The organism is Myroides odoratimimus, assembly GCF_004337635.1.
GTDB lineage: Bacteria > Bacteroidota > Bacteroidia > Flavobacteriales > Flavobacteriaceae > Flavobacterium > Flavobacterium odoratimimum.
In genome coordinates, this window is record NZ_CP037427.1 from 818,528 (window position 1) to 933,870 (window position 115,343).

Annotated in this window: 94 protein-coding genes and 2 tRNA genes (2 of these 96 running past the window's edge); 39 read left to right on the plus strand and 57 right to left on the minus strand. The window is 35.1% G+C overall.

The window, feature by feature from the left end:
- On the minus strand, window positions 1-1,510 hold the 5' portion of the coding sequence (locus E0Z07_RS03860) for a BamA/TamA family outer membrane protein (protein WP_131540308.1). 2,231 nt of this gene lie to the left of the window's left edge; only the first 1,510 of its 3,741 coding nucleotides appear in the window; the start codon lies at window positions 1,508-1,510; the stop codon falls past the left edge of the window.
- Between the two features lie 27 nt (window positions 1,511-1,537).
- Between E0Z07_RS03860 and E0Z07_RS03865 the strand changes: the two genes are divergently transcribed.
- The gene (locus E0Z07_RS03865) at window positions 1,538-2,695 is read left to right on the plus strand and encodes a Pycsar system effector family protein (protein WP_006264577.1); all 1,158 of its coding nucleotides are present in this window, start codon (window positions 1,538-1,540) and stop codon (window positions 2,693-2,695) included.
- Here E0Z07_RS03865 and E0Z07_RS03870 read toward each other — a convergent pair.
- Window positions 2,676-5,042 (minus strand): hypothetical protein, encoded by a 2,367-nt coding sequence (locus E0Z07_RS03870; RefSeq protein WP_006264576.1) that lies wholly within the window; start codon window positions 5,040-5,042, stop codon window positions 2,676-2,678. The genes E0Z07_RS03865 and E0Z07_RS03870 overlap by 20 nt on opposite strands.
- A gap of 155 nt (window positions 5,043-5,197) precedes the next feature.
- Between E0Z07_RS03870 and dusB the strand changes: the two genes are divergently transcribed.
- Complete coding sequence (dusB, locus tag E0Z07_RS03875; RefSeq protein WP_006266762.1) at window positions 5,198-6,190, plus strand: tRNA dihydrouridine synthase DusB; 993 nt, start codon at window positions 5,198-5,200, stop codon at window positions 6,188-6,190.
- A 218-nt stretch (window positions 6,191-6,408) separates the two neighbouring features.
- On the opposite strand, the gene E0Z07_RS03880 is transcribed toward dusB, so the two are convergent.
- The 5 genes from E0Z07_RS03880 to E0Z07_RS03900 form a co-directional block, all read right to left on the minus strand.
- Window positions 6,409-6,996 (minus strand): type 1 glutamine amidotransferase family protein, encoded by a 588-nt coding sequence (locus tag E0Z07_RS03880; protein WP_006264575.1) that lies wholly within the window; start codon window positions 6,994-6,996, stop codon window positions 6,409-6,411.
- 116 nt (window positions 6,997-7,112) lie between these two features.
- Window positions 7,113-7,943 carry a mechanosensitive ion channel family protein gene (locus tag E0Z07_RS03885; protein WP_006259780.1) on the minus strand — a complete coding sequence of 277 codons (831 nt, stop codon included), beginning with the start codon at window positions 7,941-7,943 and terminating at the stop codon, window positions 7,113-7,115.
- 20 nt (window positions 7,944-7,963) lie between these two features.
- Complete coding sequence (locus E0Z07_RS03890) at window positions 7,964-9,163, minus strand: C1 family peptidase (protein ID WP_165868441.1); 1,200 nt, start codon at window positions 9,161-9,163, stop codon at window positions 7,964-7,966.
- A gap of 503 nt (window positions 9,164-9,666) precedes the next feature.
- Complete coding sequence (locus E0Z07_RS03895) at window positions 9,667-10,482, minus strand: hypothetical protein (protein WP_131540309.1); 816 nt, start codon at window positions 10,480-10,482, stop codon at window positions 9,667-9,669.
- A gap of 239 nt (window positions 10,483-10,721) precedes the next feature.
- Complete coding sequence (locus E0Z07_RS03900) at window positions 10,722-12,623, minus strand: S9 family peptidase (RefSeq protein ID WP_131540310.1); 1,902 nt, start codon at window positions 12,621-12,623, stop codon at window positions 10,722-10,724.
- Between the two features lie 304 nt (window positions 12,624-12,927).
- Between E0Z07_RS03900 and E0Z07_RS03905 the strand changes: the two genes are divergently transcribed.
- Both E0Z07_RS03905 and E0Z07_RS03910 read left to right on the plus strand, forming a co-directional pair.
- Window positions 12,928-14,172, plus strand: a complete 1,245-nt coding sequence (locus E0Z07_RS03905; RefSeq protein ID WP_036474497.1) for a dicarboxylate/amino acid:cation symporter — start codon at window positions 12,928-12,930, stop codon at window positions 14,170-14,172.
- Between the two features lie 21 nt (window positions 14,173-14,193).
- Window positions 14,194-14,892 (plus strand): DedA family protein, encoded by a 699-nt coding sequence (locus E0Z07_RS03910; RefSeq protein ID WP_006259785.1) that lies wholly within the window; start codon window positions 14,194-14,196, stop codon window positions 14,890-14,892.
- Between the two features lie 155 nt (window positions 14,893-15,047).
- Here the strand turns inward: E0Z07_RS03910 and E0Z07_RS03915 are convergent, their stop codons facing one another.
- The 16 genes from E0Z07_RS03915 to E0Z07_RS03990 all read right to left on the minus strand — a co-directional run bounded on the left by E0Z07_RS03915 (window position 15,048) and on the right by E0Z07_RS03990 (window position 39,970).
- Window positions 15,048-15,389: a 2Fe-2S iron-sulfur cluster-binding family protein gene (locus E0Z07_RS03915; protein ID WP_006259786.1), complete on the minus strand. Its 342-nt coding sequence runs from the start codon at window positions 15,387-15,389 to the stop codon at window positions 15,048-15,050.
- A 2-nt stretch (window positions 15,390-15,391) separates the two neighbouring features.
- Window positions 15,392-16,444, minus strand: a complete 1,053-nt coding sequence (locus E0Z07_RS03920) for an NAD(P)/FAD-dependent oxidoreductase (protein ID WP_006264571.1) — start codon at window positions 16,442-16,444, stop codon at window positions 15,392-15,394.
- Between the two features lie 118 nt (window positions 16,445-16,562).
- Window positions 16,563-16,802: a NifU family protein gene (locus tag E0Z07_RS03925; RefSeq protein WP_006259788.1), complete on the minus strand. Its 240-nt coding sequence runs from the start codon at window positions 16,800-16,802 to the stop codon at window positions 16,563-16,565.
- A 21-nt stretch (window positions 16,803-16,823) separates the two neighbouring features.
- Window positions 16,824-17,954, minus strand: coding sequence for an Mrp/NBP35 family ATP-binding protein (locus E0Z07_RS03930; protein ID WP_006259789.1), 1,131 nt, complete (start codon window positions 17,952-17,954; stop codon window positions 16,824-16,826).
- Window positions 17,955-18,071: 117 nt separating this feature from the next.
- Window positions 18,072-19,367, minus strand: a complete 1,296-nt coding sequence (locus E0Z07_RS03935; protein WP_006259790.1) for a TolC family protein — start codon at window positions 19,365-19,367, stop codon at window positions 18,072-18,074.
- On the minus strand, window positions 19,360-21,789 hold the full coding sequence (locus E0Z07_RS03940) for an ABC transporter permease (RefSeq protein ID WP_016650287.1): 2,430 nt from the start codon (window positions 21,787-21,789) through the stop codon (window positions 19,360-19,362). Before E0Z07_RS03940 ends, E0Z07_RS03935 begins: the two co-directional genes overlap by 8 nt.
- A gap of 15 nt (window positions 21,790-21,804) precedes the next feature.
- Window positions 21,805-22,635, minus strand: coding sequence for a GIN domain-containing protein (locus tag E0Z07_RS03945; protein ID WP_006259792.1), 831 nt, complete (start codon window positions 22,633-22,635; stop codon window positions 21,805-21,807).
- A gap of 19 nt (window positions 22,636-22,654) precedes the next feature.
- Entirely contained in the window at window positions 22,655-25,108 is a 2,454-nt protein-coding gene (locus tag E0Z07_RS03950) for an ABC transporter permease (RefSeq protein WP_016650286.1), read from the minus strand.
- Between the two features lie 155 nt (window positions 25,109-25,263).
- The gene (locus tag E0Z07_RS03955) at window positions 25,264-27,546 is read right to left on the minus strand and encodes an ABC transporter permease (protein WP_233446008.1); all 2,283 of its coding nucleotides are present in this window, start codon (window positions 27,544-27,546) and stop codon (window positions 25,264-25,266) included.
- A 1-nt stretch (window position 27,547) separates the two neighbouring features.
- On the minus strand, window positions 27,548-29,977 hold the full coding sequence (locus E0Z07_RS03960; protein WP_131540311.1) for an ABC transporter permease: 2,430 nt from the start codon (window positions 29,975-29,977) through the stop codon (window positions 27,548-27,550).
- A gap of 2 nt (window positions 29,978-29,979) precedes the next feature.
- A complete protein-coding gene (locus E0Z07_RS03965) occupies window positions 29,980-32,415 on the minus strand; it encodes an ABC transporter permease (RefSeq protein WP_131540312.1) in 2,436 nt (811 codons plus the stop codon).
- A gap of 2 nt (window positions 32,416-32,417) precedes the next feature.
- Window positions 32,418-34,868 carry an ABC transporter permease gene (locus E0Z07_RS03970; RefSeq protein ID WP_131540313.1) on the minus strand — a complete coding sequence of 817 codons (2,451 nt, stop codon included), beginning with the start codon at window positions 34,866-34,868 and terminating at the stop codon, window positions 32,418-32,420.
- A 2-nt stretch (window positions 34,869-34,870) separates the two neighbouring features.
- Complete coding sequence (locus E0Z07_RS03975) at window positions 34,871-37,249, minus strand: ABC transporter permease (RefSeq protein WP_131540314.1); 2,379 nt, start codon at window positions 37,247-37,249, stop codon at window positions 34,871-34,873.
- A 4-nt stretch (window positions 37,250-37,253) separates the two neighbouring features.
- Window positions 37,254-38,009: a GIN domain-containing protein gene (locus tag E0Z07_RS03980; protein WP_131540315.1), complete on the minus strand. Its 756-nt coding sequence runs from the start codon at window positions 38,007-38,009 to the stop codon at window positions 37,254-37,256.
- A 12-nt stretch (window positions 38,010-38,021) separates the two neighbouring features.
- The gene (locus E0Z07_RS03985) at window positions 38,022-38,705 is read right to left on the minus strand and encodes an ABC transporter ATP-binding protein (RefSeq protein WP_006262323.1); all 684 of its coding nucleotides are present in this window, start codon (window positions 38,703-38,705) and stop codon (window positions 38,022-38,024) included.
- A 23-nt stretch (window positions 38,706-38,728) separates the two neighbouring features.
- Window positions 38,729-39,970, minus strand: coding sequence for an efflux RND transporter periplasmic adaptor subunit (locus E0Z07_RS03990; RefSeq protein WP_156860084.1), 1,242 nt, complete (start codon window positions 39,968-39,970; stop codon window positions 38,729-38,731).
- Window positions 39,971-40,122: 152 nt separating this feature from the next.
- Here E0Z07_RS03990 and E0Z07_RS03995 point away from each other — a divergent pair, with 152 nt between their 5' ends.
- Together E0Z07_RS03995 and E0Z07_RS04000 are read left to right on the plus strand one after the other, a co-directional pair.
- Entirely contained in the window at window positions 40,123-41,469 is a 1,347-nt protein-coding gene (locus E0Z07_RS03995; protein WP_006262324.1) for a sigma-54-dependent transcriptional regulator, read from the plus strand.
- 10 nt (window positions 41,470-41,479) lie between these two features.
- Window positions 41,480-42,805, plus strand: coding sequence for a sensor histidine kinase (locus E0Z07_RS04000; protein WP_006264558.1), 1,326 nt, complete (start codon window positions 41,480-41,482; stop codon window positions 42,803-42,805).
- A 313-nt stretch (window positions 42,806-43,118) separates the two neighbouring features.
- Here the strand turns inward: E0Z07_RS04000 and E0Z07_RS04005 are convergent, their stop codons facing one another.
- The 7 genes from E0Z07_RS04005 to E0Z07_RS04035 form a co-directional block, all read right to left on the minus strand.
- On the minus strand, window positions 43,119-43,667 hold the full coding sequence (locus E0Z07_RS04005) for a hypothetical protein (protein ID WP_058699175.1): 549 nt from the start codon (window positions 43,665-43,667) through the stop codon (window positions 43,119-43,121).
- Complete coding sequence (locus tag E0Z07_RS04010; protein ID WP_058699176.1) at window positions 43,658-44,926, minus strand: ATP-binding protein; 1,269 nt, start codon at window positions 44,924-44,926, stop codon at window positions 43,658-43,660. Before E0Z07_RS04010 ends, E0Z07_RS04005 begins: the two co-directional genes overlap by 10 nt.
- A 628-nt stretch (window positions 44,927-45,554) precedes the next feature.
- Complete coding sequence (locus tag E0Z07_RS04015) at window positions 45,555-45,890, minus strand: MGMT family protein (protein WP_058699177.1); 336 nt, start codon at window positions 45,888-45,890, stop codon at window positions 45,555-45,557.
- Window positions 45,890-46,516 carry a hypothetical protein gene (locus E0Z07_RS04020; protein ID WP_006259807.1) on the minus strand — a complete coding sequence of 209 codons (627 nt, stop codon included), beginning with the start codon at window positions 46,514-46,516 and terminating at the stop codon, window positions 45,890-45,892. Before E0Z07_RS04020 ends, E0Z07_RS04015 begins: the two co-directional genes overlap by 1 nt.
- Window position 46,517: 1 nt before the next feature.
- Window positions 46,518-47,189 (minus strand): tRNA (guanosine(46)-N7)-methyltransferase TrmB, encoded by a 672-nt coding sequence (gene trmB, locus E0Z07_RS04025; protein ID WP_006259808.1) that lies wholly within the window; start codon window positions 47,187-47,189, stop codon window positions 46,518-46,520.
- Between the two features lie 102 nt (window positions 47,190-47,291).
- Window positions 47,292-48,353 (minus strand): sensor histidine kinase, encoded by a 1,062-nt coding sequence (locus E0Z07_RS04030; RefSeq protein WP_006259809.1) that lies wholly within the window; start codon window positions 48,351-48,353, stop codon window positions 47,292-47,294.
- Between the two features lie 3 nt (window positions 48,354-48,356).
- On the minus strand, window positions 48,357-49,049 hold the full coding sequence (locus tag E0Z07_RS04035) for a response regulator transcription factor (protein ID WP_006259810.1): 693 nt from the start codon (window positions 49,047-49,049) through the stop codon (window positions 48,357-48,359).
- Window positions 49,050-49,233: 184 nt separating this feature from the next.
- Here E0Z07_RS04035 and E0Z07_RS04040 point away from each other — a divergent pair, with 184 nt between their 5' ends.
- The 4 genes from E0Z07_RS04040 to E0Z07_RS04055 all read left to right on the plus strand — a co-directional run bounded on the left by E0Z07_RS04040 (window position 49,234) and on the right by E0Z07_RS04055 (window position 55,018).
- Window positions 49,234-51,987 carry a TonB-dependent receptor gene (locus E0Z07_RS04040; protein ID WP_071306950.1) on the plus strand — a complete coding sequence of 918 codons (2,754 nt, stop codon included), beginning with the start codon at window positions 49,234-49,236 and terminating at the stop codon, window positions 51,985-51,987.
- A gap of 334 nt (window positions 51,988-52,321) precedes the next feature.
- Complete coding sequence (locus E0Z07_RS04045; protein WP_006259812.1) at window positions 52,322-53,482, plus strand: hypothetical protein; 1,161 nt, start codon at window positions 52,322-52,324, stop codon at window positions 53,480-53,482.
- Between the two features lie 149 nt (window positions 53,483-53,631).
- Window positions 53,632-53,943, plus strand: a complete 312-nt coding sequence (locus E0Z07_RS04050; protein ID WP_006259813.1) for a T9SS type A sorting domain-containing protein — start codon at window positions 53,632-53,634, stop codon at window positions 53,941-53,943.
- A 94-nt stretch (window positions 53,944-54,037) separates the two neighbouring features.
- On the plus strand, window positions 54,038-55,018 hold the full coding sequence (locus tag E0Z07_RS04055) for a LuxE/PaaK family acyltransferase (protein ID WP_006259814.1): 981 nt from the start codon (window positions 54,038-54,040) through the stop codon (window positions 55,016-55,018).
- Window positions 55,019-55,063: 45 nt separating this feature from the next.
- Here the strand turns inward: E0Z07_RS04055 and gldC are convergent, their stop codons facing one another.
- Both gldC and gldB read right to left on the minus strand, forming a co-directional pair.
- Entirely contained in the window at window positions 55,064-55,402 is a 339-nt protein-coding gene (gldC, locus tag E0Z07_RS04060) for a gliding motility protein GldC (RefSeq protein ID WP_006262333.1), read from the minus strand.
- Window positions 55,402-56,388 carry a gliding motility lipoprotein GldB gene (gene gldB, locus E0Z07_RS04065; protein ID WP_131540316.1) on the minus strand — a complete coding sequence of 329 codons (987 nt, stop codon included), beginning with the start codon at window positions 56,386-56,388 and terminating at the stop codon, window positions 55,402-55,404. Before gldB ends, gldC begins: the two co-directional genes overlap by 1 nt.
- Before the next feature lie 73 nt (window positions 56,389-56,461).
- On the opposite strand from gldB, the gene nadE reads away from it, so the two are divergent.
- The 3 genes from nadE (at window position 56,462) to E0Z07_RS04080 (ending at window position 59,093) form a co-directional block, all read left to right on the plus strand.
- The gene (gene nadE / locus E0Z07_RS04070) at window positions 56,462-57,268 is read left to right on the plus strand and encodes an NAD(+) synthase (protein WP_006259817.1); all 807 of its coding nucleotides are present in this window, start codon (window positions 56,462-56,464) and stop codon (window positions 57,266-57,268) included.
- Between the two features lie 72 nt (window positions 57,269-57,340).
- Window positions 57,341-57,835, plus strand: coding sequence for a hypothetical protein (locus tag E0Z07_RS04075; RefSeq protein WP_131540317.1), 495 nt, complete (start codon window positions 57,341-57,343; stop codon window positions 57,833-57,835).
- A gap of 34 nt (window positions 57,836-57,869) precedes the next feature.
- Complete coding sequence (locus E0Z07_RS04080) at window positions 57,870-59,093, plus strand: IS256 family transposase (RefSeq protein ID WP_039851636.1); 1,224 nt, start codon at window positions 57,870-57,872, stop codon at window positions 59,091-59,093.
- A 128-nt stretch (window positions 59,094-59,221) separates the two neighbouring features.
- Here the strand turns inward: E0Z07_RS04080 and dnaG are convergent, their stop codons facing one another.
- The 7 genes from dnaG to E0Z07_RS04115 form a co-directional block, all read right to left on the minus strand.
- Window positions 59,222-61,204: a DNA primase gene (gene dnaG, locus E0Z07_RS04085; RefSeq protein WP_131540318.1), complete on the minus strand. Its 1,983-nt coding sequence runs from the start codon at window positions 61,202-61,204 to the stop codon at window positions 59,222-59,224.
- A gap of 155 nt (window positions 61,205-61,359) precedes the next feature.
- Window positions 61,360-62,430: a hypothetical protein gene (locus E0Z07_RS04090; protein WP_225581618.1), complete on the minus strand. Its 1,071-nt coding sequence runs from the start codon at window positions 62,428-62,430 to the stop codon at window positions 61,360-61,362.
- Window positions 62,431-62,436: 6 nt separating this feature from the next.
- A complete protein-coding gene (locus E0Z07_RS04095; protein WP_006262338.1) occupies window positions 62,437-63,054 on the minus strand; it encodes a hypothetical protein in 618 nt (205 codons plus the stop codon).
- Window positions 63,036-63,602: an RNA polymerase sigma factor gene (locus E0Z07_RS04100; protein ID WP_073144115.1), complete on the minus strand. Its 567-nt coding sequence runs from the start codon at window positions 63,600-63,602 to the stop codon at window positions 63,036-63,038. The genes E0Z07_RS04095 and E0Z07_RS04100 overlap by 19 nt, the downstream gene beginning before the upstream one ends.
- 189 nt (window positions 63,603-63,791) lie before the next feature.
- Window positions 63,792-64,769 (minus strand): polyprenyl synthetase family protein, encoded by a 978-nt coding sequence (locus E0Z07_RS04105; protein WP_036474490.1) that lies wholly within the window; start codon window positions 64,767-64,769, stop codon window positions 63,792-63,794.
- Window positions 64,770-64,875: 106 nt separating this feature from the next.
- A complete protein-coding gene (gene rlmN, locus E0Z07_RS04110; protein WP_006259821.1) occupies window positions 64,876-65,916 on the minus strand; it encodes a 23S rRNA (adenine(2503)-C(2))-methyltransferase RlmN in 1,041 nt (346 codons plus the stop codon).
- Between the two features lie 171 nt (window positions 65,917-66,087).
- Entirely contained in the window at window positions 66,088-67,437 is a 1,350-nt protein-coding gene (locus E0Z07_RS04115; protein WP_006262341.1) for an SWIM zinc finger family protein, read from the minus strand.
- Between the two features lie 257 nt (window positions 67,438-67,694).
- Between E0Z07_RS04115 and E0Z07_RS04120 the strand changes: the two genes are divergently transcribed.
- On the plus strand, window positions 67,695-68,900 hold the full coding sequence (locus E0Z07_RS04120) for a TCR/Tet family MFS transporter (RefSeq protein ID WP_006262342.1): 1,206 nt from the start codon (window positions 67,695-67,697) through the stop codon (window positions 68,898-68,900).
- 111 nt (window positions 68,901-69,011) lie between these two features.
- On the opposite strand, the gene E0Z07_RS18380 is transcribed toward E0Z07_RS04120, so the two are convergent.
- From E0Z07_RS18380 to hemA, 11 genes are all read right to left on the minus strand, one after another.
- Window positions 69,012-69,146 (minus strand): hypothetical protein, encoded by a 135-nt coding sequence (locus tag E0Z07_RS18380; RefSeq protein WP_006262343.1) that lies wholly within the window; start codon window positions 69,144-69,146, stop codon window positions 69,012-69,014.
- Between the two features lie 362 nt (window positions 69,147-69,508).
- Window positions 69,509-71,110 (minus strand): fumarate hydratase, encoded by a 1,602-nt coding sequence (locus E0Z07_RS04125; RefSeq protein WP_006262344.1) that lies wholly within the window; start codon window positions 71,108-71,110, stop codon window positions 69,509-69,511.
- Between the two features lie 564 nt (window positions 71,111-71,674).
- The gene (locus tag E0Z07_RS04130) at window positions 71,675-72,085 is read right to left on the minus strand and encodes a c-type cytochrome (RefSeq protein WP_006262345.1); all 411 of its coding nucleotides are present in this window, start codon (window positions 72,083-72,085) and stop codon (window positions 71,675-71,677) included.
- A 117-nt stretch (window positions 72,086-72,202) separates the two neighbouring features.
- Window positions 72,203-72,565, minus strand: coding sequence for a DUF7716 domain-containing protein (locus tag E0Z07_RS04135; RefSeq protein WP_006262346.1), 363 nt, complete (start codon window positions 72,563-72,565; stop codon window positions 72,203-72,205).
- 138 nt (window positions 72,566-72,703) lie between these two features.
- Window positions 72,704-73,696 (minus strand): porphobilinogen synthase, encoded by a 993-nt coding sequence (gene hemB, locus E0Z07_RS04140; RefSeq protein WP_006262347.1) that lies wholly within the window; start codon window positions 73,694-73,696, stop codon window positions 72,704-72,706.
- Window positions 73,697-73,873: 177 nt separating this feature from the next.
- Window positions 73,874-74,854 carry an oxygen-dependent coproporphyrinogen oxidase gene (gene hemF / locus E0Z07_RS04145; RefSeq protein WP_006262348.1) on the minus strand — a complete coding sequence of 327 codons (981 nt, stop codon included), beginning with the start codon at window positions 74,852-74,854 and terminating at the stop codon, window positions 73,874-73,876.
- Between the two features lie 127 nt (window positions 74,855-74,981).
- Window positions 74,982-75,341 (minus strand): hypothetical protein, encoded by a 360-nt coding sequence (locus tag E0Z07_RS04150; RefSeq protein ID WP_006262349.1) that lies wholly within the window; start codon window positions 75,339-75,341, stop codon window positions 74,982-74,984.
- A gap of 66 nt (window positions 75,342-75,407) precedes the next feature.
- Window positions 75,408-76,436: a uroporphyrinogen decarboxylase gene (hemE, locus tag E0Z07_RS04155; protein ID WP_006262350.1), complete on the minus strand. Its 1,029-nt coding sequence runs from the start codon at window positions 76,434-76,436 to the stop codon at window positions 75,408-75,410.
- A 37-nt stretch (window positions 76,437-76,473) separates the two neighbouring features.
- Window positions 76,474-77,139, minus strand: coding sequence for a uroporphyrinogen-III synthase (locus E0Z07_RS04160; protein WP_006262352.1), 666 nt, complete (start codon window positions 77,137-77,139; stop codon window positions 76,474-76,476).
- Window position 77,140: 1 nt separating this feature from the next.
- The gene (gene hemC / locus E0Z07_RS04165) at window positions 77,141-78,070 is read right to left on the minus strand and encodes a hydroxymethylbilane synthase (RefSeq protein ID WP_006262353.1); all 930 of its coding nucleotides are present in this window, start codon (window positions 78,068-78,070) and stop codon (window positions 77,141-77,143) included.
- A 1-nt stretch (window position 78,071) separates the two neighbouring features.
- A complete protein-coding gene (hemA, locus tag E0Z07_RS04170; protein ID WP_006259834.1) occupies window positions 78,072-79,322 on the minus strand; it encodes a glutamyl-tRNA reductase in 1,251 nt (416 codons plus the stop codon).
- Window positions 79,323-79,554: 232 nt separating this feature from the next.
- On the opposite strand from hemA, the gene E0Z07_RS04175 reads away from it, so the two are divergent.
- Genes E0Z07_RS04175 through E0Z07_RS04195 form a run of 5 tightly spaced genes read left to right on the plus strand, consistent with a single transcriptional unit; the run spans window position 79,555 to window position 84,266 of the window.
- Window positions 79,555-80,427, plus strand: coding sequence for a helix-turn-helix transcriptional regulator (locus E0Z07_RS04175; protein WP_006262354.1), 873 nt, complete (start codon window positions 79,555-79,557; stop codon window positions 80,425-80,427).
- A 4-nt stretch (window positions 80,428-80,431) separates the two neighbouring features.
- Window positions 80,432-81,448, plus strand: a complete 1,017-nt coding sequence (gene hemH, locus E0Z07_RS04180) for a ferrochelatase (RefSeq protein ID WP_006262355.1) — start codon at window positions 80,432-80,434, stop codon at window positions 81,446-81,448.
- 4 nt (window positions 81,449-81,452) lie between these two features.
- A complete protein-coding gene (locus E0Z07_RS04185) occupies window positions 81,453-81,992 on the plus strand; it encodes a CopD family protein (protein ID WP_006262356.1) in 540 nt (179 codons plus the stop codon).
- Window positions 81,992-83,464: a sensor histidine kinase gene (locus E0Z07_RS04190; protein WP_006262357.1), complete on the plus strand. Its 1,473-nt coding sequence runs from the start codon at window positions 81,992-81,994 to the stop codon at window positions 83,462-83,464. The genes E0Z07_RS04185 and E0Z07_RS04190 overlap by 1 nt, the downstream gene beginning before the upstream one ends.
- A gap of 16 nt (window positions 83,465-83,480) precedes the next feature.
- The gene (locus tag E0Z07_RS04195) at window positions 83,481-84,266 is read left to right on the plus strand and encodes an enoyl-CoA hydratase/isomerase family protein (RefSeq protein ID WP_006259839.1); all 786 of its coding nucleotides are present in this window, start codon (window positions 83,481-83,483) and stop codon (window positions 84,264-84,266) included.
- A 95-nt stretch (window positions 84,267-84,361) separates the two neighbouring features.
- On the opposite strand, the gene E0Z07_RS04200 is transcribed toward E0Z07_RS04195, so the two are convergent.
- Window positions 84,362-84,432, minus strand: a tRNA-Gln gene (locus E0Z07_RS04200).
- Between the two features lie 221 nt (window positions 84,433-84,653).
- Window positions 84,654-84,724 (minus strand) — tRNA-Gln (locus E0Z07_RS04205).
- Between the two features lie 183 nt (window positions 84,725-84,907).
- Between E0Z07_RS04205 and E0Z07_RS04210 the strand changes: the two genes are divergently transcribed.
- From E0Z07_RS04210 to E0Z07_RS04265, 12 genes are all read left to right on the plus strand, one after another.
- Complete coding sequence (locus tag E0Z07_RS04210) at window positions 84,908-88,111, plus strand: glycosyltransferase family 117 protein (protein ID WP_006262358.1); 3,204 nt, start codon at window positions 84,908-84,910, stop codon at window positions 88,109-88,111.
- 76 nt (window positions 88,112-88,187) lie between these two features.
- Window positions 88,188-89,246 (plus strand): thiamine-phosphate kinase, encoded by a 1,059-nt coding sequence (thiL, locus tag E0Z07_RS04215; protein ID WP_006262360.1) that lies wholly within the window; start codon window positions 88,188-88,190, stop codon window positions 89,244-89,246.
- A 480-nt stretch (window positions 89,247-89,726) separates the two neighbouring features.
- A complete protein-coding gene (locus E0Z07_RS04220) occupies window positions 89,727-90,212 on the plus strand; it encodes an acetyl-CoA carboxylase biotin carboxyl carrier protein subunit (RefSeq protein ID WP_006262361.1) in 486 nt (161 codons plus the stop codon).
- Between the two features lie 2 nt (window positions 90,213-90,214).
- Window positions 90,215-91,654, plus strand: a complete 1,440-nt coding sequence (gene accC, locus E0Z07_RS04225; protein ID WP_006262362.1) for an acetyl-CoA carboxylase biotin carboxylase subunit — start codon at window positions 90,215-90,217, stop codon at window positions 91,652-91,654.
- A gap of 7 nt (window positions 91,655-91,661) precedes the next feature.
- Complete coding sequence (locus E0Z07_RS04230) at window positions 91,662-93,203, plus strand: acyl-CoA carboxylase subunit beta (RefSeq protein WP_006262364.1); 1,542 nt, start codon at window positions 91,662-91,664, stop codon at window positions 93,201-93,203.
- Between the two features lie 284 nt (window positions 93,204-93,487).
- Window positions 93,488-94,063, plus strand: coding sequence for a hypothetical protein (locus E0Z07_RS04235; RefSeq protein WP_006262365.1), 576 nt, complete (start codon window positions 93,488-93,490; stop codon window positions 94,061-94,063).
- Between the two features lie 80 nt (window positions 94,064-94,143).
- Window positions 94,144-94,839, plus strand: a complete 696-nt coding sequence (locus E0Z07_RS04240) for a DUF2625 family protein (RefSeq protein ID WP_006262368.1) — start codon at window positions 94,144-94,146, stop codon at window positions 94,837-94,839.
- Complete coding sequence (locus tag E0Z07_RS04245; protein ID WP_006262369.1) at window positions 94,832-95,323, plus strand: SMI1/KNR4 family protein; 492 nt, start codon at window positions 94,832-94,834, stop codon at window positions 95,321-95,323. Before E0Z07_RS04240 ends, E0Z07_RS04245 begins: the two co-directional genes overlap by 8 nt.
- 149 nt (window positions 95,324-95,472) lie before the next feature.
- Window positions 95,473-95,958: a hypothetical protein gene (locus E0Z07_RS04250; RefSeq protein WP_006259848.1), complete on the plus strand. Its 486-nt coding sequence runs from the start codon at window positions 95,473-95,475 to the stop codon at window positions 95,956-95,958.
- 219 nt (window positions 95,959-96,177) lie between these two features.
- Window positions 96,178-96,531, plus strand: coding sequence for a hypothetical protein (locus E0Z07_RS04255; RefSeq protein ID WP_006259849.1), 354 nt, complete (start codon window positions 96,178-96,180; stop codon window positions 96,529-96,531).
- Window positions 96,532-96,630: 99 nt separating this feature from the next.
- A complete protein-coding gene (locus tag E0Z07_RS04260; protein ID WP_006262371.1) occupies window positions 96,631-100,980 on the plus strand; it encodes a CusA/CzcA family heavy metal efflux RND transporter in 4,350 nt (1,449 codons plus the stop codon).
- A gap of 5 nt (window positions 100,981-100,985) precedes the next feature.
- Window positions 100,986-102,149 (plus strand): efflux RND transporter periplasmic adaptor subunit, encoded by a 1,164-nt coding sequence (locus E0Z07_RS04265; protein WP_006262372.1) that lies wholly within the window; start codon window positions 100,986-100,988, stop codon window positions 102,147-102,149.
- Between the two features lie 284 nt (window positions 102,150-102,433).
- Here E0Z07_RS04265 and E0Z07_RS04270 read toward each other — a convergent pair whose 3' ends face one another.
- The gene (locus E0Z07_RS04270; protein WP_006259852.1) at window positions 102,434-102,811 is read right to left on the minus strand and encodes a DUF6591 domain-containing protein; all 378 of its coding nucleotides are present in this window, start codon (window positions 102,809-102,811) and stop codon (window positions 102,434-102,436) included.
- Between the two features lie 506 nt (window positions 102,812-103,317).
- On the opposite strand from E0Z07_RS04270, the gene E0Z07_RS04275 reads away from it, so the two are divergent.
- The 6 genes from E0Z07_RS04275 (at window position 103,318) to E0Z07_RS04300 (ending at window position 110,529) form a co-directional block, all read left to right on the plus strand.
- A complete protein-coding gene (locus tag E0Z07_RS04275; protein WP_006262373.1) occupies window positions 103,318-104,481 on the plus strand; it encodes a pyridoxal phosphate-dependent aminotransferase in 1,164 nt (387 codons plus the stop codon).
- A gap of 35 nt (window positions 104,482-104,516) precedes the next feature.
- Entirely contained in the window at window positions 104,517-105,257 is a 741-nt protein-coding gene (gene blaMUS, locus E0Z07_RS04280; protein WP_006262374.1) for an MUS family subclass B1 metallo-beta-lactamase, read from the plus strand.
- Window positions 105,258-105,349: 92 nt separating this feature from the next.
- The gene (locus tag E0Z07_RS04285; protein ID WP_006259856.1) at window positions 105,350-106,894 is read left to right on the plus strand and encodes a glycine--tRNA ligase; all 1,545 of its coding nucleotides are present in this window, start codon (window positions 105,350-105,352) and stop codon (window positions 106,892-106,894) included.
- Window positions 106,895-107,469: 575 nt separating this feature from the next.
- Window positions 107,470-108,717 (plus strand): lactate oxidase, encoded by a 1,248-nt coding sequence (locus E0Z07_RS04290; RefSeq protein WP_006259857.1) that lies wholly within the window; start codon window positions 107,470-107,472, stop codon window positions 108,715-108,717.
- A gap of 164 nt (window positions 108,718-108,881) precedes the next feature.
- Complete coding sequence (locus tag E0Z07_RS04295; RefSeq protein ID WP_006262375.1) at window positions 108,882-109,457, plus strand: YceI family protein; 576 nt, start codon at window positions 108,882-108,884, stop codon at window positions 109,455-109,457.
- A gap of 193 nt (window positions 109,458-109,650) precedes the next feature.
- Window positions 109,651-110,529 (plus strand): hypothetical protein, encoded by an 879-nt coding sequence (locus tag E0Z07_RS04300; protein ID WP_006262376.1) that lies wholly within the window; start codon window positions 109,651-109,653, stop codon window positions 110,527-110,529.
- Between the two features lie 50 nt (window positions 110,530-110,579).
- On the opposite strand, the gene E0Z07_RS04305 is transcribed toward E0Z07_RS04300, so the two are convergent.
- From E0Z07_RS04305 to E0Z07_RS04320, 4 genes are all read right to left on the minus strand, one after another.
- Window positions 110,580-111,209 carry an NAD(P)H-binding protein gene (locus E0Z07_RS04305; RefSeq protein ID WP_006259860.1) on the minus strand — a complete coding sequence of 210 codons (630 nt, stop codon included), beginning with the start codon at window positions 111,207-111,209 and terminating at the stop codon, window positions 110,580-110,582.
- Window positions 111,210-111,350: 141 nt separating this feature from the next.
- Entirely contained in the window at window positions 111,351-112,751 is a 1,401-nt protein-coding gene (gene aspA / locus E0Z07_RS04310; RefSeq protein WP_006262377.1) for an aspartate ammonia-lyase, read from the minus strand.
- Between the two features lie 69 nt (window positions 112,752-112,820).
- Window positions 112,821-113,207, minus strand: a complete 387-nt coding sequence (locus tag E0Z07_RS04315) for a YchJ family protein (protein ID WP_006262378.1) — start codon at window positions 113,205-113,207, stop codon at window positions 112,821-112,823.
- On the minus strand, window positions 113,207-113,410 hold the full coding sequence (locus E0Z07_RS04320) for a hypothetical protein (protein ID WP_006259864.1): 204 nt from the start codon (window positions 113,408-113,410) through the stop codon (window positions 113,207-113,209). The genes E0Z07_RS04315 and E0Z07_RS04320 overlap by 1 nt, the downstream gene beginning before the upstream one ends.
- 111 nt (window positions 113,411-113,521) lie before the next feature.
- Here E0Z07_RS04320 and E0Z07_RS04325 point away from each other — a divergent pair, with 111 nt between their 5' ends.
- Both E0Z07_RS04325 and E0Z07_RS04330 read left to right on the plus strand, forming a co-directional pair.
- Window positions 113,522-114,208, plus strand: coding sequence for a ComF family protein (locus tag E0Z07_RS04325; protein ID WP_286418754.1), 687 nt, complete (start codon window positions 113,522-113,524; stop codon window positions 114,206-114,208).
- 67 nt (window positions 114,209-114,275) lie between these two features.
- On the plus strand, window positions 114,276-115,343 hold the 5' portion of the coding sequence (locus E0Z07_RS04330; protein ID WP_006262380.1) for an Ig-like domain-containing protein. The gene runs 537 nt beyond the window's last position; the window shows 1,068 of its 1,605 coding nt (coding positions 1-1,068); it begins with the start codon at window positions 114,276-114,278; its stop codon lies beyond the right edge, outside the window.

The following is a 115,343-nucleotide window of genomic DNA, read 5'->3' on the forward strand; positions in this document are numbered from 1 at the left end:
AAGCATTCATCACATAGTGATCCTTAAACACAGCAGTCTGTGCAAAACGAGATACACTCTTACGCACACCACGCATCACATACTCTTTACCCTCTTTATCCACTAATCTTAAAGACATAGACTGATTACCTCCTCCAGATATAGTAGGTGTAAGTCCTCCTTTTAGAGTAGTCAAATCTGCTACAGACGCCGTTATCGGTGTACCGTATACATTGCGATAATGCTCCCCCCATAAGAATCGATAGAACTTACTCTTTTCTGTCCATTGTTTAGGATATACACTAGCTTGCGCTGTTTGTTGTTCAAGCTCTTTATTATCTATACTTCGGTTTTCTTTTCCACCTCCAAAGTTATCTAACATCACAGTGCTATATAAAGCTGTATATCCCCCATCTTTATAACCATAGAAAGAAAGCTTAGCACTCTTATCTTCTCTAATCTCTAGCTTAGAATACCCAAACACACCAGCAGAGAAATCTCCTTCTACAACCGCTCTAGCAGGCGTAAGATTGCTCATCGCTCCACTTATTATCTGCTTTACACCACCTCTATCTATATACTGTAGATTATGCTCATGACCTGATGCTATCACTACATTTGTATACATTTGCGCGATTGTTCTTATACGCTTATTTAGCTCATTGTATTTTTTGCTTTGAAGATCTTGAGGATTTATCCCAGACATCTGTCTAGTATAGTTATATATACTTCCTATAACTGGTAGAGGCACACTCCCTCCTAAAGGAAACAAATGATCTTGCACAGAGAACTTCCCTCCGTGATTACCATTGCTATATACAGGGTGATACATCGCTAATACCACCACCTTATTCTGATTCTTATTAATCTCACCTCTTACTTCTTCAAAGAAATCTTCTCTCGTCTTTATATCACAGTCTTCATTGATATTCGGATGATTATCCCAATTCTCAATATACCACTGACTATCAATCACGATTAGTACAGTCTCATCATTTATCTTAAGCCTTTCTAGTCCACAAACTTTACGAGGAAGTAGAGCTTTCTTATTCCCTGTTCTTTCGACTAAATATTTATCTAGATTCTTAATTCCTTCATAACTACCTTGCCAATCTGATTCACCGTTAATGAATACTGTCGTTCCCTTATTGCTTTCCACTAACCCCAATTGACTTGCTAAGCCATCTTCTGCTTTCTTTCTTTTTTTAGAAGAAGTACCTGGCATTCCTTTCTTGGTATTATTCCCTAATAATACTAATGTTGAGTTCTTATCACTCTCTTGACTCAACATCTGTTTAAAAGCTTCTAAATGTTCTTGTTCCTTCGTATTATTCGCTTGGTTTAAGTTTCCAGCCAAATAATAAGTATGCACAATTTTTTGATTGCTATTACGTTCTTGAGAAAACGCCCTGTTTTTAGTACCGTACTGAGGCTCTAATGTTGCACAAGATACTAGACCTAATAAAGAGGTTAAAGAAAGTACAACAGCTATTTTTGAAAGCTTTAACGGTGTTTCAAAAAATATTTTCATATTTTAGGGGTTATAAAGGTTATGACTATGACGATTCTACAAAAGATTGAAGAACACATCTTTCAGATACACAAAGATACACTATCACATCAATATACGTACCACAATTTTAACCATACAGTACGTGTTGTTAATGGTTTAGAAGAAATTTTAAATCATTTAACAGTAGATAGTCATAATGCTAATTTATTGAGATATGCAGCGTGGTTTCACGATATAGGTTATATTAATTCTTGGGAAGGACATGAAGAACGAGGTGCACAGATGGCACAAACTTACCTATTAGAGAACGGAGTACCTCATGATGACGTATTAACCGTTATGCAATTAATACGTGCTACTAAGCTAGACTATGTTCCAGATAATGACTTAGAGTGTATTATTAAAGATGCAGACTTCGCACACTTCTCAGACGAGAATTATGTAGAGACTAGTAATCTGCTAAAGAAAGAAATAGAAAACTTATGTTCTAAAACATTTACTAGACTAGAATGGTTAGAGCAGAATAGAGATGTGATGCTGTATAGACATCGCTATTACACCAACTATGCTCAACAAAATTGGCAACCTACTAAACAAAAGAATCTGCTAGATGTACTGTCTAAAATAGATAAAATAAACTCTAACAAAAAGAAAAAAGAGAAGATAGAATCTAATAGAACAATCGATACTCTATTCAGAACTACTTTGCGTAACCATACTCAACTTAGTGCCATAGCAGATAGAAAAGCAAATATCTTATTATCTGTCAACGCGATTATTATCTCTATCTGTCTATCGACATTAATACCTAAACTAGACAGTCCGAGCAATGCTCATTTGATTGTGCCTACATTTGTATTATTAATATTTAGTGTGGCGACTATCATCTTTGCAATACAATCTACTAGACCCAAATTAACGTCAGGTAAGTTTACAAAAGAAGAAGTTGAAAATAGACAAGTTAACTTACTGTTTTTCGGAACATTTCATCAGATGCCTTTTGAAGAATATGAAGAATCTCTAAGTGAAATCATGAAAGACAAACAATACCTACACCACGCCCTAACAAAGGACCTATATAGTTTAGGTATTGTCTTAAACAAGAAGTATAAGTTCTTGCGTATCACTTATGCTATTTTTACATTAGGTATTATTCTATCTGTTATCACCTTTACATTAGCATTTAGAGGTATTGGTTTTTAAGGTAATTATGCATCAGTGTATCATAATCTAATGATTCTATATCAAAGTCTAGATTCACACCTACGCGCAGTCCTATAAGACCAGACACACTCTGCATATCTTCGATTAGAAACTGCTCTAGATTGTGATCTAGAAGGCCTACCTTTTGTCCAAACTCAATGTACCCTAGATATTCTTCTAAATCATAAGTAGAAGCAAAGGCAATTGTAATCTTTTTGGGTTGTACGATGCGTTCAGTCGAGTCTTTTATATTCGCTTTATCTAATCTCTTTTTGATAATCTCATATCGGGTATTATATGCCCCATCGATATCGAAGCGCTTCTCGTCCATTCTGAACTGAATACCTAGAGAAGAATCATATACTAAGATTAGTACAGTCACATCCATCTTTAGTGGTTCATTCACATTATTGCGATAGTGTATACACATCTGTTCACACATTACCTGTAATTGCCACAAACGAAGATTGTGTAGATACGTAAAGTCAAAAGACTTCATTGGACTGATAGAACTACCTATATAAATATTGTGTTCTACCCCATCTGTCTTAAATCGTTCATAATAATGAGGAAAAACTTTCTGTACAGACTCTTGTCTCTGATCTAATAGATCAGTGAAAGTCTTATTCATCTTACCCACCTGAGTATCATATATCTTTCTATATCTATAATAGATACCTAGCTCTTCATCTATATAAGAAAAGTACTCGTCTAATCGAGGTCTGTAAAATAAGTGTTCATCCTTTAATAAATAAGGGTGTACCTCATTGGTCACATAGTTCTGAATGCGCTGTTCTAACCCTGTCACGAAGTCCTCTTCTAAGTGTCTTAAATAGGCTTTTAACTTTAGAATATGTCTTTCTAAGATTAACGCATTCTCGCTAAAAGTACAATTGCGAAACACAGCGATTAACTTCTCTAGCTGCTCTCTAAGGTCACCTAGAATAGCTTCGTTGCGGAGTGCTCCAGATCCTTTTATATCTATCTCTCCATATAAAGGATATACATTCTGAAATGCAATAGGATTAATAAAGTAATCTTTATCTGCTACACTATCGATATAGTTGCGTCGAGCTTCTTCTAAGAACTTCCAATAAACACTAGGGTGTATCGTTGTAAACTCTCGTTGGATAATAGCCTCTACCTGATTAAGCATATCTGACTTCACTCGTTGGAAAGTCTCTGATATAATCGGCATCAAAGCATTTAGCTTCTGTGCATTCACACTATTCAGCACTCTAGGCTCTTCTGAGACTATCTCGAAGACACCTTCTACACCACTAGACAGTACTACAGGGCTAAACAGTCCACTGCGCACCCCCTGTCTTTTAAGGTGTAGACACATCACGCACTCCTTATCATTAGCTAATACTACATCTACATCAGAGATACTATAATATCCTTTTTGATCAACCACAGTCGCATACGCCTTCTCTGATAGAATAATAGAAGAGTTCGCCTCATCTAGTAAAAAACTAGGCATAGCCATCATCTCATTAGTCTCCTTCTGTATCAATGTATCTACTACTAAGGGCGTGTACCCTATACGCAGATTAGGCACTCTGAATATAGAGCTGAATAGTTGCCCTAAGATAGCTCCTATTGGTTCGCGTTGTAACTCTGCTTTTAAGAAATTCTCTTTTAATAAAGACATCGCATTCTCTATTGTGGCATCTACTAGACTGATAATACCAAACCCTTTCAGCACCCAACTCTTCTGAGGAAACTTCTCTTTCCACAACTCTAGATTATCAAAATTATCTTCTAGTAGCTCGATATCTTCCTTAGTCAGCATGACCGCATCTTCTGTAGGCACTACCTCTACGAAGTCTGCATTATACAGTACTCTATAGTGATGGATAATCCCCTTAGCGTCTGGCAAGTCTACAAACAGAGGACGAGTTAAGTCAAATGTCGCCCTAAAATAATGATTCATGATAATACAACAGCACGCTATATAATACTGGTGTTGGTTAAAATCTCTGATCTCTATATTATAGTTACCACCACTCTCCTCGATAATCTTTCTAAACCTTCTACTGTGATTAAACATCAACTTCTGAAGAGGCATCCCCACTGCCTTAATCTCATTATCCGTCAAGGCTATCGGAAATAATATCTCTAGTAACTCCCCTATCAATGCCTCATGTTCTACTAATAGATTATAATCTTCTATAATCTCAAGCAAACATGGCACTTCATTGATACGACCTAATAAGTCTCTAAAATACGTCTTCTTCATTTCATTCTTCTCAGGATCATCGATAAAAGCTTGCATAGCTTCCACCAGACGGTGAAAAGAAAATTTGATATCAAACGGGGTATAATCAAAAGTGGCGAGTCTCATAATATGTTAGGTGCTTTAGGAGATAAAGATACGAAATTCTCACTTTTACATTACACTTATCACATCCTCTAATTTTCCTATTTCACAACAATATCAAAACTAAAAACCTGAAATCTAAAAAAATCGTACTTTTGCCTCAAATTTCTAGAACGAATATGATTAAAATAGGCAATATAGAACTACCAGATCATCCATTGTTATTAGCTCCAATGGAGGATGTTAGTGACCCACCTTTTCGCCGTCTGTGTAAGAAGCACGGTGCAGATCTAATGTACTCAGAGTTTATCTCTTCTGAAGGATTGATTAGAGATGCGATGAAAAGTAAAATGAAATTAGACATCTTCGACTATGAACGCCCTGTAGGGATACAAATATTCGGTGGTGATGAAGAAGCGATGGCAGAATCTGCTCGAATCGTAGAGACTGTACAGCCAGATTTAGTTGATATTAACTTTGGTTGTCCTGTAAAGAAAGTGGTATCTAAAGGAGCAGGTGCGGGGGTATTAAAAGATATTGACTTGATGATTCGCCTGACTAAAGCTGTAGTACAGAGTACTCACTTACCTGTGACAGTGAAGACACGTCTAGGATGGGATGAGGAATCTATCAATATTGACGAAGTAGCAGAGCGCTTACAAGATGTAGGGGTTCAGGCATTGACTATACATGCACGTACTAGAGCGCAGATGTATAAAGGTCATTCTGACTGGACACATATAGAGCGCATTAAGAACAACCCACGCATCCAGATTCCTATCTTCGGGAATGGAGATATAGACAGCCCACAAAAAGCCTTAGAGTACAAAGAGACTTTTGGGTTAGACGGTATGATGATCGGTCGTGCTGCTATTGGTTATCCGTGGATATTCGATGAGATCAAGCACTTTTTTAACACAGGAGAGATATTACCTCCTCCTACTATCAAGGATAGATTAGAAGCTGCTAAAAATCATTTGATCTGGTCTATGGAATGGAAAGGAGAGCGATTAGGTATCGTAGAGATGAGACGTCACTACACTAATTACTTTAAAGGAATACACGGTTTTAAACCACATCGTTTAAAATTAGTGACTACTGATGACCCTATCGAGTTATTATCCCTATTCGATAGAATAGCAGAAGAATATAAAGACTACGTAATAGAGTAAATCTTATACATAAAAAAACCACCTATTAATAGGTGGTTTTTTCTCTTTTTCAAAACAATTTCTATACTGTAATCTCTGATTCACAGACTTACTAAATGAAATTATTCACATAATTACTAGCGCATAATTATGTTATCACTAACTATACCAAAATGTCCTCTGAAGCGAACTATTTTTATTGGTTTCTGTTTATAAACGCATTTCTGGCTCCGTTAGTATTACGCTGCTGGAAAAATACCATATTTAAACAACTGAAACCATCTATCTACATATTCACTGTTAAAGTCTAGCACCTTCATCACTTCTCTACTAAACTCTGTAGCTCCTATACCACTAGCTGTTACTACATTTTGATCTCTTACCACGAGCTGATCTACATAGTTCTTCTCTCCGTGATAAGTAGGTACAAATCCTTTCATATAGAACAAGGCATTACTCGTATGCTTCACGTAGTCTAGCATACCTTTCTGAGCTAAATAAAGCGTAGCTCCACAAATAGCAGCTATTGGTAACTGGTATTTATAAATCCCATAAACTACCCTATCAATAGCATTAAAGTTATTTGTACTCTTTTCCCACATCTCTCCTCCTGGCAGTATTAAAAGTTTCAGTGTAGAGATGTCTATATCCTCTAGACTACAGTCTACCTTAACCTTTAACCCTCCTACCGAAGTAACATCAGCACCTGTATCAGAGACAGTTAATACCTGGTATCGACTATCTTGTATTAATTCAGGCATCAGATATCCAATCTCCCAATCTGAATATCCATCAAATAAGTAAATGTAAATATGATTTGCTTCCATCTTCTTCTTTTTCTCAAAGATATAGCAATATTGTATCAACTTAAATAAAACAGTCGCTACAAATCATAGCAAAAAAAACTCCTTTCGATTTGAAAGGAGTTTTCTACTATTCTTATTTATTTTATTTCTTTATCTGAGATAACATGTATATCTCTCTGTGGAAATGGAATCTCGATATTAGCATCATCTAAAGCATTCTTCACTATCTGCTGAATCGCGAATACTGTATCCCAGTAATTAGCTTTATCCATCCATACACGTACATTTAAGTTTACAGAGCTATCTGCTAAACTATTCACAAAAATGATTGGCTTCGGATCTTGCTTCACCTCTTTGTGCTTCGCTAATGCTTCTTGGATAACATTCTGTGCTGTCTTAATATTAGTATCATATGAGATACCTACTACGAAGTCATATCTACGTGAAGATATATCACTATAATTAGTAATCACAGAATTGGCTAAAGGTCCATTAGGACTAAAAATCTTTAATCCAGTAGGTCCTGTTAGAGTAGTATATAACAAATCTATCTTATCTATAGTACCTTCTGTACCACTAGTATTAGATACATAATCCCCAACCTTAAAAGGTTTAAACAATAAGATTAATACTCCTCCTGCAAAGTTAGATAAACTCCCCTGAAGCGCTAAACCAATAGCTAAACCAGCAGAGGCGAATATCGTTAAGAACGATGTCGTCTGAATACCCATAGTAGAAGCAGCAGTTAATATCAATAAGATATATAAAACCACTTTAATAATGCTCAATAAGAATCCCCTTAAAGACTTCTCCATATCACGCTTCTCAAAACGACGACCTAATCCTTTTAAAATAGCTTTAACAATAAAACTACCAATAACTAGTATTAATATTCCAACACCGATTTTAGGTAGAGCTCCCAAAGTATTAGTAATCATATTCTCTATTCCTCCAGCAAATTTTTCCATAACATTTTTTTTATTTTTATTTACAATTTCATTTTCTTAGCGATTCCCTTTGGGATACCATCTTTATGGATCATGATATCCGTTGTTTTATACTTCACGAACTCTTTACTCATATACATATATCCTTTATAGTCATTCGTAGTTCCCCAAGAGTTCTTGATGATATAGTACTCTCTACTTTTTTGATCTTTAGCGATACCTACGATGTGCATCCCGTGATCATCTGTAGTCGTATAGTTATCGAATGCCTCTTGACGCATCTCAGGAGTTACTTTTCTCTCTGGTTTTGGTCCGTTAAACATTTCTTCTTTCTCTTCAGCAGACATATCCTCCCAATCCTTCTCAGGAACGAAAGCTACACCATTTTTCCAGCTAAAGTATTTCTCACTCACATCACCAGCCCATGCTACAGTAAATCCGTTATTTACAGCGTGATCGATGATCTCAGTTAGCTCCTGCATTGGTACATTATACACTTGATTAAAAGCCCAGTTATCAGGCACTAATAATACAAACTTCTCGTACATAGGGTAGTTTAGGTCTGATCCTATCTCTACATAATCATCAGCGTTAATCCCTACTACCTCTTTCGCAAAGCTCTGTGGAGTATATTTTTTACCTTCCCATGTAAACTCCTTAGGAGCCTCTCCTAGATAGGCGTCTATAGCAGCAGTATATGCTTTCTCCCAGTTCGGAGTTAATTTTCTATTCGGGTTAGATACTACCGCCTTTAAGATACCTTCTTGTACCGCAGCCATCTCTCCAAATTTATTAATCGTCGTACCATAGTTCAGTCCATCATATACAGACTGAGGTACTGCTCCATACATTCTATACATATTCATCACATCGTGAAACGCACCACCATCACCTAGCGTTACCGCACCATGCATTCTTACATACATTTTTCCTTTTTCGATATATGCATTACGAGCAGAGAATATCTGAGAAATCTCTACAGGGCGTTTTCCCATTCTCATCATTTCTGACTCGATAAATGAGTTCGCTGAGTAAGACCAACATGTCCCTGAAGAACCTTGATTTTTCACAGAAGTGTTTTCAATATTCACTACATCTGTAAACGTGTAAAGCTCTTTACTCTTTGCACTTGCATTTAATTTTAATGAGTTTACTAAGTTATCTTGCGCTACTGTAGTAACAGAATATCCAGCCGACAACATAAGGGCTAAAACCCATGCTTTTAATTGATTTTTATACATATCGTTAGGTTTGTTAGAATCGTAAAGATAAAAAAAGTGATTTAAACAGCCTTACCTTCTACCACAAAACTACATTTCTTTAGCATATTCATACAAAATCGTCTGAATAACTACTTCATTAACACTCTTTCACTCCATCTCACTCCCCATTAACTCATTTTCGTTACATCCTACTATTACACTCCTCTAGATTTAGCTATAGTTACTATGATTACAATATGCTCACCATATGTTCGGGTAGTGATAGGCTATTTTTGGTACTTTTAAGCCGACCAAATGCCCATCACAAGCCGACCACAAGCCGACCACCCCTCAAAAAGTGGTAAAAAACACCCTATAATCATTCTTTGATTAACCTATATAAGAAAGGTAAATATCACTTTTATAAACGAAAAGTCGTATAATAAAAAAACAGTGTATCTATATTCTAGAATACACTGTCTTAACATACTAACTGAATAGTATAAAGTCTCTTTTCAATTAATAGAAAGAGTACATATATTTTATTTTGAATAACTATAAGTAGTTACAACTTCTATGTCATTAGACAACCAATCCGGAACATATTTACCATCAACATAATCACCAAAATCCATTTGTCTAGTTCCTTTTAAAACTGTTTTAGTAGGATAATTATTCTCGTCATAAGAGTAAGTTATTTTTAAGTCATCCAGTACAATTCCATCTTTATTCGTATAAGTATAAGCAATAGGATTATTATTAGGCAACAATTCTTTAGCCATTTTTAACTCTGCTGGTACGCTTGGACTAGCAAGATTTAATTCAACACCATCTAATAAATCAATAACTCCTGCAGCTCTTAATGTGTGGAATCCAAAGAAAGGTTTGTCGTCATACGTAATTTTAATTACATACTCTTCTATCTCCTTATTATAAGCAAGGATTTCAGATGGATTCTTTTTGTTGTCATACTTAAGTACTTTACCATATTTATAAGCCGAGTTTTGGTATACCAATAAATCTTTTATCAATATCACCTCTTTAGGAGTAGTGATTTTCTCTACTTTCTTATTACTTCCGTATGCTATATCTCCTTTACTATTTTCAAAGATACTACCACCCTTCTTACGTTTAATATATTCAATAGAAGTAAGTTTACCATCTGCTGCATAACTCAGGTTAAACGTTTTGTCTTCTTCCTTATCTCCATCTTCATAAACAACTACATCTATCTTCTCAATGTTCTTAATGACTTTATTAGGTTCTGTTGTCGTAGGTGTACTATTATCATCTGAACTACATGATGATACTCCAACAAATGCAAGTGCTGCTAAAGCACTAAAAATAATCTTTTTCATAGCTAATTTATTTTTATGCAAATTTAAGTTAACAAGCATATACTTTGTACAGATGAATTAATTATTCCATTTTTACTATCGAAATAACCACACTTTTATACTAATCACATATTTAAAAGTGGTTTTTAACATAAATCAAATAATTATACCGAAACGATAAAATAAAAATATTGACATAAAAAAACAGTGTACCTCTGATATCAGAGATACACTGTTCTTAACTATTAATATACTATATATTACAACGTTTCTTTCAACCAACGGAAGAATTCACCTTGCCATACTTGTGCGTTTTGTGGTCTTACTACCCAGTGATTTTCATCTGGTAAATATAAGAATCTACTTTTCACACCTCTTAATTGAGCAGCTTGGAATGCTTCTTGTCCTTGTCCAATAGGCACACGGTAGTCTTTACCACCTTGGATAATTAGGATAGGCGTATTCCACTTATCTACATTATTAATAGGGTTAAAGTTAGTGTATGCATTCTGAGCATCCTTATTATCTTTTTCCCAGTATGCTCCACCTGTATCAAAGTTAGGGAAGAATACCTCTTCTGTAGTACCATACATACTTACTAAATCAAATACTCCACAGTGTGAAATAAACGATTTGAAACGGTTCTCATGGATACCTGCTAAGTAGAATACTGAATATCCTCCATAACTAGCTCCTACAGCTCCTAATCTATCTCTATCTACATACTTCTCTTTGGCTACGTCATCAATAGCTGCTAAGTAGTCTTGCATTGGTTTTCCAGCCCAGTCTTTAGAGATTGCTTCATTCCACTCTACTCCATGTCCTGGCATTCCTCTACGGTTAGGAGCTACTATAATGTATCCCTCTGCTGCCATTAATTGGAAGTTCCAACGGAAAGAATAGAACTGAGACAATGCTGACTGTGGTCCTCCTTGTGCATATAACAATGTTGGATATTTTTTGTTTGGATCAAAGTTAGGTGGATATACTACCCAAGTAACCATATCTTTACCGTCTACAGTCTTCACGATTCTCTTCTCACTCTTGCTCAATGCAATCTTAGAATAAGCGTCATTATTCACTTTAGTCACTTGATTCCAAGTCTTCTTAGCCATATTATAAGCATATACCTCAGAAGCATGGTTAAAGTCTGTACGAGTCACTAGTGCTACATCTCCTGTCACATCTACGATACTCGTCACGTCAAAGTTACCATCAGTGATTTGTCTTACGTTGATAGCGATACGTGTTCTACCAGGGAAGTTCACTTCGAACAACTGCACAGTACCTCCTACAGCTGCGATAAAGTAAATCTTCTTACCATCTTTACTCCATCTGTAACTATCTACAGTACCATCCCATCCTGCAGTAAGGTTCATTTTGATTCCATTGTAGTCTACAATGATATCATTCTTATCAGCCTCATACCCATCACGCTTCATCTGTAACCAAGTTAGGTGTCCTTCTGGAGAGTAAGTAGGATGTGTATCATATCCTTTATTTTCTTCTGTTAAGTTCTTAGTCTGTTTAGTCGCTAAGTCGTATAAGTATAAGTCAGTATTCGTACTTGTAGCATACTCCGTACCGAATTTCTTCTTAGACACATACACAATACCTTTACCATCAGGAGTCCATACATAATCTTCGTCTCCACCGAATGGTTTCTGTGGTGCATCATAAGGTTCGTTACCTAAGATATCTATCTTCGCTTCTTTATTATCTGTAGGTGCATATAACACGTGGTTATGTGTACCATCATTCCACGTATCCCAATGTCTATAGTCTAATCCGTCATATACATATGCATCAGACTTCTCCATCGTAGGATATAGGTCTTTACCTAATACTTTATTGATTTTTACAGCCTCATCGAATAAAACTAATTTTCCATCAGGAGAAATGTTTTTATCATTAAGTAAGTATTTGTATTCCTTAATTTCAACAGGAGTACCTCCAGTTACAGGAATTTGATAAGTCTTAGAATCAAACTTATCTTCTGTCATATTAGCGTGGCTTACTTTGTAGATTAAGTTTTTACCATCTTTAGTAACTCCTACTGGACTTACTCTACCTAATTTCCACAGAAGCTCTTTAGTCATTACTTCTTGAGAAAAAGCAGATAAACTCGCTAAGCTTAAAGCAAATAAGAATATTTTTTTCATTGTTAGGGTTTTATTAAAGCGTAAAAATAGGCTTTTCTTTTGATTTTGCTCGAAAGTTAACTAATTCTCTTAGTCTAGACATTCTTTCTTATACAAACGACAACAAATAGTGTACTCTAATAAATAATGCACTTCTATAATACTGAGTGTATATTTAATTAATAGTATTATTGATAATAAAAAAGTAAAAAAACAACCTAAACGATAATAATTGAATTTCACACCATTATAGTACGTTATTTTTTTTTAAAATCGTCTTGATTTGAAAAAAAAAGAGGTATTTTCACGCTCAAATTTGATTTACATGAAAAACAATAAACTTTTTATAGCGATCATCATTGCGCTAGTACTTGGTGTAATCGTTGGAAGTATTTATCACTATTCATTCCCAGAATACAAATTAGGATTTGCAGAAAACATTAAATTATTAGGTACTATCTTCATCCGTTTAGTACAGATGATTATTGCTCCACTAGTATTTTGTACCCTAGTAGTAGGTATCGCCAAAATGGGAGATATGAGTATGGTAGGAAGAGTAGGTGCTAAAGCAATGGGATGGTTCATCACTGCTTCACTAGTCTCTCTAACGATAGGTTTAGTATTAGTGAACTGGTTCAAGCCAGGTGTCGGAGCTAACTTTGATTTAAACAATGTCTCAGGAGCTAGTGACTTACTAACTAAAACTGATTCATTAAGCTTACAATCATTCGTAGAACACTTAATTCCAAAAAGTATATTCGAAGCCTTTGCCCATAATGAAATTCTTCAGATAGTAGTGTTCTCAGTATTCTTTGGAATCGCGCTATCTACATTAGGTAAAAAAGGAAAATCAGTAATCAAATTATTTGACAAAATATCAGAGGTAGTCTTAAAGATGGTGACTTACATCATGTGGACTGCACCTCTAGGGGTATTAGGAGCTATCGCTAGTGCAGTGGCACTGTACGGTCTTTCTATTTTCTTAACATATGGTAAGTATCTACTAGCCTTCGCATCAGGATTGGCTGTTTTATGGGCAGTCTTAATCTTAGTTGGTTACTTGATCATCGGTAAAGATGTATGGAGACTGTTAAAAGCAATCAAAGAGCCTCTACTAATCGCCTTCTCTACAACTAGTAGCGAGGCAGTATTCCCAAAATTAGTAGAGCAATTAAAAGCTTACGGTTGTTCTCCAAAAATCGTATCATTTACCTTACCTTTGGGGTACTCATTTAATCTAGATGGAAGTATGATGTATCTAACATTCGCTTCTATCTTCATTGCTCAGATATATGATGTACATATGAGCCTAGCAGATCAAATCTTGATGCTGTTAGTCCTAATGGTAACAAGTAAAGGTGTAGCAGGAGTACCTCGTGCTTCACTAATCGTTATCGTAGCTACATGTGCTATGTTTAATATCCCACCAGAAGGAATTGCGTTTATTTTACCGATCGATCACTTCTGTGATATGGGAAGAAGTATGACTAATGTATTAGGAAATGCTTTATCAACTGCTGCGATAGATAAATTTGAAACAAACAATGAACAAACTAAACAATTAAGTTAGATTACAGAACATAAAAGCACTATGGACGAATTTTCAATAGCACAACTTATAAACCCTGAATTCTATATAAACTTACAGATAGCAGGACATTCAATAGGTATATATGTCGTATTATTTATTGTATTTGCAGAGACAGGCTTATTCGCAGGTTTCTTTTTACCAGGAGATAGTTTACTTTTCTTATCAGGGATATACAGTACAGCTCTAATGGCTGAAGTAGTACCGATAGAAAGTGACTTCTTAAATGTAGCCTTATTATCTACTCTAGTCGCCTTGGCAGGTATCCTCGGTAACAGTTTTGGGTATTGGTTCGGTAAAAAGAGTGGAAACTATCTCTACAATGTCAAAGACAACTTTATCTACAAGAAGAAATACTTATACGAATCTAAGGTATTCTTCGAAAGACATGGAGGAAGAGCAATTATATTCGCTCGTTTCTTACCAGTAGTAAGAACATTCGCTCCTATTATAGCAGGTATTGTACACATGGACATCAAGAGGTTCATGCTATACAATGTGATCAGTTCTTTCTTATGGGCTACTACATTAATCTTTGCAGGTCACTACCTACAAGTATGGTTATTAGACAGCTATGATATAGACTTAAAACACTACATCGAATACATTATCTTATTCTTAGTATTAGTGACTACATTACCTATCGTAATGAAAGTGATTAAAAGCAAGAAGAAGGATAAAGAAGAAAGCGAAGAGATATAATATATAAAGGAAGTAAAGTATGTTGTACTTTACTTCCTTTTTTTAATCCTTTACAGCTACTTTTAATAAGAAAAGGTCTCTTACATGAAACCATAAAATAAGGCTTGTATCGTACGATACAAGCCTTATTTTATTAAGATATATTAAATCTCTATTTATCCTATCGGTGCGATTTCGAAGACTAATCCTTCTACCTTCTCATCTACAGGTATCTGACAACTTAGTCTACTAGTAGGTTTAACATTACGAGCATCCGAATCTAACAATGCGTCTTCTTCATCACCCTTCTCTGGTAATTCCACTTCATCTCCATTAATCATATAGCATTGACAAGAAGCACACATCAACATACCTCCGCATATACCGAATGTACCGTCTTCTGCTAGTTCATAAGCACGAACAACTTCCATCATATTCATCCCCATATCCGTTGGGGCATCTATAACATGAGTCTCTCCTTCGCGATCGATAATGGTTACTTTTATATCCTCAGCCATAACTAGTCTATAGATTTCACTACTGCTTTTTCTGCTTCTTTACGTGTACCATCGAATCCGTTGATACCTGATACAGTAGTATATTTTAATACAAATTTCTTACCTGGATTCAACATATTGAATACACTCTGACACATCAAAGTAGCTTCGTGGAATCCACATAGAATTAATTTTAACTTACCAGGGTAAGTGTTAATATCACCAATCGCGTAAATACCAGGTATGTTCGTTTGATAATCTAATGCATTATTAACTTTAATAGCATTCTTCTCAATCTCTAATCCCCAATCTGCAATAGGTCCTAACTTAGGTGTTAAACCAAATAATGGAATAAAATAATCACAAGCTATTTCGCGTTTCTCTCCATCGATATCTACGACAACCGCTTCTAATTTATCTGTTCCTTTTAACTCAACAACTTCGCCTGGAGTTAACATATTAATCTTTCCTTGGTCTTTAAGAACCTGTACTTTCTCTACAGAGTCTAATGCTCCACGGAATTCATTACGTCTATGTACCAGACTTACTTCAGCAGCTACATCTGCTAAGAAAATACTCCAATCTAGAGCTGAGTCACCACCACCAGCGATAACTATTTTCTTACCAGCGAACATCTCCGGTTTTTTAACGAAGTATTCTACTCCTTTATCTTCATAGAATGCAAGATTCTCTATCTCTGGTTTACGAGGTTCGAAAGATCCTAAGCCACCAGCAATAGCAACTGCTTTACCATGATGTTTTGTCCCCTTGTTAGTTGTCACGATAAACGTACCATCTTCTAACTTCTCAATATTCTCCGCTACTTCATTTAATGTAAAGCCAGGTTGAAACTGCTTTATTTGTTCCATTAAATTATCTACTAGCTCACCAGCTCCAACGCTAGGATATCCAGGAATATCAAAGATTGGCTTCTTAGGATACAATTCTGTTAACTGTCCTCCTGGTTGTGGAAGTCCATCGATAAGATGGCATTTTAGTTTTAATAATCCTGCTTCGAATACAGCGAACAGACCAGTAGGGCCCGCTCCAATAATTATTATATCGGTCTCAATCATGATGTAGTTCTTTAGTGCAAAGGTATCCTTTGCGAAATTTATTAAAAATGATAAAAGTCAATCTTAAGTAACTAGTGCTAATAAAGCCTTAAATTACTCAAGATTGACTATGTTATTTTTATCCCACATTAACTACAGATTCGATCTCTGGTGCATACTTTTTAATCGTAGTCTCTACTCCAGCACTTAAGGTCATTTGATTAACACTACAAGCCGTGCAAGCACCTTCTAGGCGAACTTGTACAACCTTGTCATCTTGAATATCAATAAGAGTGATATCTCCACCATCTGCTTGTAAAAATGGACGGATCTCATCTAACGCCTTTTCTACATTCTGTTTTATAGTTTGTGATGCCATATATTTTTCTTGTATTAAGTCTTATTTTTTAGCAACTGATGAACATCCTGCCATAGTTGTAATTTTGATCGCTTCAGTAGCAGGTAATGACTCATTTCTCAACACTACTTGTTCTACTACATTTCTGCTTAAATCTTCAAATACCTTTGCGATGATAGTATCGTTTTGTAACGCTGCTGGACGACCATAATCACCAGCCTCACGGATACTCTGTACGATAGGCACTTCTCCTAAGAAAGGAACATCTAAGTCTGCTGCTAAGTTCTTAGCACCGTTTTCACCAAAGATATAGTATTTGTTATTTGGTAATTCTTCTGGAGTGAAATACGCCATATTCTCAACGATACCTAATACAGGAACATTGATACTCTCTGACATAAACATTGATACTCCTTTTTTAGCATCAGCTAGCGCTACTGCTTGTGGTGTAGATACCACTACAGCCCCTGTAATAGGAAGAGACTGCATAATAGATAAGTGAATATCTCCTGTACCAGGAGGTAAGTCTAATAATAAGAAGTCTAGTTCTCCCCAGTCTGCATCAAAAATCATTTGATTTAATGCTTTTGCAGCCATAGGTCCTCTCCAGATTATTGCTTGGTCTCCTTTTGTAAAGAATCCGATAGAAAGGATCTCTACTCCATACGATGATACAGGCTTCATCTTAGAACGTCCTTCTACTTCTACTGAAATAGGTTTAGCTCCTTCTACATCAAACATGATTGGCATAGATGGTCCATAGATATCTGCATCTAACACTCCTACTTTAAAGCCCATATTAGCTAAACTAGCAGCTAAATTAGCAGTAACTGTAGATTTACCTACTCCTCCTTTTCCAGAAGAGATAGCAACAATGTTTTTAATACCAGGAATAGCTTTTCCTTTAATCTCAGGCTTTTCAGGAGCCTCTACTTTTATATTTACTTTTACTTTCGCCTTGTCATATACTTGATCGTGAATTACTTTCATCACGTCAACTTCTGCTCTTTTCTTAATGTGTAAAGCTGGTGTACTAAGTACTAAGTCCACTACTACTTCGTCTCCGAAAGTCATTACATTACTTACAGCTCCACTCTCCACCATATTTTTTCCTTCTCCAGCTAGAGAAATGCTCTCTAAAGCCTTAAGGATTTCTTTTCTATCTAATTTCATTATATGCGATTCGTTTTCAACAATTTAATATAAATTCTGACTAACGCAAATATAGTGGGAATATTTGAACTTTTAATGTTAATATATTCTAAATACAAATAATGTTATAACTAATATTTATAGTGTATTTGTATTGAAAAGTTTAAGCTTGTTTTCCATAAAAGAACGATTATAAGCGTTCTTAATCAAAGCAAATTGAGAGTTCAATAATTGATTTTTTGAAGCATTAAATGAGAAAATATCAACCTTTCCATTCTCATACTTTGCTTGTGTTGTACTGAATGATTTCTCTGATAGCTCAATACTTTTTTGAAGCTGTTTTGCGATATTTTCTAACTGTGCAATTTCTGCTTTTAGCTCTGTAATTTGATTGTTTAGATTAACTTCACTCTCCTTTATTTGCAAGGTATTCAAACGTATTTCTTCATTTTTCACTCTTACTTGTCTACGTATATTTCCACCTTGAAAAACTGGTATACTCAATCCAAAACTAACGTACTGACTCTTGTTATCTCCCATCTGTTTTGAGAAAGAATTAGTGCGCAATTCTATATCACTATTAAACGGCTTAGAATAGAAAGAACCATATTGATAATTCCCAACTAATCGAGGTAAATTCTTAGACTTAATCAGTTTCTTCTCTTGTTCTAAAACTTGTTGTTTCAGTCTAGTTTTTTCTAGTGTTGGATTAAACTCATATCCTTCTATTTGTGCTATAGATTCCTCCTTTTGTACCACACTAAACTCATTCACTCCTAAATCTTCTATATTTAATAAATGAAGTAGCTTTAGTTTCTGATTCAATAAAGTATTCTCTGTCTGCTCTATACTAATAGTCTCACTGTGATAGATGTATTCTATATCATAGAAATCACTTTTAGGTTTGGCACCAGCTTCTACTTCTTTCTGTACACGCTCTAAGTTAGCCTTACTGTTAATTAATTGTTGTTGTTGTATTTCTAAAAAAGACTGTGAACCTATAATCTCATAAAATAACTCAAGAATAGCAGTCTGATATTGAAATAAGACTTCTTCATTCTCTAATTTAGCATAATCAATAGCTAGGTTATCTTTCTTGTATTGTATAAAATTACTAAAGTCAAATAATGTAACTCCAGCATCTAATGAAGCTCTTGTAGACTGAATATTAGAACTCACACGACTATTCGTAACAGGATCAATAGCAGATCCAAAATTATAAGACTGTGCCCCGTTCACCCCTATATCGGGCAAATAATAAGAAGCCACACTTTGCTTTCTACTTTCAGCAACTTTAGTCTCTAAAGCAGACACCATCAATCTTAAACTATTCTCTTTTCCTTTTTCTACACAGTCCTCCAAAGTCCACTGCTCTTGAGCTACTCCTGCAATACTAAACAAAATAGTCAATACTAAACACCAACTCTTACTCATACTTTATATATTTTAAAACATCAATACGTGTCGCTTTATAAGCCTTCCATATAACTAGTAGTATCGATAAAATAAACAAACTACTAAACGCTACTATAAAAGGCATTACCGTTATCACTTCACGGTATGCAAAATCTTCTAACCACAGATGAACAGCAAAATAAACTGGGTAAATTGATATGCAGAATCCAAGTACACAATAAAGTACAAAGCTTCTCGATAATGCAACAATTAAACTTCTCGAATCTGCCCCCATAACTTTTCGGATGGCAACTTCTTTTAATCTATTCTCGATACTAAACGACACAATAGACAATAGCCCTACAAGTGCTGTAAATACAGATATACTCATTAGTGCAAAGAACAATGTTTTTTGATACGTTGCTTGACGATACGTATTGGCAAACTGTTCGTCCGCAAAGCCATATTCCATAGGATATACTGGTTCTACACGATCTTTCCAAAACTTCTCAATATTAATTAACGTACCTTGTACATCATCTGTCTTAAGCTTGACAGATATAGTCTCTAATAGATGATGAAACCATCCTACTGAGTCACCTAAGAAGTAAGTCTGAGGGGATACTTCCTTATTAAAACCGTGTACATTAAAATTCTTGACAACACCAATGATCTGAAATACTCTATTGTTCCAACGAATCTCCTTACCAATCACTCCTTCTTTCAAATTAAATGCCTTCTCAAAAGCTTCATTAACTAAAACCTTTTCACTATTATCCGTTTGTAACTCTGGATCAAAAAACCTCCCTTCCTTTAATTGAACTCCCATTACGTCTAAAAAGCTATGATCTATGACTATATTACCACTCTGTAGCGAAACATCTCCTATAAAATTAGTTGAAGCACTTCCTACTTGTTGTCCAATATTAAAAGAATGAGCAGACACTCCTTCTACCCCCTTAATCTTTAAGAAGTCATCTTTAAAGTCCCTGAATACCTCATCTCGATTTTGGAATCCTGATAGTTCGTATTCTATATTTACAATTTGCTCTCCTTTAAACCCAAGGTTTTGATTAATGAGATACGTTATTTGTTTATTCATAAACAAAGCTATAGTCAAAAAGAAGAAGGCAATGACAAATTGTAAGACTAAGAAGATATTACGAATAACGACTCCTGATTTACTTCTCACAAAGTTCCCTTTTAGCACTTTCAATGGATTAAAAGATGCCGCAAAAAGAGCAGGTAATATAGCTGATAATAAAAGTATAACAACTACCACAACAAACAATTCAACTATAAAATCACTTATATAGAAAACAAGTGTTCTATCTACTAATAAATTAAAATAAGGCAACAGTAATTCAACTAAAAATAAAGCGATTATAAATGACATGAGAACTGTCAAAAGGGATTCAAACACAAATTGACTGATTATATTTGATTTCGAACCTCCTAATGCCTTTCGAATACCGACTTCTCTTGCGCGCTTAAAGCTCTGTACCATGTTTAAGTTAACAGCATTAAAAATAGACAATAGCAATAACAACAAAGAAACAACCAACATACTCGTCAAGATTTTCTTTGCATTACCCCCACTTCCATATATCTGAGATTTCGGATTAAGATGAGCTGATTCTAAATCAAAAAACACGTACTGATCTTCCTTCATATACTTCGCGCGATACTCGTCTTCAGTAATTCCCTCACTTTTAGCATAACTTGTTAAGAAAGGTTGATAAAGCGTATTGATAATTCTGTCTTTTACTATGTTGAGTTGAACTCCCTCTTTTAATTTTATCAGTATATTATAATTATAATCTCCGAAAACATTGATATTATCTTTAATCATCTTCTCAGCTCCATAGGACACAAGTGCATCTGGTGCATTAGATGTGGAAGAAGGTATTTTATAAACTAAACGAACAACAACACGCATACCTCCATCCAAGACTATTTCTTTACCAGAAGGATCTACACCTTCCCCAAACAAGCGAGCTGCTTGTTGATGCTCTAATGCAATAGCATTGTCTTTATTCTCCTTATAACTCTTAATAGACCCATATACTGCAGGAAAGGGAAACATATCGAGATAAGAAGCTTGATGATCAGCTATATTAAATATAAAATCTTGCTTATCTCCAACTTCAATACTCTTTCTACTAGTAAAGTTCCACAAAAAAGTATATGATTCAACAACATCTGATAACTCGTCAATTTGCGTCGCCATAGGAGCAGGTAACCAAGGGCTTATTTCCCCTCCTTCAAACCCCGCACTATAAACCTCATATACTCTATCTTTGTAAGGATTCCATTGATTATAACTATGTTCATTTTGCCAATACATTAATACCAATATTAAGGCACTTATCCCCATAGATAATCCCAAAACATTCAGAATAGAAAAGAATTTATTCTTCCAAAAATATCTTAGATATAATTTAAACCAGTTGTTAATCATTAGAATCCCTATTAATTAATCTATATTTTTTACTTGTCCTGAAGACGAAGTGTTTGAACTAACTATCTTAGCTCCTCCTGTATATTGAACACGTCCTGAAGAACTCGCTCTACCAGATACCTCCTCAGTTACATTAAACACCATAGAACCTGATGAGCTAGCTTTACCTTCTAGTGTTTTAGTTGTAAAGCTAGATCCTTTAATAGAACCACTACTAGAAGCAGAAGCGCTCACAGAATCAGCATTCCCAGATAAACTCAACCTAGCAGAGCTACTAGCTCCGAAGTCCCCAGTTTTAGTCTTTAATGAAATATCTACACTTGCTGAAGAACTAACACTTGCAGATGATTTCTTTGTCACCTCAAAACTACCTTCTATTTTAGAAGAAGAACTTGCCTCTATAGATAGGTTATCTGCTTGTACTAACTCTCCTCTAAACCTTGCTGAACTACTCGTTTTTACATCAAATGATTTAGCAACAGCTTTGTTCAATAAGTTAAACTTAGCAGAAGAAGACAACCTTACCTCTTCTAAACTAGGGTTATTTATAGTAACTACTACTTTTCCAAAATCTCTAATATTGATACCGTTCTTCCATTTTTTATTAGTTTTTTGATCAATGAAGATATCTAACCCTCCAGTAATTGTCGTTTCTGTCTTGACATCTTTCATATTCTCAGATTTCTCTACTTCCACTACTACACTCTTAGCTCCTCCATAAGTAAAGTTCACTTCTATTCCTTGAGAAGCTTTTACAGATTTAAAATCACTAACTTGACGCGTTTCTTTTGATTGTGCGAACACACTTCCTCCTACTAATAAGAAGAACATTACTATTTTTTTCATATTTAAATTTGTTTTATGGTTATTCATATTTTATATATTTCAGTACATTGATCTTTGTTGCTGACCATGCCTTTAAGAACACAACTACGCCTGTTAATATTAGTATCACAATCAAGCAAATGATAAATGGTTCTACACTAATATCGATTCTAAAAGCATAATCACTCAACCATTTGTTTAAGAAATAATAACTAGGGAATATAGCAATACCAAAACCTACTAGACACATCACTACATACTGTACAGACAATTGTTTTAATAAGCTAGAGGAACTAGCCCCCAGCACCTTGCGAATAGCTACTTCTTTTAGGCGGTTATTAATATTAAAAGAAGCCAAACTATACAATCCAAACAAAGCAATAAACACAACTATTCCATTTAGTGTTAAGAAAATATCTCTCTCTTTCTTTACATTATTAAATGTCTTTGCATATTGCTTATCTAAAAACTCATAACTAAAAGGCTCGTCAGAGATATCCCTGTTCGCCCATATCTTCGCTATTTCATTCATTGTCTTCTCAACATTATCACCTTTAACCTTGACTGTAATCTGTCTACTATTTAATCCCACCCAAGGAATTGTTTTTAAACTAAAGAAGACTAGAGGAGCATAGTTAGATTTAAGACCATATAGATTAAAGTCCTTTACCACACCTACTATTGTCAGCTTATTACCGTTCCACTCTATTGTTTTTCCTATAGGATGCTCTTCTTTCATTTCATAGGCAGTACGTTCATTAATCAATATATTAGAGATAGAGTCAGTCGCAAATTCAGGTGATAAACCTCTTCCCTCTTTCAGCTTTATATCTAAAGTATTTAGATAATTATAGTCCATTCCTACATTAATACCCTGTATTCTATTTCCATTATGTATAAAACCTGAAGAACTACCATAACTACTCCCTATACTGATCGAAGCGATAGACATATTCTCTACTCCATTGAGCCTTGTGATCTCCTCTTTCAGAGATTGATATATATTAATCTTCTCCTCATAAGGACCTTTACTAATGAAAGGAATGACCACCACCTGATCTCCTTTAAATCCAAGATCCTTATTTAACATATAAGTTACCTGCCCATATACTATATAACTTCCAACCATAAAGAAACAAGCCACCGTAAACTGTACTATTAACATGACGTTCTTTAATGTCTTACCTTTCTTACTCTTATTTACTTCTCCTTTCAGAACTTCTAACGTTTTAAAACTAGCAGTAAATAAAGCAGGAATAATACCTACTAATAAAACAATAATCACAATGAACAATAGCAACCATGGTAGTATATAAAATACTTCTATTTCCATCTGTGAATCTAAGAATACTTTTAACCATGGCATCGTAAACTCAATCAATACAAAAGCAATAATACAAGCTAGTATAGAGGTAACTAGAGTCTCAAATAACCCTTGTAATATCAAATTCTTCTTAGTCGCACCTAATGTCTTTCTAATTCCAACTTCTCGTGTACGACCTATCGCTTGGGCAGTGCTTAAGTTGATATAATTAAATACAGATAATACTAATATCAATAAAGAAAGGCCTATCATGATATTCAATCTCCCGACATTAGTTGCTCCCTCAGGAGTACCATTTAAGTCAGAGTTATTCTGCATTCTTTGTGTTGCTAAGACATGTAGTTTATATCCTTTATTTTTTAGATTCTTAAACTCCTCCAGTGTCACACCTTCTTCTTTTTTCATATACTCCTCAAGACTCAATCCTTCATCCTTCGCTAGCGATACATACACTTGCTTAATCAAGATATCCTTTATTAGCCCTTCCACTTCGGTAGTATACTTAGCATCGTCTAACTTTAACCAAATAGTTGAGTTATAATTACCCCATTGCTCTATTCCCTCTTTCTCATATTGATCAACTGCATTAACCAGTATATTTGCCATTATTGAATTCCTGTTCTTCCCTAGTTTATACACAGCACTTACTACATATGTATCCTTATTGTATTCAAAAGATTTACCTATCGGATCTTCTTCATTGAATAATTGCTTAGCATACTCATCAGTAATAACAGCAGTATTCGGCCCATTAAATGGCTTATTCTTATCTCCTTTTACAATCTCATAAGGAAAAAAGTCAAAGATGTTAGACTTTACATATCCTACCTTTTCTACACCTTTTTTCACCCCATCTACAGTCATTGTCCCACCTCCATAATAATTATCCAAATAAGTATAATCAATGATATGTGAAGACTCTTCTTTTAACTTAGAACCAAAAGGATATGGTAACTTCATCCAGCTCGTATCTGCATTCAGAATAGACTCTACTGTGAAAATATTATCCTTATTCGGATTCGCCTGATCATAAGATGACTCTTCTCTGTAATGCACGAATGACAAGATAACAGAGGCAAAACCCACTCCTAAACTTACTAATGTTAGAATAAAATAGACTTTATTCTTCAGCACATTAGACCAATATATTTTTAACCAGTTCTTTATCATACTATTCGTATTTGATATACTTTAATACATCTACTCTAGTGGCTTTAAAAGCACGACTTATAACAATTAGTAATGTCAATATTATAATGATGACAAAACAAAATATAAATGGCCATACACTCATCTCTATTCTAAAAGCATAATCACTTAACCATTTATTCAAGAAGTAATAACTGGGAAATACAGCTATTCCAAAACCTATTAAAACAAAACACAATGTACTGCCCTGTTAACTTCTGTATCAGATCTTTAGGTCTCGCACCTAATACTTTGCGTATAGCAACTTCTTTTAACCTAGAGTTAATCGTAAATGATGCCAAACTATACAATCCAAAAAGAGCAATAAAAACAACCAATAAATTCAAGACTAAAAATACTTTGCGCTCTTGTAAAGACCGTTCAAAACTCTGTGCAAAACGCTTATCTACGAACTCATAAGTAAAAGGTGAATCAGAGATATTATGTTTTTTCCAAACCTGTTCTATAGCTTCCATCGTCTCTTTAACATTCTCCGTATTTATCTTAATAGACATCTCATTCATATTGCTCCCCCATCCTTGTTCAAAATCTAATGACATAAATATCATTGGACGATAATCTTCATGCAATCCAAACAAATTAAAATCCTTTACAACCCCAACAATAGTAACTTTCTTTTCATTCCATTCAAATTCTTTTCCTAAAGCATTGTCAGTAATACCCATCATTGTTATTGCCTTTTCATTTAGCAATACATTTTTTATACTATCAGAAGCAAAATCTTGAGACAGTGCTCTTCCTTCTTTTAATTTAATGTCAAATAGTTTTAAAAAATCATCATCCATCGCTGCTACACCTGCCTGTATTTGTTTGCCTTGATAAGAATATCCTACAGACGAATAATTTTTTCCGCCTATTGCCAATGACCACGCACTTGCCCCCTCAACACCTTTTATTTTAAGAATATCTGCTTTTAGCCTTTTATAGATAGGTAGAGTATTCTCTACAAGATCTCTTTTAAGGTTATACGGTACCCCTACTATCTGATTTGCATTATAACCTAAATCCTTGTTAAGCATATAATTCACTTGCTGATTGACAATCAAAGAACCGATGATAAAAAAACAAGCAACGATAAACTGAACTGTTAGTAATGTATTCTTAAACCAAACTCCTTTCTTACTTCTTTTTATATTTCCTTTTAAAACTTCTATTGTTTTAAAACTAGAAATATAGAACGCAGGCACTGTTCCCACTAAAAAAATTACAGTTATTAGAAACAATAAAACCTGAGGCACAAATTCCAAAACATTAAACAACAATTTAGCTTTAAAAAACATCCTCAGACTAGGAAGAGCATATTCAACTATAACTAAAGAAATGATAATAGATATAAGTACTGTTACAGCTGACTCAAAATAGTTTTGCAACATTGTACTTGCTTTATTAGCTCCTAATACTTTACGTACACCTAACTCTTTACCCCTATTCATTACTTGTACTGTAGTAATATTGATATAATTAAATACTGACAATAACATGATAAGACTTGAAAGACCTATAGCAATATAAATTCTATTTCTATTCGCTATCCCTTCTGGCAAAGCGTTTTTTTGATTCGAATTAATTAACCGTTGTCCTTTTAAATCATGTAAATAAAATGTCAATACATAATCTTTTTCTTTTTTTAGTTCCTCTATCGTGAGTCCTTTGCTTTTTGCTACAGGAGCAATCACTTTTTCGTCGTATATACTTAATAATTGTTTCTCTATCAACTCTTTTGAATCTGGACTTTTTAATTTAATCCAAAGTGCTGAACTATAATTTCCCCAACCATTACTACCTATAGCGTTTTCTACTCGTTCGTCCAAAACATTAAATACCATATTAGGATTTATAGAACTCAGTGTTTCTGCTTCCTTATAAACTCCTTTTACTGTAAATGTCTTTCCCCACAAAAGAATTACTTGCCCTACAGGTTCTTCATCTTTAAATAGATATTTCACATAAGTATCCTTGATAAATACCTGATTAGGTCCATCAAAAGGTTTTATTTTATTTCCTTGTACAATCTCAAAAGGGAATACGTCAAAAAACGCTGATTGCCCAAAACTAGCTTTTTCAAAAACTTTAGACTCTCCATTGATCAACACTACACCTCCCTGATAATGAGCATCTAAATAACTATAAGTTTCTACACGATCTGAAATATCCTTTAAAACCTCTCCATAAGGATAAGATAATGATGGCCAGCCTTCCTCTTCACTAAACTTAGTCTCTACCATAAATACACGATCACTATCCTTGTGCCAAGTATCATAAGACATCTCTTCAGTATAATATAAATACGAAATAATCACAGCTGATAATCCTATCACCAACCCTATGACTGTCAACAAGAAATACATCTTGTGCTTCATCGTATTGTACCAATAAATCTTTAACCAGTTTTTTATCATACTACTCGTATTTAATATATTTTAATACATCCACTCTAGTCGCTTTATAAGCACGACTGATAACAATCAGTAATGTCAATATTATAATGATGACAAAACAAAATATAAATGGCCATACACTCATCTCTATTCTAAAAGCATAATCACTTAACCATTTATTCAAGAAGTAATAACTTGGAAACACAGCTATTCCAAAGCCTATTAAACAAAAGACAATGTACTGCCCTGTTAACTTCTGTATCAGATCTTTAGGTCTCGCACCTAATACTTTGCGTATAGCAACTTCTTTTAACCTAGAGTTAATCGTAAATGATGCCAAACTATACAGTCCAAAAAGAGCAATAAAAACAACTAAAGAATTCAATACTAAGAACACATTTCGTTCTTGTAAAGACCGTTCAAAACTCTGTGCAAAACGCTTATCTACAAACTCATAAGTAAAAGGTAAGTCAGATATATTATGCTTCTTCCATACCTCCTCAATAGCCTTCATTGTTTCCTCTGCCTTATTAGCTTTTATTTTAATAGACATCTCCTTCATACCTTTCCCCCATCCATTATTAGATAGAGCAACAAATAATAATGGTCTATAATCTGCTTTAAGTCCTATCAGATTAAAATTTTTCACAACCCCTACTATAGTATGCTCACCTCCATTCCATTTGATATTTTGTCCTATTGGCTCTAATTCTCCCATTAAGGACATTGCTTTCTCATTAATCAAAACATTCCGGATACTATCACTAGCTAAATCCTTTGATAACATCCTCCCTTCTTTCATTTCAATCTGGTATAATTCCAAGAAATCATAATCTATAGCTGCTATACCAGGTTGCACATCTTTTTCTTTATAACTAAAGCCTGAAGACACATACCTATATCCACCAATATCTAATAAGCAAGCACTTACACCTTCTATATTTTTCAACTTTAGTACATCCTTTTTTAGCCGTTCATACACATCTAGCCGATTAGTCACCTCCTTTTTAAAGTTGTATTTCACTGCTACTATTTGATCTGCATTATATCCTAGATCTTTTTTCAACATATAACTCACTTGCTGATAAATAACGAAAGATCCTATAATAAAAAAACAAGCAACAATAAACTGAACTGTTAACAATATGTTCTTAAACCACACACCTTTCTTACTCCTCTTCATATTCCCTTTTAAAACATCTATTGTTTTAAAACTAGAAATATAGAATGCTGGAAGAGTCCCCACTAAGGTTACTACTAATACTAAGAATACGATTAGTTGAAATATAAAATCTAGTATATTAAAACTCAACTGTGCCTCAAAAAAAACTCTTAAACTAGGTAAAGAGAATTCTACTATTACAAAAGACAACACTATAGAGATTAGTACCGTTATAGTTGATTCAAAATAGTTTTGATATATCAGACTTAAACGATTCGCACCAAAAGTCTTACGCATCCCCACTTCCTTACCTCGATTCATCACCTGTACTGTGGTAATATTGATATAATTAAATACAGATAATAATATGATTAACACGGATAAACCTATGGCAATATATATTCTATCAACATTAGCTTTTCCTTCTGGAAGTGCATTTATATCATCAATTTTAACAAAGCGCTGTCCCTTTAAATCATGTAAATAAAAACCAAAAGAATGCTCCCCTCTACTTCTTTTATACTCACCTACAGATATACCTTTTTTATTAGCCTCAGGCAACATAACATACTCATCATATATATCGAGTAACCTTTTTTCTATAATCTCTTTTGATTGAGCTTCCTTTACTTTTATCCATAAAGCAGAGTTGTAGTTTCCCCAATACTCTTTTTCAACAGCTTCTTTCTCCCTTTCATCTAAATCATTCATTACGATATTAGGATTGATAGAACTTAATGTATTTGCTTCTTTAAATATTCCTTTTACTACATAAGAGACATCCCATATTACTATAGTCTGCCCTATAGGATCTTTATCTTTAAATAAGTATTCTACATATGTATCTTTTATATATGCTTGATTTGGAGCATCAAAAGGTTGTAGTTGACTTCCACTTACTATTTCAAAAGGAAATACAGTAAAGAAATTAGACTGTACACTAATAGCCTTGGTATAAGCAAGCAGTTCTCCATTATGCACTAGCATTCCATCGTCATAGCTATTATCTACATAAGAATATGCTTCTACTTCAGGAGATATTTCTTTTAATTTAGAGCCAAATGGATAAGATAACATTGGCCAGCTTTCCTCTTCACTAAACTTAGTCTCTACCATAAATACACGATCACTATCCTTGTGCCAAGTATCATAAGACATTTCTTCAGTATAATATAAATACGAAATAATCACAGCTGATAATCCTATCGCCAACCCTATGACTGTCAACAAGAAATACATCTTGTGCTTCATCGTATTGTACCAATAAATCTTTAACCAGTTCTTTAACATCTCTATTCGTATTTGATATACTTTAATACATCTACTCTAGTCGCCTTATAAGCACGACTAATAACAATCAACAATGTCAATCCTAAAATCAACAACAAACTATACACGTATACACTCCATCCTATCTCTATGCGATACGCATAATTCTCCAACCACTTATTTAAAAAGTAATAACTAGGGAATACTGCTATACCAAATCCAACCAAGCAATAGATTATATACTGAAATGTCAATTGTCTTAACAGTCCGAAAGTCTCAGCTCCTAATACCTTGCGTATCGCTACTTCTCTTAACTTTGTTCCTATTGTAAAAGACGATACGGCAAACAAGCCAAATAAAGCAATGAATACAACTGTATAATTTAATACTCTAAATACTTTTCTCTCTAATAAAACACGGTCAAAAGTTTTCGCATAACGTTGATCTACAAATTCATAAACAAAAGGAATTTTACTATCTATATTATATTTCTTCCATATTTTTTCAACAGCTTCTAGAGTAGGTTCTATCTTATCTTTACTTAATTTAATAGAGACATACAGAAAATTATTTCTTATCCTTTGATTAGTATGAAAGTGGTAGTAAATCTTAGGTTTTACTTCGTTTGCTAATCTTTCATTATTATAGTCATCTACCACACCTATGATTGTGTACTTAAAACCTTTGTCTTCTATAAACTTCCCAAGAGGTTCTTTCTCTTTCATTTCTCTAACGAAGGCCTCATTGACAATGATGTTATTAATACTATCAGAAGCAAAGCGACAAGATATATTTCTCCCTTGTTTCATCTTTATATCATATAGATCAAAGTAATTATAATCCATTCCGATTTGCTCTACTAAGAACTGTTCTGATTGATACGAATGATAAGTAAAGACATTAGATAATGCACCACTTCCAAAGTGTGAAGAAGCTGTTGACACATCCTCCACTCCTTTTAATTGTAGAAGTTCTTCTTTAAAATTATAGTATTTACTTAATCGATCAGATGACTCATTGTACTGATTATTTTCGTCAAATAACACACCTATTACCTGATCTCCCTTAAAGCCAAGATCTTTATGAAGCATATAATTAACCTGTTGGTGTATTAATATCCCACTGGTGATAAAAAAACTAGCAATAACAAACTGTATTACTAAAAAACTGTTTTTTAGTATTCTTCCACTAGTGCTTTTATAGATAAAACCTTTAAGTGCTGATAACGTATCCATCTTATCGAGATATAGTGCTGGTAAGATACCCACCAAGAGAGTGACAACTATTAATACACTCGATAATAAGCCTATAAACTTAAAAAACGAGAACTCAATCGTTGTACCCACAAATACATTTATGAACGGCACTAATAATTCTAAAATAATAACACTTAATAATAAAGCTATTCCAGTTGTTATAAAAGATTCAAATAGTCCTTGACTAATAATTAAGCCTCTGTTTGCGCCTAAAACCTTTCTCACCCCAACTTCTTTAGTTCGATTCAAAGACTGAGATAGTGCTAGATTGATAAAATTAAATATGGACAACAATAGAATCATAACAGAAAGTCCCACTATAATCTTCAACATCAATAGATTAGTATTCCCTTCAGGAAAAAAATAACCTATTGCATTCATTCTAGCGCCATTTAAGGGTAATAAATAACTCTTAGCATAGAAGCTTTTAAAGGTAGTCTCTACAAATTCTTCTACAGAAACTCCTTTAGACTCTGCTAAAACAGTATAAAAGTGTTCATAGAATAAATTATCAATAGCTACCCTAGCCTGTTCCTTATCTTTGGTTTTAACTACTAAATTATAATTACTTGTAAACCAATCTCCTCTAGACGCTATCTCTTCAGTACTTAACTTATCTATTACAATATTAGGACTCATAGAACTTCTTATATCATGTCCTATTCTATAGACAGCAGATACACTATACTTAACATCCTTTATCTCAATTTCTTCTCCTAATGGATTAACATTTTTACCGAATAGTAATTCAGCTAATTCTAACTCTATAGCAATATCATTTGGATTATTAAACACTGTTTTCTCATTGCCATAAATAAACTCAAAAGGGAAAAAAGAAAAGAAATTTTTCTGAGCATATATTACTCTCTCAATAGCATATTCCTTCTCATCTATTTTTACATTTGTCTGAAAATATACTCCATTATAATACATATAGTCTTCTACTATAGGGTAATTATCCTTTAAGGAATATCCTAATCCAAAAGGCTGACTATCACTAGAAAACTGATCACTTTTAGTCTCTAAAACAAAAACCTCATCCTTATAAGGATTCCACTGATCATAACTAGACTCTTCTAGATAATATAACGATGCTAATGTAACTGACGCAATACCTATCGCCAACCCTATGACTGTCAACAAGAAATACATCTTGTTCTTCATCGTATTGTACCAATAAATCTTTAACCAGTTCTTTAACATCTCTATTCGTATTTGATATACTTTAATACATCTACTCTAGTCGCCTTATAAGCACGACTGATAACAATCAACAATGTCAATCCTAAAATCAACAATAAACTATACACGTACACACCCCATTCGATCTCTATGCGGTACGCATAATTCGCTAACCACTTATTTAAAAAATAATAACTAGGGAATACTGCTATACCGAATCCAACCAAGCAATAGATTATATACTGAAATGTCAATTGTCTTAACAGTCCGAAAGTCTCAGCTCCTAATACCTTGCGGATAGCTACTTCTCTTAGCTTTGTTCCTATTGTAAAAGACGATACAGCAAACAGTCCAAATAAAGCAATGAATACAACTACAGTACTTAGAATATTAAATATTCTCTTCTCCATCTGTACTTTATGGAAAGTCTCTGCAAACTGCTTATCTACAAACTTGTATTGAAACACATCCCTTTCTTCTATATTGTACTTCTTCCACAGCTTCTCGATATCTATAATAGTCTTACTAAAATATTCTGGAGCCACCCTTATGTATATAACAGAATACATCCCATAGCTATGCTTAGTCTCTGGCATATAAGAATATACAGATGGTAATATTTTTACTTCAAGTCTATCGATATTAAAGTCTTGAATTACTCCCACTACTGTTTTCTTCTTGCCTAACTGTTCTATTGAAGTATCAAGAGGATTAGTCAAATTCATCCTACGAACAAAAGTCTCATTCACCACCGCATTATCTAAACTATCAGAAGATAATTGAGCAGATAACATCCTACCTTCTTTTAGCTTAATCTCTAATACATCGAAGAAATCATAGTCTATCATAACATTACTAATCATCAAATTCTCTTTCCCGTTGTTATGATAGGTGCCAAATACACCATTTGAAGTATTTCCAAAACCTATAGTACTAGTAGATACCGACTCAATTCCTCTAATCTTTTCTAGTTCGGCTTTAAAGCTTGCATATTTAGTAGCACGTTTCCCTGTATAACTATTATGATTAAGAAACTCTATATTAATAACTTGATCTCCTTTAAAACCAAGACTTTTATTGAGCATATAACTTACTTGTGCATTGACGATGATAGAACCTATAATAAAGAAACAAGCTATTGTAAATTGAAGAACTAAAAAACCATTACTAAGCCATTTACCTCCTCTAGTTCCTATTATATTTCCTTTTAATAATTTGACAGTCTCAAATTTTGAAACAAAAAAAGCAGGAATACCACCACATATCAGAATCACTAAAGTGGCAATAACGATAAGAACAGCTAAATCATTGATAAACGAAAATGTGATATTCGTCTCTAAATACACATTGATATAAGGCAGAATGAGCTCAATAATACAAATAGCTAATACTAAAGAAAGAATAACCACAATAGCAGTTTCAAAAATACTCTGCTGATAAAAACTTCTCTTACCTCCACCAGCTACTCTTCTCATTCCTATTTCTTTTCCTCTACTCACTACTTGCGTTAATGATAGATTGACATAATTAAAAATAGAAAGTAAGAGTATCGTCATAGATAAGAAGATACTTATGTTTAACATTTGCACATTTGCACTACCTGCAGGGAATAACCTTTTATTCGGTAGCATACGAGCATCTGCAAGCTTATTTAATACAATATCTCCTGTATAGTATTTAAAAGGCTCTTCTTCTTTATATTGCTCTAATGTTAGACCATCCTTCTCTGCATTAGGAATGGCAACATATTTATCTCTAAGCTCCACTATAGCATTTTTAATTTTTTCAGGCTGTTTAGTCTTCACACATAGATTTAATCCAAATTCCTTCGTCCAGTCATCACTGTCCCTAGACTTTTCAGTCAAATTATTCATAACTGCATTAGGAGCAAAAGAACTGCGTAGGTCTCCTATTTTGTATACACCAGAGATTATAAACCTAGTGTTACCCTGACTATCATAGTTTGGATTAATAGCTTCTATTGTCTTACCTATTGGGTTTACTCCTTCCCCAAATAGTGCTTCAGAGATCTTAATATCTATCGCTACATCATTAGGATTAACTAACGCTTTTTCAGCATTACCATATACAAACTCGAATGGAAAAAACTCAAAGTAGTTATCTTGTACAGCATATGTATCCTTTACATCTATTGTCTTCTCATTATAAATAAAATTTAAAGAACCATTATATCCAAAATACATATAATCATCTAGTTCCTTATAATTATCTTTTAGATATCTTCCCATAGGACGGAACTGATCTGTCATAGAGAAATTCGGAGCTACAGTCTCTACGAGATACACCTCATCCTTATAAGGATTCCACTGATCATAACTAGACTCTTCTAGATAGTATAATGATGCTAATACAACTGACGCAATACCTAGTGTTAATCCTACTACTGTCAACAAGAAATACATCTTGTGCTTCATCGTATTGTACCAATATATTTTCAACCAGTTCTTTAACATTTTTATTCGTATTTGATATAATTAATAATATTGATTTTAACAGCCTTATACAGCTTACTTGCTAAAACCACAAAGACTAAAACAGAGAGTAGCACTAAAGAAAGTACAAATGGGTAAACCGAAATATCTGTATGATCTACAAACCTACCTAACCATTTACTCATCAACCAATATGTAGGGTATAGTACTAATACATAAGTAATCCCCAGAGCATATATAAAAGGCTTTAGTAACTTCAGATAGAGTTCTTTCTCACTAGCCCCTAATACTTTTCTGATCACGATTTCCTTTAATTGTTGTTCTATTGCAAAGGACATCACCGCGTAGAGTCCAAACAGAGCGATCAACACTACTGCTCCATTCCACAACATAAACATATTGCGCTGTGATAGTGTTTTCTGATAAGTCTGAGCAAACTGTTTCTTCACAGCCATCACCTCAAACGGATACTCATAATCGACATTCACTATCCAGAACGCTTGTAGACGTTCTAGAGTTTCTTCCTTTATCTCTGGATCTATCTGCACAGATAGAGACTCTATACCATAAGGCAAAAACTCTATATCTCTCCAGTGAAACAGAAGCATTGGCTTTATACTCTCTTCAAATCCGTCTCGATTAAAGTCTCCTATTACCCCTTTTATGATAAATGTATTACTGTCATATGCTATGACCTCTCCTACTACATCACTAGGTTGTTTACCTAGTTGAGTAACAAATTTCTCATTGACATATACGGTTGGGAGATCTTCATCTATATCCTCCTGAAGCGCCAGCATATTGAATCCCATCATCTGTATATACCCTTCATCTACACCATCCATGATGAAGTCCGTTATTTTCTGTTGTTGGTAATAAACCGTATGGTTCGTATTCATACTATTTCCTTTAAAAGAGATCGTAGACAGCCCTACACCTTTCACCCCTTTTATATCCGCTATTTGCTCTATGACTTTAGATGATCTATACATCTTACGTCTGATCTGTTGTGTATATAGCTTGACTTGATATACCTGCTCTCCCTTAAATCCTAATTCTTTGCTTTGCATATAATCCACCTGATTATACACTAGCCATCCAGCGATTAAGAAAAAGAAAGCAATCACCAACTGTATTCCCACGAATGCCATTCTCCACTTAGAGATACTTAAATGAAGCTGTACTTGCCCTCCCTTAGTGTGTTGTCTAGCGATAATACTACCGTATAAAGCAGGTAACAAACCTCCTAGACAAATAATTCCTCCACCTATCAGTAAAATCACAATCCCCATAGCTTCCCAAGAGAATACTAAGTGTTGATGTAAAAAACTGTTGTAGATAGGTAAACTCAATTCTACTAAAACCAAAGAAATACTTAACGCAACTAAGACATTCAGTACCGTCTCAAAAAGTAACTGTAATACCAACTGTCCTTTTGAAGCTCCTATAATTCTTCTAAGAGACAACTCCTTTGCTCTACTTAAGACATTAGACTGATTCAGACTGATATAGTTCACTACAGTCAGTAAAAAGATTAAGAACGAACACCCACTGATTAACCCTATTGTTTCTCTCTTTGTATTTCCTTCTAATAGAGTACTCTGCTTAGATTCAAATCGAGCTTCTGCTAATGGAACTAACTTAGAAGTAACCTCATCTCCTCTATCATCAAAGTATTTATTCTTCTTTTTCTTATTGTAGTAAACTTCTTCTAGTTCTTTTAATAACTTAACCTGGTCTACTCCTTCTGCTTTTTTAAACACGAGTCCACCTACATTCTCTTGCCATAACTCATACTCTTCTATTTCATCAAAGTCTATAGAAGCAAGTACTACCTCAGGCATTATCGTAGCACGTTGATTTAATTCATACACCCCTCTTACAACATACTTCTGATGCGCTAACGACAGTGTATCACCCACGGGATTTGTGTCTCCAAAAAAACGAGTAGCTAGATTAGAAGATATTGCTATAGAATAGTCATCTATGAACAGTCTATCTTTATCGCCATACTTAAATTCAAAAGGAAAAAAGTGAAAGAACGTATCTTGTGTATTCAATATCTTACTTACAACTCCTTGTTCTGTTTTGCTCTCCCCATAGAAATCTAAATACTCTAACGCGTAGTAACAGTAGTCTTCAGCTAATCGATTCTCTAATAAATAAGGTCCTACCCCTGCAGGGATATAGATAGAATTGGATTGTTTTCCCATCTCTAGGTTTACTTCATACATATTACCTACCTTAGGTATCCATCTATTATAGCTATACTCACTCTTATAGTAAGTCACTGCTAGGATAACAGAAGCCATACCAATAGCTAACCCTATGATATTCCACAAAAAGAACAATCTAGAGTTGCTGATATTTTTAATATATATTTTAAACCAATTCTTTAGCATAACACTAATTACCTGCCTTAACTGATCCCATAGAATCTGTATATTTCTTTAATTCTTTTGGTGTATTATAGTACACCACTTTACCCATAGAGTCTGCATAAGCATTTAGACTTTCTGTAGGATACACTTCTGCCTTCCCCATAGAGTCTACCTCAGCTTTTACTGTTTTTGCTTTTAAGCCTTTGCCTGCGAATGTCGCTGCACTATCCACATTGACTACAAGGGATTCGACATCTCCTGTCACTTCCACACGACCTGCTGAGTCTACATTAGCCTTCATTGTCTTCGCTGTTACATTACCAACATACTTAGAGGCTGAGTCTACATTAATACTGATTGTATTCACAGAGAAATTAGCATTTATAGATCCAGCCCCATCAACAGATATCTTAGCGCTATCACCAGATACTCTACCAGACACCACTATTCTAGCCATAGCACTAGCGTAATAAGTAAGTACTGACTTCTGAGAAACATTCACTGTAATCTTTCCTATACTTTTATATCTTCTGTTTGGAGATTTGGATTCAATAGACAATTTAGTTCCTACCTGTCTGATTTGTACTAACTCTTCTGGGCTCTCCATATCAGTGACTATTTCTACTGTATTAGAATCCCTAGTTGCATCAACATTAACTATCACTATAGAAGATACTTCTATACTTTGTACTCCTCCAGCGATAGTAACCATTTGCTTACCTTGTCCATGCATGATAAAGGACAATAGCGCGGCTACAAGTGTTAATAAAAAACGTATCATAATTCTGTGTTTTTATTCTGCAAAAACATCTACGATTTTAGTATTCATTTTCTCTGATAAGATCATTCCATCTTTCATTAAAATCGTGCGTTCTGAGTACGAAGCATCGTGATTCGAGTGAGTCACCATGATGATTGTAGCTCCTTGTTGGTGCAGTTCTGTTAATAATTCCATTACTTCGTTACCATTCTTACTATCTAAGTTACCTGTAGGCTCATCGGCTAGGATAATCTTAGGGTTCGTTACTAAAGCACGCCCTACAGCCACACGTTGTTGTTGTCCTCCTGATAGTTGTTGTGGATAATGTTTTAATCTATGTACTATGTTCAAGCGTTCTGCTATCTCCATTACCCTCTTCTTGCGCTCACTACTAGGCACTTTATTATAGATTAGAGGAAGTTCTATATTATCATACACTGTCAACTCATCGATTAGATTAAAGTTCTGGAAGATAAATCCGATGTTTTCTTTTCTAATCTGTGCTCGCTGACTTTCTGTTAATCCCACCATCTCCTTGTCTAATAATAGGTAGCTTCCACTACTCGCATTATCTAATAGTCCGATGATATTTAACAGTGTTGACTTTCCACATCCTGAAGGTCCCATAACAGAGATAAACTCTCCTTTTTTCACATTTAAAGAAACCTGATTTAAAGCTGTTGTCTCTATTTCTTCTGTCTGAAATACACGAGACATTTGATTAATAGTTATTACCATAATTATTCTTCTATGTTTAAATGTTCTACTCTTAAATAATCTTTATAACTTGATACGATCACTTCCTCCCCTACTTCTAAGCCTGATATGACTTCATAGTAAGCAGGATTCTCGCGTCCTATCTCTACATTCCTTCTTGTAGCCTTATTATTTTTCACTACATATACCCATTCTCCTTTTGTGTCTTGAAAGAAATTACCTTTAGGTAATAAGAGCGCTTTCTCTTTTCCTGACAAGAATAACTTCACTCCAAAGGTCGTCCCTTCCTGTAGTTTTAGCTCCTTTTCTGTATCGAAAGCTAGGTGTACTTCGAATCTACCACTCTTTACCTCAGGCAACACTTTGATCACTTCTACATTCGTGATTTGCCCTTTCATATCAATCTGCCCTCTCTGCTTAAGCATTATTTTATCGAGATAGAACTCATCTACCTGTGCGACTAGCTTATATCCTTCCATCACATCTATCTTACCGATACTCTCTCCTCCGTTATACGTCTTTCCTAATATAGCCTCGAACGATGACAGCCTCCCCGATACAGGTGCTTTTAATAAGAAATTCTGTTTATTCTCTCTTAGCTGCTCTAAGCTTCTATTGATGACAGCTATCGATTGATCTATTTGTTTTACTTGTAACGCATTACTTTGTTTCTCTTTTTGGATACTCTCTTCCATCAGCGCCTTACGCTTTTTTTGATATGTTAGAGCCTCTCTTGTTTTGTTCCAATCACTCTCTGACAATATCTCTTGATCATATAATTTCTTATTCAGATCATACTGTAGCTCTGCATTCTTATAATCGTACTCGATACTTATCAAATCTTTCGTTAAATTTAACTCTTGATTACGAATATTCATCTTATTCACATTCAAATTATTCATTTGATCGATCAGAGAAGCTTCTTGAGACATAAAGTTAAACTCAGAACTCGGATTATACAGTCTTACTAAAGGTTGTCCCTGTACTACCATACTACCATTCTCTACTAACCTCTCCATCACCGCTCCTCCTTCTGTGATATTAACTAACAAAGAATGCAATGGTTCTACCTGAGACTGAAAAGAAATATACTCTTCGAAGAAGTTCTCTTCTACAGGACGAATACGTATCTCTTTCTTAGAAACGTTTAAAGCGATATGCTGAAAAAAAGTGATATAACTGATCAATAGCAAAGCGATAATACCAACTGAAACAAGTATTATCTTAACTTTTTTTCTATTTTTACGAGGAATAGTACGATCCATTATTAATTGTTTTATAGATATAATAACAATAATGTGCCAATCATTAATGAACACATTAATCATTACAAATCAACAACTTAATATTTGATCAAAAAATAAACTGTTCAGTTTCGGACACTAAAACGTTCGCTTTTGAAATAAACCTTTACACCATGAGAAAAACTAACGCTACAATTCTTGTATTAGACGACAATTCTGAAGTTCTTATCGCAGCAAAAATGTTGCTAAAAAGACACTTTGAAACCATATTGACGAATAATAACCCAAAAAAAATAGCAGAAATACTTTCTCAACAAGAAGTAGATGTGATTATTCTAGACATGAATTATCGCGTAGGCTTCGAAGATGGTAAAGAAGGGATATTTTGGTTTAAAGAGATTAAGAATATTGCACCGAATACACAGATTATACTGATGACTTCTTATGGTAATGTAGAGACTGCGGTAGAGGGAATCAAACTCGGAGCGGTAGATTATATCCTAAAACCATGGAATAACGAAGCACTTATAGAAACCGTAAAAGGAGTAGTCAAGCAACTGCGCAAAAAAGAAACAGTAGTAGACAAACCACAAAAAGAAGATAACGTATTTATAGGCCAGGCTCCTAGCATTCAGAAAGTATATACGATGGCTAGTCGTGTAGCTAAAACGGATGTTAATGCACTAATATTAGGAGAGAATGGTACAGGTAAATACGTATTGGCAAAACATATACATGACAATTCTCCTCGAAAAGAGCAACCATTCATCCATGTAGACTTGGGGTCTTTAAACGAAAATCTTTTTGAGAGTGAGCTATTTGGTTATGCTAAAGGAGCTTTTACAGATGCTAAACAAGATACGGAAGGTCGCTTCGAAGCCGCAAATGGTGGTACTATATTCTTAGACGAAATCGGCAATGTACCTCTTCACTTACAAGCCAAACTTCTTCAAGTCATCCAATCTAAAAGCGTGATTCGACTAGGGGAGTCTAAAGCTCGTCCTGTAGACATCCGCATCATCACAGCTACGAATGCTAATATAGAACAAGAGGTCAATGAGAAGTCATTCAGAGAAGACTTATATTACCGTATTAACACCGTGACACTACAGCTACCGCCATTAAGAGATCGCCTAGAAGATATCTTACCTCTACTACAATTCTTTGTGGAAGAGTATGCACATAAATATAGCCGTACTGTACCAAGTATTAGCGAATCTACTCAGCAAGCCTTAACTTACTACGACTGGAAAGGAAATATACGCGAAATGCAAAACCGTGTAGAGCGCGCATTAATTCTAACAGAAGAGGATGAGCTAAACCTTCATGATTTCGGTATTTCGCCAACTATGATTAACGATACCTCTACAGAAGAGAATACCTTACAAGATATGGAGCGTATCTCTATCCTTAAAGCACTAGAGAAGTACGATGGCAATATCTCTCAGACGGCTGAAGAACTAGGGTTATCTAGAGCCGCGTTATACAGAAGACTAGAAAAATACAATATCAAAAACTAAGTTTAATCCTATGCAATCATTCCACTTTAAAGCCTTCTTGCGCATTATAGTCATCCTTCTATTAGGATTGTTAGGCATGTATTTGTTCACTAAGGACCTTGTGTATTCCTTTGTCTTGGTATGTATACTGATAGTCGCTTTATTCGTTGAACTTTTCTTTTTTCAGAAGAAATATTACACAGCCATAGACCGTATCGTACTAGCGATGATGTATGATGACTATTCGCTTAAGACAACAAAAGAGCAACCTAATGAGACACTAAACAACTTACAGAAGCTCTACCATAAACTGCAAACACAACAACAGCAAAACGAAATACGCGAGCTCGTCTATCTAAATATTTTAAACAATATAGAAACAGGTATTCTAATTCTAGAGAAGAAGAACGATAAGTGGGACATATTCCTTATTAATGATTACTTCTCTTCCCTATTCGATATACCGAAGATTAGGTCTTGGACAAACCTAGAACGACTACTCCCTACACTAACCCATCATCTACAACAGCTAAACTTTAAAGAGTCTAAAGAGTCTATCGATATCAAAATAGAGCATGAGGAGAAACAAACCTTTATGCTCCAAACTTCTAATACAATAAGTCAAAATCAAGAGTACTTCATCGTTTTATTAGATTCTATTCAGAAAGTGTTAGAGAAAAAAGAAAAAGATACTTGGGAGAATCTAATGAAGATTATCTCTCATGAGATCATGAACTCTCTTACACCTATCCACTCACTTGCTCATAATACTCAAGAAATACTAGAAGAGGAAGAGTTGTCAGAAGAAGATATGGATGATATCAAAGTAAGTATCAATACGATCGTTAATCGTACTAATCACTTACAGCAATTCATAGACAACTATAGAAAGCTAACCATGCTGACCTCTCCTAAAAAGCAATCAGCCCCTGTTAATCGCATCATACAGATGAGTATAGAAACTCTGATGCCTCTATTTAAGAATAACGGTATCAAAGTACAAACAAACTTAAATCTGCAGATCAATCTAGAGTGGGACATTAAACAGATGGAGCAAGTATTTATCAACTTATTGACGAATGCAATACACGCCACTGCCAAACAAGAGGTAAAAGAAATCCATATTAACTTATACGAAAAGAACAATCGTATCTACATAGATATAGAAGACAGTGGACTAGGAATCATCCCTGAGATTAAAGAAAAGATATTCATCCCTTTCTACACCACCCGTGAAGAAGGAGCAGGTATTGGATTACCTCTATCTAAGAATATCGTAGAGATGCACAATGGATACCTAACGTACCACAGACGAGAAGACAGAACAGTCTTCAGTCTTAACTTCCCACTGTATTAAATTAATTAGGAATTAGAAATTGCACCTATGGCATAATATCTAGTATCTTGTCATTCCGACGATAGGAGGAATCACACTAGCATATCCACTAAGCCACAAACGCATTTAGTCCACACGCCTACTGATTATGTCAAAGTACAGACGCATTATCATGCGTGTCACACAATGGACATCACTAAAAATGTCTATTAGATATTTTCTTAATACCCGACCTTTTTGACCACATCTCTATATATGATCTCTAAAAGCTATCAAAAAGAGGGACACTATAAATAACAAAACTCCACCTAATCAAGTGGAGTTTCTTTATTGTCTATGCTACATCATACGAAGTGGATAACTTCACCTCGATATTTAGTCCTGTCTTATCTCTTAAAATATCATTCTGTACACCATAGTTCTGTGGGACTCTATATGTACTGTAATTCTTATTACTAATAATAGGATTGCGTATTAAATCACTTTTATCAGAGTGATGCTCTTTAAAACTCAGTATAGTTTCTTCAAACTTTCTACAAGCATCTGTAAACCATCCTTTTCCCAATCCAGTTTTTATCTCAAAAAACACAACAAACTGTTCTGCTCTAAAGAGAAATCCTTCACATCGCTTGATTAACTCCTCACCTGTCGAAGCACTACTAAAAGTGTTATCACCAACCAATCTGAAAATATCTATACAGTAATCTATTGCTCTGTACTCTACCTCATGCCTATTCGGATTATGAATCGTAAAATCCCAAACATCTTCTTCTTCAAACTTCACAACTGCAGGCGTATTACTATCCGAATTCGCATCACTAATCCCTACCTTACTAGTAGAAAAAACAGTCAAACAAGAAGTATCAAAAAAATCTACTTGCATAAATCCTCTATTTGAAATAATTCTGAGAACTGTATATTAATATCTTCTAAACTATCATTTAAATAGTTCTCATCAGAAGGCAATCCTTTATACATTTCTAACTGTTCAATACTTCCTCTTTCTTCATCTAATTGGTACACCACTAGATCATCTATTCCTAATACTGCTTCTAGAGGAACTACATTAGCCACCCTATTTAGAGCCTCAGTATTATCTGCTGCTAACTGTGCTACACGACCAGCCTTCACTGCTAGTGTTAAATAATTAATCAAATAAGGACTATGCGTCGTTAAGACTAACTGGTTATACTCATTCTCATTATTATAAGCAACTAACTTATTCAGTACCTTACGTTGAGACTTAGGGAATAAGTTCTGCTCTAACTCTTCTACAATATTGATTACACTACGGCAGATGTATTTGTTATCTACATTTCTCTGTTTTTCATCTAAATATACAGTAGAATCTAATCTATAATCATCAACATGGTCTCCATCCTGTATTGCTCTAGACATGACTATCTCAACATTTCTCCGGATCTGCTGATCTGCACTAAGTGAATTAATCAATTTCTGCTCATCTTGTTTAATAAACTGAGAAAGATAATCCGTTACTAAATACAAAGGTACTACAGAGTGAAACCCACTAGAAGCTTCCGTTACTTTTAGTCGCTTATTATTCGTTACCACATAGCTATTATCAGAAGATGAATCGTATAAGAAGCTCGCTTTATTAATAGGTAAGATTACTTCCTTATCCTTATTCGTTAACTGAGCATATCTGTACTCTATCAAGTAGGTCTGTAGGCTACCAGCAACTAAACTAGAAACATGAGTAAGATTCTCTATCGAACTCAACACATTGCGCTCGGCAGGCACATACATGACCTTAGGTTGTACGATATTCTGCTCATTGAATAACGTTGCCTCTACATTATACTTACCTTCGCTTTCAACAACTCTTAAATGGTAATAATTTCCTTTATACTCCAGTACAGAAGTAGGCTCTATATAATTCTGTAAACGATGATACGTTAATAACTCAATAAAAGCATTCTCTTTAAGAGGTAAAGTTTTATCTCCTCTAATCAAAGCTTTCTCTAACCAAACAAAAGTAGCTATCAATTTAGCAACAGTACTCTTACCAGAACCTTGATCACCTATAAACACAGTAACCTTGTGGATATCTATCCATCCATCATTACCTGTATATCCCTCTCTTACTGGTCCGAAGTTCTTAACTTTAATTTGTCTCTGCATTGTATTAACTATATTATACTCCCAAAGATAAAACCATTTTATGTATTTATATAAATCATGGTACACATTTATACAACATCCATAAACGTAATACACTTATTATCTGAGATAAAGGTAAAATGTACTAGCGCAGACTTCTAGTCTGTACTCTATCACATCTTCAACACTGCACCAACACTTCTTCAAGACTTCTTCAAGAAATAAGTGCTCTAATAGAGTAATCTTGGGGAAATGTTGAAGAACTCTTGAAGGAGCTCACTCTAAAGCGTACTATATCTAGGATTACAGGCTATTCTGGTTTTTAACCCCTAAAAACAAAAACAACCACAAACAACTAATGATCAATGATTTGAATCATTAAAATCTCAATATGAATGCAAAAAACTACGCCTATTTTTTAAAAAAAGACACAAAAAAAGGCTTAAATAGCCTAAATACGTAAAAAAACAATGAATAAAGAGTCTTCTAAAGCTCTTAAAAAGGAAATAACAGCTATTTATTAGAGAAAAACAGACCTATTTCTGTCAAAATAAGAAGTAAACAAACTAATTCAAGATATGAACTAATAATATATATTTGATAAGATTAAAATACACTACTAGAGAAAATAAGTGATTTATATGGTTAATTATTCTCCTTCGTACACGGTAGGTTCCCAAAGGAGTTCTTTAAAATTGACCACCTTATTATCTACTACCTCCACACCTTCATTCTCTAATAACTGTTGCATCAGATTAGTTCCATCAAAATGAAATTTACCTGTCAATAATCCACTGCGATTCACTACACGATGTGCAGGTACTGTATCATCATCATGAGACGCATTCATCGCATAACCTACCATACGCGCCGAACGCGCTGCTCCGATAGCTCTAGCTATAGCCCCATAAGTAGTCACTCTACCTACGGGTATCTGTCTTGCAACAGTGAAAACTCGTTCAAAGAAATTATCTTGTTTATCCATTATTTCAATAACTTATATATCGTGATTAAACAGATAATACCCGTAATAGTTCCGATTACATAATTAATATTGCGCAAGATAAAAGCATCTTCTCTAGAGGGTTTCTTAAAAAAGGAAATATAGAGATAAAACATCATCGCTGATCCTATCACTACCCCTAATGAGAAGAATATAGTACAGATCAGGTCAAAGATATGATAATCATAAGTAGCTAAAGTAATACTTAAAAAAACGTAATAGGGAATTAAGAATACATTGATCGAAGCTAAGAAAAGTCCATAAACAAAAGGTGACTTGCTCTTCTTAGGATTATTCTTTTTCTTCATCTCTTTTTTCTTTGCAAAAAAGAAGAAGTAAATCGTCAATATCGCAAAAATAACTAAACCGATTTCGTGTAATGCCTCAGTAATACTCGGGCTAGAATCAATAAGCTTAGAAAAGAATATGGCGATAAAGGTCTGAATAAAAATAACGGTCGAAGCTCCTAAGACATACGAGAAAGCATTGCGCCCTCCTTCTTCCTTAGCAATCTTGACAGCTGTCATATTAAGCAGCCCTGGAAGAGAAACTCCCAAGGTAGCTGCTAAAAAACCGAAAAATAAAAGTGTGACAACTTCTACTCCCATCTTACTTAATTCTAAATTGAATGTAAGTTATAGGTTTATTTTGTTCTAAATACTGTGATTCGTAAAAAGTTTGAATTTCTGTTACTACTGAAGGTGCACCTTCATTTTTATAAATGTGGTGATTAGCGTAGATAACTTCATGTCCTTCTCCATGTAGAAGTCCTAATGTATAACCATGCATGAACTCACTATCCGTCTTTAAGTTCATAATACCATCTTCTGATAAAATATTCTTATAACGTTTAAGGAATTCACTATTCGTTAGACGGTGTTTAGTACGTTTATACTTGATCTGAGGGTCTGGGAAAGTAATCCAGATTTCGCTCACCTCACCTGATGCAAATGCATACTCGATAAGTTCGATTTGTGTACGTAAGAAAGCCACATTAGTCATTCCTGACTCTACAGCTGTCTTAGCCCCACGCCAAAAACGAGCACCTTTAATATCAATACCAATAAAGTTTTTCTCAGGAAAACGCTTCGCTAGCTCTACTGTATATTCTCCTTTTCCACATCCTAGTTCTAATACTATAGGATTGTCATTCTTAAAAACGTCTTTATTCCAATTACCTTTTTGAGGTAACTCTCCTATCATATCTTCTCTAGTCGGCTGATATACAATGTCAAAAGTTTCGTTCTCTCTGAATCGCTTTAGTTTATTTTTACTTCCCACGTGATATACTTCATTATAAATTTGCGCAAAATTAAGTAATTATAGTGAAACTATCCTATTTTAATTTTATCTGCAACAAATAGATACCATATTGGCACATAATTAATTATCAGTAGGGTCTACGAAAGCTTTCTCTAAAGTGAAAGAGAACTCTGATCCATAGCCAAAACTACTCTCTACATAAATATGTTCTTCATGTGCCTCTACAATATGCTTCACGATAGACAATCCTAATCCAGAACCACCCACTGCTCTAGCTCCACTCTTATCTATACGATAGAAGCGCTCGAATAGACGAGACACATTCTCCTTCTTAATCCCTAAGCCATTATCTGTAACACGGATAATTAATTTATTATTCACTAAGTCTTCAATAGTTACTTCCGTAGTCCCTTTTTCCTTACCATATTTAATAGAGTTATCTATTAGATTCGTAATGACTTGTCCTATGCGTTCCTTATCACCTACTACATAAATAGGTTTGTTATAATTCAGATCGAAGATTAGAGATATATTTCTTTTTTTGGCTTTATAATCTAAAAAGTCAAAAGCATGTCGAATCGTCTCTACAATATCAAAAGTCACGATATTAAGGTGTAGATCACCAGACTCAAGCTTAGTAATCATATCTAAGTCATTAACGATATAGATAAGACGATCTACACTCTGAGCTGCCCGCTCTATATAACGGTCCCTGACTTTAAGATCATTAATCGCACCATCCTGTAAAGTCTCTAAATAACTCTGTATCGTGAATAGAGGAGTCTTTAGTTCATGAGATATATTCCCTAAGAACTCTCTTCTATATTCTTCTCTCACTTGAAGAGACTCAATCTCAATTTTCTTGTTTTTAGCAAATTTCTGGATTTCTTCTGTCAAGGTCTGCATATCAGTCGTCACGGCTTTACTTCTCAGCTCAGCATGTTCTAACAGAGAGACATTGTCATATATTTTTTTAATTCTTCTGTAGATAAAGTGCTCTACACGATACTGAAGAATAAAAAAGGACATCGTAAATAAGATTAAAAGATATCCTAACACTATCCAAACTGGGATGTTTAGATAAAATACACCTATGGGAAAGGTTACAATAAAGCTTATCAAGGTAATAGAAGATGAAGACTTTATTGCAAACTTATAAGAGTTTTTAAACTTTGTAGCCATTAACTATTCTGCGTGGTCAAATTTATATCCTACTCCTTTTATAGTCTTAAAGTAACTATCTCCGATTTTTTCTCTTAGTTTTCGGATATGTACATCGATAGTTCTTCCGCCTACTACCACTTCATTACCCCATACTGCATCTAAGATCTCGTCACGAGTAAACACTTTACCTGGCTTAGCCATTAATAAATAAAGTAGTTCAAATTCTTTTCTAGGGAATACAATTTCTTCTTTGCGAACAAATACTCTGTATTCATCCCTATCTATTCTAATATCTCCTACTTCTATAGTATTACTAGAAGTATCGTCACTGAAGCGTGCACGTCTAAGTAATGCCTTTACCTTACTCATTAGTACCTTAGGTTTGACAGGCTTAGTAATATAATCATCCGCCCCTGCTTCAAAACCTGCTACTTGTGAATAATCTTCCCCACGTGCTGTTAGAAAGGTGATTACACTATTAGATAGACCACTGTTTTTTCTAATCAACTCACATGCTTCTATACCGTCCATCTCAGGCATCATTACATCTAATATAATAAGGTGTGGTTTGTTTTGAGTTGCAGACTCCACTGCTAGCTTACCGTTTGTTGCAGTAAATACTTGATACCCCTCTTGCTCTAAATTATATCCAATGATATCGATAATATCTTGCTCATCATCAGCTAAAAGGATCTTAATTTCAGAATTTTTCATACTTGTGTTGCGTGTTTTAGTAGGTCAAATATAGAGCATAATACATTACTAAATATAGACTTTACAATAATTTAATATGTTAACGATTTGATAACCTAATATACGCAAAAAATTAAACTTTGATTAACATTCACTATACATTCATCTAGGTTCTTTGCACCAATAATACAACACACTTATTTATATGAAAAATTTCTTAGTGATCTTAACCTTAATGGTATCAGCCACTTTTTATGGGCAAAAGGCCGAAATTAAAGGAAAAATAACAGATGACTCTACGCATGAACCACTAGCCTATGCTACCGTGGCAATTAAAAATACTTCTGAAGGAGTAAACACAGAATTAGATGGAAGTTACAGTATCTCGATAGAAGCAGGTACTTATATATTACAGTTTCAATATATGGGATATGTAACTCAAGAAAAATCAATCACAGTTGCAAAAAAAGAATCAAAAACATTAAATATAGCATTAGCCTCTGAACACGTAGAACTAGAAGGAGTGATAGTGGAAGCTACACGTTCTAAATCTAGAGAATCAGCTCTACTTATAGAACAACAGAGATCTAGTGAGATCAAACAACATATAGGTTCACAAGAATTATCTCGTAAAGGGGTAAGTGATGTAGCTTCTGCAGTAGCTAAAACAACAGGTGTAGCCAAGCAAGAAGGTACAGGAACAATATTCGTACGTGGACTAGGAGATAGATATAACAGTACTTCTCTAAATGGATTGCCACTAGCCTCAAATGACCCAGAGAAAAAGAATATTGATTTAAACTTATTCTCTACTGATATCGTAGAATACATCTCAATAGATAAAACATATAGTGCAAGAAACTCTGGAGACTTCGCAGGAGGAAATATAGACATTATTTCTAAAAAACACAGTGGAGAAGGATTCTTCAACATTAGTTTAGGATCAAACATTAATTCTAATGCTGTAGGAGAAGATAAGTTTAGATCTCTATCAGACAGAAACTTTTTAGGATTCTCTAATACAAAACAACCTAGTAATGCGCTTCAAAGTTTTAGTTTTAAAAACTCTGCTCAGACAAAAAACAAATCTCCTTATGGAATGAGTTTAGGACTGAATGGTGGTAAATCATTCTACTTCGGAGCAGAGTCTTCATTAAACATCTTCGCTACGGTGTCATTTGACAATAATTACAAATTCAAAGAAGGAATTAATCGTACTGCTCAAGCTCAAAACAGTTTTACAAAAGATTTATACATGAAGTCTTATGAGTATAATACGAATACTACTGCGATGTTAAATGCTGAGTATAATATCAACTCTAGAAATAGTATTAAATACAATTCTCTTTTAATCAATGGTACTCAAGAAAAACTAGATGAATACACTGGTTTTATCAGAGATATTACAGATAGAAAAGACTATTATGAAAATACGCTTCTATCAAGACAAAACTACAGACAAGATCGTCTATTCGTAAACCAATTATTAGGAGATCATAAATTAAATGATCAAATAGACCTAAACTGGGGGTTAGCTCTTAATAATATTTCTGCTCAAACTCCTGACAGACAGATGTACACTTTAAACAAAGTTAAAGGAGAGGATAACTACGAATTCTCAACTAACTCTAGATCTGATAATAACAGATACTTCGAGGATCTAATCGAAAACGAAGTAGGTGCAAATATCGCTGCATCTTATAAATTCGGTAAAAACAGTGAGAATCTATACAACGGAAAGTTAACGGTAGGGTATAACTTACGTCAAAAGAACAGAGAGTTTAAGGCTACACAGTACGTATTTCAAATCAATGCTGATTACAACAACAATATAAATCCGTATGCACTAGATAACTTCTTTAATCAACAAAACTTCAATAACGGATACTTCCAAACATACACTTTCAGAGGAGGTGCGAATACACCTAATGCGTTATTACCTCAAACGTATGATGGAGATATGACAGTACATGCAGGTTTTGCAAATGTAGAATACAAATTATCAGATAGATTATCAGGTACTATCGGAGCTAGATTTGAGACAATCACTCAAAAAGTAACTTGGCAAACACAGTTAGACGCAGATAAGAGCTCTAATACATTAGATAAAAATGCATTCTTACCAAGCTTATCTTTAAAGTATGCTGTTGATGATAGAAATAACCTTCGTTTTGCTGCATCTAAAACATATACTTTACCTCAATTCAAAGAGAGAGCTAGATTTATCTATGAGGATGTAACTGAGATTAAAGTAGGTAACCCAGACTTATATGCATCTGATGATTATAACGTAGATCTTAAGTGGGAATTCTTCCCTACTAATGATGAAGTATTCTCTGCTTCTGTATTTGGTAAATATATTAAAAACCCAATCAACGAGATTGTTTCAGCTTCTTCTTCTAATGATATCACGTATGCGAATACAGGTGACTATGGATACGCAGCAGGAGTAGAAATAGAAGTACGTAAAAACTTAATCAGCTTCGATGATGTAAATACTAATAAACTAACGGGGGGGTTAAACGCTTCTATAATGAAGACGTACCAAAAATTAGATAATGAAAAAGTGAATAGAGAGAATAAATATATCACTACCTCATTTACACATGACAATTCAGACTTCACAGGTGCATCAGATTTCTTATTAAATGCTGACTTATCTTATATCAAAGAATGGGGTGAGAAAAACTTAATGGCTACTGTATCTTATGCTCATTTCTCTGATAAATTATACTCTATCGGAACAGAGCAAAGTGGTAACCTAGTAGACAAAGCATTTGGTATGTTAGATTTTACTTTCAAAATGAAATTTAATAAAAGGTTTGGTATTGGTTTAAATGCTAAAAACTTATTAGACCCAAAAATTGAAAGAGAACAACAAAACAAGACTCAAGATGTCTTAGTAAGATCATATAAACTTGGAAGAAACTTTAGCTTAAGCCTAAACTATTCATTCTAGAATCTAAATATCATATAATACCCCAAAAGCAAAGCGAGAGTCTTCTAATAAGGCTCTCGCTTTATTTTTTACTAAAAAAGGTCAATTAAAATCATATTCAATATGATCTATTTTAAAAAATATTTCTCTCCTAATTACTTACAAAAGTACTCATTCCTCTTTCCTATTTACACTCGCTTAAACTACAAATCCATATACTATTATAATTAACCAACTTAACACCTATTTAATATTGAGGAAACAAACTATTAATCATTCAATGATAATGAGTTAACATACTTTTTCTGTTTTCTAGACATCTTTGTATCAAACAATATAAAAAACTATATTACACATGAAAAAATTATTAAGAGCAGGATTCAGTATTGCATTAGTTACATTAACATTAGCAAGTTGTTCATCAAGTGATGATAATAACGGAGGAGGAACAACAGATCCTGGAACAACTACTCCAGGTCTAAAAGGAGACATATTAGGTGGAGAACTTAAAAAAGGAGATAAACTAAGCTTAGAAGCAAACAAAACATATAAATTAACTTCTAAATTAATAGTAAACGATGGAGCTACTTTAAACATCCCAGAAGGAGTTAAAATTATTGGAGAAGGTGGTACTTCTGCTTATATCGCAGTGGGACAAGGAGGAAAAATCTATGTAGAAGGAAAACAAAACAATCCTGTAGTAATGACAGGTGTAGAGAAAAGTAGAGGAAACTGGGGAGGTCTAGTAATCTGTGGAAAAGCACCTATTAACAAAGCAGAAACAGCAACAGCTGAAGTATCAGACTTAACATACGGAGGTAAAGTAGCTAATGATAACTCAGGTTCTATTAAATATTTAAGAATCGAATACGCAGGAGCTAACTACAACGCTGAAAAAGAGTTCAATGGACTTTCTTTATTCGGAGTAGGAAGTGGGACTGTAATCCAATATGTACAAGCACACGAAGGGTCTGATGACGGATTTGAGTGGTTCGGAGGAACAGTTAGTGCACAATATTTAGTGTCTACTAATAATGATGATGATCAGTTTGACTGGACAGAAGGATGGTCAGGGAAAGAAAACAAATTCTGGTATTCAAAACAATCAGGTACAGCAGATAAAGGATTCGAAGCAGATAACAATTCTAAAAACAGAGCTGCAAACCCTTACTCTAATCCAACTATCGTAGGAGTAACATTATTACCTGCAGTAGACGGAAAAGGAACAGCAATGAAATTACGTGAAGGAACAAAAGGAAATATTTCTGATGTAGTAATCGGAGCTTATGCAACTGCATTCGACGTGGAACACGATGAGACTATTGCTAACGTTAAAGATGGTTCTTTAATCTTAAGCAATGTAAAACTTATCAATGTAGGTAAAGCTACATCTGGTAAAAATACTAAAGGAGATGCAGTAGATGTATCTAAAGTATTCACTGCTGGAGAGGCTAAAGGAGCAGGAAATGGAGTTGGTGTTCCAGAGTGGACTAAAGGTTGGACAGTAGGTCTATAGTAATACTAAGATAAAAATGTTAAAAAAAAGTGCTTATTTAAAAAAATAGGCACTTTTTTGTTTTTTTATGTCATTTTAAATAATTACTTTTATACCATAATTTTAGTTAGATGGCAAAAAAATACTTTTATATCATAATGTTCATTGCAATGCTAGGCGGAAGCACAGCATTTGCGCAAAGTGGTTTGCGCTATAATAATGAACCTCGATACGCTAATCAGAATATCGAAGGGCTATCTATTTACCCTAACCCAGCGGTTTCAAATGGTAAATTGTACATTGAGTCTACTAAAAATGAACCAAAAGAAGTAGAGCTTTACAATGTTGTAGGAAAAAAAGTATTTACAACTACTGTTAATAACAGAGAGTTGAACTTACCTTATAGTGTAAATGCTGGTATTTACATCATGAAGATAAAGGAAAGTAATGCTACTGCTACTAGAAAAATAGTAGTAAAATAAGAAATACATTTTAATGATTTTATATTCTTAAAAGAGTATCACTAAAGTGATGCTCTTTTTTTATTTGTATTTTTGTACTTAAATATAATAGACCGTGTTTAAACCTGAAGAAATCATCCAAATACAAACAAAAAAAGATTTTCATAGAGTAGCTATGAAAGTCTTTAGATTCCAGTATGAACATAATCCTGTTTATCAACAGTTCTGTAATCTTCTAAATAAAACTCCTGAGCAAGTCAAGACATTAACCGATGTACCTTTTCTACCTATCGAGTTCTTTAAAAGCAAAGATGTTTTATCTTCAATAGATCCCATAAAAATAACATTCACTAGTAGTGGTACTACCGGAATGATAACTAGTAAGCATCATGTGACTGATTTAGACTATTACGAATATAGCTTTAGAGCAGCATTCTCACACTTCTATGGAAATATCGAAGACTATGTTGTTTTAGCTCTTTTACCTGCTTATTTAGAAAGAGAAGGTTCTTCTCTAATCTATATGGTAGAAGATCTTATAGAAGGCTCTAATCAGCCTGAAAGTGGGTTTTATTTACACAACTATGAAGAATTAGCTAAAATGCTAATCGATTTAGATAAACAAGGTAAAAATGTCCTATTAATAGGTGTTACCTATGCCTTACTAGATATGATAGAAATGCAAAAGTTTAACCTTAGCAATACTATTATTATGGAGACTGGAGGTATGAAAGGTAGACGCAAAGAAATGATACGAGAAGAACTTCACCAAGTATTATGTGAAGGTTTCGGAGTATCTAAAATACACTCTGAGTATGGAATGACTGAACTATTATCTCAAGGCTATTCTTTTGGTGATGGTATCTTTGAATGTCCTCCATGGATGGATATCTTAACTCGTGATCCAGAAGACGCTTTAACCTATGTAGAAGAAGGCAAAACAGGCGGGGTCAATGTAATCGATTTAGCTAACCTTAATTCTTGTTCCTTTATCGCTACACAAGACTTAGGAAAAAAATATAAAGATGGTTCTTTCGAAATACTTGGAAGATTTGACCATTCTGACATAAGGGGTTGTAATCTTATGGTTGTATAATAAAAGAGCCTCATACATTTAAACGTATGAGGCTCTTTCTTATAATTACTTTTCTAAAAGATCTAATTTCTCTGCAAAATAATCACAGAAGTCTTTCATTGTTGCTGCCATCTTCTCATCTTCTGTAGCACGCTCAAATGTATCTGACATTGCCACTAATGTTTGATGAAAGAACTTTTTCATCTCATCCACTGGCATATCCTTAGTCCACAAGTCTATACGCAATGTCTCTTTGGCTTTATGATCCCAGATAGATAATAACATTGCTTTAGAACTAGCTTTCTCAACACCGCCATCTTTAGCTGTCCAATACAACTTATCTGGTACTTTATTCTCGTCTAACTCTACTCTAATATTTATATCAGAAACGTGATTTTTACTCATTACTTCTTTGGTTTATACTTTGATTTTTCAAATATTTCTTTTGCATCCGTATTAAACAGATCATGCAAAGTTACATTATTATTTTGCATATACGCATTGACAATCTGCCAACCTAACCAAGCTCCAGTTCTCCCTGGGCTATCACCATCAATATCTAAATAATACTTAGAAAAAGGAGCAGCTGTAAGAAATCGACTACTCAACTTACTGTCTGTATCAAATAATAAATTATTCTCTATAAAATATCTCCACATCTCTGGCTCATTCTCCTGACACCACTGTATCTGCTCTAAAGTATACCCCATGATATAAGCATCATTAACTTTAGGCAACAACAGTTTTTTAGCGTATAATACCTTACCGTATTGTACCATACCTCCTAAGAAAGTACGATCTCTATTGCCTCCTATTTTCTGTAAAACGAAGCTTTCTGCTAAATCAGGTAATATCTGTGTGGGCTCAAAAGATGGTCTTAAATACTCAGGAAAACTAACATAGAAATGATGATCCTTCCCTAAATAAGTATCTAAAGCAATCAATGCTAACGAATCTGCATAAATAGCTTTTACTGTCACATCCACTTCCGAGATTAATGTGATTACCTTTTTCTTCGAAGTCTCATGTGGATAATAATACTTTACATGTTTAAAGAAATCTTCTAATTGCTTTGGCAATTCACCTAAATCTTGGTATTTCTTCTCTACCTCTTCATTTAACTCAATGAATATGGTATCTTGTTTTTTCTTTATCCAAAACTCATCAGATAAATTCTCATTAAAGAAATACGGATACTGCTTTTTAATACTTGCTAGATCAGCATCTTCTGACTTGAAGAACTCCTGATCAAAGCGAGTAACAGTCATATCTATAGGAATAGCATTAATCTCTTTATCAAGTTCACTCTGCTTATCTCCACAGCTAGACCAAAAAACACAGCTCACTAGTAATACAGCACTAGATAAATTAGTAAATTTGGAAAAAGTCATTTTATCTTTTTTTATTTTCAATGTACAAATATAATAAGATAGATATCAACCTATTCCATAAATATTTAAAGTCATGGTAAACAACACTAAAATGAATACTTCAGCAGTAACAGATTATATCGTTAATTGGTTAAAAGAATATGCTCAGAATGCAAGAGTAAGTGGATATGTAATAGGAATATCAGGTGGTATTGATTCTGCGGTAACCTCAACACTATGCGCTATGACAGGACTACCGCTATTATGTGTTGAAATGCCAATTCATCAAGATTCCTCACAAGTATCAAGAGCAAAAGAACATATCTCTTTCTTACAAGAAAAGTTTACTAATGTAGCCTCTACTGTAGCAGACTTAACTTCGACATTTGAAACATTAAAAACAGCTGTTCCCTCTTCAGATGATGAAGCTATCTTAAACCTTACACTTGCCAACACACGTGCTAGATTGCGTATGACTACATTATACTACTATGCTGGACTACACAGAAGTCTAGTAGCAGGAACAGGAAATAAAGTAGAAGACTTCGGAGTTGGTTTCTTTACTAAATATGGTGATGGTGGTGTAGACGTAAGCCCTATAGCAGACTTAATGAAATCAGAAGTACGTGCTATCGGAGAGTACTTAGGAGTTCCTAGTAGTATTATAGTAGCTAAACCTACTGATGGATTATTTGGGGATGAGCGATCTGATGAAGATCAACTAGGTGCTAATTATGACGAACTAGAAATAGCTATGCTAGCACACGAAAAAGGAGCTAAAGCAGAAGACTTCACAGGAAGAGAAAAAGAAGTTTTTGAAATATATAGCAGATTAAATAGAATCAACCAGCATAAGATTAACCCTATACCTGTTTGTATAATTCCTATAGAAATCAAATAATTACTTACTAATATATTTTTTTATTATTAACTATATATTAAAAACAAATACCTTTGTTAAAAAATATTAGTTATGAAAAAGTTTTTATTGTTTTTACTTACCATATTATCAATATCCCTAGCAGGATGTTCTTCAGATGATGATTATTGTGGTAATGAAACCTATAGATCATTACAACTTAATGAGACACCTAATTTTAGCCCTTTAAATTTCTATGTAAAAGGACTCAAAGGAGATTCCTTTATTGTCATTAGAAATGAAAGAGATTTCCAAAATAGAGTGCATGGAGCTCAATACTATAGAAATGTTATAGATTGGAGATATGATGAGCTGATTATTGGACAAAAATATGAAGAGCGTTTCAGTAAAATTATTGACATATCAACATTCTATAAAGAAAGTTGTAATTACAACTTTCAAAACATTCTAAATGTAGAAATTAAAGTGAACAAAGGCTCTAGATATAATGGTTATATTACTTACCATACCATTGTTCCTAAAACAAAAAGTGAGCAATACGATGTAATAACTACTGTTCAGAGGGTGTCCCGTGAACTGTGTCATTAAAAAAATTGTATAATAAAATATGTACATTAGTAAAATGAGCACAGAAAAGAAAGAATTTGATTTCGAGAGTTTTAAAGAACAGGCAATGGCTGATATTTATCAAGGAAAGAAAATGGGAGGTCCAGATGGTGTTTTTGGTCCCCTTTTAAAACATTTCCTTGAGACTATGTTAGAAAGTGAACTAGAGAATCATTTGGAAGAAGAAAAGGCTAAAGGGATTGCAAATCGTCGCAACGGCAAGACAACTAAAACTGTTCGAAGTATGCAGTCGGGTTCTATTGAATTAGAATCTAATCGCGATCGCAATGGAACCTTTGAACCTAAGGTGTTACCTAAACGTCAACTTATTATCACAGATCAATTAGAGGATAATGTAATTAGCCTATATGCTAAAGGCAGTAGTACTCGTGATATTGCGGGTTATATCATGGAAATGTATGGTATGGATATTTCAGCCACAGAAATATCGCGTATAACTGATAAAGTCATACCTGCAATGAAAGAGTGGCGTGATCGCCCTTTAGAAGCTATATACCCCTTTGTTTTCTTAGATTGTATGTTTTATAAAGTAAAAGAACAAGGTAGTGTTACATCTAAAGCAGTGTATAATATATTAGGGGTTAATCAAGAAGGAAAGAAAGAATTAATAGGAATTTATCTTGGAGATACTGAAGGATCTAAGTTTTGGCTTTCAGTATTAACTAATCTTAAGGCGCGTGGTGTCCAAGATATCATTGTAGCTTGTGTGGATGGTTTAAAAGGCTTTCCTGAAGCTATACAAGCTGTATTTCCTAAGACACAAGTACAACTTTGTATTGTTCATCAAATAAGAACCAGTCTGCGTTTTGTTCCTCATAAAGATAAGAAAGCAGTTGCTGCTGATCTTAAACCTATATATACTGCTGTAAGTGAAGAACAAGGCTATGAAAGGTTATTGCAGTTTGAAGAAAAATGGGCAAAGAATTATCCATTAGCCGCTAAAGGGTGGTTGGACAATTGGGAACATTTGTCAACTTATTTTGATTTTGACCCTCATATCAGAAAAGCAATATATACCACTAATGCTATTGAAGCTATGCATCGACAGGTAAGAAAAGTAACCAAGACTAAGGGAGCCTTTACTACTGAACAATCTCTTTTGAAATTAATGTTTTTAGCTATTACAGAGGTCTCTAAAAAATGGACTATGCCTATTCATAATTGGGGGTTGACAATGTCACAATTGTATATTAAATTTGGGGATAGATTACAACCGTAAAAAAAACTCCATTTCCTAGCTTTTGGGCTTAAGCCCAAAAGCTAGGAAATGGAGACTGACACAGTTTGTGTTACACTCCCACTGTTCAATTCTATAATTAATACAAAAAGAGGCAATAGCCTCTTTTTTTAGTCTTCTATCGTTTTAAATCTTGATGTTACTTGACCTAATCTCTTAGAGAACATATTCATCAGACTTGTGTAATCCATAATTAGCGTAAGCATCTCATAAGATCTCTTCTCATCACTATCTTTCAGCTTTACCTTATACTTTTCTATCATGGTATTCAATAAGAACATTCTAAGAGTTAGAATAGTTTCTGTCACATATTGAGATACTCCCTGCTCCTTCTGTTTCACTATAATATTCTGAGACTCCCAATTGTGCAAAGCTTCCTTCTCATCCTCCATGATAATATTAGTCACTTCCTGAGCCATTTCTGGATCTAATGTCTTTAAATACTTCTCCAGATCCCAAGCGTTATGATGATAGTAATCCATAATATCTTTATAAATCACTTTGAACATTGGATTGGTTAGCTGTACCTCATCTTCCTGCAAACTAAGGTAAATACGTTCATAGACCTTCTGTTCTACTTCATGCTCTACCTCTATTACCTCATTGTCCTCATTCACATCTAATAAGAGCTCTATAAACAACTCTTCCATATTACCATACAACAGTAATATCTCGATAATCTTGCGTTCTAAATTATATTGTGGATCAATTGCTTCTTTTGGTTGTTGCTCTGAATGCACCACCTCCATCTGCTTTCTCTCCTGTGTATATTTCTTATTTGCCTCAGCTAATTCTTTTCGACCGATTTGAGCTAAAGAATTAAAAATTACATCCTCAGAAATATCCATTATACGAGCACATTCCTGCACATAGATTTCTCTCTGTATTTGATCAGGAATCTTAGAGATACTCTGTACCATATCTCTAATTAACTCTGCTTTCTTAATAGGGTCATTCTTCGCCTCCCCCATTAATAGATTGGCCTTATAACGGATAAAGTCAGTAGCATTATTCTTGAAATACTCGTCTAGCTGTTCTTTAGAATGCTTTCGAGCAAAACTGTCTGGATCTTCTCCATCAGGCAAAGGACATACGCGTACGTTCATCCCTGCCTCTAATATCAAGTCTACCCCTCTAAGAGAAGCCCGAATACCAGCAGCATCCCCATCAAATAACATCGTAATATTCTTAGTCAATCGACTAATCAAACGGATTTGGTCAGGCGTTAATGCAGTACCCGAAGAAGCGACGACATTCTTTATACCGGTCTGATGCATCTGTATAACATCAGTATACCCTTCTACTAAGAAACAGTTATCTTGTTTGGCAATTTCTTGTTTAGCATGATAGATACCATATAGTACCTTACTCTTGTGATAGATATCACTCTCAGGAGAGTTTAGATATTTAGCAGCTTTCTTATCAGTAATAAGAATACGTCCTCCGAATCCTAATACTCGACCAGACATACTCTGAATAGGAAACATAACTCTTCCCTTAAATCGGTCAAACTTACGGTCTTCTTTTACAATGGTAAGCCCTGTTTTCTCTAAGTATTCTAAAGAATATCCCTTCTGAAGAGCTGCATCTGTGAAAGCACTCCACTGATCTGGAGAATACCCTAATCCGAACTCTTTAATTGTCTCTTGAGTAAAACCACGCTCTTTAAAATAAGTCATTCCTATTGCCTTACCTTCTTCCGCATTGAACAATGTCTCTTCAAAGTACTTCTTCGCAAACTCAGATACGATGAACATACTCTCCTTTTCATTCAGTTGCTCTTTCTCCTCATCACTCTGTTCTGTCTCTTCTATTTCGATACCATACTTCTTTGCTAAGTAACGTATTGCCTCAGGATAAGAGAAGTGTTCATGCTCCATAATAAAGCTAATCGCATTACCTCCCTTTCCAGAACTAAAGTCTTTCCATATTTGCTTCACAGGTGACACCATAAATGACGGAGTCTTCTCGTTTACGAAAGGACTTAAGCCTTTGTAATTACTCCCTGACTTTTTCAGAGTTACAAAGTCTCCTATCACCTCCTCTACACGAGCAGCGTCAAATACAGCATCTATGGTACTTTTGGAAATCATATACTTACTTTAGTTCATTTATATCTCAATATATAGAATTATTGCGATATACACTCATTTATGGCAAGTGCAAAGGTAAAAGAAAAGGAGTTGTTTCTAGAATAAATCATCTAAAAACAATTCCCTATAACCTAACTATTCATTTTGTATGTAATTTATAAATCTACTCTTACACCAAATGACCACATATTTTGCTTAATATCATTGTGTTTAAACATTGGTGTCAATTCATATTGAGCAAATAAACTCCAATCCCCATTACCAACATAAGCACCTACTCCATATCTCACCTTATTAATATCTAAGTCCGTCTTCTCCTTAGTTCTAAACTCATGGCCTTCATCAGTGTATCTGTATACTTGATAAGTATCTTTGCGATTAAGATTCACAAACCCTCCTATACCTACTCTCCAAGTTTCTTGGCTTCTAAAATAAGTTCTACCAGTCTTCTCATTTACCTTAGGTTTTGAAAAATCAAACTCTAAATAAACAGGTATTTGTACAGAACGTATTGCCAGTCTATTCTTACGCAAATCTTTATCATGTTCTATAATAGCTACTTGACCATCAGCTTGTTTTTCAAAATAACGGTGCTCTGTTGGCTTTAGATTATTATACTCTAATAAAACTCCATATCTCAGGTGTAATAAATTACTGTCTTTCAACAAACGTCTATTAATATTAAATCCCCATTGAATAAAATTAGAAGATACATAGCGAATATCTGAATTAGCAAAAGCTCCTTCTGTTGCTAAATTACTCATCCCATAAGCAAATTGGATCTGAAACCTATTGCGTCTATCACCTACTATTCTATTACCTCTCTGTATATAGTTTTTTCTACCAATCACAATTGCAGAGCCCGACTGATCTCCATCAACCCCCTCATAGAATTGTCCTGATTTAATCGAATACTGTACATGACTCTGAACAGTGTTATATAAACTATCATTCAGATTATTTATAGTGTTTTCTAATCGAGTAGACGACTCTAAAGCTAATTTACTTTTGAGCTCTTGTGCTTCTTCTTCTGTAAGCTTCTTTTTCTCCACTAACACATTTAGTGAATCTACTTTAATTTTTAAATCTTCTTTTTCAGATACTGTAGTATTCTGAATCTTTACAGCAATACTATTTACCTCTCTATTGAATTTTTTTACTTGCCCATACATACCTAAAGTAGCAAATAGCGCAAGAGCCATAACTAATGTATTCTTTTGTTTCATAATTGACTAATTAGATCGTTCTACAATCACTTTTTTGGTCTTGTCATAAATCTTCTTGATTACAGATTCTCTGTACTCAATCTCTATCTCCCCCTCCACTTGATTTAATAAATCATCACTATTCACCACTATTCTCTTCGAAGGCTTATTCATTACCGGTCCTATGAATACCTCTTGTAGGTTTTGTGGCTTTAATGGACTTATTGTATCTACCATTATATTATCATTTGCTAATTGCTTATGTTCTTGTTTCAGTGTATTAAGTTCTTCCTTTGTTATCACAGGAGATGTCCTAGGTGCAGTTATTTTCTCTTGATTATAGATTGTATCTGCTTTGGGTGTTTCTTGTTCTACTAATGTATTTTCAACCTCTTTCACAGTAGGCAACTCTATAGAAGGTGTTACCTGATTATCTACATCAGTAGTTATAAATTGTACTACTGAGAATCCACCTATCAATAAACTAGCTGCTAATCCTATCCACCACTTCACATTAGACTTATTCTTCGCTTTAGCCTGCTGATCTAATTGAGAAGATAGTTTATCCCACGCTTGAGAAGAAGGAGCTATCTCTCTATCTGCTAAACTGTCTTTCCACTGTTTATCTATTTTATTCCATTCCATACCCCTTGTGTTTTTAAGATTGCTAATTGCTGTTGTAGTAATTTTCTAGCCTGTGCTAACTGAGATTTAGATGTCCCCTCTTGTATTTTTAATAATTCTGCTATCTCTTGATGTTTATACCCTTCTACTACATATAAATTAAACACCGCTCTACACCCTTCTGGTAACTGATCTATTAGTAGTTGTATATCCTCAATAGATAATTCGATATCATCTTCTACAACTTCTTCTCTTACCTCAACATCTTCTATATAATGAAAGCTCTTTTGCCCACGTAAAAAAGAAATAGATTCATTCACCATAATACGTCTTATCCACCCTTCGAAATTCCCTTTTCTTTCGAACTTATCTATATTTGTAAAGACTTTCATAAACCCTGCTATCATCACATCCTCAGCATAGTGAATATCCTTAATATACTGTCTACAGACAGAGAGCATCTTAGCAGACACAAGGTCATAGACCTCCTTCTGTGCAACTCTTTTATGAGCACACAGATCATCTATATAATCTTCTAATTTCTTTTTGTGTAGCCTTATCAACTTCATAGTTGCAATCTTCTATTACTTAAATACAACATCTAACCTCTTTACTGAAAGAAGTTTAAAATGTACATAATAAACTGGATTATAACTGAAGTGACAAATAAAATAATACCTTTCATAATACTTAGAATTGCTTATCTATATACATAGACGCAATTCTAAATAAAAAGGTTGTAAGGAAAGTGAAAAAAATTACTTTTTTCTTTCTATAACATAATTCACCATCGTGAACAGAGCTTCTCTATAAGTAGATTCTGGAAACTCCTGTAGTATATTTAAAGCCTCTTGTTGATACTCTACCATCTTAGTAGTAGCGTATTCTAGACCTCCTTTTTGTTTGACGAATGCGATAACCTCTTTCACACGTCTTTTATCCTCATTGTGATTTTTAACAGAGTTAATCAACCATTTCTTTTCTTTTGGTTCACAAGTATTCAAAGCATAAATAAGAGGAAGTGTCATCTTTTGTTCTTTGATATCAATACCTGTCGGCTTACCGATAGGTCCATCCGTATAATCAAATAAGTCATCCTTTATCTGGAATGCCATACCGATTAACTCTCCGAACTTACGCATCTTCTCTATAAGTTCTGCATTATCTGGATCGACAGCAGCAGCTCCTAATGAACAACAAGCTGCAATCAATGTAGCTGTCTTCTGACGAATGATCTCATAATACACCTCTTCTGTAATGTCTAATCGTCTCGCTTTCTCTATCTGAAGTAATTCTCCCTCACTCATCTCACGTACAGCCACTGAGATAATTCGAAGTAAATCAAAATCACCGTTGTCAATAGACAATAAAAGCCCTTTTGCTAATAGGTAATCACCTACTAACACGGCTATCTTATTCTTCCATAAAGCATTAAGGGAAAAGAAACCTCTACGTTTATTACTATCATCTACTACATCATCGTGTACTAGAGTAGCAGTATGAATTAGCTCTATAACAGAAGCTCCTCGATAAGTACGCTCATTAACCTCACCTGCCACCATCTTCGCTACTAGAAATACAAACATAGGGCGCATCTGCTTCCCTTTTCTATTTACAATGTAGTAAGTGATTCTGTTTAGTAAGGCTACCTTAGTAGTCATTGAGTTGCGGAACTTCTTTTCAAAAAGCTCCATCTCATTCTGTATAGGCTGTTTTATTTGCTGTACTATGTTCATTGCACCCAAAAATACGACTTTTTTATATCATTCGATAGTTTCCCTCAAATAGAAATCATTAAGAAATTGCTAAACAATTCTTTACGTAATTTCCTCTAAACTAAACTTATGATTTATTAGCCAACTGACCACAAGCTGCATCAATATCTTTACCACGACTTCGACGTACCACTACAGTGATATCATTCTTCTCTAAAGCTGCTATATAGCTATTCGTAGCACGTTCATCTGCTTGTTGGAACTCTCCATCATCAATAGGGTTGTACTCAATCAAGTTTACTTTACACGGTACATACTTACAGAACTTCACTAATGCATCCACAGAAGCTTTGTCATCGTTAATTCCTTTCCAAATCACATACTCATACGTAACGCGACTCTTCGTCTTACTATACCAGTACTGAAGTGATTCACGCAACTCCGTTAATGGGAAATTCTTAGTAAAAGGCATAATACGATTACGTGTCTCTTCGATAGCAGAGTGTAAAGACACTGCCAACTTAAACTTCACACCATCATCTGCCAACTTCTTGATCATCTTAGGCAATCCTGAAGTAGACACTGTGATACGCTTAGGAGACATCCCTAGCCCTTCTTCAGAAGTAATCTTCTCAATGGCTTTCTGTACGTTATTATAATTCATTAACGGCTCTCCCATTCCCATAAACACAATATTAGACAACGGGTGTCCATGATTCTGTCTACTTTGTTGGTCGATTGTTAATACTTGATCATAAATCTCATCAGGATTCAAGTTACGCATACGCTTAAGGCGAGCAGTAGCACAGAACTCACAGTCTAAACTACACCCTACCTGAGAAGATACACAGGCTGTAGTACGTGTTTCTGTAGGAATCAAAACAGACTCTACGATAAGACCATCGTGTAACTTCACACCATTCTTGATAGTACCATCAGTACTTACCTGCATACTATCTACTTTGATATGATTAATTACGAAGTTAGCATCTAGCATCTCACGGGTAGCCAATGATAAGTTACTCATATCTTCAAAGCTATGAGCCCCTTTACTCCATAACCACTCGTACACTTGGTTTCCTCTAAATGCCTTATCTCCCTGAGAAACAAAGAAATCCCTTAATTGTTCCTTAGATAAACTTCTGATGTCTTTTTTGTCTATTTGCATGGCGCAAAGTTAATCTCAAATTATCCGACTGCCAAATACTGTAATAAAATTATAACAATAATGTAAGGAACAATCAATTAGGAACTAGTGTACTGTATAACCAACTAGTATCCACAAAGCTAGTCATTCTTAACCGTCCACCATAAACTGTCAACTGTCAACTGTTAACTGTTAACCTTTAACCGTAACCTTCTTCACTGCCAGCACATGCTTACACATTCCTCTATCTCCTTGGTACTTACCATACCACTCACAAGTACATCGCTCCTGATCACCATCTAAGATTACCGTATGTCTCACACCACCAGTTCCCTCTACACGAGCTTCTACCCGTCCATTAGCATTGCTAATAATCTCTACTTTATTCTCAGCTATTAGTTTCTCAGCATTCTTTAGGCGAGGATTTAGACTTAGGATACGCTCTAGCTTAAAGGGCAATCTTCTATAAAAGAAAGCATTGTCATCTAAGTCAAACCCTAATAATCCCATAGCGGCTAATCGCCCTGTCAGACTATCTGCATCAGTGAAACTCATCCCTTCTTCCATCGCAAACATCGTCGGGTTAAAGCGTTGATTCGCATAAGCATACTTATCCATCGCATCTATCCACTCGTCATCCACATCATCTATTAACGACTCTAATGCTGCTCCCTCTCCCGAGAATCCTCTAAAAGCTTCACGAGATAAAGACAAACTAAATCGAATATCTCCAAAGTACAACTGCCACGTGGTGCTCTGCATATCAGGATGTGGATATACTTGCATAGTATCTATATAAGGCAATAGAGGTTCTAACAATCTCAAGCGATGAATACCTCCAACACAAACCGCATTAGCAGACTTAACAGGTGTGAATACAGGCATATTACCACGTACAGTTAAGTAATAATCTGTCTTGATCGCCCCTTTCGGAATACCTCTAAACAGTTGTTGTGTCTGTATTTTATTAAACGTATGTACTTTCTCTGCCTTAGACAGATAGATCTGTACCGTACTCAGTCCCTTAATCCACTTAATCGGAAGAGGTACTTTTCGTTCCACTATTTTCTTATCCTCCGTCTGAATACTAACCTCCTTCTGACCTATTGACAGCAGTACATTCTCCTTTTGCTTAATACTATTCAGCGCAGTAAGCATCGGTTGGTTAAAGTCTACATTCGTAGTCCCATTCTCTAAGAACTCCCCATCTAACCCATCAGGCAATACATCTACACGAGCGTACACTCCTGCACAGTGAGAGAATCCTTCGAATCGCACTCTACCATCCCCAGCTGTAGCAATAGGGTCTTTTAGCTTAGCTAGATCAGCAGGAGATAAATTAAAACTAGACTTCACCACATTAGACAACGTGATTAAACAACGTGCCATAATAAAAGGATCCTTCACATTACCCCAAAAAAAGCATGGAGCATCAGTCTTCTTCTGTATCTCACTGTACTTCGCTAAGAATAATTCGTCCCCTCCCTTGCCTTTCGTTAAGCTAGAAGGGTTATTGTATATATAAGATAATAAGTCGTTCATGGTACTTACAAATGAGTAAGCAAGGTACTAAAATTCATAGAAATATAACCTTCTAGAACTGTACACATCTGTTCTCTTATTTTAAAAAAAGGCAATTACTCTTTGATAATAAACCCATTATACATTATCTTTGTCCATTATGCAGCAATAGTAAAATAACATTCCGAATCACAGTCGCCCCCTACAGCGTAGTAAGTGACTCAGTTTATTTAAGCGTACCCCCTCTTTAGGGTACCGTTATTTTATTATATATACTTATGCAATCAAACAAGATTAACAGCATCGTAATATTCATTACGATCACCATTATATTAGACAGTGCTGGCTTCGGTATTATCTTTCCAGTATTACCAGAACTATTAGAACACGTACTACATGCTGACCTCAGCACAGCAGCGAAGTACGGAGGTGTACTTACGTTAGCTTACGCCTTTATGCAATTTATCTTTGCACCAATCTTAGGGATTATTAGCGATCGTTATGGACGTAGACGAGTATTATTACTTTCTCTTTTTGGATTCTCTATAGACTGTTTTATTATGGCACTTGCTCATAGTTATTGGTTACTATTCATCAGTCGGCTTATCGCCGGAGTGACAGGTGCTACCTTTGCCGTGGCATCAGCTACGATTACAGATGTTACAGATGAAGATAACAGAACGAAATACTTCGGCTATTTAAATGCAGCTTTTAATATTGGCTTTATCATAGGCCCTTTAGTAGGAGGATTATTAGGAGAATATCATTTTACCTACCCTTTTTACTTTGCGGGAATATTAGGTTTATTAAATGTTCTTTATGGGTATTTCTTCTTTCCAGAAACCAATACTTCACGTTCACTGAAACGATTATCACTAAAAGAAATCTCCCCTTTACAATCTCTAAAAAGTATCAAACGCTTTAAACAACTAAGTCTACTATTTATTGTATTCTTTTTACTTTCGGCTGCATCACATAGCATGGAGAGTACGTGGTCATTCTATACCATGATACAGTTTGACTGGAGTAAACAGCAAGTAGGATTATCACTAACCATTATAGGCATCATAGGTTTCTTAGTACAAGCATACCTATTGCAATACTTGTCTACTAAACTATCAGACCAAAGGCTTGTCTACATCGGTTTATTAACCAGCTTTATAGGATTACTCTTATTGAGTTATTGTGTGACTGAAATACAACTCTGGGTAGGTATCACATTATACTTACTAGGAAGTATACAACAGACAGGTTTTCAGTCTATGCTATCTAAGTCACTAGATCAGCAACATCAAGGAGAACTACAGGGGGTATTAGGAAGCCTTAACGGATTAACGACTATTGTGGCTCCACCAGTATTTACCTATTGTTTCTACCTATACACACAGGACAATACCTTACCATACTTACCTGGTATAGCCTTTGCCATAGCAGCTTTATTACTCCTAATTAGCTTATTACTACTCTTGAGACATAAGAAGTAAGTTTTAAAAAAACAGCCCTATTCTAATAAAGAATAGGGCTACTTATATTATTCTTCAGGTTTAAAACTTTGTTCTATTCCTTTGTATCTCTTTACTATTACATCAATCTTACTAAAAAGGTTTAACCAACTTAACCCCTCTTTCTACTAATTCCATTCTAGTGATTTTTCCTTTCATATAAGCCCTAACTTGATTTTTATTCTCTACCAAGTTCTTTACTGTATTAACAGTCTCTGTCTTCTTCATAACTTCTCATTTACCCTACAAATCTACGACAATTATTATTTTCAAAACATTAAAATTCAAATATTTATCATTTATATACACAAATCATTAGGCTACTTACCTTAGTTGTAAAGTAATCTCCTTTGCCTGTTGGGAGACACAGAACAGAGCGTTAAAAAAACATCTGTTTGACACCGTTAGTGAATGGAACATTCCTAATTCTAAATTCCCAATTAAAAAAAGCCGATACTGTCGCTAGTATCGGCTTTTCATTGTCGTCTATAAATTGTTAGTTTATCCTTGTTTTAAAAGTTAGGTTTATGAATAATCACATGCCATAGGCACACATTCGTAATTCCTAACTCTCAATTCCTAATTGATTACTATAGATCTGCGAAGAAGTCATTTCCTTTATCATCAGTGATGATGAAGGCAGGGAAGTCTTTCACTACGATCTTACGTACAGCTTCCATTCCTAATTCTGGGAAGTCAACCACCTCTACGCTTAAGATATTCTCTTTTGCAAGGATAGCAGCTGGTCCTCCGATAGAACCAAGATAGAAACCACCGTGTTTTTTACACGCATCAGTTACCGCTTGACTACGGTTACCTTTCGCAAGCATAATCATACTTCCACCTACCGCTTGGAAACTATCTACATAAGGATCCATACGCCCTGCTGTAGTAGGTCCGAAGCTTCCTGATGGCATACCATCTGGAGTCTTAGCTGGCCCTGCATAGTACACTGGGTGATTCTTGAAGTACTCAGGCATCTCTTGTCCATTGTCTAACATCTCTTGGATCTTAGCGTGAGCGATGTCGCGCGCCACGATAACAGTTCCGTTTAACATTACACGAGTTTTAATAGGATGCTTCGTTAACTCTGCTAATTGTTCTTTCATTGGCTTGTCCAAGTCGATTACCACAGGCTCTTCTAAGTGAGGAGCTACTGCAGGCAAGAAGCGTCCTGGATCAGTCTCTAATTGTTCTACGAATAATCCCTCTGCAGTGATTTTCGCTTTTATATTTCTATCTGCCGAACAAGATACTCCTAATCCTACAGGACATGAAGCAGCGTGACGAGGAAGACGGATCACACGTACATCATGAGTAAAGTATTTACCCCCGAACTGTGCTCCAATCTTAGACTCTTGACAGATTAATTGTAATTTTTTCTCCCACTCTAAGTCACGGAACGCTTGACCTCCCATATTACCAGAAGTAGGTAAGTTATCATAGTATCCAGCAGATGCTTTCTTTACAGCCGCTAAGTTTGCCTCAGCAGATGTACCACCGATCACTAATGCTAAGTGATATGGAGGACAGGCAGCAGTACCTAGATCCATGATTTTCTCTTTGATAAATTCCGTTAAGTTTTTATCATTAAGAAGAGATTTTGTTTTTTGGTATAAGAACGTCTTGTTAGCAGATCCTCCACCTTTCGCTAAGAATAAGAACTCATATTTAGCTCCTTGTGTAGCATAGATATCGATCTGTGCTGGTAAGTTAGAACCTGAGTTTTTCTCCTCAAACATACTGATAGGTACGATCTGAGAGTAACGCAAGTTTTTCTTTTGGTATGTTTCGAAGATACCTTTAGATAAACTCTCGGCATCATTCGATCCCGTATATACGTTTTCTCCTTTTTTTGCCACTACGATAGCAGTACCTGTATCTTGACAAGAAGGCAATTGTCCTTCTACTGCTACTTTTGCGTTTTGTAATAAGTTATAAGCCACAAAACGATCGTTATCTGTCGCTTCCGGATCGTCTAGGATAGCTTTTAATTTTTCTAAGTGCGATGTTCTCAACATGAATGACACATCTGTCATCGCTGTCTCAGCAATCATCTCAATCGCTTTAGGATCAACCACTAATATCTCTCTATCTCCTAATTTTTCTACTTTTACATAGTCAGAAGAAATCTTTTTGTACTGCGTATCATCTTTCTGAATCGGATACGGATCTTGATATATGAAGTCCATTGAATTGTTAGTTTATTTTTGTTTAGTAAAATTACTAATTAAAGTCCTTATAAAATCGTAGAATGCTTCTAAATAGCCAGTGTTTATAAGGGATATAGATCATTTACACTTTACAGATTAATATTAGAACTCTTCATTTTATTTCTCTAAGAATGAGCACTTTCTTCGCATATTAGACAACAATTTTTTATTCTCTTTTTATAATATGTAGCACTATCTTATTCTTTCACTTCATATCACACTAATATTAAGCACATTACTATGCTTTCTATTCTAATTCCCTTTTACTCACTTTTACTTCCACTCCACTTGGTAGCTATATGATGCCTATATGATGGGATAGTGATAGGCTATTTTTGGTACTTTTAAGCCGACCAAATGCCCATCACTAGCCGACCACATACCGACCACCCCCTAATAAATAGTATTTTATTCCCATTTATCATTCAATCTAGTCTGAATTGCATTTTATATTAATGGGTAAAATCTATCTCTTACTGAATATAAAAAAGCCTTGAATCTATTGACTCAAGGCTTTTCGATATCTTACTGTTTATTTATTATCTATAAACTTCGCATATAGGCAATAAGTGCCTCCATCTCTAGATCGCTAAACTTCTTCGTGATCTCTAAGTTAGCTTGCATAATGATAAACTGAGACGGATCAACTATAGCTTCCTCATTTCCTCTCAAGAAAGAAACTAGATCAGCGTTGTGTTTATCATACACTTGTAATATTTCTTTGACACTAGGTCCTATTATTTTTTTATCTGTCTGATGGCAAGAAGCACAGTTTCCTTTTCCTTTAAAGATGTCTTCACCTAGTTTGATTTTTTCAGACATAGTCATTTCGGCTACTTCTCCTCTCTCTGATTCGTACACAGCTTCAGGTTGTGTTTTCTCATCCTTACCACCACATGCTACTACACTAATAGCAGCAAGAAGTAGTAAACTAGTTTTTATAATTTTTGTCATTGTTGTTGTTTATTTATTTCCATCAAAAATAGAGAAACAAAATGAACATTATAGTATACAAAACAGTCCTTTTAGTGCAATAAACGGACAAATAATATATAATAGACTTTATATTGTTTAGTCAAAATCTATAAAATCATCTATCGTCAGGTAGTAATCTAATGCCATGATGAGCTCTTCTACCGTCACTGTAGGTTTCTGGCTCACTGCTAAGTCTACTACATCTTGTATATCTTCATCAGAGCACAGATACCACATATCTAGTTCTGTAACAGCGTCTGGATATATCTCTTCATCTGCCTCTGTCACCTCAACAGGATCACCAACATAAATCTCTAATTCTACATCTGCCTCATCTTCTACAGCATAAATAGCATACTGATAGGCCGGACCATACTCGGTAGTTCTTTCTTTTCGATCTTTAACAAGTAAGATAAACTCTGCTAATCGATATGTTTTATTTTTAAAATCAGGCGTCATATATTCTATAATTTTACTAGTGGATAAAGTTAAAACACTTCTTACTACTATTTAGAAAAAAAGTTATCAATAGCTTATAATGAAAAAAGCTCGTTGACAAAATCAACGAGCTTCTTTTATTTATAGTACTTATTCTAACTATTTATTCAATAAAATAGACGCTTCTTTAGCGAAGTATGTTGAGATAATACTTGCTCCAGCGCGTTTGATACAAGTTAATTGTTCCATCATTATCTGATCGTGGTCAAGCCATCCTCTCTCTGATGCAGCCTTTACCATAGCGTACTCACCAGATACTTGGTACACAGCTACAGGCACATTCACAGCGTCTTTCACTTCACGTACGATATCTAAATAAGCCATACCAGGTTTTACCATAAGGATATCTGCTCCTTCTTCTACATCGTATAACGCCTCTTTCACAGCCTCAATACGATTAGCATAGTCCATCTGGTATGTTTTTTTGTCTTTTGGTATCTCTACATCTGCTCTCGGTGCGCTGTCTAGTGCATCGCGGAATGGTCCGTAGAATGCAGATGCATACTTAGCAGAATAACTCATGATACCTACATTCGTAAATCCTGATTGGTCTAATGCTTCACGCATACGTAAGATACGTCCGTCCATCATATCACTAGGTGCTACGAAGTCTGCTCCTGCCTCTGCATGAGATACGCTCATCTTCGTCAGTGCATCTACTGTAGGGTCATTCACTACTACTCCATTCTCTATAATACCATCATGTCCGTATATAGAATATGGGTCTAATGCTACGTCTGGCATTACGATCATACCTGGACATGCATCTTTTATCGCTTTGATAGCAGTCTGCATTAATCCATTAGGATTCCATGCTTCTGTACCTGCATTGTCTTTTAAATGATCACTTACTTTTACATAGATATTCACTGCGCGAATACCTAACGCATAAAGCTCTTTTACTTCCTTTACTGTCAAATCCACAGAACGTCTAAACATACCTGGCATCGAAGGAATAGCTTCTTGTACATTAGTCCCTTCTGCTATAAACATAGGGAACATAAAATCTTGTGGAGTCACGATAGTCTCTCTTACCAAACTACGAATAGACTCATTTGTTCTTAATCTTCTACCTCTTTGTAATGGAAACATAATTATTTTTGGTTTTATATGTTTATATACTATTGTTAACGCACGGATTACAAATCCGCGCAATCGTTGTAACGTATTATAATAGACGCAATGTGTTGCGTCTCTACTGTTGGCGCGGATTTATAATCCGTGACATATTCTGTAAACATTAATTGTGACACGCAAAATATTGCGTCTCTACTTTATCCAATCAATTGGCTCTGCCAATACTTTCAACAGCTTTTCTTCCCAACTGTTTTCTTCTGGATGGTGGTCATATACCCATTGTACATGTGGTGGTAGACTCATTAGGATAGATTCGATACGTCCATTGGTTTTTAATCCAAATAGAGTTCCTTTATCATGAACAAGGTTAAACTCTACATATCTACCTCTTCTGATTTCTTGCCATGTACGGTGTTCATTGCTATAAGGGGTATCCATACGACGTTCTACGATAGGTGCATAAGCTTCTAAGAAGCTATCTCCTACTTCGGTTACGAAGTCATACCACTGTTGCATAGACATTTCTTCTGTTGCTTCTAAGCGGTCAAAGAATAATCCTCCGATACCACGTGCCTCTTCTCTATGTGCATTCCAGAAATATTCATCACATTGCTTTTTATACAATGGATAAAACGCTGGATTATGCTTATCACAAGCTGTCTTACATACAGTATGAAAATGCGTAGCATCCTCATCGAATAGGTAATAAGGTGTAAGGTCTTGTCCTCCACCAAACCAAGAACGCACTACTGTACCTTCTTTGTCATACATTTCAAAATAACGCCAGTTAGCATGTACTGTAGGTACCATAGGGCTCTTCGGGTGAATCACTAACGATAATCCACAAGCGAAGAAATCTACATCTCCTACATTAAAGTACTTTTGCATCGCTACTGGTAACGGTCCATGTACGGCAGAGATATTCACTCCTCCTTTTTCGAATACCGCTCCATTCTCGATCACACGTGTGCGACCTCCACCACCTTCAGGACGTTCCCAAAGGTCTTCTTGGAATTTTGCTTTTCCATCTATATCTTCAAGTCCTTTCGTTATGGTATCTTGAAGCTGTTGTATATATTGATAAAATTGTTCTTTCATATTATAAATAGTACATACCCTCTCTCTGTAAGGATACTCATCATTAAAAAAACTATTGTTCCGTAGTTCAGCCAATACATTATATTGCGCCTCTCTACCTTATCTTTAAATAAACAATAGTAAGCAGACTCCTCTAGTCCTACATATCACTATCATAGTATGTATGACACCTCAACCTGTTTCTGCTGTAAATAGTGATCTCTTAAAGGCGACTAATCTTAGTCATGATATTAAATGAGAATGCTTTACTCTCATCTTGTATATATTGATAGACAGCCTTTGCTTTTGCTTTTAATGAAGGCTCTTGAGAAGACCACTTCACTAATAGATCTGTGAACTCTTCCATCTTATCCCAAGGGAAGTTGAATTTATGTAAGTGCAAGGCTAGGTCCTTACCCTCTGTTATCAACAGTTGTTCATAACTCAGGCCTATCTTTTGAAGCTCTACGTCTAGATCTTCTATAAATTTCTTGTCCTCTGGTGTAAATCCAATAGAAGACAACTTCTGAACAATAGACTCTATACGTCTTTCTTCTTCACTTTTTGTTCCTTTGTTTAACATAGGTCAAATGATATAGTAAAACAAAAAAGCCTACGTCGTACTTCGGCAGGCTTTTCTGTCAATATTTTACTTATGTTCGTATTCTTTTACCGCTTCGATAAATGCTTTTGCATGATCTACTGGGATATGAGGTAAGATACCGTGACCTAAGTTCACTATATACTTATCTTTACCGAAAGCATCGATCATCTCGTGTACCATTTTCTTAATAGTAGGGATCGGAGACATTAGACGGCTTGGGTCAAAGTTACCTTGTAATGTGATATCTCCTCCTGTGAATAGACGAGCGTTCTGTGGGCTACAAGTCCAGTCTACTCCTAATGCAGAAGCTTTTGACTTCGCCATCTCAGGTAATGCAAACCAACATCCTTTTCCAAATACGATAACTGGAGTGATATCAGCTAATGCTTCTACTATTTGGTTAATATACTGCCATGAAAACTCTTGATAATCTACTGGAGATAACATTCCTCCCCATGAATCGAATATTTGTACTGCATTTACACCTGCTTTTACCTTTTCTTTAAGGTATAAAATAGTTGTATCTGTAATCTTTTGTAATAACGTATGTGCAGCTACTGGGTCAGAAAAACAGAAGCCTTTCGCTAAATCAAAGCTCTTAGAACCTTTTCCTTCTACTGCATAACAAAAGATAGTCCAAGGTGAACCAGCGAATCCAATCAATGGTACTTCATCGTTTAACATCTCTTTCGTTACTTTAATAGCATCCATTACATATCCTAATGTCTCTTCGATATTAGGTACGATAACTTGCTCTACATCTTTAGCAGAACGGATAGGATTAGGTACCCATGGCCCTACTCCTGGTCTCATCTCTACATCAATGTTCATAGCTTGCGGTACGACTAAAATATCTGAGAATAAAATAGCAGCATCTGGTTTTACAATACGAATCGGTTGTACTGTAATCTCAGCTGCGATTTCTGGCATTCTACAACGTGTAAAAAAATCATACTTATCTCTTAATTCGCGAAACTCTGGTAAGTATCTACCTGCTTGACGCATCATCCATACAGGTGGTCTCTCTACTGTTTCACCTTTTAACGCTCTTAAGAATAAATCATTTTTAATCATTTCTATTCGATTTTAATACGTCAATTTTTAGCTGACTCTATTTATAATAATCCACACAAGCTTGTAATGTAGCTTCCACTGTAGGTTGCTTCGCTATTACAATATTCTGTGTAACTCCTTTTAATGGTTCTGCTGTAGTATCTCCTATACAGAAGCACACTTCTGTCGTGATGCTGTTCTGCTGAAGATAACTCTCTATCGCTGAAGGACTGTAAAAGCACAATCCATCTACTTTATATTCATTCTTTATAGGATTAAGCACAGTCTGATATACTGTGAACTCATTAAAGACCATACCATTTGCTCTAAAAGCATCTGGCAATAGATCTCTTCTGATACTTCCACTAAAGAATGTTATATTTCTATCTTTATAGTCTTGAACAATGATAGGAGCTAATTCTTTTGCATAATGTGCCCAAGCCTTAACTTCCCAACCGTTCTCCTCCAACAATTCTTTTGTTTTTATCCCCACACATAGCGCTGGTTTCTTATTCAGAACTTCTCTATATCCCTGACTAATCACACTCTTCACTGCATTCTGACTCGTAAACAATACATACTCATGTACAGCATCCAAGTCGAATACTAAGTGTTCTGTCAAGATATAATCTTGTTCTACTAAATGTACCTTCCCTAAAGCTACAGCATCTAGTACACTCGCTTTAATCTTACGTGTAGATAAAATAGTTGGATTAAAAGACATTTTATTTTTTTAATTGTTGACGTAGTGTTTCCATTAATTCACTACCACCATTCTCAAGAATTTCTTTAGCTGCAAAGAATCCAAGCTTCTTCCACTCTGCGATATCCACTACTTTGTTCACTTCGAACTTCTGTTGACCATCTAAAGAGAATAATACCCCTTTAAAATTAATCGTGTCATCGTGATCATTATAAGTAGCTAAAGCACCGATAGGAGCTGTACATCCCCCTTCTAACGTTCTTAAGAACTGTCTTTCTATATAAGTAGTCATCTCTGTTTCATAATCATTTAACTGAGCTACTGCGTCTAAAGCATGATTATCATCTGCATTTACGACTACTACCATAGCTCCTTGTGCAGGTGCAGGTATCATCCAGTCAAGATTAATGAAGTTCGATGGTTTCTTTTTAATACGATCTAAACCAGCTGAAGCGAAGATTGCTCCATTCCAATCGCTGTTTTGTAGTTTTTCCATACGAGTATTTACATTTCCTCGTAGGTCAACTGTTGTATGCTTTGGGAAGCGGTTTAACCATTGAGCTTTACGTCTTAAACTTCCTGTAGCTACTACTGCCTCAACCTCTTCTGACATAAAAGATGTATCTCCTTTATGTAATAAGATGTCTACAGTATTAGCACGTTTAAGTACTGCTCCCTGTACGATTCCTTCTGGTAGAGCTGTTGGTACATCTTTCATAGAATGCACTGCGATATCTACCTCTTTTTTTATCATTGCCACATCTAGAGTCTTAGTAAAGATTCCTGTGATTCCCATCTCATATAATGGCTTGTCCAACACTAAATCTCCTGTAGATTTAACAGGTACTAACTCTGTCTTGTACCCTAATTTCTGAAGAGATTGTTCAACTGTTTTTGCTTGCCACATTGCTAGTTCACTATCACGTGTACCTATACGAATAATTCTACCCATTTTAATTTGATTCTATATGAAACACTTTTTCTATCCATTCTATACTCTGATCCACTACTGTATCTTCATGACGAAGATGGTTTGCAAAGTGCGTAGTGATCTTCTGTATGATGCGCATACTGATTAGTTCAGCCTGCTCAGAATCAAAGTTATCATATTTCTTTTTATGATAATCTAATTCCCCATCTTTTATCTGCTCTAGCTTAGATTTAAGAGCATGTATAGTAGGTGCGAATTTTCTCATCTTCGTCCAAGCGATAAACTCAGACATGATCTCTTCTATAATTTCTTCTGCTTGTGGAATGAACTCTCTTCTTCTCTCGATCGTCTTATCTGTCATTTGAGATAAATAATCAAGGTGTATTAATTCTACTCCTTCTATCTCAGTCACATCATCACTCACGTTCTTAGGAATAGACAAATCTAAAATAACAAGAGGTTTTGTCAAGTTAAGCAACGCCTTATCTACTGTAGGTTTCTGCGCACCAGTCGCTACGATAAGCACATCTGATTTGCGTATTTCTGCTTGTAAATCTGCATAATCCTTTACGATAAGGTTAAACTTACCTGCTACTTCTAATGCTTTCTCTTTTGTTCTATTAATAAGTGTGATATGATCATTCTTAGTATGCTTCACTAAGTTTTCGCATGTATTTCTACCGATTTTACCTGTTCCGAATAACAAGATATTCTTATTAGAGATATCTTCTACATGGTCCATAATATATTGTACAGAAGCAAATGACACAGAAGTAGCTCCAGAACTAAGCTCAGTCTCATTCTTGATACGTTTACTTGCTTGGATAACTGCATTGACTAATCTCTCGAAGTAATTTGTTGTCAATTCTTTCTCCTTCGCTAAGTAGAAAGCATTCTTAATCTGACTGATAATTTCAAAATCACCTAATATCTGACTATCTAGTCCTGTTCCAACACGGAATAAGTGTTCTATCGCCTCCTTAGTCTTATATACATAAGCCACGTTGCGGAAGTCATCCACTGTACCATTACTGTTATCACATAATAATTTAATCAGTTCGAAAGGGTGTTGTGCGAAACCAAATATCTCCGTTCTATTACATGTAGAAATCACGATTAAACTCTCGATTCCTTCATTTTTAGCTTGAGTTAATAAATTGTCTTTGGCCTCATCACTTAGACTAAACTTACCGCGCATTTCAGCGTCCGCTTTCTTATAACTTAATCCCACTGCATAAAAAGTCGCAGGTTTAGTCTTATCTATTTTGTCCATACCACAGAGTTAATTCAAAAAAGTAAACAAATTTAAGATTAAAGAATCGACAAAAGTAACGCTAGAAGGACTATTTATATCGCTAAGGGATTTCTGAAAAAAAAAGCCTTGCATTTCATTATAATACAGTACATTTGCAACAATAGCAAGGGTTAAAAGACACCCTATATAGAATCGTTCTAAATAAAAAGTAACTAGATAAGTTTCTAACTTAAGTTTAAAAAGTATCGCTATGAGTCCTACGGAAGAAATAATAATTGATGATAATTTTTCGATATTAAGATTCGAAAACAACTTGACAGAGAACATAACATTTCAACGAGAAATGGGAACAGATGTTATCCAATTTTACTTTGGTTTAAAAGGGTCTGCCAAATTTGTATTCAATCAAGGAGCCTATTCTCTTCCTCTTAATGAAGAAAAGTTCTTGATCTTATACAACCCACAAAAACAGCTTCCTGTACACTTAGAGATATCCCCTAATACATGGGTCATAAGTGTTTTAATTTCTATCAAGAAGTTCCATGCTCTATTTTCAACAGAAGCAGAGTTCATCGGTTTTTTAACTGGTGAAAACAGAGACAAGAAGTATTACTCTGAAGAAGAAATTACTCCTTCTATGGCTATAGTCCTAAATCAGTTGTTTAACTTCTATATGAATCCAACTATCAAAAAGCTATACTACACTGGTAAGACATACGAGTTACTTAGTTTACTATTTAATCAGAATGAAGATCAAAACATAGAGAATTGCCCATTCTTATCTGATGAAGACGATGTCGTTAAAATCAAAAAAGCGAAAGATATCATCATCAGTAAAATGGCTGAACCACCTACTCTTCAAGAGTTAGCAGACTCAGTAGGTATTAACATTAAAAAACTAAAAATGGGCTTTAAGCAGATTTACGGTGACTCTGTATTCAGCTTCTTGTTTGATTATAAGATGGAATACGCACGCAAGCTCTTAGACAACGGTAGTTATAATGTAAACGAAGTAGGACTAAAGATCGGTTATAGTTCTGCTAGTCATTTCATTGCTGCCTTTAAAAAGAAGTTTGGCACTACACCGAAAAAATACTTAATGTCTCTCAACACAAATAATTAACAACATGCAAGGTATATTATTAGTTAACCTAGGCTCACCTAAAAGCCCTACAGCAAAAGACGTAAAACCATACTTAGGAGAATTCTTAATGGATGAAAGAGTAATAGACATGCCATACATCCTAAGAAGTTTATTAGTTAAAGGAATCATACTGAATACTAGACCAAAGAAATCAGCAGAAGCTTATTCTAAAATATGGTGGGAAGAAGGTTCACCACTAATCGTAATTTCTGAAAGACAACAAAAGAAAGTACAAGCAAAAGTAGATATACCTGTAGCATTAGCTATGAGATATGGAGAACCTTCTATCCAAACAGGTCTACAGGAGCTAAAAGACAAAGGTATAGATGATGTACTAATGATCCCTCTTTACCCTCAGTTTGCCATGGCAACTACAGAGACTATTAATGTATTAGCCGAAGAAGTAAGACAGAAATACTTTCCTCAAATGAAAGTTACGAGCTTCCCTGCTTTCTACAACAAGAAAGAATATGTAGATGCTCTAGCTCATACTATACAAGGTCATCTAGAAGGGTATGACTATGACCATATCGTATTCTCTTATCATGGAGTGCCTGAAAGACATATCCGCAAATCAGATGTAACAAAGGGACACTGTACTATAGACGGATCTTGCTGTCAGACAGCTTCTAAAGCACATGAGTTCTGCTATAGACATCAATGTTTAGAAACAACAAGACAAGTAGTAGAGAAATTAAACATCCCTGCTGATAAATACACTAACTCATTCCAATCTAGATTAGGAATGGACAAATGGCTACAACCTCCAACTGATGCTACTGTAAATGGATTAGCTGAGAAAGGCATTAAAAAGCTAGCAGTAGTTACTCCTGCCTTTGTAGCTGACTGTCTTGAAACTCTAGAAGAAATAGGCATGGAAGCACATGACGAATTCTTAAAACACGGAGGAGAAGAGTTTAGAACAATCCCTTGTATGAATGATGATGACATGTGGATAGATGCAATGGTTACTTGGATTAAAGAATGGCAAAACAAATAATAGCATGTTATACCTATATCTAAAAGCTCTACATATTATTTTTATAGTATGCTGGTTTGCAGGACTATTCTATATCGTACGTCTATTTGTATATTACTCCGAGACGAAGGATATGCCTGAAGTACAATCTAACATCTTAAGAAATCAATATACCATCATGACTAATCGCCTGTGGAATATCATCACATGGCCTGCAGCTGTATTAGCAACTGCTTTTGGTATAGGTATGTTAATCTATAATCCGGTTTTATTAAAATTGCCTTGGATGCATGTCAAATTACTTTTTGTAGTCTGCTTAATCGCCTACCACTTAAAGTGCCATCAATTTGTCAAGCAAATTAACGCAGGGAATATGACTAAAACATCTTCCTTTTTTAGAATTTGGAATGAAGGAGCTACCTTGATTTTATTTTCTGTAGTATTTTTAGTAATTTTAAAAAGTACTTTTAATTGGATATTTGGAGTTGTAGGTCTAGTAGGATTATCAATACTATTAATGCTAGGAATACGCTTATACAAACGAATTCGCGATAGCAGAAAATAATGAAAGATGACTTTATATTAAAGAACTTTTCTCTGAGAAATAGAATATTTTTCTCACTTATATTTTTGAGTATTATCTCATCTGTATTGATATCAGCTGTATCAGTGTATCAATTCAGAGAAGAAGCACGTACTTATCATCAATATAGACTAGAAAGGACAGAAAACTCTATCAATGAGAATATAAACTACATCTTAACCACTTCTGAATACCCTCTAACAACAGAGAACATCCCTCGCATTTTTAGAGATAAAATACATGAGCTAGCAGCCATACACAATACAGAGATCAATATACACGATCTACAAGGACGCCTCTTGATTACCTCAAGAGGTACCTTTTCTGTAGACAGCATATCTAAAAATATCTCTCCTTTAGTTTTAAAGACAATACAGTCCTCTCCCAACAAACGCTTTGTAGATATAAAAACGGTAGATAGCAACCGCATACGTATTGCATATAGTTTTTTAAAAGATTTAAAGTACAAACCTCTAGGTATACTTAAAATACCGTATGAGGAGAAAACAGAGTTTTACGAAAACGAGATTCAGAACTTCATGGTTAAGTTTGGACAAGTATATATCATTATGCTAATTATGTCTATTGCTATCTCTTACTTCTTGTCAAACTATATTACCCAAAGTCTAAACAATATCAGTGTCAAGATTACAAGTACTAAGTTTGGGCAAAAAAACGAAAAGATCGATTCTAGCAACACTAGTAAAGAGATCTCAGCTCTTATCACTGCATATAATGATATGGTGGAGAAACTCGATGATTCGTACGAAAAACTAGCTCAAACAGAAAGAGAGCAAGCTTGGAGAGAAATGGCTAAGCAAGTTGCACACGAAATAAAGAATCCTCTTACTCCTATGCGACTAACTGTTCAAAGCTTTGAAAGAAGATTTGATCCTAATGATCCTGAAATCAAAACAAAATTAAAAGATTTTTCACAAGTATTAATACAACAGATAGATACGATGACTTCTGTTGCAACAGCGTTCTCTAGCTTTGCTGCAATGCCTGCTCAGCAAGACGAAACTCTTGACATTGTCAACACTGTAAGATTAACACTTGACATCTTTAATGAAGACTATATCTGGTTTGAAAGCACCGATCAGGAGATCATCTCTAAAATAGATAGAACACAACTAATCAGAATTATTACTAACTTAGTCAAAAATGCAATACAAGCTATCCCATCTGAGCAGAAGAACCCACAGATAAAAGTGAGCATATCTAGAACAGAAGAAAGCGCTATCATCAAAGTAGCTGATAACGGAACAGGTATAAAGCAAGAAGATCTAAACAAAATATTCCAACCTAAGTTCACTACCAAAACAAGTGGCATGGGATTAGGATTGGGAATCATAAAAAACATAATTACAAATTACAACGGTACAATAGTCTTCGAAACAGAAGAAGGTCTTGGCACCACATTTATTGTTACCTTGCCTATTATAAATAATTAATCAAATAAAAGATATTATGGATTTTGAAAATATTCTAGTAGAAAAAGAAGGAAGTCTGGCCATTATAACCATTAATAGACCAACTAAATTAAACGCTTTAAACAAGCCAACAATTGAAGAGCTTCACCAAGCCCTTAAACACTTTGAAAAAGACCGTGAAACACGTGTTATCATCCTTACTGGAAGTGGAGAAAAAGCTTTCGTTGCAGGTGCTGACATTAAAGAATTCTCTAGCTTCAACACTAGTGAAGGTTCACAGTTAGCTGCCAAAGGACAAGAGCTTCTATTTGACTATGTTCAAAATTACAACAAACCAGTAATCGCTGCTGTTAATGGATTTGCCCTAGGAGGTGGATTAGAGTTAGCGATGTCAGCACACTTCAGAATAGCTTCTAATAACGCTAAAATGGGACTTCCAGAAGTAACACTTGGACTAATCCCAGGATATGGCGGAACACAACGCTTACCTCAACTTATTGGAAAAGGAAGAGCAATGGAGCTAATCATGACTGCAGAGATGATAACAGCTGATAAAGCTCTATCTTATGGATTAGTGAACCACGTTGTAGAGCAAGAAGAACTATTAGCATTCACAAAGAAAATAGCGAACAAAATAGCTTCTAACTCTGCTTCTGCAATTGGAAGAGCAATAAAATCTATTAATGCTAACTTTAAAGATGGTGTAAACGGATACCACGAAGAAATCAAGAACTTCGGAGAATGCTTCGAAACAGAAGACTTCACAGAAGGAACTACTGCTTTCTTAGAAAAAAGAAAACCTGAATTCAAAGGTCAAAACTAATAACAAAAAAAGGTCAGAGCGTGCTCTGACCTTTCTTATTTCAATTCCTTATTCTTGAAATAAAAAAACCTCTTGAATGATCAAGAGGTTTTTTGTTGGCCTACTAGGACTCGAACCTAGAACGACTGAACCAAAATCAGCTGTGTTACCATTACACCATAGGCCAGTACCATTTCATTACTTTGGCATAATTACTTCAGTAATGCGGATGCAAAATTAGCACATTTTTTGATTCTTCCAAATATAAAATGTCTTTTTTAATCACTCTCAGCCCCCTATTTTGCTAAGATACTCATAGTCAAGAGAGAGTATTGATAATTTTAACATTTTATTTTTACGTACAATTAAAATAAAAAAAGCCTCTTGAAAAATCAAGAGGCTTTTCTGTTGGCCTACTAGGACTCGAACCTAGAACGACTGAACCAAAATCAGCTGTGTTACCATTACACCATAGGCCAATACCTTTTTTACATACCGTAAAGCGTAATTACTTCATCAATGCGGATGCAAAAGTATAACTATTTTTATAATCTCCAAACTTTTCTATCAAAAAAATTAATTTTTTCTAATTCCTTCACGCAACACAAAAAAAATCTTTTCTTTGTATATACAATCTGAAAAAATATCTAGTAATTACAAATATGTTGACATTCAATTACAAGAAGTGGAATGTTATAGGAGGATGGCTATGTTTTGCCATTGCCCTATTGACTTATACACTAACAGTAGAGCCTACAGTAAGCTTTTGGGATCCAGGAGAATATATTGCTACCTCTGCTAAACTACAGGTAGGACACCCTCCAGGGGCTCCTTTTTATCAAATGTTAGGAGCTTTCTTCTCGATGTTTGCTACCTCTCCAGATAAAGTTGCCCTAATGGTAAACATGGTTGCTGTTATTTCCAGCGCGTTTACCATTCTTTTTATGTTCTGGACATTATCTAATTTACTTAAGAAAATCGTCGTTGCGAAAAGTGAGTGGACGAATATCAATGCTATCGTTGTTTTAGGTAGTGCTGCTGTTGGTTCATTAGCCTTTTCATTCACAGATAGTTTTTGGTTTAACGCTGTAGAGTCTGAAGTATATGCTTCTGCGATGCTTCTGACATCACTTCTATTGTACTTAGGTGTGAGATGGTATGATGATATCAACACTCCTAAAGGTAATCGTTGGCTATTATTGATAGGGTTAGTTATCGGAGCTTCTTTTGGAGTCCACCTAATGGCTTTATTAACAGTTCCATCTATCGCATTACTATACTTCTTTAAAAGATATCAAAAAGTAACTATCAAAAACTTTATCATAGCTAATGTAGCTGCTGTAGGAGTTTTGTTCTTCCTTTTTGCTTTCTTATTCCCTAAGACCTTAGCCTTATTTGGTAAGACAGAGATCTTTATGGTGAACTCGATAGGAATGCCATTTAACAGTGGAACTATATTTGCCTTCTTATTGATTGTTGCCTTCTTTGTATTCGGGTTGAGATATACAGAGAAGAAAAACAAGATAATGGCGAACACCCTTATTCTAACACTTCTTTTTGTATTTGTTGGATTGACGAGTTGGATAATGTTACCTATCCGTGCTAATGCAAAAGTAGTGATCAATGAGAACACACCTTCTGATGCTTCTGAGCTATTAGCATACTACCAACGTGAACAGTATGGGGAGGAAAGTATCTATTACGATTCTTACTTCACTAAAAAATATGTAGGATTAGATAAAAACAATCCTTGGAAAGACGAAAAACCAAACTACGAAAGAAACTACCAAACAGGTAAGTATGAAATCGTAAACGAATATAAAAACGCAGGACAAAACTTCGATAGTACTCATAAAGGATTCCTTCCTAGACTGTGGAGCACAGACAAGAACCACCGTGTAAACTATATGCGTTATACTAAACCTTTAGACTTCAGAGTATCTTCTCAATATGCTGGAACAAAAGAGTTAGAAGAATTAGTATCTGGAGTAAAACAAGGTCTCGCTAGTGGAGAAATTGATTATGATGGACTTGACAAGTTCCTAGATCAATATGGAGAATACCTAGAAATCGAAGTACCTTCATTCTCTAGTAATATCGGTTTTATGTTTGAGTACCAATTCGGATATATGTTCTGGCGTTACCTGATGTGGAACTTTGCAGGAAGACAAGATGATGTACAAGGTCAAGGTGACTTACAACACGGTAACTGGATTAGTGGTATCAAATTCTTAGACGAAATACGTTTAGGTTCTCAAGATAACTTACCTTCAGATACATTAGAAAACAAAGGTAGAAACACTTATTTCTTCTTACCTTTTATACTTGGGCTTATCGGTATTGTATTCCACTATCGTAAAGACCCTAAGATGTTCTGGGTATTGTTAGTGTTATTCCTATTTACAAGTTTTGCACTTAAAATATTCTTGAATGAACGCCCTTTCGAACCGCGTGAACGTGACTATGCTGTAGTACCAGCATTCTATGTATTCGCGATGTGGATTGGATTCGGAGTATATGCTATCTTCGACGGTCTTAAAAAATATGTACAACCAAAAATAGCTGGTCCAGCTGTTCTAGTTGTATCATTATTTGCAGCTCCTGTATTATTAGCACAACAAAACTGGGATGACCACGACCGTTCAGATCGTTATACAGCCCTTGCTAACGCTAGAGCATACTTAGATTCATGTGATCCGAATGCTATCTTATTTACTATTGGAGATAATGATACATTCCCACTGTGGTATCTACAAGATGTAGAAGGATACAGAACAGATGTAAGAGTAGTATGTACGAGTTTACTTCCATTAGACTGGTATATTGACCAGATGAGAGCAAAAGCGTATGACTCAGAGCCTCTGCCTATCTCATTCACACATGATCAATATGTAGGTAATAAAAGAGATGCTATCATCGTAAACAAGATGATTGACGAAAGAATAGACATCAACTCTCTTCTTAACTTCATTAAATCTGATGACGATAGAACGAAGATTAAAACAGAGGCAGGAACTACATTGTATATCGCTCCTACTAATCAGATCAGAATACCTGTAGATAGTGCTAATGTAGCGAAACACAATATTGTATCTCCTCACTTAAGAAAAGATATATTACCTTATCTAGACGTTAACATTACTGACCAGGCTATCTATAAGCACCGCCTTATCATGTTAGATATAGTGGCAAATAATAACTGGGAACGACCTATATACTTCTCTGGAGGTAGCTGGGGAGATGATGATTTCATCTGGATGAAAGATTACTTACAGTTAAGTGGTTTAGTATATAAACTAGTTCCTCTGAAATCTGATACAGAGAGTTCTCATGCACTAGATAGAGGTTCTATAGACGCAGATAGAATGTACGATATCGTAACGAAGTGGTACTGGGGTAATATGGGAAGTGATAAGATATATCACGATCCTCAGACTAGACGTAATGCACTGAGCTACCGTATCAACCTTGCTCGATTGATGGAACAACTATTAATAGAGGGGAAAGATGAGAAAGCGAAGAAAGTTATTGATATAGCGATGACGAATATGCCTATCAAATACTATGGTTTATACGAAGTTGTACATCCATTCGTAGAAGGTTCTTATAAAGTTGGCGAAAAAGAAAATGCTCGTCAAATGGCTAAAGAATTAATTCAAAAATCTCAAGAATCGCTTACTTACTATAAAGGCCTTGAGATAAATGATATCGAATACTATGCTAGAGAGATTATTACTGAAATAGAAATATGGCGCTCTCTGTTACAAATAATAGAAGAAGAAGACCCTAGCTACTACGCTAGTCTAGTACCAGACTTCAATACATATAATGGCTATTTTAAATACTTTAAAAGAGCTAACTTATAGTTTAAAAGGCGATAGAAATAAATCTATCGCCTTTTCTTTTTACCTTTGCATTACTTTAAAATAAAGCAGATATACGATGATCGAGAATAAAAATCAATCTAAGACAGATATTGGACATTTAGGTGAGTTTGGATTAATAGAACATTTAACACAAAACTTTACAATAGAAAACGAGAGTACAACTAAAGGCATCGGAGATGACGCTGCAGTATTGTCTTTTGGAGAAGATAAAGTAGTTGTTTCTACAGATTTATTAATCGAAGGAGTGCACTTTGACCTTGCATACTCTCCTCTTAAGCATTTAGGATATAAAGCCGTGGTAGTTAACCTATCCGATATCTGTGCGATGAATGCCATCCCTACACAGATTACAGTATCTATCGCAGTATCTAATCGTTTTCCTCTAGAAGCTCTAGATGAGTTATACGAAGGTATCGCCTTAGCGTGTAAGTATTATAAAGTAGACTTAGTAGGCGGAGACACTACCTCATCACAAAAAGGGTTGATTATAAGCGTGACCGCTATTGGTAAAGCTAAAGAAGAAGAATTAGTATACCGCAGTGGAGCGAATGACAACGACTTATTAGTGGTAACAGGAGATATAGGATCTGCTTATATGGGATTGCAAATCCTAGAGCGTGAGAAACAAGTATTCTTAGTAAACCCTAATAATCAGCCTGATTTATCTATCTACGAATACATCATCGAAAGACAATTAAAGCCAGAGGCAAGAACAGATATCAAACAGCTATTAGCAGATCTAGGTGTAAAACCAACAGCGATGATAGACATCTCTGATGGATTGTCTTCTGAGATTATGCATATATGCAAAAGTTCTAAAGTAGGATGTAATCTATATGAAGAGAAACTTCCATTAGACCCTCAGTTTATGAACACTTGCGAAGAGTTTAATATCGATGCTACTACGATGGCTATCAATGGTGGAGAAGATTATGAACTGTTATTTACTATTAAAATGGAAGACTTTGACAAAATCAAGGGGAATCCAAACTTAACAGTGATAGGTCACACAACACAAGAGAGTGAAGGTATTCATCTTATCTCAAGAGCAAACACTAAAATCCCTTTAAAATCAAGAGGATGGAATCCTTTAGAAAACAAAGACGAAGAATAATAACTATTATAAAAGGTAATTTCTAACTAGAGATTACCTTTTTCTTTTTACCCCCTTCTCCATTCTCCCTCCACATTCCCTTCACACCTCCTCTAGACTAATTTTACATCTTAGCTAACTACCTATATTATCCCTCCATAATAACTCCGTTGTTTTGTATAAAATAACGGACTTAATACGGACTTAATACGGACTCACTACGGACTCACTACGGACTCAAATGCAATAAATCTCAATGCTGATTAAAGCCGTTTAGCTATCAGAGAAGGCCTGTTCTACTTAACGAGAATAGTATAAAAAATCCCAATTGAATACCTTGTAACCTCTTTTATCTTATTTATTTACAATCAGAATCAACCAAAATTATTGTAAAAAAATAATATTTCTGCCATAGTATAGTAAAAAATTAAATTATCAATAAATATTATTTATATATCACACATTTAATTATATTTACGAATACCAAAAACTAAAAATATAATGAATAAAACGTATCAATTAAAAGTGAATGCTGATACTGTTTTTGAAAGTGAAGATTTACTACAAGGAGACATCAATGTATCTCGTGTAAATGAATCTACATATCACGTACTCAAAAACAACAGATCTTATGACGTGGAAATACTTGAGAACCACTTTACAGACAAAAACTATACTGTAAATGTCAACGGAAATAACTATTCTGTTAATATCCAAACCGAACTCGATAAGCTAATCAATCAATTAGGCTTCTCCTTAAACTCTACTAAGCAGGTTAATTCTATCAAGGCTCCTATGCCTGGTCTTATCCTAGATATTTTGGTAACTGTAGGGCAAGAAGTAGCTGAGAATGACAACTTATTAATCTTAGAAGCTATGAAGATGGAGAACAACTTATCTTCTCCTAGAGCTGGGATTATTAAGTCTATCAACGTGACTAAAGGTGCCACTGTTGATAAAGGATTAGTGTTAATTGAATTCGAATAAAGATGAAAAAAATATTAGTTGCCAACCGTGGCGAAATAGCTGTACGTATTATGACTACAGCTAAAAAAATGGGTATTAAGACAGTAGCTGTGTACTCTACTGTTGATCGTAATGCTCCACACGTACGTATGGCTGATGAAGCTGTATGTATCGGAGAGGCTCCTTCTAACCAATCTTATTTATTAGGTGATAAAATATTAGAAGTAGCAAAATCATTAAATGTAGATGGTATCCACCCAGGATATGGATTCTTAAGTGAGAACTCTAACTTCGCTTTAGCGTGTAATGCAGCTGGGATTACCTTCATCGGTCCAGATACGCATGCTATAGAAGTAATGGGTAATAAACTGGCTGCTAAAGAAACTGTAAAAGACTATAACATCCCTATGGTGCCGGGTCTAGACGAGGCTATCACTGACGTAGCCAAAGCGAAACAAGTAGCGAAAGAAATAGGCTTCCCTATCCTAATCAAAGCTGCTGCTGGTGGTGGTGGAAAAGGGATGCGTATCGTAGAAAAAGAAGAAGAATTCGAAAGTCAAATGCAGCGTGCTATTTCTGAAGCAACCAATGCTTTCGGAGATGGTTCTGTTTTCATTGAGAAATATATAGGTTCGCCTAGACACATTGAGATACAAGTGTTAGCGGATAAACATGGTAACGTAGTTCACTTATTTGAAAGAGAATGTAGTATCCAACGTCGTCACCAAAAAGTAATAGAAGAAGCCCCTTCTGCTGTATTAACTCCTGAAGTGCGTAAAGCTATGGGAGAAGCAGCTATTAAGGTAGCTAAGTCTTGTAATTATGTAGGAGCTGGTACGGTGGAGTTCTTAATAGATGAGCACCTTAACTTCTACTTCTTAGAGATGAATACTCGTCTTCAAGTAGAACATCCAGTCTCAGAGTTAATCACTGGATTAGACTTAGTAGAGATGCAAATCAAGGTAGCTCGTGGAGAGAAGCTTCCTTTTACACAAGAAGACTTAGAGATCAAAGGACATGCTATGGAACTTCGTATCTATGCAGAAGACCCTCTAAATGATTTCTTACCTAGTGTAGGGAACTTAGAAATCTATCAACTACCTAAAGGAGAAGGTATCCGTGTAGATAACGGTATAGAAGAAGGTATGGATGTACCTATCTACTACGACCCGATGTTAGCCAAGTTAATTACTTATGGACAGACACGTGAGGAGGCTATAGAGATTATGATCGAAGCCATTAAAGCATATAAGGTAAAAGGTATCAGTACGACATTGCCATTCGGTAAGTTCGTAATGGAACACAATGCTTTTAGAGAAGGTCATTTTGACACGAACTTCGTGAAGAAATACTACAATGCTGATTTAATCAAAGAAGAGTATAAAGATGAAGCAGAGATAGCGGCATACCTTGCGCTACAGATGTATTTAGAAGACCAAAAACAACTTCGATTACCAAACTAAGAATCATATGAATCCGAAAATAAATAAACTACAAGAAATACAAGCCCAAGCTAAATTAGGCGGAGGGCAAAAAAGAATAGATACACAACACAGCAAAGGAAAGCTTACTGCTCGTGAACGTGTAGAATACCTATTAGACGAAGGTTCATTCGAAGAGATCGGTATGTTAGTGACACACCGTACGACCGACTTCGGTATGGATAAAGAAGTATATCACGGAGATGGTGTAGTGACTGGGTATGGAACGATCAACGGTCGCTTAGTCTATGTATTCGCACAAGACTTTACTGTATTCGGAGGAGCACTTTCTGAGACGCATGCAGAGAAAATCTGTAAAGTAATGGATATGGCACTTAAAATGGGGGCACCAATGATCGGACTAAACGATTCTGGAGGAGCACGTATACAAGAAGGTGTAAGATCATTAGGTGGATATGCAGATATCTTTTACCGCAATGTACAAGCATCTGGTGTGATACCTCAGCTATCTGCTATTATGGGACCATGTGCTGGAGGAGCAGTATATTCTCCTGCGATGACTGACTTCACAATGATGGTAGAAGGGTCTAGTTATATGTTCGTAACAGGACCTAACGTTGTAAAAACAGTAACTAATGAAGAGGTAACTTCAGAAGAATTAGGAGGAGCAAGTACTCACTCTACGAAGTCTGGAGTAGCTCATACGACATCTCCTAACGACGTAGCCTGTCTAGAGGATGTAAAAACGCTATTGTCTTATATGCCTCAAAACAATATGGAGAAGCCGATGAGTCTTCCTTATACTGCAGGCGAAGAGTATAGATATGAACTAGATGAGATAGTACCTGAGAGCTCTAATAAGCCTTATGATATGAAAGAGGTAATTAATCACATCATAGACGAGGACTCTTTCTTCGAAATACACAAAGACTACGCTGAGAATATCGTAGTAGGTTTCGCTAGACTAGGAGGTAAAAGTGTTGGTATTGTGGCTAACAATCCGATGTTCTTAGCAGGATGTTTAGATGTAAACAGCTCTATTAAAGCTGCTCGTTTCACTAGATTCTGTGATGCTTTTAATATTCCTCTATTAGTCTTAGTAGACGTACCTGGATTCTTACCTGGTACAGATCAGGAGTGGAATGGTATCATCGTACACGGTGCAAAGTTACTGTATGCATTAAGTGAAGCTACAGTACCTAAAGTAACGGTGATTACTCGTAAAGCCTATGGAGGTGCTTATGATGTAATGAACTCTAAACACATCGGAGCAGATATGAACTTTGCGTGGCCAAATGCCGAAATTGCAGTAATGGGAGCTAAAGGGGCTAGTGAGATTATCTTTAAAAAAGAAATAGCAGAAGCAGCAGATCCAGTAGCAAAACTAGCTGAGAAAGAAGCTGAATATGCAGACAAATTTGCTACTCCATACAGAGCGGCACAACGAGGATTCATTGATGAAGTAATTCTTCCTAATGAGACTCGTAGAAAACTGCTTAAGGCATTCTCTATGTTAGAACATAAAGAAGTAAATATGCCAAACAGAAAACACGGAAATATTCCTCTTTAATAAATTCAACAGCCCTTTAGATATTTAACTAAAGGGCTTTTTTTATCTTCCCCTCCCTCCCTACGAAAAGGCTTTCTATTTCCTAATCCTTATGCTCTTATTTCTTAAAACCAGCCTTTATTTTCTTAAAAAAATACCTTTACAAATTAACAACAAAGAAGCAGAAAAGAACATAATATATTATTTTAGCTAAAAACACTTAATTAAATATTAATTTTTAAACATATAAGTATATTTTATTTGTTAAATAAAAACTATATTTGATCTATTAAAATAGAACCACTATGGAAGATAATAAAAACCTAGAAGGGAAGAAAGTTTCTGAAAATACGGAGCATACTCCTCCTCCAGTGCCTTCATCTGAAGAAACTAAACACGACGAATCTATTGTTGATAGAGTAACTTCATCTATCGAAGAGACAGTAGACAACATAGAGAAAGAAGTTGTTGAGCCAATCGTTGAGACGATAAAAGAAGAAGTTGTTGAGCCTGTAGTAGAGGCTGCAAAAGAACTTGAGAGAGAAATAGAGCAAGAGGTTAGATCTACACCTCCTCCTCCACAACAAGGATATAACCAACAAGGATACAATCAACAACAAGCTTATTATCCTCCTATCGTTCCAGAAAAGAATAATCTTGGATTAGCAGGATTTATTTTATCAATTGTTGCAATTCTTCTATTTTGGCTTCCTTTTATAAACGGAATATGCTGGTTATTAGGATTAATTTTCTCTGCAATTGGAGTATTTAAAAAACCAAAAGGATTAGCAATTGCAGGTTTAGTGATTTCACTAATAGGTGTTGTTATCTTTATATTGACACTAACTCTTTTTGCTACAGCAGCAGTCTTAGGTAGTTAAACATATAACATACCCACATACTTTATAAAAAGGTTGTCTAAATAGACAGCCTTTTTTCGTATTTTGCCGAAAAATAAAGAATGAAAACACTTACTGATTTAATAAACATAGAAGAACCAGGAATTGCCCTTATCAATGAATGGCTAAACGATGCAGTAAGACCAATAGCATTATTGCCTCAATACAATAAAGAGGTAGCTGAAGAAGCTCTCTTACAACTTCAAGTAACGACACGCTCTCCACTAGGTGCTATAGTATATGAGACTGGAGGAATACTGATAGACAATGGATGGATCAGAGTACTAGGTGGAGGAACAGAAACGCTACCTTCTAGTTATCAATGGAACAAAGGCAAAACAATAGATCAAAACAATCAATCTAGTGGTTACTATATTATCGCGTTAGATGTCTTAGGTGGCTACTTCTGTATCAATAGTGGAGGCCTAGGAGAGGACATAGGTAAAGTATATTACTTTGCGCCAGATACATTAGACTTTGAACCGCTTGATATCAGTTATTCAGACTTACTTTATTTTTTCATAGCAGGTAATATAGATCAGTTTTACCAAGATTTCAGATGGAATACATGGAAAGAAGACACGGCACAACTTCCACTAGACAAAGCTTTTCATATCTTCCCTCCTATGTGGACTAAAGAAGGAAAGCACATTGATTCTACATCTATCAATCCTATTGCGATTGAAGAATTGTATCAAATCAATAATGACTTTAAAGAAGGTTTAAATAATATAGAAGATAAATATATAAATGAGTAAATTCAATCACTATACAGTCATACCTAATATCCATACACAATCATCAGAATTAGTATTACCATCTGTTGAGGATATTAACAATTGTGAACAAGTACTAAACTTCAACTTTGAAGAAGATTATAAGACCTATATTTTACAATATGGGGTAGGTGTACTAGGAGGCACATATATCCGTATCTATGCTCCTAATCGAATGATAACAGAGAGAAAAGAATGGTTAGAACGAGTAACGCAATACTACTTCTGGGATGATGGTCAAGATGTATTAACTAAAGAACAGGTATTAGAAGGGATTTGCATAGGAGATACTTTTGATGGAGATGAGATTATATTCTATAACAATACCTATTTTGTATTGCCTAGACATGAGGAGAATATCTATGCTTTAGGAAACAATCTATATGATGCAATAGAATGGCTATGTACAAAAGGAATACTTACTGAAGCATTTCCAGAAAGAGAATTTGAACCTTTTAATGAATAATAGCTTTTAAAGATAATCTTAGCACAATATTTGTATTAGTATTAATCTATACAAAGGTTTATTTTAACTTTTAAGCCTTTTATTTATACTTAATTTACAGTACTTTAGTTAAGTATTCTAGGGATGATTTAAACGCTTAACCATTATATATGCAAGACAAAATAACACTTTTAGAAAAGTACTTCGAAACAGGTCTATACGAAGATTTTCACTCTTTACAGAGCGACTTAGTGATCTGGGTAGATTGGAGTGAATACGATGATGCAATAGTAGAATATATAGAAACCTGTCTTCAAACAGGTCATCTATCAGCATCTATAGAAGACCTACCAAATGAGCAACTACAACTAAAGGTAAATTATGACAATAAGATTCATACTCATATTATCGTAGACAGAGATAATACGATTATATGGCTTAACAGTATATTACAGCCTGAGTATGAGATTCGCTTTTGCAAAATATCAGATGGGTCAGATACATTAGCATTCTTACCATTAACTAGAGAACATTGGAGACAATTAGAAACTATCTATACCTTAGAAAAAATAGAAGAACACTTTGAAGCTATTCACAGTGATTCTGTTTTCTTTAATAAGGAATATGATTTTGACGAAGATAGTTTTTTATCATAGAGATACTAAGCACCTACTCTTAAGAGCTAGGTGCTTTTTTATTCAACCTACATAACATCAACCTCATTATTAAAATCTCATTAGAACTTAACAGTATATTTACTTTGAATAAATACAAATTACTATCTTGCGTCATAATTATACAAGGAATTAGTAACTTTGTACCAGTCAATTCATAAACAACCAATTAAAGTGAAAAGAAAAATAGCAATATTTCTTATGGCACTCTTTTTAATTTCGACAACTGAGCTAGGTCAGGTGTTGAAGTTTCCGCTATTGGTTGAACATTACATTGAGCATACGACAAGTAATCCAGATTTATCACTCTGGGGATTCTTACAAATACATTACAGTGAAAGTCATAAAGAAGAAGGAGATCCTATGGATGAGAAACTTCCTTTCGTTACGCACACACACTTTGTAAGTATAGTAGGCATCGTTACCCCTACTCCTATTCTAAAAATAGACCGTATTAAGTTCAATACACTGGACAATAAAATACACGCTTTCAACGAAGATGAAGTTGAGAGTAATTACCTATCCTCTATTTGGCAACCGCCTAAATACTGTTAATACCTTTTCGCAAAGAATAAGTTAGCTTTCTGTGTATCCATACATGGATAAGTTGGCTATACCTATCACGCAATTTTAACGTATTAACAGACTAAAATCATGTTAAATAAAATAATTGAGTTTTCTGTAAAGAATAAACTCATCATTGGGCTATTTGTATTAGCTCTAATCGGTGTTGGTATCTACCAGACATCTAAACTACCTATTGATGCTGTACCAGACATCACAGATAACCAAGTACAAGTCATTACAGTTGCTCCTTCTTATGGAGCTACAGATATAGAGCGGTTAGTAACCTTCCCTATAGAACAAGCAAACAGTAATATTCCTGGTATTAAGAATATGAGAAGTTTCTCTCGTTTCGGATTATCACTAGTGACTATTGTATTTGACGAAGACGTAGATATCTACTGGGCAAGACAACAAGTAGGAGAACGCTTAAATCAAATTAAAGCTGATATCCCACAAGATATTGGACAACCAGAACTAGGTCCTATCTCTACAGGACTAGGAGAGATATACCAGTATGTAGTAAGACCATTAGAAGGATATGAAGACAAGTTTGACCTTACAGAACTGCGATCAATACAAGACTGGGTTGTGCGCCGTCAATTACTCTCTGTTAAAGGAGTAGCCGAAGTCAGCAGTTTTGGAGGAAAACTAAAACAGTATGAAATAGCTGTTAATTCTAACAAGCTAGACGCCTATGGCATCACAATTAACGATGTGTTCTCTGCTCTAGAAAACAATAATGAGAATACAGGTGGGGCTTATATAGAAAAAGGACCTACTGTATTATATATACGAACAGAAGGATTAGTAGCCTCTATAGAAGACATAGAGAATATTGCTATTACTTCTAAAAATACTGAATTGCCTCTTCTAATTAGAGATGTGGCTAAAGTACAGATAGGGCATGCTACACGATATGGCGCCATGACTTATAATGATAAAGGCGAAGTATCAGGTGCTGTCGTAATGATGCTTAAAGGTGAGAACAGCAATGATGTCATCAAGAATGTCAAAGATAAAGTAGCCGAAATCCAAAAGACTTTGCCTGAAGGCGTTGTTATAGAACCTTTCCTTGACCGTACTAAAATGGTTAATAATGCCATCGGTACTGTAGAGACCAATCTAACTGAAGGAGCACTTATCGTCGTATTTGTACTAGTCCTATTCTTAGGAAATATGAGAGCAGGGCTGCTAGTGGCCTCTATTATACCCCTAGCGATGTTATTTGCTATTTGTATGATGAATCTCTTCGGAGTAAGTGGTAATCTAATGAGTTTAGGAGCTCTAGACTTTGGATTAATAATAGATGGAGCTGTAATTATTGTAGAAGCTGTACTCCATCAGTTCTCCCATAACGCCAGGTACAAATCAATGAATAAGCTATCTCAAGAAGATATGAATAAGACTGTAGTACACTCAGCATCTAAGATGATGAACAGCGCAGTCTTTGGTCAGATTATCATTCTTATCGTATACATCCCTATTCTTACATTAGAAGGCATTGAAGGTAAGATGTTTAAACCGATGGCTCAGACAGTAGCCTTCGCCTTATTAGGAGCATTCTTATTATCATTAACGTATGTACCGATGATGAGCTCTCTAATTATGAGCCGAAAAGTAACTCATAAACCAAATTTCTCTGAACGAGTAATGGCGAAACTAGAGAAGTTCTATCAGAAATGTCTTGTCAAAGTATTAGAAATACCAAAAACAATCTATGCTATTGTAGGAGTCTTATTTGCTATTGCCCTATACATCTTATCTACTTTAGGAGGAGAGTTCATTCCTTCTCTTGAAGAAGGAGACTTTGCAGTAGATACAAAAGTACTAAATGGTAGTACGCTAACCACGACTATAGAAAGTACTCAAAAGACTGCACATATCCTTAAATCACGCTTCCCTGAAGTAGAGAAAGTAGTGACTAAGATAGGTAGTGCAGAAGTACCTACAGACCCTATGCCTATGGACGCTAGTGATATGATGGTTATCCTAAAAGACAAAAAAGAATGGACATCAGCAAAGACATTTCCAGAACTAGCAGAGAAGATGACTAAAGCATTAGAAGAAGTACCAGGCGTGACTGTCGGCTTCCAATTCCCTGTACAGATGCGTTTCAACGAACTAATGACAGGTGCTAGACAGGATGTCGTAGTCAAAGTATTCGGTGAAGACCTTGATCAATTAGCAGAAATAGCAGGTAAAATAGGTAATATAGCTAATACTGTAAAAGGAGCAACTAACTTATATGTAGAACCCGTAACAGGAATGCCTCAATTAATGATTGAGTATAACCGTCCTGCTATTGCTCGTTACAGACTATCGATAGCTGAGATTAATAGAATAGTCAATTCTTCATTAGCTGGTCAAAGCACCGGTATGGTATATGAAGGAGAAAAGCGTTTTGACATGGTTGTTCGTATGGATGAGACCAACCGAAAAAACCTATCTGATATCGAGAATCTCTTAATCCCTACTCCTTTAGGTAATCAAGTACCACTAAATCAATTAGCAAATGTCGAAATAAAAGAAGGTCCTAATCAAATCCAACGTGAGAATGCACAGCGTAGAATATTCGTAGGATTCAATGTAAAAGATCGAGATGTACAGAGTATAGTAGAAGAGCTACAAGAAAAAGTAGAAGCACAAATCAAACTACCTACAGGTTATCAAATTACCTATGGAGGACAATTCGAAAACTTAAACGAAGCAAAAGAGCGATTAGCCATTGCAGTTCCATTAGCGCTTGTCTTGATATTCCTATTATTGTTCTTTGCCTTTAGAGATATCAGAGAGTGTTTAATGATCTTTACAGCCATTCCATTATCTATCATTGGAGGTGTATTCTTATTAGCCCTTAGAGGCATGCCGTTCAGTATCAGTGCTGGAGTAGGCTTTATTGCACTGTTTGGTGTAGCTGTTCTAAACGGGATAGTACTTATTGCTGAGTTTAATAGACTTCAAAAATCTGGAATAAAAAACATTGTATTCATCGTAGTTAGAGGAGCTAAATCGAGACTTCGTCCAGTATTGATGACTGCTTGTGTGGCATCCTTTGGTTTCTTACCTATGGCATTGAGTAATGGTGCAGGAGCAGAAGTACAGCGCCCATTAGCAACAGTAGTAATCGGAGGTCTAATGTTAGCTACATTCCTTACCCTATTTATCCTACCGTTGTTGTATATCACATTTGAACAAAAATTACACTTCAGCTTTATGAAAAAGAAAAAAGCTATCACAGCTATTGCTATCTTTTTAGGACTAGGTCTTTCTGTTCAAGCACAGACGCCTATCAGCCTAGAGAATGCCTTAGCTCAAGCGATAGAGAATAACAGTACTATCCGTGCAGAAAAACTAAAAACAGAATATGCTAAAGCATTTATTAGAACAGCCACAGATATACAACAAACGACTATCACAGGAGAGTTTGGACAGATAAACGGCCCTTATACGGACAATAAATTCTCTATCTCTCAGGACTTTGCTTTTCCGACGGTATATAATAAACAGAAAAACGTATACAAAGCTGAACATCAACAAAGCATTTATAACCTTAACCTAAAGGGATATGAGCTAAAGAAAACAGTCACTCAGAACTTCTATGATTTTATTTATTGGCAAGAGAAGGAGGCACTATTACTACGTGCAGACAGTCTGTACGCTAATTTCTACAACAAGGCTACTCTTCGTCTACAAAAAGGAGAGAGCAATATTTTAGAGAAAACAATGGCTCAGAATCAACAACTAAGTATTCAAGCACAATTAGGTGAAGTACAAAAAACAAAACAGTTAATCCAACTTCAGCTTCAGTATTTACTAAATACATCTGAGAACATCGTTCCTTCTTTAGAACAGAAGAAGTTAGAACTGTCTAGTCTAGAAAGTGACTTAGAGAATAACCCAGTGCTACAATTGATAGAAAATCAAAAGATAATTGCTCAAGAACAAACTAAACTAGAACGCTCTAAACAACTCCCTAACCTACAAGCGGCTTATAATAACAGTAGCTTTATGGGTATGGCGGCTAACGATGTGTATTATGACAGGAATAATCGTTTCCACTCCTTTCAGGTAGGTATCTCACTACCCCTATTCACTAGTGGGCAGAGAGGTCGTGTTAAAAGTGCTAAAGTAGCAGAAGAAGTAGCAGAAGCAGAATACACGATGACTAGAGACCTTATGAACTCACGTTATCAACAGTTATTAATAGCCCATCAGAACAACCAAGGTATTCTAAATAAATATGAAAGTTTCTCTTTTGATAACTCTAATACAATTACAAAGACAGCCCAATTACAGTTCATCAACGGAGATATCAACTATCTAGAATATGTGATGCTGATCAACCAAGCTCTAGAAACTGTCAATAAGTACTTAGATACACTAAAAATGTACAATGACAATATCATCCAGATTAACTACTTAACTTCTAATAATTAATAATCATGCTATCTAAATATATCAATACCAAATACTTTGTTCTAGGACTTGCCTTAGCGAGTATCACACTATTCACCCAATGTAAGACAGAGCCAAAAGAAGAAGATCCTATCTCTACAACAGACGAAGACACAACCACTGTACATCTAACTGATGCACAGATGAAGAATACAACTATAGAAACGGGCTCTCTGACTGAGCGCAAAATAGCAACAACGCTAAAACTAAATGGAAAGATAGATGTGCCTCCACAGAACCTCATCTCCATAACTAACCCTCTAGGAGGATACCTTAAGAGTACTAAGTTATTACCAGGTATGCATATCAAAAAGGGTGAACTAATCGCTACGATGGAAGACCCTCAGTATATCCAATTACAGCAGAATTACTTAATCGCTAAGGACAAATATGAGTTTGCAAAACTAGATTACAACCGTCAGAAAGACCTAAACGCAAGTCAAGCGAGTAGCGATAAGGTCATGCAAATCGCGCAAGCAGAGATGAATAATCAACGCATCACGATGAATGCATTAGCACAGCAGTTAAGTTTAATCAACATTAGCCCTGCTTCACTGACTCATACTAACATTAGTAGAACTATTAATATCTACAGCCCTATTAGTGGTTTTGTGAGTAATGTTTTTGTCAATGTGGGTAAGTATGTAACTCCTTCTGATGTAATGTTCGAATTAATTAACCCTACCGATATACACCTAAACCTAAAGGTGTATGAAAAAGACCTTGATAAGCTAGAGGTTGGACAGCGTGTAGTAAGTTATACTAACGGTGCACCAGATAAAAAATATGAAGGAGAGATTATACTAATCAGCATGGATGTAAACACAGATGGAGTATCAGAAGTACATTGTCACTTTGAAGCTTTTGATAAGAAGCTAGTTCCTGGTATGTATATGAATGCAGACATAGATACACACGCAGCTGTATCACAAGCTTTGCCAGAAGAAAGTGTTGTTTATTTTGAGAAACAAAACTATGTTTTTATAGAAACAGCAAAACAAACTTATGAGATGACTCCTGTAAAAATCGGCCCTAAAGAAGATGGATATGTACAAATAATAAACGCAGATCAATTAGCTAATCAGAAGATAGTTACTAAAGGAGCCTACACATTACTTATGAAGTTAAAAAATACAGAAGAGGAAGAATAACTTCACTTCTCATCTACTACCAAAGGGGGTATTATCTAGATAATACTCCCTTTTGCTTTTTACGCAATAAGGAATCACTAATAAACAATATGTCAAAGAACTACACCACAAAGCTACTATTCTACTGACACTGCTTTGATGATACAGACTCTTATGACTATATCTGACCCTATATGCCCCATAATGGTCGCAACTAATGGGACACTATAACATTAAAACCTCAATTATAAAAAAATGCTATCCAAAAAGGATAGCACTCTCTAAGTATACTATTTAAGCCGTAATTAAGGCTTTAAAGCTTTTTGATATTTCTCAGCGATAGCTTGGAATCTAGCAGTTTGCTCTTTAGTGATAGTCGATGGGTCAGTTTTTTGTAACTCCTCAGCGATTTTCATTAATTCCTCGCTTACTTTAGTAGCGTCAGTAAGAGCTGCAGTGTCTCCAGCTTGTACTTTTTTCATCAAAGCGATGTGCTCATCAGCGATTTTTTCATACTTGTCTAATACTGCATCGTATCCAGAAGCAGCAGGAGCCTCTTCTTTTGCAGGTGCTTCTACTTCAGTTGTAGTAGCCTCTCCTTCTTTTGCAGTTTCTTTCTTCTCACCACAAGCAACAGCTACCATAGCAGCCATTCCTAATACCATAAACGTGATTTTTTTCATAGTTAATTTTGTATATAATTAAACAACCTTTAAATTATTTGGCAATACCCTTATTTACTTAATTATCATAAAGATATGCACCTCATTAAAGACTATGTAAATTTAACACAAATTAACTTACAACAAAATATTTAGTAGAATATTTTTTATTTACTCCCCTCATTGACAATAAGTAGCGCTATTTCGCAAAATATTCACACTACTATATTAACATCTACTTCACTATTCATAAGGGTTAGCGATATTACAATATTATTTTTTACACCTAGTACACCCCTAGTGCATTCTTACTTACTTATTTATAAATCAACTACTTATTCACCCTTGATTATTACATTACTTTTAACCAAACATCATAATTCTGATGTAATTCATAAAATTATACCAAAATATTCTAATCTAAGTATCGATAATTCAATAGATATCCCCTAACTTTAGTTCTTCTAAAAGCCTTATCTTCCGATTGAGGCATTTTTTATTTACATAATACAGTAATTCTATTCACTATGAACAGACGTGATTTATTAAAACTATCAGGAACGTTGTTCGCAGGAAGTATCCTTACACAAGGATTTGCAACAACACAAGCATTAGGATCTATTGCAGATTTAGGTTTACCAACATCAGTTGATGACCCGTTATTCTTACACTTTAACGAAAATAGCTTAGGTATATCTCCTAAAGCTAAAAATGCAATTATTGACGTTTTATCTAATGTAAATCGATATCCTGACAGTTATATAAAAGAATTACAACGCACCATCGCTGATATATTTAAGATGTCTCCAGCTCAGGTGACTCTAGGAGTGGGATCTTCTGATCTAATTAGAGCTACAGTGAATTTACAAGTGTATAAAGCAGTCAAAAATGGGCAGAAAGTACAGCTTATCTCACCAGATCCATCGTTCTTCTTAGCTGCTAGTCATGCAGAAGGCATGGGTATTCCTGTCGTTAATGTACCACTAGATAAGGAGTTCTGTATGGATCTAGCTAAGATGAAGCAAGCAGCAGACAACTTTGATGGCATCTCTATCATCTACTTATGCAACCCTAATAACCCGACAGGGACATTAACTAGCTCTAGTGCTATCACAGATTGGGTGACTAGTGTTGACCCTAAGAAGAACTTCTTCATGGTGGACGAAGCCTATGCAGAATACATCACTAACAAAAGCTTCGTGAGTGGGACTTCTTTTATCAGAGAAGGAAGAGAGAATGTTATCGTATTGCGTACCTTCTCTAAGATATTTGCCATGGCAGGTATGAGGTTAGGATATAGCCTATCTACAGAAAATCTAGCGAATGAACTAAGTCCATATATGGCAGTAGAGAACATTAGTATGACTACTGCAGTAGCAGGTACAGCCTCTTTAAAAGACAATGCCTTCATCGTACACAGTAGAGCAGTGAATGCTAATTCTCTTGGTATCACGACAGAGACCTTTGATGCACTAGGAATAGAATATCTACCTAGCCAAGGAAACTTCTTATTCCACAAGATAAAATGTAATCAACAGCAGTATATAGATGGTATGGCTTCAGAAGGCATTATCGTAGGTCGTCCTTTCCCTCCCCTATTACAGTGGAGCAGAGTAACGTTAGGCACACCAGAAGAAATGAACCAATTCTTAGCTGTTATCCAAAAATTCAAGACGAAAGGATGGGTATAACCTCATCACTAATCTCAATACGAAATAAATAAGCCATGCACAGAATACTTAGTGTCATAACGATGTTAATCTGTACTACATTAGTACACGCTCAATCTGACAAACTAAAAATCAAACAACTCAATGATAATATGTATATATACACTACTTATCAAGAGTTTCAAGGAGTAACATACTCTTCTAATTCGATGTACGTACTGACAGATGAAGGTGCTATTCTAATAGACACACCTTGGGATAAAGATCAGTACGAACCTCTATTAGAGTACATCAGATCGAATCATAACAAAGAGGTTAAATGGGTCATCACTACCCACTTCCACGAAGATCGTTCTGGTGGATTAGGTTACTTTAACAGTATAGGAGCACAGACGTATACCTATGCATTGACCAATGAAATATTAAAAGAACGCAATGAACCACAAGCTCAACATTCTTTTAATAAAGAAAAACAGTTTACCTTTGGCAATGAGAAGTTGGCTGTATACTTTTTAGGAGAAGGACATTCACTAGATAATACCGTAGTCTGGTTTCCAAAAGAAGAAGTATTATACGGAGGATGCCTGATTAAGAGTGCCGAAGCTACCACTATAGGTAATATAGCCGATGGTAACGTGATAGCTTGGCCTAAGACTATCGAAGCCGTAAAACAAAAATTTAAGAATGCTAAAGTCATTATACCAGGACATGATGAATGGGATATGACAGGCCATATCGAGAATACTGAGCGTATATTATCAGCATACAATCAACAACATTCAACTAAAAACGATTAATTAATATAGTAAATCAATAAACTTTAGGTTATTAACACTAAAATGCCAATGGCAGAGTTCCTAATCTTAAAGTCTTTTATTACTTTTGCACTATGGCAAAACAAGATGATATTTTTAAGAACGTTATTTCGCATGCTAAGGAGTATGGATACATCTTCCCTTCTAGTGAAATATACGATGGTCTAAGCGCAGTATATGACTACGCTCAGAATGGTGTGGAGTTAAAGAGAAACATTAGAGAGTACTGGTGGAAATCCATGGTACAAATGCACGAAAATATTGTAGGAATTGATGCCTCGATTTTTATGCATCCTACCACTTGGAAAGCTTCTGGTCACGTAGATGCGTTTAATGACCCATTAATTGATAATAAAGACAGTAAGAAAAGATATAGAGCTGACGTTCTTATCGAAGACTACTGTGAAAAATTATACCAAAAGGCTCAAAAGGAAATCGAGAAAGCGAAAAAGCGCTTTGGCGAATCTTTTGACGAAGAACAATTCGTAGCTACTAACCCTCGTGTAGTAGAATATTTAGCGAAGAAAAAAGAGATCTTAGAGCGTATGGCTCGTGGTCTTGATTCAGGAGATTTAGCAGATGTAAAAGCACTTATCGAAGAGCTAGAGATCGCTGACCCTGATACAGGTTCTAAAAACTGGACTGAAGTACGTCAGTTTAACCTAATGTTTGGTACGAAGTTAGGAGCTTCTGCAGACTCTGCTATGGACTTATACTTACGTCCTGAGACTGCACAAGGTATCTTCGTAAACTTCCTAAACGTACAGAAGACAGGTCGTATGAAGATTCCTTTCGGTATCGCTCAGACAGGTAAAGCATTCCGTAACGAGATCGTTGCTCGTCAGTTCATCTTCCGTATGCGTGAGTTCGAACAGATGGAGATGCAATTCTTTGTGAAACCAGGTGAAGAGATGAAGTACTACGAGTACTGGAAAGAGACTCGTCATAAGTGGCACTTATCATTAGGTATGGGAGCTGAGAACTACCGTTTCCATGACCATGAGAAATTAGCACACTATGCTAATGCAGCTACTGACATTGAGTTTAACTTCCCATTCGGATTTAAAGAATTAGAAGGTATTCACTCTCGTACTGACTTTGACCTTAAAGCACATGAGAAGTTCTCTGGTAAGAAACTACAGTTCTTCGATAACGAGACCAACACTTCTTATGTACCTTATGTAGTAGAGACTTCAGTAGGTCTAGACCGTATGTTCCTTTCTGTATTCTCTAAATCATTAGTAGAAGAGACATTAGAAGACGGTTCTACTCGTACAGTATTAAGATTACCATCTGTACTAGCTCCTACTAAGGCAGCTGTACTTCCATTAGTGAAAAAAGATGGTCTTCCAGAGTTAGCTCAAGAGATAATCGAAGAGCTTAAATGGGACTTTAATGTAGCGTATGATGAGAAGGATGCAGTAGGTCGTCGTTACCGTCGTGCAGATGCACTAGGTACGCCATTCTGTATCACTGTAGATCACCAGTCATTAGAAGATAAGACTGTGACTATCCGTCACCGTGACACGATGAAACAAGACCGTGTAGCAATCGCTGACCTTAAGAACATCATAGAGAACGAAGTATCTATGAGAAACTGGTTAAAGAAAATGATGTAATCCATCATCTACCCTATACACAAAAGCCACTCTGATATAGAGTGGCTTTTTTTATGTCATTAAGTGTGTACACTATGATTCATGTTGCACTTTACAAGTAATTTTACCGATTTTTAGTTCTTCTTTATTAGGAGATTGTTCGGATACAGATTTGATTTAGTTCGGTAAAACACTCTCTAGTCTGAGTAAACACAAGGTATTACCGAACAACTTCCGAACAGTATTAATCCAAAAATGCACATACACTTAATATACAACAAGTTAAAACAGCAATCAAACTCCAAAATAACTTAAAAAAGTCTTTTAAGGGCATAAACTCCAAATAAGGGCAAAAATATTCAACTCCATTCTTATAAATAGATTTAAATAAACAAAAAACACACCCTAATAGATAATATATACAATTATTTAAAAACAATCATCATTACCTCATTCTCATAAAAAACAAAAAATAATGAATTTAATATGCTACATATTGTTTTTATTCAACTAAATACGTTCTTAATCTATATTAACCACTAATACATCTACCCCTCTGTAACTTTGTCCTATAAATAAAGTAAAACAGATTTTTTATGAAAAAGACAATATTCACATTAACTGCAATAACACTAATGACAAGTGCCTTTGCTGATGTAGTAACAAAGGATACTACAACAAAAACTGTATTTCAAGATAAAAACAAAAAAGGCAAAGGATACCAAGCGAGTACAGCTGATAAAAAACTAAAAATAGTAAACCTACACGAGCTAGAAGGACAAGTAAAAGCAGAGATGGATCAGGGTGCCTTTGGGTATATCGTAGGTGGAGCTGAAGACCAGAATAACTTAAAGATTAACACGGAGAACTTCGATAAGAAATACATCATGCCTCGTGTGCTAAAAGGGATTAAACATGAGGATATTGACTTATCTACTTCTCTATTCGGTATTCCTCTAAAAACACCTATCATACAAGCACCAATGGCAGCTCAAGGACTATCTCACGTAGATGGAGAGATAGCTACTGCTAAAGGTATGATAGCAGCAGGATCACTATTCTCGCTTAGTACTTATGGTAACAAAACAATAGAGGAAGTAGCAGAGGGTATTAATGGAGCGCCTTTCTTCTTTCAGTTATACATGAGTAAAAATGATGACTTCAACAAGTTTACGCTTAACAGAGCTAAGAAATACGGAGCTAAGGCTATCATCCTTACAGTAGACTCGCCAGTAGGTGGGTATAGAGAAGAAGATATTAAGACAGGCTTCACTTTCCCACTAGGAATGGGTAACTTAGAGTTATTCGCAGCACAACAAGCTGATGGCAACAAGACTGGTAAAGGAGCTGGTATTACAGAAATATATGCTCAAGCCAAACAAGACTTTAAGCCTTCTGACATTAAGTACGTAAAGGACTTAACTGGACTACCTGTTATCATCAAGGGAATACAGTCACCTGAAGATGCCGAAATCGCCATCCAAGCAGGAGCAGATGCGATATGGGTATCTAATCACGGAGGAAGACAGTTAGATGCAGGTCCATCTTCATTCGATGTACTACCACTAGTAGCTAAGACAGTGAATAAGCGTGTACCTATCATCTTTGACAGTGGAGTGAGAAGAGGGTCTCATATCTTTAAAGCCATAGCTAGTGGAGCAGATATTGTAGCGATAGGACGTCCTATACTATACGCCCTACACCTAGGAGGTAGTCAAGGGGTAACGTCTGTAATCGATCAGTTAAATAAGGAATTGACTATCAATATGTTCTTAGGTGGAGCAAAAAACATCAAAGAAATACAAAATACTAAACTATATACAGATAAAGATTTTCAATTATAATAAACTCCTCTATCCTACTATTAAAGAAAGGATTACGATTAAAAAAAAGAAATAAAAAACCACAATTACACAAGATAAAAACACTTCTTAATGTAGGTTAAGTGCTTAAAGCTAAATGTGGTACTACATTTGTAGTATATAACAGAACAATTAAAATTATTATCATGAAAAAAATAGCATTATTATTCGTAGCAACATTATTCTCTGTTGCATCATTCGCTCAAACAAAATGGAATGTAGATAACTACCACTCATTTTTAAACTTCTCTGTGAAGCACTTAGGAATTTCTTTCGTAGATGGTCGTTTTGATAAATACGAGGGAACATTCGAAGGAACACCTGAAGACTTAACGAAAGGAACATTTAAATTCTCAGTAGATATGAACAGTGTGAACACATCTATCGAGATGCGTGACAACCACTTAAAAACAGATGATTTCTTCGCAGCTGAGAAGTTCCCTGCAATGACTTTTGAGAGTAAATCAATCAAAAAAGTAGGTAAAGATCAATACAAATTAGAAGGTAACTTAACAATCAGAGATATCACTAAGCCTGTAACTTTTGACCTTACTTATGGTGGTTTATTAAAAGATGATGGACAAGGAAATACTAAATTAGGATTCCAAGCATCTACTACGATCAACCGTTTTGACTTCGGAGTAGCGTATGATCCATCAGGACAAGCTATCGCTAAAGATGTAAAGATCAATGTGAACTTAGAGTTCAATAAAGTTAAATAATCCTTTTACACATACTTAATTTCTGAAATAGGCTTCGCATTATTGTGAAGCCTATTTCACATTATAGCTACTCCCTATCTCACTCATACAGAGCAACTACAATCGTCAATTAATTAGATATAATAAATCATAAACAAGAACATTATCTCGTTTATATTGCTTATTTTTATTTATATTAACAAATATAATTGCTATGAAAAAGATTTTATTGAGTGCTTTTATTGGAGCATTAGTTCTTACATCGTGTGGAGATAAGAACAAAAATGGTGAAGGAGACGGAGAGACTATGAAAGAACTAGTCGCAAAACCTACTCCGCCTAAAGCAGAAGGTCCTATACGAATACTATTCGTAGGGAATAGCCATACGGAGTACTTCGCTAGTTTTCCGAAAATGTTAGACGCACTAGCTAAGGAAAACAATAAACAAGTAGAGGTAAAATCCCTTTTAGAAATGGGGGTAAGCATTGATCAAATCATCTCTTCAAACAAGAAAAATGCTGAAAAATTATTTAAACAAACGGATAAAGATGGAAACTATCTAGACTATGTGATTCTACAAGAATCAACACCTGTAGCCATACAAGAGCTAGGCAAGTATAAATCTAATACAGCAGAAGTACATGATCAGATAGCCAAAAACAGCCCTGATGTAGCTACATATATCTACGGTCTGACGGTTCCATTTGAGTACAATAGTGCAGATTATAAAGATTATCAACCTCTACTAGTAGAGAATGGTGTAGCAGTAGCTAAAGCGTTACCTAACACTGGATTCTTAAACTTCTCAGCGGTATTAGGTGCTGCCTATGCTGGCAAAGAAGGTTATACTGCTACTAAGGATGGTAAAGATATGCTACGTCATACAGATAGATCACGACATATGCTTAATGATGCTGTATTCGTAAACTCTATAGTGCTATATCAAACGCTGTTTGGTGAGACTCCTAAGATCCCGCAGCAGTTACCACTGAGCACTGGTCTAGGAGATGATGATACGATAAAACTGATGGATGTAAAAGAAGGTGTCAGCGATCCTGAGGCTTTACTTAAGATAGCAACTAGCTTTAAGTAATACTATACAAAATAAATGAAAGGCTTGTCTCTAAGAGATAAGCCTTTTTATTATATCTCATTGCTTTCGATAATCAAGCGACGACAGCAGTGATTCTTCGCTTCTCTACGCATACGATTGGCTACTTTAACCACCTCTATCGGTTTATACTTCATAAACAATCGCATCTTATTAAAGAAAAACAAAATCTTAGCAGCTATTCGCTCCCCCATACGGTTAGTCCCTGGACGTAATAAAAGTCCTGGACGCAGAATAATAGTATTCTCAAAACGCAAATTCAATACAGAGCGCTCTAATGTTCCCTTTAGTCTACTATAGAAGAATGCACTCTTATCAGAAGCTGCCTTAGCTGATAATAATACAAAGTTAGTTACTCCATTTCCTTTTGCATACTGAGCGAACTGCATGACATAATCATAATCTATATGCCATTGCTTTTGTTTAGAGCCTGCCTGCTTCAGCGTAGTCCCTAAACAACTAAAAGCGACATCTCCTGCTATTAGATGCTTCCATTGGTCGATTTGTTCAAAATCAACTAAATGAACGACTAACTTAGGATGCTGAATATCCCATTCTTTACGAATAAATATGACTACTTCGTGAAAATCATCGTCACAAAGTAGTTGACGTACGAGTACTTTACCAGTTGCTCCAGTACCTCCGATGACTAATGCTTTCATAACAAACATTTTAAAGCTATTATATCACTACAATAAACTTACCAATTTGTATTGAGACAACAGATTTTAAAAAAGTTACATCTATAAACAATAAAAAAGTCTCCTAGTAGGAGACTTCTTATATTTAATAACACGTATCGATTAGATCGAATGCGGTGCTAGCATATGTTTAGGGTCTAGAATCTCATCTAGTTTCTCCTTAGTTAATAGATTGTGCTCTAATACTAATTCATAAACTCCTCTACCAGATTCTAATGCTTCTTTAGCGATTTTAGTACTTGCTTTATATCCGATATAAGGGTTTAGCGCTGTAACGATACCGATACTTCCTAATACTAACTCCTTATTATGTTCTACATTAGCCTTAATACCTACTACACACTTCTCTACTAATGTTTCCATAGCATTCTCTAACCATGTCATAGACTCCATTAGAGTATGAGCTAATACAGGCTCCATCACGTTTAACTGTAACTGAGCTGCCTCAGAAGCCATTGTGATAGTCATATCGTTACCGATTACTTTAAAACACACTTGGTTTACTACTTCTGGGATAACAGGGTTTACTTTACCTGGCATAATAGAAGAACCTGGCTGCATAGGAGGTAGTTGAATCTCGTTAAGTCCTGTACGAGGCCCTGAAGATAATAATCTAAGGTCATTACAGATCTTAGATAACTTAATAGCTACTTTCTTCAAGATTCCTGAATAAGCAACAAATCCGCTTGTATCAGATGTAGCCTCTACTAAGTTCTCAGCAGAAGTAACAGGTTGTTTCATCAACATTCCTAAATTCTTAGCACATAAATCTGCATAACCTGGTACAGCGTTTAATCCAGTACCGATAGCAGTAGCTCCCATATTAATCTCTAAGAACGCTTGGCTAGCCTGGTTAAGAACTGCTATTTCTCTCTTCAAAGTGAAAGCAAAACCACCGAACTCTTGTCCTAGAGTCATTGGCACTGCATCCTGAAGTTGAGTTCTTCCCATCTTGATAATATTCTCAAACTCTACAGCCTTAGCCTCAAGCCCTTTTACTAATTTCTCTAGCTTCTCTACTACTTTCTTATTCATTTCGAATACGGCTACCTTAAGAGAAGTAGGGTATGCATCATTAGTAGATTGAGATAAGTTTACATGATCGTTTGGAGAACAGTGTTGATAATCACCTTTCTCAAAACCTAAGATTTCTAAAGCTCTATTTGCGATAACTTCATTCGCATTCATATTAACAGAAGTACCTGCTCCCCCTTGTATCATATCTACAGGGAACTCAGCATGTAGCTTACCGTCTATTATCTCCTGACATACATCAGCGATAACCTTATATATTTTTTCGTCTAAAACGTTTAATTCAAAGTTGGTTTTAGCTGCCGCCCATTTTACAATAGCTAATCCTTTTACAAACTCAGGGTAATCAGACAACTTACTTGTCGATATCTTGAAGTTATTGATTGCTCTTTGTGTCTGTACACCATAATAAGCCTGTTGAGGAATTTCTAATTCACCTATTAAGTCGCTTTCAATTCTGGTTGGTTTCATACTTATACAGTTTTATATTTTCACTAAGTTACGAAGTAATTTTTATTTACCTCCTCTAAAACACAAGGATTATTCCTTAAATGTTCCCGATACATAATACCACTTCCCTCCTAACATTTCAAACAAAGAATCCTCATAGTGTTCACACACATTGCCCTCTGCATCTTTATAATAAGCCTTAAATACTACACGACTCTCCTCACTGACAAGAATTTCTAAGCGTTGCCATGTATTTTCTTTAGCCCACTGTAGAATTGCCTTCTTACTATGAAAGTGTCTAGTCTTAGGATGGGTAGTATTAATGATGTATATCGCATTAGCTAAGGCATAGGCTGTGTACCTAGAGCGCATCAGCTGCTCTGCAGTAGAAGGAACTGTAGTATTCGTCACATACGGCTCACAACACTCACTATATGCGTTACCACTACAACAATAACAAGGTTGGTGCTGTTCCATTATCCTATCTTCTGTTTTAGCTCTTCGATAATCTTCAAAAATTTCCCCCAACGAACTACTTCGTCATCTGTCTGTGCATAGTCAAGTCCATCATTGATACTTTCTTCTATTTTCTCTATTGCTACAGAGGCTTCTTCTTTCTTATTTTGAGCAATTAATACCATTAATTGCATGATTTGCTGTTGTACTTCTTCTATTTTCATTTCTATATCTTCATTTCAACACAAAGATATTTGTTATTAATAATTACGTAGAGAAAGTTCTGATTAATTTTAGCATAACATCTAAATAACCCACATAGTAACCTAGAACTGATGATTATAACTGATATTCTGAATCTCCTCTTTCCCAAGAACTGTATGGCTTGTAACTCCATATTACTGAGAAATGAACAATATCTATGCATTACTTGTAGAAACGAAATACCTTATACACAAGAACATCTTATAGATCAAAATGATTCTATGGCTAAGTTCTATGGTAAGATACCCATAGAGTTTGCTGCTAGTTTACTTTTCTTTTCTAAAGGAGGCAAAGTGCAGCAGATCATCCATAATCTCAAATATAGAAATCATCCTGAGCTAAGTTATTTCTTAGGTACTATCTATGCACATCAATTAGCCAAAACAACGCGTCTAAAGGAGATCACTTCTATCATACCTGTCCCCATGCATAAAAAGAAACAAAAGAAAAGAGGATATAATCAAGTAGACGGCTTCGCGAAAGCACTAAGTAATCACTTTCACATCAAAATAAATAATCAACTTCTAATCAAAACGCTTCAAACCTCTTCTCAGACAACTAAATCACGTTTTCAGAGAAAAAGTCAAACAAAAGAAGTTTTTGATCTAGACCTAAACTTTAAAGACGACGAATACAATCACTTCTTACTGCTAGATGATATCCTCACTACAGGGAATACCTTAGAGGCATGCTGTAAAAAATTATTACAAATACCGAATACTAAAATCACGATTCTCTGTTTGGCTCGTAGCATTTAAAAGTTTTAATAATACATATTTTCTAACTAAAAAATATAGTCGTTAATTTGTCTTTTAAATTAAAACTATGTCTAAGTTTCGTATATACTTTATTGTTTGTTTTACAGTATTTTGTTTTATAACGTTTTCGAACTGTGCTAAAAGAGGGTTTATTTCAGGAGGACCTAAAGATACTATTCCACCTGTAGTACTAGGAAGTAGTCCTAAGAACCACTCTATACATTTTGACAAAAAGCAAATTACTATTGATTTCGACGAATTCGTTAAGATCAAAAACGTAAATCAAAACTTGATTATCTCTCCTCCTATGGATAGAATGCCTGAAGTATTACCTATGGGAAATGCTAGAAAGACGGTTACGATCAATCTTATAGACACTTTAAAGCCGAATACGACTTATAGTTTTAACTTCGGGGACGCTATAACGGATAACAATGAAGGTAATGTCCTAAAACAGTTTAAATATATCTTCTCTACAGGAGATTATATCGACTCTCTGAAACTAAGTGGAACAATCAGAACTGCACATCAATTAAAGTCGGATAACTTCGTCAATGTAATGCTATACGATGCTGAGACATTTAAAGATTCTACTATCTATAGAGAAAAACCTCTTTATGTAACGAATACACTAGACAGTCTTACGACTTTCTCTATAGAGAATATTAAAGCAGGAAAGTATTACTTAGTAGCATTAAAGGATAAGAACAGCAACTTTATGTTTAATCCTACTGAGGATAAAATAGCTTTTATAAAAGAACCGATTGAGATTCCAACAGATCAATCTTATGATTTGACACTATTCAAGTCTGATGAGAAATTCGAGGCTTCTAGACCTGCTCAGATTACCCAAAACAAATGGTACTTACCGTATATAGGAAACGCTGAAGGAGCTACCGTAGAAGTTAAAAAAGATGGGGTAGTAATCCCTAGTGCTTATACACAACTAGCAGATAAAGATAGTTTGCAAGTTTGGTTCCCAAAGATAGAAGCAGACTCTCTGCACTTCACTGCTACGAAAGGTGAGTTTACAAAGACATTTATGGTTAAACCAAGACCTAAGATGAAAGAAATAGATTCGCTATCCGTGTCAGGAAAATCAGGTACACTTGATTTCTTATCTGATTTACTAGTA

What these genes read in the sequence shown, in the direction of transcription:
- E0Z07_RS03865 (WP_006264577.1), top strand. Translation starts at nt 1,538, where the DNA reads ATGACGATTCTACAAAAGATTGAAGAACACATCTTTCAGATACACAAA.
- E0Z07_RS03870 (WP_006264576.1), bottom strand. Translation starts at nt 5,042, where the DNA reads ATGAGACTCGCCACTTTTGATTATACCCCGTTTGATATCAAATTTTCT.
- dusB (WP_006266762.1), top strand. Translation starts at nt 5,198, where the DNA reads ATGATTAAAATAGGCAATATAGAACTACCAGATCATCCATTGTTATTA.
- E0Z07_RS03880 (WP_006264575.1), bottom strand. Translation starts at nt 6,996, where the DNA reads ATGGAAGCAAATCATATTTACATTTACTTATTTGATGGATATTCAGAT.
- E0Z07_RS03885 (WP_006259780.1), bottom strand. Translation starts at nt 7,943, where the DNA reads ATGGAAAAATTTGCTGGAGGAATAGAGAATATGATTACTAATACTTTG.
- E0Z07_RS03890 (WP_165868441.1), bottom strand. Translation starts at nt 9,163, where the DNA reads ATGTATAAAAATCAATTAAAAGCATGGGTTTTAGCCCTTATGTTGTCG.
- E0Z07_RS03895 (WP_131540309.1), bottom strand. Translation starts at nt 10,482, where the DNA reads ATGAAAAAGATTATTTTTAGTGCTTTAGCAGCACTTGCATTTGTTGGA.
- E0Z07_RS03900 (WP_131540310.1), bottom strand. Translation starts at nt 12,623, where the DNA reads ATGAAAAAAATATTCTTATTTGCTTTAAGCTTAGCGAGTTTATCTGCT.
- E0Z07_RS03905 (WP_036474497.1), top strand. Translation starts at nt 12,928, where the DNA reads ATGAAAAACAATAAACTTTTTATAGCGATCATCATTGCGCTAGTACTT.
- E0Z07_RS03910 (WP_006259785.1), top strand. Translation starts at nt 14,194, where the DNA reads ATGGACGAATTTTCAATAGCACAACTTATAAACCCTGAATTCTATATA.
- E0Z07_RS03915 (WP_006259786.1), bottom strand. Translation starts at nt 15,389, where the DNA reads ATGGCTGAGGATATAAAAGTAACCATTATCGATCGCGAAGGAGAGACT.
- E0Z07_RS03920 (WP_006264571.1), bottom strand. Translation starts at nt 16,444, where the DNA reads ATGATTGAGACCGATATAATAATTATTGGAGCGGGCCCTACTGGTCTG.
- E0Z07_RS03925 (WP_006259788.1), bottom strand. Translation starts at nt 16,802, where the DNA reads ATGGCATCACAAACTATAAAACAGAATGTAGAAAAGGCGTTAGATGAG.
- E0Z07_RS03930 (WP_006259789.1), bottom strand. Translation starts at nt 17,954, where the DNA reads ATGAAATTAGATAGAAAAGAAATCCTTAAGGCTTTAGAGAGCATTTCT.
- E0Z07_RS03935 (WP_006259790.1), bottom strand. Translation starts at nt 19,367, where the DNA reads ATGAGTAAGAGTTGGTGTTTAGTATTGACTATTTTGTTTAGTATTGCA.
- E0Z07_RS03940 (WP_016650287.1), bottom strand. Translation starts at nt 21,789, where the DNA reads ATGATTAACAACTGGTTTAAATTATATCTAAGATATTTTTGGAAGAAT.
- E0Z07_RS03945 (WP_006259792.1), bottom strand. Translation starts at nt 22,635, where the DNA reads ATGAAAAAAATAGTAATGTTCTTCTTATTAGTAGGAGGAAGTGTGTTC.
- E0Z07_RS03950 (WP_016650286.1), bottom strand. Translation starts at nt 25,108, where the DNA reads ATGATAAAGAACTGGTTAAAAATATATTGGTCTAATGTGCTGAAGAAT.
- E0Z07_RS03955 (WP_233446008.1), bottom strand. Translation starts at nt 27,546, where the DNA reads ATGATAAAAAACTGGTTAAAGATTTATTGGTACAATACGATGAAGCAC.
- E0Z07_RS03960 (WP_131540311.1), bottom strand. Translation starts at nt 29,977, where the DNA reads ATGTTAAAGAACTGGTTAAAGATTTATTGGTACAATACGATGAAGCAC.
- E0Z07_RS03965 (WP_131540312.1), bottom strand. Translation starts at nt 32,415, where the DNA reads ATGTTAAAGAACTGGTTAAAGATTTATTGGTACAATACGATGAAGAAC.
- E0Z07_RS03970 (WP_131540313.1), bottom strand. Translation starts at nt 34,868, where the DNA reads ATGTTAAAGAACTGGTTGAAAATATATTGGTACAATACGATGAAGCAC.
- E0Z07_RS03975 (WP_131540314.1), bottom strand. Translation starts at nt 37,249, where the DNA reads ATGCTAAAGAATTGGTTTAAAATATATATTAAAAATATCAGCAACTCT.
- E0Z07_RS03980 (WP_131540315.1), bottom strand. Translation starts at nt 38,009, where the DNA reads ATGATACGTTTTTTATTAACACTTGTAGCCGCGCTATTGTCCTTTATC.
- E0Z07_RS03985 (WP_006262323.1), bottom strand. Translation starts at nt 38,705, where the DNA reads ATGTCTCGTGTATTTCAGACAGAAGAAATAGAGACAACAGCTTTAAAT.
- E0Z07_RS03990 (WP_156860084.1), bottom strand. Translation starts at nt 39,970, where the DNA reads ATGGATCGTACTATTCCTCGTAAAAATAGAAAAAAAGTTAAGATAATA.
- E0Z07_RS03995 (WP_006262324.1), top strand. Translation starts at nt 40,123, where the DNA reads ATGAGAAAAACTAACGCTACAATTCTTGTATTAGACGACAATTCTGAA.
- E0Z07_RS04000 (WP_006264558.1), top strand. Translation starts at nt 41,480, where the DNA reads ATGCAATCATTCCACTTTAAAGCCTTCTTGCGCATTATAGTCATCCTT.
- E0Z07_RS04005 (WP_058699175.1), bottom strand. Translation starts at nt 43,667, where the DNA reads ATGCAAGTAGATTTTTTTGATACTTCTTGTTTGACTGTTTTTTCTACT.
- E0Z07_RS04010 (WP_058699176.1), bottom strand. Translation starts at nt 44,926, where the DNA reads ATGCAGAGACAAATTAAAGTTAAGAACTTCGGACCAGTAAGAGAGGGA.
- E0Z07_RS04015 (WP_058699177.1), bottom strand. Translation starts at nt 45,890, where the DNA reads ATGGATAAACAAGATAATTTCTTTGAACGAGTTTTCACTGTTGCAAGA.
- E0Z07_RS04020 (WP_006259807.1), bottom strand. Translation starts at nt 46,516, where the DNA reads ATGGGAGTAGAAGTTGTCACACTTTTATTTTTCGGTTTTTTAGCAGCT.
- E0Z07_RS04030 (WP_006259809.1), bottom strand. Translation starts at nt 48,353, where the DNA reads ATGGCTACAAAGTTTAAAAACTCTTATAAGTTTGCAATAAAGTCTTCA.
- E0Z07_RS04035 (WP_006259810.1), bottom strand. Translation starts at nt 49,049, where the DNA reads ATGAAAAATTCTGAAATTAAGATCCTTTTAGCTGATGATGAGCAAGAT.
- E0Z07_RS04040 (WP_071306950.1), top strand. Translation starts at nt 49,234, where the DNA reads ATGAAAAATTTCTTAGTGATCTTAACCTTAATGGTATCAGCCACTTTT.
- E0Z07_RS04045 (WP_006259812.1), top strand. Translation starts at nt 52,322, where the DNA reads ATGAAAAAATTATTAAGAGCAGGATTCAGTATTGCATTAGTTACATTA.
- E0Z07_RS04050 (WP_006259813.1), top strand. Translation starts at nt 53,632, where the DNA reads ATGCTAGGCGGAAGCACAGCATTTGCGCAAAGTGGTTTGCGCTATAAT.
- gldC (WP_006262333.1), bottom strand. Translation starts at nt 55,402, where the DNA reads ATGAGTAAAAATCACGTTTCTGATATAAATATTAGAGTAGAGTTAGAC.
- gldB (WP_131540316.1), bottom strand. Translation starts at nt 56,388, where the DNA reads ATGACTTTTTCCAAATTTACTAATTTATCTAGTGCTGTATTACTAGTG.
- nadE (WP_006259817.1), top strand. Translation starts at nt 56,462, where the DNA reads ATGGTAAACAACACTAAAATGAATACTTCAGCAGTAACAGATTATATC.
- E0Z07_RS04075 (WP_131540317.1), top strand. Translation starts at nt 57,341, where the DNA reads ATGAAAAAGTTTTTATTGTTTTTACTTACCATATTATCAATATCCCTA.
- E0Z07_RS04080 (WP_039851636.1), top strand. Translation starts at nt 57,870, where the DNA reads ATGAGCACAGAAAAGAAAGAATTTGATTTCGAGAGTTTTAAAGAACAG.
- dnaG (WP_131540318.1), bottom strand. Translation starts at nt 61,204, where the DNA reads ATGATTTCCAAAAGTACCATAGATGCTGTATTTGACGCTGCTCGTGTA.
- E0Z07_RS04090 (WP_225581618.1), bottom strand. Translation starts at nt 62,430, where the DNA reads ATGAAACAAAAGAATACATTAGTTATGGCTCTTGCGCTATTTGCTACT.
- E0Z07_RS04095 (WP_006262338.1), bottom strand. Translation starts at nt 63,054, where the DNA reads ATGGAATGGAATAAAATAGATAAACAGTGGAAAGACAGTTTAGCAGAT.
- E0Z07_RS04100 (WP_073144115.1), bottom strand. Translation starts at nt 63,602, where the DNA reads ATGAAGTTGATAAGGCTACACAAAAAGAAATTAGAAGATTATATAGAT.
- E0Z07_RS04105 (WP_036474490.1), bottom strand. Translation starts at nt 64,769, where the DNA reads ATGAACATAGTACAGCAAATAAAACAGCCTATACAGAATGAGATGGAG.
- rlmN (WP_006259821.1), bottom strand. Translation starts at nt 65,916, where the DNA reads ATGCAAATAGACAAAAAAGACATCAGAAGTTTATCTAAGGAACAATTA.
- E0Z07_RS04115 (WP_006262341.1), bottom strand. Translation starts at nt 67,437, where the DNA reads ATGAACGACTTATTATCTTATATATACAATAACCCTTCTAGCTTAACG.
- E0Z07_RS04120 (WP_006262342.1), top strand. Translation starts at nt 67,695, where the DNA reads ATGCAATCAAACAAGATTAACAGCATCGTAATATTCATTACGATCACC.
- E0Z07_RS18380 (WP_006262343.1), bottom strand. Translation starts at nt 69,146, where the DNA reads ATGAAGAAGACAGAGACTGTTAATACAGTAAAGAACTTGGTAGAGAAT.
- E0Z07_RS04125 (WP_006262344.1), bottom strand. Translation starts at nt 71,110, where the DNA reads ATGGACTTCATATATCAAGATCCGTATCCGATTCAGAAAGATGATACG.
- E0Z07_RS04130 (WP_006262345.1), bottom strand. Translation starts at nt 72,085, where the DNA reads ATGACAAAAATTATAAAAACTAGTTTACTACTTCTTGCTGCTATTAGT.
- E0Z07_RS04135 (WP_006262346.1), bottom strand. Translation starts at nt 72,565, where the DNA reads ATGACGCCTGATTTTAAAAATAAAACATATCGATTAGCAGAGTTTATC.
- hemB (WP_006262347.1), bottom strand. Translation starts at nt 73,696, where the DNA reads ATGTTTCCATTACAAAGAGGTAGAAGATTAAGAACAAATGAGTCTATT.
- E0Z07_RS04150 (WP_006262349.1), bottom strand. Translation starts at nt 75,341, where the DNA reads ATGTTAAACAAAGGAACAAAAAGTGAAGAAGAAAGACGTATAGAGTCT.
- hemE (WP_006262350.1), bottom strand. Translation starts at nt 76,436, where the DNA reads ATGATTAAAAATGATTTATTCTTAAGAGCGTTAAAAGGTGAAACAGTA.
- E0Z07_RS04160 (WP_006262352.1), bottom strand. Translation starts at nt 77,139, where the DNA reads ATGTCTTTTAATCCAACTATTTTATCTACACGTAAGATTAAAGCGAGT.
- hemC (WP_006262353.1), bottom strand. Translation starts at nt 78,070, where the DNA reads ATGGGTAGAATTATTCGTATAGGTACACGTGATAGTGAACTAGCAATG.
- hemA (WP_006259834.1), bottom strand. Translation starts at nt 79,322, where the DNA reads ATGGACAAAATAGATAAGACTAAACCTGCGACTTTTTATGCAGTGGGA.
- E0Z07_RS04175 (WP_006262354.1), top strand. Translation starts at nt 79,555, where the DNA reads ATGAGTCCTACGGAAGAAATAATAATTGATGATAATTTTTCGATATTA.
- hemH (WP_006262355.1), top strand. Translation starts at nt 80,432, where the DNA reads ATGCAAGGTATATTATTAGTTAACCTAGGCTCACCTAAAAGCCCTACA.
- E0Z07_RS04185 (WP_006262356.1), top strand. Translation starts at nt 81,453, where the DNA reads ATGTTATACCTATATCTAAAAGCTCTACATATTATTTTTATAGTATGC.
- E0Z07_RS04190 (WP_006262357.1), top strand. Translation starts at nt 81,992, where the DNA reads ATGAAAGATGACTTTATATTAAAGAACTTTTCTCTGAGAAATAGAATA.
- E0Z07_RS04195 (WP_006259839.1), top strand. Translation starts at nt 83,481, where the DNA reads ATGGATTTTGAAAATATTCTAGTAGAAAAAGAAGGAAGTCTGGCCATT.
- E0Z07_RS04210 (WP_006262358.1), top strand. Translation starts at nt 84,908, where the DNA reads ATGTTGACATTCAATTACAAGAAGTGGAATGTTATAGGAGGATGGCTA.
- thiL (WP_006262360.1), top strand. Translation starts at nt 88,188, where the DNA reads ATGATCGAGAATAAAAATCAATCTAAGACAGATATTGGACATTTAGGT.
- E0Z07_RS04220 (WP_006262361.1), top strand. Translation starts at nt 89,727, where the DNA reads ATGAATAAAACGTATCAATTAAAAGTGAATGCTGATACTGTTTTTGAA.
- accC (WP_006262362.1), top strand. Translation starts at nt 90,215, where the DNA reads ATGAAAAAAATATTAGTTGCCAACCGTGGCGAAATAGCTGTACGTATT.
- E0Z07_RS04230 (WP_006262364.1), top strand. Translation starts at nt 91,662, where the DNA reads ATGAATCCGAAAATAAATAAACTACAAGAAATACAAGCCCAAGCTAAA.
- E0Z07_RS04235 (WP_006262365.1), top strand. Translation starts at nt 93,488, where the DNA reads ATGGAAGATAATAAAAACCTAGAAGGGAAGAAAGTTTCTGAAAATACG.
- E0Z07_RS04240 (WP_006262368.1), top strand. Translation starts at nt 94,144, where the DNA reads ATGAAAACACTTACTGATTTAATAAACATAGAAGAACCAGGAATTGCC.
- E0Z07_RS04245 (WP_006262369.1), top strand. Translation starts at nt 94,832, where the DNA reads ATGAGTAAATTCAATCACTATACAGTCATACCTAATATCCATACACAA.
- E0Z07_RS04250 (WP_006259848.1), top strand. Translation starts at nt 95,473, where the DNA reads ATGCAAGACAAAATAACACTTTTAGAAAAGTACTTCGAAACAGGTCTA.
- E0Z07_RS04255 (WP_006259849.1), top strand. Translation starts at nt 96,178, where the DNA reads ATGGCACTCTTTTTAATTTCGACAACTGAGCTAGGTCAGGTGTTGAAG.
- E0Z07_RS04260 (WP_006262371.1), top strand. Translation starts at nt 96,631, where the DNA reads ATGTTAAATAAAATAATTGAGTTTTCTGTAAAGAATAAACTCATCATT.
- E0Z07_RS04265 (WP_006262372.1), top strand. Translation starts at nt 100,986, where the DNA reads ATGCTATCTAAATATATCAATACCAAATACTTTGTTCTAGGACTTGCC.
- E0Z07_RS04270 (WP_006259852.1), bottom strand. Translation starts at nt 102,811, where the DNA reads ATGAAAAAAATCACGTTTATGGTATTAGGAATGGCTGCTATGGTAGCT.
- E0Z07_RS04275 (WP_006262373.1), top strand. Translation starts at nt 103,318, where the DNA reads ATGAACAGACGTGATTTATTAAAACTATCAGGAACGTTGTTCGCAGGA.
- blaMUS (WP_006262374.1), top strand. Translation starts at nt 104,517, where the DNA reads ATGCACAGAATACTTAGTGTCATAACGATGTTAATCTGTACTACATTA.
- E0Z07_RS04285 (WP_006259856.1), top strand. Translation starts at nt 105,350, where the DNA reads ATGGCAAAACAAGATGATATTTTTAAGAACGTTATTTCGCATGCTAAG.
- E0Z07_RS04290 (WP_006259857.1), top strand. Translation starts at nt 107,470, where the DNA reads ATGAAAAAGACAATATTCACATTAACTGCAATAACACTAATGACAAGT.
- E0Z07_RS04295 (WP_006262375.1), top strand. Translation starts at nt 108,882, where the DNA reads ATGAAAAAAATAGCATTATTATTCGTAGCAACATTATTCTCTGTTGCA.
- E0Z07_RS04300 (WP_006262376.1), top strand. Translation starts at nt 109,651, where the DNA reads ATGAAAAAGATTTTATTGAGTGCTTTTATTGGAGCATTAGTTCTTACA.
- E0Z07_RS04305 (WP_006259860.1), bottom strand. Translation starts at nt 111,209, where the DNA reads ATGAAAGCATTAGTCATCGGAGGTACTGGAGCAACTGGTAAAGTACTC.
- aspA (WP_006262377.1), bottom strand. Translation starts at nt 112,751, where the DNA reads ATGAAACCAACCAGAATTGAAAGCGACTTAATAGGTGAATTAGAAATT.
- E0Z07_RS04315 (WP_006262378.1), bottom strand. Translation starts at nt 113,207, where the DNA reads ATGGAACAGCACCAACCTTGTTATTGTTGTAGTGGTAACGCATATAGT.
- E0Z07_RS04320 (WP_006259864.1), bottom strand. Translation starts at nt 113,410, where the DNA reads ATGAAAATAGAAGAAGTACAACAGCAAATCATGCAATTAATGGTATTA.
- E0Z07_RS04325 (WP_286418754.1), top strand. Translation starts at nt 113,522, where the DNA reads ATGATTATAACTGATATTCTGAATCTCCTCTTTCCCAAGAACTGTATG.